This is a genomic window from Vulcanococcus limneticus LL, from assembly GCF_943369875.1.
Taxonomy (GTDB): Bacteria; Cyanobacteriota; Cyanobacteriia; order PCC-6307; family Cyanobiaceae; genus Vulcanococcus; species Vulcanococcus limneticus_A.
In genome coordinates, this window is record NZ_CALROT020000006.1 from 54,854 (window position 1) to 167,755 (window position 112,902).

Below are 112,902 nucleotides of genomic sequence, written 5' to 3' on the forward strand. Positions count from 1 at the left end.
GGTGTGGCTGGTGGACTGCGAGCCGCAGCAGCAGCTGCAACGCCTGCTCGCCCGCGATCAGCTCAGCGCAGCTGAGGCCACGGCCCGCATCGCCGCCCAGTGGCCGCTGGTCCACAAACGGTCCCTGGCGGATCAGTGCATCGACAACAGGGGGACGGCTGAAGACCTGGAGACGCAGATTCAGCCGCTGCTCACTCGTTCCGACCTGGGTGGGCCCGGAACCACTTGGTGATCACCCACTTGCTGCCCTCCTCCACCGGCATGGCCTCATGCAGGGTGAAGGGGTTGGGGGTGCCGTCGGCCATCAGGTTGTTCCAGGCCAGGGCCAACCCCTGAACCGGTGTGAAGCAACGGCCGAGGCGCTTGAAACAGGTCTGGCCGCCACGAGCGACAGAGTTGAGATAGATCATCACCGTCCACGTGCGCTGGCCCCCAGGATTGGTGTGGGCCATGAACTCCTCGGTGTCAGGCGCGAACCAGTCGGTATGGGCCTTGAAATACTGGCCTGGGTCATAGCGCTGTCCCTGCAGTGGTTCGGACAGACGAGAATCCACGGCGAATAGCGCTGCCAGGCGCTCATCAAGCCGCGCGGCCAAATCGGCATCGGCGCCACGCAGATGGCAGGTGCGGCTGGTGCGGTAGCTCCGTTCGCCGCGGGTGACGGTGGATGGCACCAGATGGCGGTCAATCGCCCCCATCAATGCCTCGCACTCCTGGCGAGAGAGCAGGTCCGGCAGCTCATAGACCTGGGCCAGCGGTGTATCCAACCGCCAGGCCCGGGGACGATGCTCCGGGCGCGTCAGCGGCGCCTCGAACCACTGCAACCAACTGGGACCGGCGACGGGGTTGGCAGCCGCGTTGAGCACGAGGCCTGGCGCCACCACAGGAACCACCTCGGTGGCGGGCTGATCGAGCACGGCCTCGATGGCGGCGCGGGGGAAGCCCCCCTCCCGCTGCATCCGTTCGATCATCCCCTCACGGGCGCAACCACGATCCCGGTTATGGCGCAACCACTCCTGCCAGGTGGCGGGAATCGTGGCGACCAGTCGGGAGCGGGCCATGCGGCGGCACTCCTCCTCGGCCTCCTCCAGGCTGGCGAACTTGCAGCGCATGCCCTGATAGGGCGCTGGATCCCATTGGCGCGGCCGCCAATGGAAGTACATGTTGCGGTAGTACTCGCCTGCAAAGGGCTGCGTACGGGCGTGGGGGCAGAGGCTCTCGTAGAAGAGCATCGTTCCGGGCTCAAAGCAGACGGCATGGCGCTCACCCTCGTGATCGATGAAATCGAGCAGCCAGGGCTGGGGTGCACGGTCGGCCACATGCACGATGCAGCTGATCACGTGGGTCTCAACGCGATCGCGATGCACATGCAGCACCGATCCCGGGCCGTAGCTGCGGATGCCATAGCCCCAGCTGCGCTCGAGCGGACAGCCCGCCCAGGCCTCGATCAACGGCGTGATCTCGGCATAGGCCAGCTCCATCAACTCGGCACTGATCGGCGCGTAACCCAGCTGCGGCGCAGACCTCTCCACCGAGGAAATGCCGTGGACCACCGCGGCGCCATAGTCGCGATCCGGCCGACTCGGCTCCTGGATCGGCTCGAACACCATGGCGCTGTACTCGCGCTCAAGGGCGCGCTGCAGAGCGGGCGGCGTCGGCCGCAGATCCAGGGGTGCTGTGGCGAAACGCGGCAGGAGGACTGGCACGGGAGCACCCCGGTCTCCGGTCAGGCTAGACAGCCTGGCCAGCGCTTCCAGCGGAGCCGCAGAGCCTTCAGCCCTTGAGCTGCTCGATCAGGATCTGGTTGGCCAGCTTGGGGTCGGCGCGGCCGCCGGTGCGCTTCATCAGCTGCCCCACGAAGAAGCCCTGCAGCTTGGTCTTGCCGCCGCGGAAGGCCTCCACCTCCTCGGGGTGGGCCGCCAGCAGCTCCGCCACGATCGAGGCGATCGCCGCCGGGTCGCTGATCATGCCCAGCCCGCGCTCCTCCACGATCGCCCTGGGGGACCCGCCCTTCTCCAGCAGCTCGGGCAGGATCTCCTTGGCGATCTTGCCGCTGATGGTGCCGCCGTCGATCAGCTGCACCATCTCGGCCAGCTGCTCGGGCCGGAAGGGCAGATCGGCATAGGAGAGCCGGTTGGCATTCACGTGGGCGGCGATGTCGCCGGTGATCCAGTTGGCCAGGCCCTTGGCGTCCGCACCGGCCGCCACGGCGGCCTCGAAGTAGTCGGCCATAGGGCGCTCATCGGTGAGCACGCGGGCGTCGTAGATCGAAAGCCCCAGCTGCTCGGCGTAGCGGTGGCGCTTGGCGGCCGGCAGTTCCGGCAGCTCGGCGCGCCAGCCCTCGCGCTGGTCGGCGCTCACCTCGATCGGACCCAGGTCGGGGTCGGGGAAGTAGCGGTAGTCGCTGGCCCCTTCCTTGCCGCGCATGCTCCTGGTGAGCTGCTTGCCCTCATCCCAGAGGCGTGTTTCCTGCAGCACCGGCTCACCGGCCTCGTAGGCCTTGATCTGGCGCTGGATCTCGTAATCGATCGCCTTCTGGATCGCGGAGAAGGAGTTCATGTTCTTGATCTCCACCTTCGTGCCGAAGGGGGCATCGGGCCCGCGACGCACGGAGATGTTCACGTCGCAGCGCAGGGAGCCCTCCTGCATGTTGCCGTCGCTCACGCCCAGATAGCGCATGATCCGGCGGATCTCAGCGGCGTATTCCGCCGCCTCCCGGCCGGTGCGCAGATCGGGCTTGCTCACGATCTCGGCCAGGGCCACACCGGCGCGGTTGTAATCCACCAGGGAGTGGGTGGAGCCGGCCAGGCGATCACTGCCGGCGTGCACCAGCTTGCCCGCGTCCTCCTCCATGTGCAGGCGCTCGATGCCGATGCGCTTGACATAGGTCTCCTTGCCCTTCTCGGCCACCTCCACCTCGATCCAGCCGTCTTCGGCGATCGGCTCGTCGTACTGGGAGATCTGGTAGTTCTTGGGCAGATCGGGATAGAAATACTGCTTGCGATCGAACTTGCTGTGCTCGGCGATGTGCAGGTTCAGCGCCAGACCCGCCTTCACCGCATACTCGAGCACCTTCTGGTTCAGCACCGGCAGGGTGCCGGGCAGGCCGCACACCACCGGGTCGATGTGGGTGTTGGGGTCGTCGCCGAAGGTGGTGGAGGCGCTGGTGAAGATCTTGCTGGCCGTGCCCAGCTGCACGTGGGTCTCCAGGCCGATCACCGCCTCCCAGGCGGCCGGGGCGGTGGAGCCCGGCGCGGCGGCGGCGTCTGTCTTGGCGCTGGCGGTTGCGGCGGCCCCTGCCATCGGTGCTCTCCTGCTCCTATGCGTGGGCTGATCCTATGCAGGGGCTTCCGGGGAGGGCGGTTTCCGTCGGTGCAGCCCAGCGGCGGCGACCCAGCCAGGGCCGGTCCTGCTCCGCTCGCACCCGTGCGCTTCGCCCTGAAACACTGAAGGCAGCGTTGCCCGCGCCCGTCTGTGGCTCCACCGGCTGACACCACCCACCCCGTGCTGATCCTGGGCGGCGGCCTGATGGGCCTGGCCATCGCCCACGAGCTGGCAAGCCGCGGTCGGGCCGTGACCGTGCTGAGCCGTCGGCGCAGCGAAGCGGCGGGCTTCGTGGCGGCCGGCATGCTCGCGCCCCACGCCGAGGGACTGACCGGCCCGCTGCTGGACCTGGGCCAGCGCAGCCTGGAGCGCATCCCGGCCTGGGTGGCGCGCATCGAGGCCGACAGCGGCCTGGCCTGCGGCCTGCGGCCCACCGGCATCGTGGTGCCCTTCCGCAGCCCCGCCGAGCGCGACGCCTACCCCACCGCAGCCTTTGGCCAGCCCCTGGATCGCCGCGGCCTGGAGCGGGAGATCCCGGGCATCGGCGCAGACTGGCAGGCGGCACTGCTGTTTGCGCAGGACGGCCAGATCGACAACCGCCGCCGGCTGATGCGGGCCCTGGAGCGGGCCTGCGTGGGACTGGGGGTGGCCTTCCAGGAGGGCGCCGAGGTGCTGGCCCTGCGGCGCGATGGCGCCGGAGAGCTCAGCGGCGTGGAGCTGCGCACGGCCGAGGGAGAACAGCAGCGGCTGGCCTGCCGGCAGGCGGTGCTGGCCTGCGGCGCCTGGAGCGCCCAGCTGCTGCCGGAATTGCCGCTGTTTCCGGTCAAGGGGCAGATGCTGTCGCTGCAGGGGCCCCGCCAGGCCCTGCAGCGGGTGGTGTTCGGCCCGGGCACCTACCTGGTGCCCCGGGAGGACGGCCTGCTGGTGGTGGGGGCCACCAGCGAGCCCCAGGCCGGCTTCCGCGAGGGACTCACCCCCGATGGCCAGAGCACTCTGCAGAAGGGCATTGCCGCCCTGGTGCCGGCGGCCAGCGGCTGGCCGCCGATGGAGCGCTGGTGGGGCTTCCGGCCCTGCACCCCCGACGAGGGCCCGCTGCTCGGGGCCAGCTCGGTGCCGGGACTTTGGCTGGCCACGGGCCATCACCGCAACGGCGTGCTGCTGGCGGCGATCACGGCGGAGCTGCTGGGGGGCTGCCTGGCCGAGCAGGGAGGTCCCCAGGCCGCAGCCGCCATCCCGGGGAACACCAGCGGGAAGGGCAGCGAGGGCCTCAGCCCCGCCGAGCGCGCGCACGTCCTGGAGGCCTTCCGCTGGGACCGCTTCCAGCACGCCGATCCTGGACACCAGGCATCAGACGGACAGCCCCAGCCGGCGGCTCAGCTGCCGGCGCCCTGGGGCGGCGCACCGGCCTGAGCCGGCACGGCCGCCTGGGCGTCAGCGCCGCCAGGGAGCGCCTGGGCGTCGTCAGTGGTGAACACGGGAATCGCCCCCATCCCCTTGACCTGCTGGTCGCCCATGGGGCGGATGGCCAGGCTGCCCTCGGCCAGCTCGGCGGTGGTGGCATCGCAGAGGATCGACACCCCCGCCGTGCGGGTGAGGCCCTCGAGCCGGCTGGCGAGGTTCACCTTGTCGCCGATCACGGTGAACTCCATCCGGCGGGGGCTGCCGATCTGACCCACGATCACCTCACCGGAGGCCAGGCCGATGCCGTTGTCGAACGGGGCCAGACCCTCCTCGGCCCACTCCCGGTTGAGGCCGGCCAGGGCCTCGCGCATCGCCTGGGCGCAGCGCAGGGCCGCCACCGCCTCTTCGCGTCTGCCACGGCTGAGGGGGGAGCCGAACACCGCCATCACCGCATCGCCGATGAACTTGTCGATGGTGCCGCCGTGGGCCGTCACCACCTCCACCATCTCGCCCAGGTAGCGGTTGAGCTGGCGCACGTGCAGCTCGATCTCGCCGCTGCCGCTGCGCTGCTGGGTGAGCTGGGTGAAGCCCTTGAGGTCGGTGAACAGCACCGTGACCGGCAGCAGCCGCCCCCGCAGGATTCCCTCGGCCGCCGACGGGTCCGAGAGGATCTCGGCCACCACCGTGGGGGCCACGTAGCGCTCGAAGGTGCGCCGCAACCGCCGCCGCTCGCCCTCCTCACGCAGGTAGGCGTCGCCGCCGTAGAGCAGGCCGAGCAGCACCAGGCCGGCGGCGGGGGTGAGCAGGGGGAGCCAGAGGTTGGACCGCTCCATCACCGCGAAACTGCCCACCAGCACCAGCGCCAGCACCCCGCCCACCAGGCCGAGCCGCCACCGCAGCGACGATCGCCACAGGGCCAGCGCCCCCACCAGCAACACGGGCGCCATCGCCAGAAGCCCACGCTGCAGCGGATCCTGGGGCCAGCTGGCCAGGCCGTCGCCCTGAATGCTGTTGGCGGTGGCCGTCGCCAGCAGCTCCAGGCCGGACAGGCTGCCGAAGGGGGTGATCGTGCCCAGGCCGCCCTGGGACACCACCGGCCCCACCAGCACCACAGCACCGCGGAGCATGGGTCGACTGGGGTGGGACGACCAGCGCTGGGGATCGAGCACCTCCCAGGCGGAGATCCGCTGGAAACTGCCCTCCGGGCCGTAGAAGTTGAGCTGGCGGCCCTGGTTGGGCTGCAGGCTCGGCCGGTGCGCCTTGCGCAGCACCACCTCGGTGAGCGAGGGCTGCGGCCTGGCACCGCTGGACGTCAGGACCCGTCGGCTGTAGGCCTCGGGATGGAAGAACGGCTCGCCGTTGCCGGCCGGCAGGGTGTTCGTGATCCCGTAGCCATCCTTGCCAGCGGCCTGCAGCAGAGCGGTTTCGGGCTGGACCAGGCTCAGACCGGCGTAATTGTTGTCGCGGATCTCCATCATCTCGGCCGCCAGGGCCACATGGCCAGGCAGCCGACGGATGGCGGCGGCAAGGGCCGCGTCGTCGGCGGGCCCGCGGCTGCTCTCGCCCTCGAACACCACATTGAGACCGACCACGGCCGGGCCCGCCTGGCGCAGGCGATCCAGCAGGTCGGCGTAGCGGGCCCTGGGCCAGGGCAGGGTGCTGATGCCCAGGGCCCAGGGCGGAATCGCGGCCGCACCGTCCTTCTGGTCGGCGAACCAGGCGCCCTGCTGGAGGCTGGAGTCGTCGATGGCCACCAGCACCACGGAGCTGGGCGGAGAACGCCGCCCGCGCAACCGCACCAACTGGTCTTCTAGGCCCCGCTCGAGGGTGCGGACGGGGGCGGGTGGCCGACCCGCCGTGATGCCCACCAGCACCACCACCAGACCGGACAGCAGCGCCAAGACGTCGGTGCGAATGGGGCGCATCAGGACCAGCCCATCACAACAACCCCATCAGGACAACGTCGGCACGTCAGAACAGACCGAAGCTCAGGGCCGACAACACGGAGCCCACAACGGGCACATTGCCGGCCAGAAAGGCCCCGAGATCCTGGAAGTTGGTGAGGGGCTGCTCGAAACCGGTGAACAGGGAGCCGCCGACGATCTCGTTGTAGTCGCGGGACACCAGGCAGCGGCGGTCGGTGACCTGGCCGGCGGCATTGATCCGGACCGCCTCCCGCTCCACGGGCTGGATCCACTTGGTGCTCGCTGCCGCTGGGCCCAGGGGCTGCAGCGTCACCGTGCCCTGCATCACCTTGAGCTCGGTGGAGCCATCGGGGAGCACCGTCACGAGGTAATTGGTGCCACGGGAGCTGAGCTTCACACTCGGCAGGCAGGTGTTCTGGGGACCCGACACCAGCACCTGCCCGGAGGTGAGCAGGAAGCAATCACTCTGGAGCTTGAACTGGGAGTTGCGGTTGATGCGGGCCGTGGCGCCGCTGGCAAACGCCACCATGCCGCGGCTGGCCTTGGTGCTGATCACATCCGGCGTGCGGGCCTTCTGGTTGACCTTGGCCTGCTTGGCATCCACAAACAGTTCATTGCCATCCAGGATTTCTCTCACGGTGGCCACCTGCCGGGCCGCCTGGGCGGGGGGCGCGGCGCTGAGCGCCAACAGCACACCACTCGCCAGAGCCGCCAGGCCCAGGGCAGGCCGATGGCGGGACGGGGCCAGCGGACAACGGGTCATCACCATGGGGCAGGCCTGACGACAGGATCTGGAGACCATGGTTGTATAGCTCCGGAATCGCCTCCAGTGTCGTAGGCAACCGTGTGCGAAAACAACACACAGGTGTTGCAGGGCAGGCGGCGAGTGGTCTCACTGGCCTTCGTGGCTTCAGAAGAAGCGCGGGAGGCTGATCGGCAGTGAGGGCACCGACGGCGCGCTGGGGATGTTGACCCCGGGCACGTAACTGCGGATGTAGCTCTCCAGCGAGCCGAAGCCCGGCAACGGCTCCCGGAATCCCTCAAAGAGGGGTCCTCCCAGGATGCTGGAGTAGTCCCCGGAACTGAGCTTCAACAGGGTGAGGATCACACCCTGGGGGGAGAGGCGCACCTTCTGGCCCGCCTCCACCCGGGTGGCGGGAGCCCCGGTGGGCTCCCCATCCTTGAGGGGCTCCACCTCCACGGCACCTTCCAGAACGGAGAGTTCGGCCTCCTGCGTGTCGTCGTTCACCTCCACCACATAGTTGGTGCCGCGCACACTCAGGCGGGAGGAACGGGTACAGCCGCTCTGGGGGCCGGACACCAGAATCTGCCCCTTTGTGAGTAGAAAACAGCTGCTGCCAAGCCGCAGCTGGGAAAAGCGGTTCACCCGACCGGCCGCACCGGAATCAAAGCGGATCTGGCCGCGGGAATCGCGCGTGCTGATCTCCTGGGGCGCCGTGGCCTGGTCCTTGACCCGGGCCTGCTGCTGGTCGATGTAGAGCTCCCGGCCGTCGAGGATCTCCTGCACGGTGGCCTTCTCCTTGGCCGCCCCCACCGGCGCGTGCAGCAGCACCGGCAGCATGAGGGCCGTCGCGGCCAGGCCGCGCCGCACAACACGCTGCTGCCCCCGCCGGCAGGCGGCACCGGTGGGGGCGCCGGTGGAGGCGGGATTGACAGCTCTGGCCATGGCAGCGCCGCAGTGGGGAGGGTGAACCGATTCTCACCCCAAATTCAGGCCGCCCCATCCGCTGCGGCCGCCGTGGCCGTCCCCAGCCCCCGCAGACCGAACACCTCCAGGGGCTGGGGCCAGCCCTTGAGGGGATGGCAGCCCAGGGGATCCACCTCCACACCCGGCGGCAGCAGGGCCAGAAGCTCCCCACTGATCAGAATCGGGTGGTCGGGGAAGCGGCGGGTCAGCCCCTCCAGCCGACTGGCCACATTCACAGCCGCGCCGATCACCGTGAACTCCAGCCGCTGGGAGGACCCGAGGTTGCCGGCGATCACCTCACCCACGTGCAGGCCGATGCCCTGCCGCAGGGTCGGCTGACCCTGGGCCACGAGCTCCCGATTCAGCTGCGCCAGCCGATCCCGCATCGCCAGGGCCGCCCGCACCGCGGCCAGGGCCTCCTGGGCATCGCCGCGGCTGCGGGGCACGCCGAACTCCGCCATCAGCGCATCACCGATGAACTTGTCGAGCAGGCCCTGCTCCTCGATCACCGCCGTGGCGATGGCCTCGAAGTAGCGGTTGAGCAGGGTGAACAGGGCCGAGGGCTCCAGCTCGGCGCTCAGGGGCGTGAAGCCCACCAGATCGGTGAACAGCAGCACGCAGCGGGCCCGGCTGCCGCCGAGCTGGGTGCCCAGCGGGCCCGGGTCGTCGAGGATGTCGCGCAGCAGGGCTGGCGAGACGCGGCGGGCCAGCACCTGATGCAGATAGGCCCGCTCCCGGCTCTCGCGCCGCCACTGGCCCCAGGCGCGGGTGCTGCCCCCGAGCAGCGGGGCCGCCACGAGGGCCGTCACCGGCAGCCAGCGGTGGGCCCCGCCCCAGGCCAGGCCACTGACCAGCAGGGCCGTGGCCGCCAGGCCGAAAGCCCAGCCGACACTGGAGCCGGCCGTGCCACTGCGCCGCAGGCAGCCGATGGCCAGCGCCAGCCAGGCCAGCTGGACCACGGCCAGCAGGGGCAGGGGCAGCCCCTGGAAGCCGCGACCCTGGAGCACCGTGGCCAGGGCCGCCGCCTGCACCTGGGCGCCGCTCTGGGGGCCGAAGGGCGTCTCCAGCTGATCGCCCAGCTCCGGCGCCGTGGCTCCGATCAGCACGGTGCGTCCCCGCCAGAAGCCCGCGGGCTGCTGCTGCACCTGCCAGGCCGGCACCTGGGGCAGGCTGCCGGCCGGGCCGGGATAGTCGATCCCGATGGGATCCGGTTCTGCCCGGCGGCCCGCCGCGGCAAAGGCCAGGGGCTGGGGATGGGGCAGCGGAAAGCCCTCGAGGCTCTCGGCCAGCCAGCCCTGGCCCGGGATCGCCTCGGTGAGCCCCTGGGGGCTCTGCAGCAGAGCCGTCAGCCCCAGCCGCGGAAAGGCGTAGATGGGCTTCACCAGCTGCGCCTGGTTCAGGCCGTTCTGGTCGGTCTGGCCATAGGCGGCAGCCAGCACCACCCGATCCCGCCAGGGGGCGAGGCGCCGCTCGAAGGCGCGGTCATCGCCAGGGCCGAGACGGCTGGGCTGGGGGAACACGATGTTGAACACCACCCGCTCCGCGCCCTGCTCCAGCACGGCGGCCGCCAGATCGGCCTGGAGCTGCCGCGACCAGGGCCAGGCCCCCATCCGCGGCCACAGCGGCGAGGAGCGCCGCTCCTCCGGGCTGAGCAGCTGGTCCAGGGCCAGGGAGTCGGCGTCCACGGCCAGCAGCACAGGGTCGGCCACTCCGGCGGAGCGCGGTCCCCTCAGCTGAAAGAACAGCACCCGCAGCCGGGCATCGGCGGCCCCCAGCCAGGGGGACACCAGCAGGGGCAGCACCAGGGCCAGACCCCAGAGGGGCGGGCGCCTCACCGGGCAGGCTCTGCAGCCGGGGCCGCCGGCCCGGCCGGCACGGCACTGAGGCCCAGCTCCCGTTCAATCACCGGCATGGTCTCCATGGGGGCCTCAAAGCCATTGAGCAGGATGCTCTTCTGGCGGCGGGTGGCGGCTTCCCCTGGGGTGAGGCGCCTGGGCGGCACCCACGCCCCCTTCTCGAAGGCCAGTTGCTGGCCGCTGCTGAGGTCAAACCGCTGGCCGGAGGGGGTGGTCACCCGAACCTGGCCCTCCCAGCTGAAGAACTTCACCCCGTCGGGCGTGGCCTCGATGAACACGGTGGTGCCCACAATGGACGCGGTGGCCACCCGGGTCTTGACCGTGAGGGGCGATCCACCTTTCTGGCCGGGATTCACCCAGGCGATGATCTGGCCCTTCACCAGATCCACCCCGTTGGCGCCCAGGCGCAGCACCGCGTCGCCGCCTAGACGGAAGCTGCGGCCATTGGCCAGCTGCACCTGCAGGCGTCCGGGCTTCTGGGTGCGCAGCGTTGCATCGGTGGCGAGCCGGAGCCCCGGTTGCGCCGCGATCTCGCTGCGGCGGGGCAACTGAACAAACGCCGGCCGGGAGGGGACCTCCACCACGCGGGGGACCCCTGGCCCCGCCGTCGCGGCGGGGACGCCGGCAAGAAGCACCGGGGCCGCAAGCCCGAGCAGCGCCACTCGCAAGGGAGAGCGCCGCTCAGACGGAGCGTGACGAGCGGGGTGGAGGGGCGGCATGGGTGGGGCAGCAACGCCCCCAGCCTGACGACTCAGCCCTCGACGCGCCAGGTCTGGTCGGCGGGGGTCCAGTCGCTCAGCTCGGAGGGCTGGAACCAGAGGCCGATCTCGAAGACGGCGGTTTCGGGGGCGTCGGAGCCGTGGATCACGTTGCGGCCGATGTTCACGGCCAGGTCGCCGCGGATGGTGCCGGGCTCAGCCTCGAGGGGCTTGGTGGCGCCGATCAGCTTGCGGGCGCTGGCGATCACGCCGTCGCCCTCCCACACCATCGCCACCACCGGGCCGGAGGTGATGAAGTCCACCAGGCCGGCGAAGAAGGGGCGCTCGCGGTGCACGCCGTAGTGGCTCTCGGCCAGCTCACGGCTGGGGGTGAGCTGCTTGAGGCCCACCAGCTTGAAGCCCTTGCGCTCGAAGCGGCCGAGGATCTCGCCCACCAGACCGCGCTGCACGCCATCGGGCTTGATGGCAATAAACGTGCGTTCGGCGGCCATGGAAACAATTGTTCGGATCCGGGCCATCGTCCGTGGCGGATGGGCTACTTGGCAAGCACAGGCCCCGCCGCCAGGCGCTCGGCCAAGGACGCCAGCAGGCCGCGGCCGAAACGGCGGGAGCGGCGCAGCAGCTCCTCGAAGGACTGGGCCGGCAGCACGAACAGGCGGGCCCCCTCGGGACCCGCCTCCACGCGAGCCGTGCGGGGGGCACCCGTGATGACGCCCATCTCACCCACGGTCTGACCGACGCCGAGCACCACCGGCTGACCGCCGCTGGTCTGCAGCCGCACATCGCCTTGCAACACCAGCGCCAGGGCATCGCTGGGGGCGCCCTGCTCCATCACCACGTCCCCGGGCTGGAGGTCTTGCAGGTGCCCCTGACGGGCCATCCAGAGGATCCCTTCCGGCAGCAGATCAGCAAACAGCTCGGCCGCGGCGATCACCGGAAACTCCTGGCGGTCCGGATCGCTCTGCCCCTGGCGCTGGCGCTGCAGAAAGGGCGAATCCGCCAGGCCGGTACGCGGGTCCTGCAGCAGCCGGGCGGTCCGCTGCGGATCCCGCTCGCGGGCCAGCATCAGCACCCAGCCGGCGGTGTCCGGATCGGGGTCACGCCAGAGAAGATCCAGGGCCTGATCGAGCTCACCGGCGGCGGGCACGGTCGCCGGCAGGGTCTCCAGGCCGGCCGCGTGGAGACGGGCATCGAGCTCCATCCGGGGCCCCTCAAGGCGCTGGGCCATGGCGTGCCGCAGGGGCTGCAGCAGCGGGTCGGTCGTGGCCAGCTGCAGCAGCCGTGATCGCAGACCCGCCTCCTGAATCCAGGCCGCGCGCAGCTGCTCCAGACGCCGGCGCTCCAGCTCACCCTGGGGACCGAAGCCCTGCAGCAGCGCCTGCCAGCGATCGTCGTCGAGTCCACTCTCCTGCTGGAGGTGGTCCAGGCGTGCCTTCAGGGCCGGCTGGAGACGATCAGGTTCGAGCACCGGCATCCCCGCCAGCCGCAGCAGCTCGTCGATCGCCTCGAGGGCCGCCTCGCGGCGCAGGTCGTCGGCCTGGCGCTGCAGGTGATCGCGCTCCAGCAGTTCGGGCTGCTCGCTGGCCAGGGTGCGAACCACGTCGTGGTGATCCGAGGCATCGAGCTGCAGGGTCTGGCGCAGCTCCTGGAGCTCCAGCAGGGCGCTGGCACGGGCAAGGCGGCCGGTGCGCAGCATCTCCGCCATCACATCGCCGTAGACCTTCCGCCCCTGCTGGCGGCCCAGGGCCGGCATCGCCTTGACCAGCGTGAAGACCTCCTGGGGCGTGAGGGCCTCGAGGGCACGGCCATCGAGCGCCGCCTCCAGGCCGGGCAGATCGCGCAGTTGCCGCCGCAGGCTCTCACTGGCGCTCTCGCGCCGATAGGTGGCCTGATCGCGCCCCCAGCTGCGGAACAGCCCGATGGCCGAGGCCACCAGCACCAGGGAGCGCAGCAGCTGCCCGCCGATCGGACCGAGCGCCCCCTGGAAGGGATCCACGAACCAGAAGAAGATGTTGATCGCCGCGAAGGAGGCCAGCAGGCGGGCGCGCAGCGCCGCGCGCTCCTGGGGCTCGCCCAGCCCCTGACGGGTGTAGAGCTGCTGCAGGAGCCGCTCCAGGCCGCCGAACAGCACGGCCGACAGCGCCGCCGCCGCCGAGAGCAGCAGCGGGATTTCCAGCAGCCGCGGCACCGCCAGATCCGGCCAGAGCGACTGCCCGATCCGCTCGGGCAGGCCGGCATCGAAGGCCCAGGCGCCCGAGCGCAGGTAACCGAGGGGATGACCGCCCAGATCGGTGGCGGCCCCCACCTGCTCCATGAGCAGAAAGAACGCCAGGGTCAGCCCCGGATAGGAGGCCCAGATCCAGTGCAGGCTGCGCTTGCCGCGCAGGGTCTGCCAGAAGAAGCGCTCGGCGTCGATGTCGATGCAGGGGGCCTGGCAGGCCACGCAGGCGCTCTGCTCGCGGCCATCGGCCGCGATGGTGCGGCACATCGACTGGGTGACGCGCGAGCTGGTGCCCACATGGGCGGGACTGCCCAGGGGGCCGCGCAGGCCGGTGAGCACGGTCTGGACCGGGCCCATCGGACAGACGTACTGGCACCAGGCCTTACCGCCCCAGGCCCAGCCCACCAGCAGGGCTGCCGCCAGGGTGACCAGCAGCAGGATCGCCAGCCCCAGCGGACTGCCGTTCACCCACAACAGGCGCAGGCAGAGGCCGGCGATCAGCAGGCTCCACTGCAGGGCCAGATGGTGGCGCCCCAGCCAGGAGTCGGCCTCCACCTGCACCACCTCGGGGCGCCCCTTGCGGCCGGGGCGGCTGCGCTGCCAGCCCACCGAGCGGGCCAGCTGCGAGACGAAAGCCAGAGGACAGATGCGGCGCCAGAGCTCGTGGCTGATCACGCCGATCAGCAGCACCCCCACCGGCACCACGGTGCCCCAGAACAGTCGGTTGCCGGGCTGCCGGTGCAGCTGGCAGTCGGCATCCAGCAGCGCTGAACAGGCAGGCACCAGCGCGTCGGGCAAGGCGATCACCGGCACCAGCAGGGAAGCGATCAACAGCAGCCAACCGATCAGCAACCCCCAGCGCACCAGCCGCAGCTGCTGCTCGGGCAGACGACTGAACAGCTGCATCGGCCAGACCCACGGACGTGCCCAGCTGTGTAGCACTGGCGCCATGGGTTGCCACCCCTAGATTCCTGCTTTCTTCCCCGCAGCACCACCACTGCGCGCGCCATGGCGGCTGCCGGCACTGCTTCCATCACCGGTTCGCCCACCCGTTCAGCCGGCACCGCCTGGACCCCGGCCGACAGCGCTGCCCTCTACGGGCTGGAGCGCTGGGGGGATCCCTACTTCTCGGTGAACAGCCGCGGCCACGTGATCGTGCAACCCCGCGGCGATCGCGGCGGCTCCCTCGATCTGGTGGAGCTGGTGCAGGGCCTGCAGGGCCGCAACCTCTCGCTGCCGCTGCTGATCCGCTTCGACGACATCCTCGAGGACCGGCTCGAGCGCCTCAACGCCGCCTTCGCCCGCGCCATCGCCCAGTACGGCTACGCCGGCCGCTACCAGGGCGTGTTCCCGGTGAAGTGCAACCAGCAGCGCCACGTGGTGGAGGAACTGGTGGAGAGCGGCCGGCGCTGGCACTTCGGCCTGGAGGCCGGCAGCAAGGCCGAACTGCTGATCGCCCTGTCACTGATCGACGACCCCGAGGCGCTGCTGATCTGCAACGGCTACAAGGATCAGCGCTACATCGAGACGGCGATCCTGGCGCGGCGCCTGGGCCGCCAGCCCGTGGTGGTGATCGAGCAGGCCGATGAGGTGGAGCGGATCATCCGCGCCAGCCGTGAGCTGGGGGCTGCGCCGTTCATCGGCATCCGCGCCAAGCTCTCGAGCCGCAGCACCGGCCGCTGGGGCAGCTCGGTGGGCGAGAAGGCGAAGTTCGGCCTGGCCATCCCCGAGGTGCTGGCCACGGTGAAGGCCCTGGAGGCGGCGGGGCTGCTGGCGGATCTGCGCCTGCTGCACTTCCACGTGGGCAGCCAGATCAACGACATCGCCGTGCTCAAGGACGCCCTGCAGGAAGCGGGGCAGATCTACGTGGAGCTCACCAAGCTCGGCGCGCCGATGGGCTTCCTCGATGTGGGTGGCGGCCTCGGCATCGACTACGACGGCAGCCGCACCGCCACGGCGGCCTCCACCAACTACTCCCTGCAGAACTACGCCAACGACGTGGTGGCCACCGTGCGCGAGTGCTGCGAACCCCACGGGGTGCCGGTGCCGACCCTGGTGAGCGAGAGCGGCCGCGCCATCGCCAGCCACTTCTCGGTGCTGGTGTTCGACGTGCTGGGCACGGGCTCGGTGCCAGATGCGCTGCCGCCGTTGGCGGAGAGCGAACCGCTGATCGTGCGCAACCTGCGCGAGACGTTGGCCGGCATCACCGCGCTCGCCGGCGGCGATGGCAGCCAGCCCGCTGACCCGCCGGCGCCGCAGCCCGGCGAGCGGCTGGTGGACCGCCTCCAGGAGGCCTGGAACGACGCCCTCAAGTTCAAGGACGACGCCCTCTCCGCCTTCCGCCTCGGCTACCTGGGCCTGCCGGAGCGGGCCATGGCCGAGCAGCTCACCTGGGCCTGTGCCGCCGCCATCGCCGAGCGGCTCCCCGCCGGCCCGATCCCGGATGAGCTGCGGGCCCTCAAGGCAGCCCTGGCCAGCACCTACTACGCCAACCTCTCGGTGTTCCGCTCCGCCCCCGACACCTGGGCCATCGACCAGCTGTTCCCGCTGCTGCCGATCCACCGGCTCGATGAGGAGCCCACGCGGCTGGGCCACTTCGCCGATCTCACCTGCGACTCCGACGGCAAGCTGGCCCGCTTCATCGGCGACGGCCAGGCCAAACCGCTGCTGGAGCTGCACGCCCTGCGGGAAGGAGAGCCCTACTGGATCGGCATGTTCCTGGCCGGCGCCTACCAGGAGGTGATGGGCAACCTGCACAACCTGTTCGGCAGCACCAATGCGGTGCACATCCGCCTGGCGCCCGGCGGCGGCTACCAGGTGGACCACGTGGTGCGCGGCAGCACCAATGCCGCGGTGCTGGAGGCGATGGAGCACGACCCGGACCTGCTGCTGGAGCGGCTGCGGGTGGCGAGCGAAGCGGCGATCCAGCGGGGCGAGCTGAAGATCAGCGACGCCCGCCGGCTGATGGACCACCTGGAGACGAGCCTGCGGCAGACCACCTACCTGCAGGGCTGAGCGGCCTCAGACCTGGGCCACCGGCCGCTCCAGATAGGCCGCGATGTCCACGTCGTCGATCTGCTCCGGCTTGAGGAAGCGCTCGGCATACACGCGATACACCCCTGAGCGCAGAAACAGCTCAAACAGATCAGCATCGATGTGCTGGCGATTGCGGAAGCCCGCCAGAATCGCCACCGATTCCGAGAGGGTCTTCGCCTTCTTGTAGGGACGATCCGCGGCCGTCAGGGCCTCAAAGATGTCGGCGATGGCCATGATGCGCGCAGGGATCGAGAGCTGCTCCTTGGTCAGCCGGCGGGGGTAGCCGGTACCGAGCATCGTCTCGTGGTGACCGCCGGCATACTCGGCAACCCGCGCCAGATCCCTGGGGAAGGGCAGGTTCTCCAGCATGATGATCGTCTGAATGATGTGATCGTTGATCTTGTAACGCTCTTCGTCGGTCAGCGTGCCGCGAGACGCCGAGAGGTTATAGATCTCGCCTTGATTGTAGAGATCTTCAGGCATGTCCATCTTGAAGCCATAGCGCGCATCGGGCGGCATGTCTTCCTCATGGCGCGGGATGCGATGCCAGGGCCGATCCGCCAACAGCGGCTCCTCCACCGGCAGGATCTCGCCACCGGGGGGCAGTCCCGCTACCCGACGTTCGTGCTCCTCCCAGGCCAGGCCGATAGTGGCATCGAAGTGGCGCTGCCACGTCTGCACGGCAATGCCCTTGAGACGCTCCACACTCTCGGGGCCAAAGAATTCGCCGCCGAGATTGCTCTCGGCGATGAAGGTGAAGTCGGCCTCAAGCTGCTGCTTCCGAAGTTCATAGGCCTGATTCAGCTGCGCAGGGTCGTCCCCTCGCAGCAGGCCCTCCAGACGGGCGATCTGGGCATCCCGTAACAACACCTCAAACCGGGTACGGATCTCGTGGATGCGGTTGTAATTGGTCTCCAGCTTGGTGGCCTTGTCGACCACATATTCCGGTGTCGTCACCTTGCCGCAGTCATGCAGCCAGGCCCCGATCCGGAACTCCCGCCAGGCCTTCGGCGTCTCAAAGCGGAAGTCCGCCAGCGGGCCGTCCGTCGCGGCTTCGGCGGCCTCGGCCAGCAACGTCGCCAGCTCAGGCACCCGTTCACAGTGGCCCCCTGTGTAGGGGCTCTTGGCGTCAATCGCTCCCGCCAGGATGGCAATGATCGAGTCAATCAGCTGTTGCTGCGACTCAAACAGCTGGGTGCGCTCCACACAGACCGCCGCCTGGCTGGCCAGGGCTTCGATCAGGGTCTGGTCAAGGCTGTCGTAAGGACGGGTCAGGGCAAGGGCGTTGGCGGGCTCAATGAGCGTGGCCTCACCCTGCTTGCGGTTGATCAGCTGCAGCACGCCAACGATTTCACCCGTTGTCGTGCGCATCGGCAGGGTGAGGATCGAGACGGCCCGATAGTCGAGAGTCCTGTCCATGGTTCGATCGAACCGATAGGGCAGATTCGGATCCAGGGCGTAGGCATCGGGAATGTTGAGCACGTCGCCAGTGAGGGCACACCAACCCACCAGCCGCTCCTGCGTGAGGGGGAAGCGGATATCGTGAACTCTCGCTTCAAACGAGCCCTCATCAACCCCCGCCCTGGCATCCAGGGTGGCGTTCTGGGAAACAGCGAACCAGAGCTGATCCGTGGACTGGGGATCCCGATTCTGATCGGCACGCTCCACCAGGAAGATGCTGCCGGCATCACTGTTGGTGAGATAGCGTGACTTTGACAGAATCAGATGCAGCAGGGCGTACAGATCACTGGCACTGCTGAGGGCCGTCGCGATTTCCAGAATCTCAACGAGGGCCTGATCGGTCTGGAATCGCTGCGGCTGCTGGTCCATGGCAAAGGGCACGATGGGATCCTGGCGATGGTCGCCCCGGACCAAGGGAAAGAAGCCCCTGCTGCCGTGCCGTCGCCAAGCCCCACCAGCCTATTGAAACCGTCCAGGAAAAACCAGACGGGTTGAGTAGACCATGGCAGAGCGGCCACTGAGGTCTTGAGGCCGACGTGCAACGGGATCCAGGGTTACCAGGGAGTGCCCAGCAGCTCAATGCCACTCCAGAAGAAGGGATTCTCCAACCCACCGGAGACACGCCGTTGCTGCACCGGGGTCAGCCCTGTCAGCAACGTGGCGCCGTCCGCCCCCACCACACGATCGCCCTGGAGGCGAACCCGCCCCTGCGCCATGGCGATCCTGGTGGCCTGCAGGGCCTCGGCCTTGGGCAGGCCTGCATTGAGATATCGGTAGAGCTGCAGGAAGAAGGCCGAGGTGGCCACATCATCCACATACCAGAGGGTGCCGATCGCACTGCGGGAGCCTGCCTGTAGAGCCAGACCGGCAAAGCCCAGCTCACTGTCGTTATCCCCCAGGGCCGTGCGGCAGGCACTCAGGGCGAACAGCTCCAGGGGGTTGTCCTGCCGACGCTGACGCAGCTTCAGAAACTCCTTCATCGACACAGGGCCTGTCCCTGCATAGAGACGGGCCTGGGCAGGGCCACCTGGCAGGAATTCAGCATGGGTGGCCACATGCACGCGGTCGTAGCGGGGGTCCGCTGATTTCTCCAGCAACACGCTCGGAGTGAAGGCCTGGTTGAGATAACGATCCACCCCCTGACCTCCTGGCAGATTGGCCAGCTCCTGGGGAACGAGGGGCAACGGGGCCAGGCCTTTGAAATCCGAAGCGCCCATCGCCAATACCTGATTCCGCTCACTGCGCGGCGGAGCCAGGGAGGTGAGTTTCAGGGAAGGGGTGAGCGAAAACGCATAGGCCTCGCCGAAATACTCACGACCATCATGCAAAGCCGCAAAGGGAACCGCCTGCAGACCACGGTCGGCCGCGATCAGCACGGTGGTGATGCCCTGCCGCTTCAGTTCCTCGGCCGCAGGTGCGAGCAGCGCTGAAAACAACTGGCGGCTCGCTGAGGCAGGGTTGACCACCTGCAGCGATTCCTGGCGCGAGAGCTGGCGGTAGAGGGTTCTGAGCTGCGTCTGGAAGAGCTCCCGGGACAACTCCACCCGCTTACCCACCAACTCACCCTTGCGGGGGATCAGGGTGATATCCAGAAAGGCATTCCCGGATGTGGTGCCACGACCCTCCTTGGCCTCGGTGAAGCTGAGGCTGAGCACCGCAGGGTTGTAAGCCGAACGCTGGAACAGGAACTCCTGCGCCAATGCAGGGCTGCATAGACCCGGAATGACCAGGGCACTCACGAGGTGACCTAACAGGCGACGGAGCGTCAAGGAGCACCTCCAGTGATCACCTGCACCGCTTGATTCATTTGACGCTGAAGCTCCTCCGTCGACAGATCCCCTGCGGCGCCCTGAGGAGTTCCCAGATCTGGCAATGTCTGCTGTACATCACTAGTGCGACGCTGATCGGCATTGATCACTCTTTGGATCAGCACCTCCTGTGAGAGGTCAATCGTCGTAATCACAAGGGCTGAGGACGATGGATTCACCGAACCGGGCAGCAGCAACGGAACAGGGATCGGCACCGGCTGACCTGGGAGGCTATTGACAGGACCAACCTGACCCGTCGAACCCCCGAGCAAAGGTTGAAGAATATCGGCAGCATCGAGGTCGTTCAAATCCAGCAACACATTCACAGGTACCTGGAATTCAATAGGGCGATTGCCCGTTCCGGAGGAGCCACCCCCCCCAGGCGACAGGGGTTTTGTGGGATCGGTTTCTGGTATGGGAAAAATCGACGGCGACTGCGTGTTAAGGAGGAGGTTGGCCGGATCGAAACGGTCTGACCTTGGAGCTGGCGTTGGAGCTGGCGTTGGAGCTGGGGTCGGTGTAGGGATCGGCGTTGGGATCGGCGTGGGTGTAGGGATCGGCGTGGGTGTAGGGATCGGTTGAGGCGTTGGGATCGGTGGCCGATTCGGCCTCCCCCCTCCTCCTTCTCCAGACCCACCACCACCTTCCCCTCCTCGAGCGGCAAGGATCAGGGCATTCTCAGCACCAGAAGGGAAGGCGAATGGAGAGCCGGGGATGAGCGAGCTTTCAATGGTCTCCAATGGCACAGGTAGACCATCGAAGTGACCAGCGGCATCACCTGAGGGCACCGACCGATCAGCAGTCAGGGACAGGGGATTCGAAGACTTACTGGCAACGGGCTGACCTACAGAGGAAGGAGTGTGCAAACGTTCCATTGCCATGTGCTCGGCCCGAGCCATTAAGCCAGAACAATCGTCCTGAACAATGCCAGATCCACAGGAAAGCCGCTGAGCGAAGTGGTCGGAGCGTGCACCCACCTCTACACCGCCATGACCCAGGGATTCTGTGCCCAGGCTCTGACGATCAAGAAGCATTTCTATCTCTAAAGACAAGGTCAACGCAGATCGAGGTCCAGCAGTCAACCCGCCTGACGCCGAGCCACCAGTCAGCACCCCGGCCACAAGGCCACAGGAGCCAGGTGAGACGTGCTGACCTGATGAACCATGGGAGGACTTTGCCGTTGGCTTGCCAAGGCAAACGCTGCGCTCAATCTGCAGGCCCTGATCTATACCAGCCAAAGTGCCGTCCTTGAACAGCCCAGGCGTGGGATGTCTTGCCATCAAGCGCAACGGCAATTCCAAGGTGGTCGGAGGCAATCCCAAAGGCGCCGCGTGGGAGCGCACATCACAGATGGCGCCGTGGGGAGCAAGCCTGACGACGCGGTGGGACCGGTTGCTGCCGGCATCGGGTCCGGCCAGGCTCCCGGACGGGCTGCCTGTGCAGGAACCTCCCCGGGCTCCATTCATCGTGTTGATGCCGAGCCCCCACACGGCATCGGCAGCCCCGACGTCCGCCAGCGCTTCAGGCGCAGCTGCCGCCACCAGAGCGGCGAGCAGGCCCAGGCGAGCCAGGCACAGGGCGCGTCGGCCAACACCAGCAGGAACGTTCGCCATGGAGAACGAAGCAACGCTTGAGCACCACCACTAAATTAAGCCCGTACATCCAGATTCCAAGCTCACGGAGGCGCTTCGCAAACAGGGACAACACGGCTGTTGCCAGAGCAAAGGCATCAGTCACCCCAAAGAGCAACGACCGACAATCAAGATTTCGCCACAGCCTGCCCCCACGCCATCGGCGCACAGGAGACAATCCGGCCAATCGGTCGGCGCCTGCGATGTTGACGCTCCTGGCACAACTCGTTGCTCCCCCCCTGCAGAACAGCCCCGTGCGGCTCCCGGGGCCCGGGGCCGGGGAGCGACGACCCACGACCCAGGACGAGCAGAAACCGCCGACTGTGGAGATTCAGGGGGAGCCCAGTCCCCAGCCCCCCAGCCCGCCCGGCCCCAGGCCCCCACAGCAGCAGCCCCCGGGGTTGCCCCCCTTCAGCCAGCTCCCCCCGATCCAGGGGCTCAATCGCTACAGCGAGCAGGAACGCCAGACAATCCTGGGCCCCTGCAGCGCCATCGCCGACCCAGCCGAACGCCTCAAGGCCTGCGCCGCGGCCCTCACGGCTCGGCTCGTGGCCGACGGCTACGTCAACAGCCGGGTGTACGTGCTGACCACCCCTGCCCCCGGCCGATTGGACGTGGTGGAAGGCCGCATCGTGGAGGTGCGGGTCAAGGGGCAGAACACGGCCCTCAACCGCAAGATCCAGCGCCTGCTGGACTCCCTGCGGGGACAGCCCCTGCACCTGCCGTCGGTGGAACGGGACCTGCAACGGCTCAAGCAACTCCCCAACATCAGCGTCGTCCGGGGCCATCTCTCGCGCCTGGGCAGCGATCCAGCCCAGGCGGTCTTCACCGTGAGTGTGGAGCCCGCCACTCCCCGCTGGAAGGGTGAGTTTTCCGTGCGCAATGACGGCTCCAACGGCTCCGGCGAGTTCCGCGGAGTCGGGACGCTGATCAAGAGTGACCTGGCCACCAGCGGCGACACCCTGCTGCTCTACGGCGAACTCAACGCCGATGACAGCGCGTCGCTCGGGGCGGTGATCAGCTCGATCAGCTACACCATCCCCCTGGCGGACGCCTGGAACCTCACCGGCGCCTTCGGCTACAGCCGCCGCAACCTGGTGGAACTGCCCCCGCCCAGCGACGGCATCGGCAGCAATCAGTTCCAGGGGCTGGGCCAGCTGGAATGGGTGTTCAAGGAAACCCTCAGCCAGCGCTGGAGCCTGTTTGCAGGCCTCAGCGGCAACCGCAGCACCACCTATCTCGATGGTCGGGCTCTCCCCGAGGGTGTCCCTGAAAGCGTGCGGGCCCCGCGCTCCGGCTACGTGCGCTTCGGCGTGGCGGGCAGTGGCCTCAGCGGGCCGGTGGGCTGGGGTGGGAACGCCTACCTGATCCAGGGCCTGGCGGCGGCCACGCCGGCCGGCCAGCGCGATGAACTCGCCCAGGTGGGGATTGAACCCGGCCAGGCCACGGCCATCGGCGGCCTGCTCTCGGCCGCCTGGGCCATGGCCCCCAGCTGGCAGCTCAACGCCCGCATCGGCGGCCAGGTGGCCTTCAACCCCCTCACCTCCCCGATGCAGTTCACCCTCGGCTCCGATGTGGGGCTGCGGGGGCTGCCCGGCCAGCTGATCAGCGGTGACAACGGCTGGCTGGGCACCGGCGAGCTGGTCTGGACGGCGTGGCAGAGCAAGCGCCACGCCGTCCAGCTCGTGCCCTTCATCGGGGCCGGCGGCATCAGCACCACGCTGCCGGGGGTGAGCTTCAGCGACACGGTGGGCTCGGGCGGGATCCTGGCCCGCTGGCTGGCCGGGGACCAGTGGAGCGTTGAACTGGGCTGGGTGAGCCAGTTCTCCAGCGACAACAACCTGGGTCCCTGGACGGACTGGACCCTGGGCAAGGGCCTCTACGGCAAGGTGCAGTTCCGGTTCTGACGGGTGATGGAACGAGCCGCGACCACACGCCGAGACCGACGCCACCGCCTCGCCAATCGGGTCGCGGCCCTGACCCCCTACGCCGGGGCGGCTCTGCTGCTGTTCGGGCTCCAGCAGAGCCGGATCGCCGAAGCGGTGAACCTGCTCCTCTACGACCTGGTCGTCCATCGCCAGAACGCGGCCGTTCAGCCCGGCCCAGGCATCGCCATCATCGGCATCAGCGAGGCGGACATCGCAGCCCTCGGATGGCCGATCGACGACCGCTACCTCTGCCAGGCGATCCAGCGGCTGAGCGACGACGGCGCCGTGGCCATCGGCCTGGATCTGTACCGCGACCAGGGGGTCGGCCCCCAGAAGGACTGCCTGCGCCAGCAGGCCCGCACCAACCCCAGATTGGTGTCGATCTTCAACGTGGCCGAGGCCACCGGGGCGATTCCCGGCACGCCCGCGCAACGCCAGGCCTTCAACGACCTGGTGCTCGATGTGGATGGCGTGGTGCGGCGGGACCTGGTGCATGTGAGCGGCCAGGATGCCGCCACGGTGGCCCTGCCCCTGCGGCTGGCCGAGCTCGCCCGCGGCGGTGACCAGCGGCTGCGGCAGGCCCTGGAGCGCGGCACGGCCCCCGGACCCTGGCTGGATGCCGGGGCCGGCGGCTACACCCAGCTCGACGCGGCCGGCTACCAGCAGATGCTGCCGTTCCGCACGCCTGGTGGCTTCCCCCAATGGGACCTGCACCAGCTGATCCGCAACGCGGTGCCCGCGGCGCAGCTGCGGGGCCGGATCGTGCTGATCGGCAGCACGGCTCCTTCGCTGAAGGACCTGTTCCTGGTGCCCCACAGCCGCTTCGGCAGTGGCGAGCGCCAGACCCAGATGACCGGGGTGGAGATCCACGCCAACCGCACCGCCGCTGCCCTGCGGCGGATGGCGGGGACTGCGGCACCCATGCAGGCCTGGCCGGGCTGGAGCGGCCAGCTGCTGCTGGTGCTGAGCCTGGGGCTGGGGGTGCTGCTGGGGGAGAGCTTCTCCCGACTGCGCGAGAGCATCCTGAGCGTGGCGGCCCTCGAGCTGGTGGCCCTGGGCGGAGCCGTGCTGCTGCTGATCCAGGGGCACTGGGTGAACACCAGCCTGCCCATGGCGGGCCTGGGCCTGATGGCCGGCGCCGCCTGGCTGCGGCGGGGTTCCGCCAGCCAGCAGCAGCGCCAGCAGATCGAGAAGCTGCTCGGCCAGACCACCTCACCGGCGGTGGCCAAGCAGCTCTGGGCCCAGCGGGATTCGCTGCTGCGCGACGGACGCTTCGAAGGTCAGCTGCTGCCGGTGACGGTGGTGTTCTCGGACACCTGCAACTTCACCACCGTGTCCGAGCAGCTGGCGCCGGCGGACCTGCTGGCCTGGCTGAACCGGGGCATGGCCGTGTGCGTGCCGGCCATCACCCGCCGGGGCGGCATGGTCAACAAGTTCACCGGCGATGGCTTCCTGGCCGTGTTCGGGGCGCCGCTGAGCAACGGCACTGAAACGGACGCCCGCGCAGCGATCGCCGCGGCCCTGGAGATCCAGCAGGGGATCGAGCGGCTCAACACCGAGCTGGCCGCCGAGGGGGCCCCGAAGATGGGCCTGCGGATCGGCGTGCACAGCGGCAATGTGCTGGCCGGTTCGATGGGCAGCAGCGAGCGGCTCGAGTACGCCGTGATCGGCGACTCCGTGAACTGCGCCTCCCGGCTGGAAAGCCTCGACAGGACCCGTCAGACCAACATCTGCCGCATCCTGGCGTCGTCGGAGACCCGTGCTCTGCTGGATGACACCGACCCGCCCCTCTGCTGGGAATCCTGGGGACCGCTGACGGTCAAGGGCCGGGCCCAACCGCTGGATGTCTGGGAGCTCAGGGGCAGCGCACAGGAATCCGTTCCGGCCACTCCGGCCCCGTGACCACATCCTCGAGGCCGAAACCACTGGCCAGCTCCGTGCGTGCCACCTCGGCACCGCAGAGTCCCCGCAGCTTGGCCAGGGCCGCCTGGATGGCCTGATCCTTCGGGGTGCTCTCCCGCACCAGCAGGCTCAGGGCCGGCGGCGAGACGGCCTCCACGAAGCTGAGGGGGTCGGTGCTGGCAGGCCCGCCCTCGCTGCACACATAGCTGGACTCCCAGATCTCGGGGCCGGAGACCGCCGGGAGGCGCAGCAGTGTGACGCCGAGGGGGGCGGCGGGCAGCTGGCGCCGCTGGCTGGCGCCGGCCCCGGCGGCACCGCCCCCTGGGGCCTGGGGACGCAGTTCGATCTGCAGGGGCCTCGGATCGGCCGTCGGTCCCAGCAGCAGCCCGACGCTGCTGCTGGGCCCCGCCGCGAAGACGCTGTCGGCAGGCACCAGATGGGCCAGAAGACGGGCGGCGCACTCCCCGCGGGTGCCTCCGCCGATGCGGCGGCCGGGGAAGGTGCTGCGCAGGTTGGGCTGGGCCAGGGCCGCGGACGCCTCAAGCCCCAGGGCCAGAGCCACCGCCAGGGAGGTGATGCGCAAGGGTCGACAGGCTGACGACCCCTCCAGCCTGGCCCCGCTGGCTCAGGCCTGCAACTGGATCCACACCCCCACCCAGACGACCTTGCAGAGCAGATGCAGCGCCTGATCCATCGGCAACCGGTAGAGGTGACGACACTTGCCGATATCGATCAGGGAATGCACCAGCCACTCGGCCACGCCGAGCAGGGGCAGGCCGGTGATCCAGCCCACCAGAAAGCCATGGATCCCCGCATGGGCCACCAGCCACCAACCCCAGCCGAGCGTCACCCCCTTGCCGGGGCACTTCTCGGTGGCCATGCGGTCACTCTGGAGGCCGAAATCGCCGACGCAATGCCCCATGGCCAGCATCGCCAGAAGCTCCGGGGCCGACACGGTCGCAGGCAAGGCGGCAGGAAACATGGCGGCCCGTGGAGAATGGCAACCAGGATCAGAGTCCCCGGCCACCCAGTATTCGCTCCATGCTGCCGCACATGATCACGGTCGTCTCGTTGGCCGTGCTGCTGGCGCTGCTGAAGTTGCTGGCCCGCCGCCTCCGGTTGCCGGAGCTGCCCCTAAGACTTTCCCTCCTGGCGCTGCTGGTCGCCCTGGTGGCCAGCTCCCTGCCGGCGGCCTGGCTGCCGCCGGCGATGCGGCCCTGGCTGGTGACCCTGGATGAGCTGCTGGTTGGCCTGGTGCTGATCCGGCTGCTGGCCTGGGCCCTGCTGGAGGCCCCCCCAAGCCTGGGCTGGTGGCCGGCCACGCCCCGCATCGCCCGGGACCTCAGCCTGCTGCTGCTGGGCGGGATCTACGTGCTGGCCATCCTGCAGCAGCAGGCCCGGGTGAACCTCGTGGGTCTGGTCACCACCTCAGCGGTGCTCACCGCCGTGCTCGGCCTGGCGGCCCAGGAGACGCTCAAGGATCTCTTCGCCGGCATCGCAATGCAGTTCGATCCTCCCTTTCACGAAGGGGACTGGATCGATCTGGTGGGCATGGCCAACGGCAAGGTCGTGTCGCTCAACCTGATGAACACCCGCCTGATCTGTCTCGACGGCGCTGAAGTGGTGCTGCCCAACAGCAAGGTGGCGCAGGATGTGCTGCGGCGCTTCGGCCCGCGCGATCCAGTCGGGAACCGCTTTCGCATCGGCCTCGACTATGCGCTGCCGCCGGCCATCGCCCGGGAGCTGATCCTCGGCGTCGTGCGCCAGCATCCCCGCGTGTTCCGGCACCCGCCCCCGCAGGTCTGGGTGAGCGCCTACGAAGAGAGCGCCATCAGCTACGAGATACTGGTGTTCCAGGACAACGCCCTGGAAGGGGCCCGCCTGGAGCTGCGCGGCGAACTGCTGGGTCAGATCTGGTATCGGCTGAGCCGCGAAGGGCACAGCATTCCCTACCCGGTGCGGGAGCTGCGGCTACGACGCAAGCCCGTCGAATCGTCCCATTCCCGCAACACCAGCCTGGAGGAACAACTGGAAATCCTTAGGCGCAATCAGCTGTTTCAAGGGATGTCTCTGCAGCAGCTCGAACTGCTGGCCCCCCGCACCCGCTGCCTGCACTTCGGGCCGGGAGAATCGATCGTGATCGAGGGGGAGCCCGGTAATGCTCTCTACCAACTGGTGAGCGGCGCCGTGGAGGTGCTCAAGGACGATGGCCACGGGGGAGCCCACCGGGTGGCCCAGCTCAAGCCCGACGACATCTTCGGGGAGATGAGCCTGTGCATCGACGCCCCCCGCAGCGCCACCGTGCGGGCCACCGAGGAATCCGTGCTGCTGGAGGTGGAGCGGCGGGACCTGGTGCCCCTGCTGGAGAGCGATCCAGCCCTGCTGGATCAACTGGCCCGGCTGGTGAGTGCCCGCCAGGCGCAGCTGAACCAGCTCAGCAGCAGCGCCGCCAAGCAACGGGAGAATGCCCTGCTGCAGAACATGCGCCAGCTGTTTGCCACCCTGCTGAGCTGAGCTCCGGAGCTGCGCTGATCACAAGGGCCGAGCTGAGCTCCAGATCAGGGAGACGTCTCAGATGTTCTCCATGATCGTCAGCTGGTAGTTGGCCAGGGCCAGCTTCTGGGCCAGGCCCGTGGTGAGCACCAGCAGCAGTTCGCTGGTGGCGGCGGGATTGGCGGCCTGGAGCCGGTCGAATTCGCTGCGGGTCAGCACCCAGCAGCTGCCGGGCAGATCGGCCGTCACGTTGGCCATGCGGGGCTTGCCTGAGAGGAAGGCGATCTCCCCGAAGCACATGCCGGGCCCGAAGGTGGCCAGGCGCGACTGGTGCCGCTGGCCGTCCTGGCCCATGAGTTCGATGGTGGTGGTGAAGCGGCCGTCCTTGACCAGGAACAGCTCATCGCCAGTGTCGCCTTTGCGGATCACAAAGTCGCCCTGCTGGAACGGGCGCAGCTCCATCACCGCCGCCACGCTCTGGCGGTGGGCCGGCTGCAGGGCATCGAGGAACCCCAGGGTCTCGTCGATCTCGGCGGCCAGGGAGTGATCCTCAGGGTCAAGCAGGCCCTCCAGCAGGCGGTTCTCGGCCCATTCGATCGCCCGATCCAGGTTGTCGAAAGCCGGGATCGGCTCGGCGGCGGGCTTGCCCTCGGCGGCAGGGGCGGGAGCCACCAGCTGCAGATGGTCGCCATGGGCGAGCAGGATCTCGAGGCCGGCGGCCCGCTGGGCCGCGAACTGGAGGCGCAGCAGCTGCCGGGGCGCCTCCGGCAGCTCAGTGACGTGCTCCAGGTCGAGCACCAGGATGCGGGCCGCCGCCGCGATCTCCAGCAGTTCAGCCACCAGCCGTTCCACCGCAGCGAAGTCGAGCACGCCCTGCACGTGCACGATGCGGATGCCATCGCGCAGCTCCTGCAGCTGTTTGAGTTCCTCGGCGCTGCGCCAGCGCCGGGAATGGCGCTGGGAGCCCCGGTAGGAGCGCCGGATCGTGGCCGTGGTCTGGGGGTACTGGTTGAACAGGCTCAGGCCGAGGCTGTCGGAGAGCTCGTTGCACACGGCCACGCCCCGCACGCTGTTGCCGAAGTGGTCCAGGGGCGGCGAGTAGGTGGCGATCCCCAGCCGGCCGGGCACCACGGCCAGCACCCCACCGCCCACGCCGCTCTTGGCCGGCATGCCCACGTCGTAGAGCCACTGGCCGGCGAAGTCATAGGTGCCGCAGGTGGCCATCAGCGCCAGGATCCGCACCGTGATCTCCGGGGTGAGCGGCTGGGCACCCGTGAAGGGGTTGCGGCCCTGGCAGGCCAGGGTGGCCGCCATCACCGCCAGGTCCCGGCAGGTGACCGTGATCGAGCACTGCCGGAAATAGAGATCGAGGGCGGGCTCCGGGTCGGTCTCGACGATGTCGAAGTTGCGCAGCAGGTGGCCGATGGCGCGGTTGCGGTGGCCGGTGGACTGCTCCGACACGAACACGCTCTCATCGATGCTGAGGCGGCGGCCGGCCATATCGGCAAAGAAGTCGAGCAGGATCGCCTCGGCGTTCTCGGGATCGTGGGCGCAGATCTGGGCCGTGGTGGCAATCGCCCCGGCGTTGATCATCGGGTTGCGGGGACGGCCCGTGGCCGGATCCAGGCTGATGGCGTTGAAGGCCTCGCCGGAGGGTTCCACACCCACCTTCTTGACCATGTGCTCCGGAGAGAGCAGCTTCAGCGCCAGGCCATAGACGAAGGGCTTGGAGATCGACTGGATCGTGAAGGGCTTGCGCGTATCCCCCACGTCATAAAGGCGACCATCGACGGTGGCGATGGCGATGCCGAAATCGCTGGGCAGGGCCTTGGCCAGCTCCGGGATGTAATCGGCCGGCTCCCCGTCGTCGAGGGAGGCAAAGCGGGTGTGCAGGTCTTCGATCAAGCCCTGGATCACGTTGGCGTCGATGCCGGTAGCCCCCATCCAGACCTGGCCATAGAGACCTGATCCCAGCGCCGATGGGGCGGCCGAGTTGTCGCATCCGCTACCGCTGGCCCCGAGCTGTCACGAGCCCACCGGAGTGGGGCCGGCCCCGGGGCACCCGGCTCAGCGGGCGCAGAAGCGGGCGGTGAGCCCCAGCCGGTCGGTGGGGGTGGGCAGCTCGGCCGGATCGAAGGGGGGCGGCGCCGCATCCGCCGCCCGGGCCAGCATCGGCATGGGCCGGAAGCCACCGTCGAGCTGCACCTCCAGGGGCCGCAGCTGGCTCAGGCCGATGGCCGCCGCGATCTCGCGGGCCTGGCCCAGGGCGTCCTGGTAGGCGCCGCGCAGCAGCTGGCGCTGGGCGGCCCGGTCGCCGGCCTTGTCGGCCTGGGTGGCCACGGGGGCCAGCCGCACCCCGGGCAGGGCGCCCACCTCGCGGATCAGCGCCTGGAAGCGCGCCGGCGCCAGCTGACCGCTCACCGACAGGCTGGCCTGCACGGCGGCGGGGCGCCGGCGGTCGGCGGGCCGCTGCCAGGTGCTCGGGGACGTCACCTCCAGCTCCTGCACCTGAAGGCGCTGCAGGCCGCTGCGCACGGCCGCCAGCCGCTGCTGCAGCTCCGCCAGGGCGCCATCGGCCGTGGGGGCCTCGGCCTCCAGGCTCAGGGAGATCCGCAGGCGGTCGGTGCTGCGCTTGAGCTCGGCATTGCCGCGGGCCTCCACCAGGGTGCCGTCGCAGGCCAGCTGGATCTGGGCCTGGGCGCGGACGGGCTGGGGAGCCCCCAGCAGCAGGGCCGTCGCCCCGGCTGACAGGGCGACGGCAGCAGGCCAGGCTGGGACGGCAGGCATGACAGACATCCGGCGCATGGGCCCAAGGGGAGGGGTCAGAGCCCCAGCTTGGCCATGGAGTCGCCAGGCCGGCCAGCCTGGGAACCCTCACTCACCCCAGTGCCAGAGGCCCTACAGCCCCTCGTAGCGCACGTTGAGGTTGAGCTTGCCGGGCCCCAGGGAGGTGGACTGCAGCACCAGGGCCGCCTTCTTGTCGGCGGGGGTGCCGTCCACCGTGACGCTCTCCGGTGGATCGAGCACCAGGTTGAAGCCCCAGGGCCCCACCACCGTGTTGGCGGTGCGCTCCTTGTAGCCCTGGACGGCGAGGCTGGTGCGGACCTGGGCCAGCAGGGCCTCGGGAGTGCCCCCCACCTGGCCGTTGAGGCTGGTCTGGCCGAGGGCGTTGGCGGCGTAGAGGCTGGAGAGGGAGCCCGGCAGCTTCAGCCACTTGAGCAGCGTGGGGGCCGGGGTGGCCAGGGCCGGAGCGGCGCTGGCCAGAAGCAGCAGGGCGGTGGCGGCCCAGCGGCGGAACGGGACCATGGCAGAGCAAGCGCGGATCCAGTCCGCACCCTATTCAGGTGGCCGGCCGCGGGCCACCGCCGCCCCAGGTGGTGCACATCGCCGCCGTGCGGCCGGAGGCCGTCAGCTGGACGCAGTCCAGGTGGCTGGCCCGGGGGCGGTTGAAGAGCAGGTTGGTGTGCACGGGCGAACCGAGCCAGCGCTGCAGCACCACGGCCGGATCGATGGCCCGGGCCCCCGGGCAGGCGATCAGTTCGCTCACCGGCGTCAGGCCGGCGGAGCGAGCAGGCTCCTGCTGCAGGGCCTGCCAGCGCTGGCTGTCATGGTCACAGTCGCCGCTGGCCAGGATGCGGCGCAGCACCGGGGCCAGATAGCGGCAGTTGCGGTCCGCCAGATCCGCCGGCAGCGGGGAGAAGGCCTGCCGGCCCGCCTGCCGCCGCGCCCCATTGACCGCCTCGACCAGGGCGGTGTCGGGGCGGGCCGCACAGGCCAGGCTCAGGCCAGGAGCGGCGGCGGCGACGCTGCGCTCCAGGGCGGGCTGGCCGGGCAGGGGCGTGGTGAAGCCGTCCACCAGGGGCCCCTCCACGAAGGCGCGGTAGTCGGCGGCGGAGAGCGCCTCGAGGGCCAGCACCCGGCCCTCGGCACTCAGCCGCAGCCGCTGTCCCTGGCCCACGGACGTCACAGGCCCCGTGGGCGCCGGAGGGGCTGTCCCCGAAGCCGTCGTCACCGGCAGCGGTTCCACATCCACCTGGCCCTCAAGCACCGAGACCGTGGCCGCACCGCGGCTGTCGAGCTCCACCAGCACGTGGGTGCCGCGCACGCTCAGGCGGGCGGAGCGCAGGCAGAGGCTCTGGGCCCCGGAGAGCAGGATCTGGCCCTGGTCGAGCTGGGAGCAGCGGCTGCCCAGGCGCAGCTGGGTGAGCTGATTCATCCGGCCCGCCGCGCCGCTCTGGAAGGCCAGCTGGGCCCGGCTCTCACCGCTGCGCAGCAGCTCCGGGGCGGTGGCCCGGTCATGGACGCGGGCGCGACGGCGTTCGATCCACAGATCCGGGCCATCGAGGATCTCCTCCACCGTGGCCCGGGTCGCGGCGGTGGCCGCCCCGGAGGAGCGCCCAGCCGTGGCGGCACCACTGGGCAACTGCAGGAACAGGGGCGCCAGCGGCATCAGCAGAGCCGCCACAGCCGCGGCCCCCAGGGGCCAGCGGCGCTCAAGACACGGGTGCAGGGACATGGCTGAGCCGGCCTCCAACCCGAGTGTGGCGCTGGCACCCGCGAACGGCAGGATCCGGCCGAGGGCCGTGCCCCCGAGCGCTCAGCCCGCCAGGGCCGCCTGCAGTTCGGTGCGGGCCTGCTCCAGCGCCCCATCCAGCGCCGCCCCATCGCGGCCGCCGGCCTGGGCCAGGTTGGGGCGGCCGCCGCCGCCGCCGCCACAGGCCTTGGCCACACCGCCGATGAACTTGCCGGCCTGCAGGCCCGCGCCGATCACCGCCTTGCCGAAGGCGGCCACGAGGATCACCTTGCCCAGATCGGCGGGGTCGGGCAGGCCGCCGAGCACCACGGCGGCGCCGTCGCCGAGCTGATCCGCCAGGCCCTGGGCGGCGCTCTGCAGCCCCGCCCCCTCCACGCCGTCGAGGCGGGCCACCAGCCGCTGGAAGGGCTCACCCGCGGGCGTGGCCCCCAGGGGCTCCGCCTGGGCCACCAGCGCCGCGGCCTTGGCCAGCGCCAGCTCTCCGCGGGCCGCCGCCAGGGCCTTGCCGGTGGCCTTGAGCTCGTCCTGCAGCTGGGCCACCCGCTCCACGATCTCGGCGGGCTGGGCCTTGAAGCGCTCGCCCAGCTGCTTCACCACGGCATCGCGCTCGTTGAGGTAGGCCAGCACCGCGGGGCCAGCCACCGCCTCGATGCGGCGGATGCCGGCGGCCACGCCCGATTCGGCCACGATCTTGAACAGGCCGATCTCGGCGGTGTTGGCCACGTGGGTGCCGCCGCAGAGCTCCATCGACACGCCGGGCACATCCACCACCCGCACCACGTCGGCGTACTTCTCGCCGAACATCGCCACGGCGCCGGCGGCCTTGGCCGTCTCGATCGCCATCTCCTGCACCTCGAGGGTGTGGGCGTCGGCGATCCAGCCGTTGATCAGCGCCTCGATCTGCTCCAGCTCGGCCGGCGTCACGGCGCGGGGGCAGTGGAAGTCGAAGCGGAGGCGATCGAAATCCACCAGGGAGCCGGCCTGGCCGATGCCGGGGTCCACCACCTGCTTGAGGGCCGCCTGCAGCAGGTGGGTGGCCGTGTGGTTCGCCTGGGCGCGGCGGCGGCAGGCCCGGTCCACCTGGGCCGTGACGAGATCGCCGATGGCCAGCTGGCCCCGCTCCACCCGGCCGCTGTGCACGAACACGCTGCGGTTGCGGCCCACGGCCTCGATCGCCACGATCAGCCCGGCGCCGTCGGCACCGTCGCCGGAGAGCACGCCGCGATCGCCCACCTGGCCGCCGCCCTCGCCATAGAAGGGGGTGGAATCGAGCACCAGCTGCACGCTGTCGCCCGCCACGGCCCGCTCGGCCGGCTCGCCGTTCACCACCAGGGCGAGCACGCAGCTGGGGTGCTCCAGGGCCTCGTAGCCCTTGAAGGCGGTGGCATCGAGCTCCGCCGCCATCTGTTCGATGGCGCCCTGCAGGGTGAGATCGAGGCTCACGGCCGCCGCCTTGGCCCGCTGGCGCTGGGCCTCCATCGCCGCCTCGAAGCCCGCCAGATCCACCGTGAGGCCGTGCTCCTCGGCGATCTCCTCGGTGAGCTCCAGGGGGAAGCCGTAGGTGTCGTAGAGCTCGAAGGCCTGCTCGCCGCTGATCTGCTTGGGCCCCGCGGCCAGCACCTCGGCCAGCAGCTTCTCGCCGCGCTCCAGGGTTTCCAGGAAGCGGGCCTCCTCGCGGGCCAGCTCCGCCAGGATCACCTCACGGCGCTCCAGCAGCTGGGGATAGGCGCTCGCCATCAGCGCGATCGAGGCCTCACCCATCGCCGTGAGGAAGGGCTTGTCGATGCCGAGGAGCCGGCCGTGGCGCACCACGCGGCGCAGCAGCCGGCGCAGGATGTAGCCGCGGCCCAGGTTGCTGGCGGTCACGCCGTCGCCGATCAGCTGGGTGATGGCGCGCGAATGGTCGCCGATCACCTTGAGCGAGGTCTGGCCCTTGGCATCGAGGGCCTTGTAGTCGACCCCGGCCAGCCCCGCCGCCGTCTCGATCAGCGGGTAGATGAGATCGGTTTCGTAGTTGTTGGGAACGCCCTGCAGGATCTGGGCCATGCGCTCAAGGCCCAGGCCGGTGTCGATGTTGCGGTTGGCCAGCGGCGTGAGGGTGCCCTCCGCGTCGCGGTTGTACTGCATGAACACCAGGTTGTAGAACTCGATGAAGCGGCTGTCGTCCTCCAGGTCGATGCCGTCGTCGCCGAGCTCGGGCTTGAAGTCGTAGTAGATCTCGGAGCAGGGGCCGCAGGGGCCGGTGGGGCCGGAGGCCCAGAAGTTGTCGGCCTCATCCATGCGGATGATGCGCCTGGGGTTCACGCCCACGCCGTCGCGCCAGATGGCCTCGGCCTCGTCGTCTTCCCGGAAGACGCTCACCACCAGGTTCTGCGGCGAGAGCCCGAACACCTCGGTGCTCAGCTCCCAGGCCCAGGCGATCGCCTGCTCCTTGAAGTAGTCGCCGAAGGAGAAGTTGCCGAGCATCTCGAAGAACGTGTGATGCCGCGCCGTGCGGCCCACGTTTTCGATGTCGTTGGTGCGGATGCACTTCTGGCTGCTGGTGGCCCGCGGCGCCGGCCGCTCCTGCTGCCCCAGGAACACCGGCTTGAAGGGCAGCATCCCGGCGATGGTGAGCAGCACCGTGGGGTCCTCTGGGATCAGCGAGGCGCTGGCGATCGGTTTGTGGCCGCGCTGCTCGTAGAACTCCAGGAAGGCGGCGCGGATCTCGGCACCGCTGCGGGGAGGGCCGGCCCGGCGGGCGGCGGAGGTGGCGGTGGTGACAGCAGCCATGGCCCGAAGCGGCGGAACAACCCTGAACAGGGCATGATCGCCCAGCACAGGTCCTGCCAGCGCCCCCGCCCGGCCCCACCAGCCCTTGAGCGAGACCCCCGCCGCCGCCCACCCCAGCCGCGCCCAGCTGCGCCTGCGCTCGATCGCCTGGGCCCTGGGGGCCGGCGTGGCGGCCCTGGCCCTGGGCCTGCCCCTGGGGCTGGAGGCGGGCCTGCGGGCCGGCGGCTGCGGCTTCTTCTACGGCCTGCTGGCCTTCCACCTGCAGCGGGTGGATCCCGACGACTCGCACCTGCAGGCGGGCCTGGTGGGGGCGGTGTGCGGCATCCACAGCCTGGGCCTGCCGCCGGTGGCGAGCTGGCCGGCGGAGCAGCCGCTGGCGGCGGCGCTGGTGGCGGTCGCGCCAGCTGTGATGATGGGGCTGCTTCGTGCCTGGCTGCCGCTGATCGGCGCCGCCCTCCTGTTGCACGGCACGCAACGCGCCCTGCCCGCCCTGCGGCCATGACCACGCGGCCATGACCTGCTCCGGCGGCACCCCCTACGGCCGTATCCCGACCCGATGAGCCTGCTGCATGCCACCTGGCTGCCCGCCGTGCCGGCGGGGAGCTTTGCCCCGGGCAAGGCCCCGGCGGCGGGCCTGCTGATCTGGGCGGACACCTGGCGCGTGGCCGAGCCGGTGACGCCCCAGGGGGAGGCGCCGCTGCATCCGCTGAGCCTGGATCTGGATGATCTGGCCACCTGGCTGGATGACAACCAGTTCTGGTCGGAGGCGCTGCGGCAGGCCACGGCCACCCTCACCCTGCCCAGCCGTCAGCAGGCGGCCAAGGGCAAGAAGACCACCGCCCAGGGCCCCTGGAGCGGCCTGCCGCTGCAGGCGGGCGAGCCGCTGCCGAAGGAGATCAGCTGGTGGCCCTGGCAGGTGGAGGGCTGGCTGCTCAAGCCCGGCCCCGCCGCCGAGTGGCTGAGCCTGCTGCCGCTCTCGGGCTTCGCCGAGGCGGGCCTCTCGGAGGACCTGCGCTGGTGGGCCCACCTGCAGCGCTGGTGCCTGAGCCTGATCGCCCGGGGCCGCTGGCTGCCGGATGCCGGCGAGGGTCAGGCCCGCTGGCTGCCGCTGCTCAACCGCGAGGACGACCGTCGCCGCCTGGAGGAGCTGGCGGCGCGCATGCCCCAGGTGGTGGCCGCCGCCAGCACCGACCCGCACCTGGCCTGCGGCCGGCCCCGCTCCAACCGCCTGTTCGTGGCGGGCCTGGTGGAGAAGCTGGTCGACGGCCAGCTGCGCGAGGCCTTCCGGCCCGGCGGCACGGGTCTGGATCCGCTGCTGGCGGCCTGGGAACAGGGCCTGGCCAGCCCCGCCGGCCAGCTGAAGCTCGACGAGGAGGACCAGGAGCGCCTGGCGATCGCCAGCCACCACTGGCGCGAGGGCGTGGCCGGCAAGGTGGCGCCGGCCCGGGCCTGCCTGGAGCTGTTCACCCCGCCGGAGGGGGAGGAGCTGTGGGAGCTGCGCTTCGGGCTGCAGGCGGAGGCCGACCCGAGCCTGCGGCTGCCGGCGGCGGCGGTGTGGTCCGCCGGCGACGGCAGCGTGGCCCTGGGCGAGATCAGCGTGGAGCAGCCCGGCGAGCTGCTGCTGGAGGGCCTGGGCCGGGCCCTCACCGTGTCGGCACCGATCGAGCGGGGCCTGGATGCCGCCACGCCGGAGGCGATGCAGCTCACCCCCAACGAGGCCTTCGTGCTGGTGCGCAGCGAGGCCGCCAGGCTGCGGGATGTGGGCGTGGGCGTGGTGCTGCCCGCCAGCCTCTCGGGCGGCCTGGCCTCGCGCCTGGGCCTCTCGATCACCGCCGAACTGCCCGAAAAATCCCGCGGCTTCACCCTGGGCGAAAGCCTGGAGTGGAAGTGGGAATTCATGATCGGCGGCGTCACGCTCAACCTGCGGGACCTAGAGAAGCTGCAGACCAAGCGCAGCCCGCTGGTGCAGCACAAGGGCGTGTGGATCGAGCTGCGGCCGCTGGATCTCAAGAACGCCGAGAAGTTCTGCGCCGCCGACCCCGGCCTCAGCCTCGACGACGCCCTGCGGCTCACCGGCAACGAGGGCGAGACGCTGATGCGCCTGCCGGTGCATGCCTTCACGCCGGGGCCGCGGCTGCAGGCGGTGCTGGAGCAGTACCACCAGCAGAAGGCCCCGGATCCGCTGCCGGCGCCGCCGGGCTTCGCGGGCCAGCTGCGGCCCTATCAGGAGCGGGGCCTGGGCTGGCTGGCCTTCCTGCACCGCTTCGACCAGGGCGCCTGCCTGGCCGACGACATGGGCCTGGGCAAGACGATCCAGCTGCTGGCCTTCCTGCAGCACCTCAAGGCCGAGGACGAGCTGAAGCGGCCCGTGCTGCTGGTGGCGCCCACCTCGGTGCTCACCAACTGGAAGCGGGAGGCGGCGGCCTTCACGCCGGAGCTGGTGGTGCACGAGCACTACGGCCCGCGCCGGCCAAGCACGGAGGCGGCCCTGAAGAAGGCGCTCAAGGGTATGGATCTGGTGCTCACCACCTACGGCCTGCTGCAGCGCGACAGCGAGCTGCTGGAGGCGATCGACTGGCAGGGGGTGGTGATCGACGAGGCCCAGGCGATCAAGAACCACAACGCCAAGCAGTCGATGGCGGCGCGGGATCTGGGCCGGCCCGGCAAGGGCAGCCGCGGCAGCCGCTTCCGCATCGCCCTCACCGGCACGCCGGTGGAGAACCGCGTCAGCGAGCTGTGGGCGCTGATGGACTTCCTCAACCCGAAGGTGCTGGGCGATGAGCCCTTCTTCCGCCAGCGCTACCGGCTGCCGATCGAGCGCTACGGCGACATGTCGTCGCTGCGGGATCTCAAGGGCCGGGTGGGCCCGTTCATCCTGCGGCGCCTGAAGACCGACAAGTCGATCATCTCCGACCTGCCGGAGAAGGTGGAGCTGCGCGAATGGGTGGGCCTGGCCCCCGAGCAGAAGAAGCTCTACAACAAGACCGTGGAGGAGAGCCTCGACGCGATCGCGCGGGCGCCGCTGGGCCAGAAGCACGGCCAGGTGCTGGCGCTGCTCACCAAGCTCAAGCAGATCTGCAACCACCCGGCATTGGCGCTCAAGCAGGATCCCGATCCCGCCGATCCCGAGTTCTTCAAGGAGTTCGCCGCCCGCAGCGCCAAGGTGCAGCGGCTCGAAGAGATCCTGGAGGAGGTGATCGAAGCGGGCGATCGGGCGCTGCTGTTCACCCAGTTCGCCGAGTGGGGCCACCTGCTCAAGGCCCACCTGGAGCGCAAGTGGCGCCAGGAGGTGCCGTTCCTCTACGGCAACACCAGCAAGGTGGAACGCCAGGCGATGGTGGACCGCTTCCAGGAGGATCCGCGCGGCCCGCAGCTGTTCCTGCTCTCGCTGAAGGCGGGCGGTGTGGGCCTCAACCTCACCCGCGCCAGCCACGTGTTCCACATCGACCGCTGGTGGAACCCGGCGGTGGAGAACCAGGCCACCGACCGCGCCTACCGCATCGGCCAGCAGAACCGGGTGATGGTGCACAAGTTCATCACCAGCGGCTCGGTGGAGGAGCGGATCGACCGGATGATCCAGGAGAAGTCGAAGCTGGCCTCCGAGATCGTGGGCTCGGGCGAGGAGTGGCTCGGCGGCCTGGATGTGGGCCAGCTCAAGGAGCTGGTGGCGCTTACGGAGGACTGAGGCCGATCAGGCCGGCTGAGGCGGCTCGTAGAGGAAGCGCTGGAAGCCAGCGAACAGCTGCTGCTTGCTGGTGAAGCGGGAATGGCTGTAGACGCGGGCCTTTTGGGCGCGGGTTGCGTCCTCGTTCATGGGAGCAGGGAGGCCACGTACTCGAGCAGATCGGCACAGAGCTGGTTCCAGGCAGGTCGATCGAGGTTCAAGGCATCCGGCGCATCGTCGTAGCGGAACCTCGGCCCAAAGGGGGGTGAAGTTCTCAAGCGATTGGAACGTGTTAGATCACCGCCGCAGTCGATGATCAACTGGCCAAGCAGAGACAGGTCATGGGTGCGTGGATACTCCTGATCTGGCGCCGCAATCCAGGATTTCAAAGCCTTTTCGGTGGCCTGCTGAACATGGATCTCGAAGTTTTGAGATCTCGATGGGCAATGCGCAGCATCCGAGCCGCTTCGCGCTGGCAGTCAGACGGCATGGAGCTCTCTGCCGTAGCGATAGGCATCGGTCACCACATGCTGGCTGTACTGACGCCGATCTCGAACTTCCGCATGGGAATAGATGAGTAAATCGATCGGAATCCGGTGTTGGGCCAGCTTTCGACTCAGATTCCCTGTTTCCTCAAACCGCGAATGGCTTGCCAGCCAGGCATCCGGCACCGTCGCCAGCAGGTCGAGGTCTGAATCGGGCTGGGCTGTGCCACGGGCACGGGAGCCAAACAGTCGCACCTCAGCGCCGGGGATTGCCGCCTGAATCTCCGCCGTAATCGTGCGCAGCAAGGGCTCGTCCACCACGTAGTGATAGCTGGAGGGGCAAGACGAGGGGGCCATGGGGTCAGTCTGGCGCATCCGGCCGGCGGACCTGATGGCGGGGCCGATGAGGGTGAGATCGATGTCGGAGGCAGGCCGCTTAAAGGCAGTCCGGACGAGGGATGTCCCGCCTCCACTACAGGCAACAACGAGCCCACGCTTTGGACCGACGCCTGCTCACGCCGCCCCGTCGCTCCAATCGGGCCCCTGCGGCACCACGATCAGCCCCGAGGCCGGCTCGCCGTAGGCCCGGCAGGGGCGACCGCTGGCCAGGTAATGGGCCGTGAGGGCGCAGAGGGCGGCATCAATCAGGTCGATGCTGGTGAGCGCTGCGGTGTCGATGCCGGCCTGCTCCAGCAGGGCGCGGCGCTGCAGGCGCTTCTGGCGAGCAGCGGCGTTACCGCCGCGCAGGTGCCAGGTGATGGCGTGGGGGAAGGTTTCGAAGCAAGCCGGGCCGCTGGCCGGCAGGCCAGGGGGCGGCAGGGCGGAGAGCAGCGGATGGCTGGCCTCCAGCTCCTGGTAGAGCTCTTCGCCCTGCAGCATCCAGCCGTAGTAGTTGCTGGGGTGCTCTGAAGCCACCTCCAGGGTGGGAGAGGCGAAACACCAGATCCCTTGCTGCATCAACTCCCGCTCACAGGGTCGCGCGCGGCCATTGCTGCTCCAGCGGCAGGGGGCATCGATGGCGATCACCTGCGCCTGCATCTGGTGGACGCACCAGTGGCTGAGCTGCTGCACATCGGCGGTGGCCAGCTGGGCGGCATAGGCGCCATCGCGGAGGGCCACGGCGTGGAAGCCCTTGCGGGCGCCGCCAACGTCGATGCCGATGGTGGTGCCAATCGACATAACTCAGAGTTCGGCGTTGAACCAGTGGCGTAGCAACATATTCTTCGTTTCATCCAGAGTAGCCTTTGCCATTCACCTAACGCTCAAATCAGCGACGGGCAGAACCTCTCTGCATTCACAGAGAAGCCACGCTCCCGACCGCCGAACCTTGCCCCCAGAAGGCACGCTACCTGTGCGACGCCCTTGGCCACTGGTTGTAACCAATGGCTGGGTCATTAGCCCGGAGCGCGCGGATGAACTCAACTTCCTTGGCAGAAACCTCTGCACGCGTAGCCGCCTGGGACTCCCACAGGATCTCTTTCCGAATTGTCATGTCGCGCCGCTGCTCAGGAGTGAAGTCGGCAGCGATCAAGGCTGACGATGCACTGCCGAAGTAGTTGATACTATCCGTGAGGTCAAGGCCAACGTAGATTTTTCCGTTCGGGTAGGTGATCTTGTAGACGCAAGGCATGCAACGACTCGCAAAGAGCTCTTACGCGGCGCGGATCGCGCTTCCTAACGCTGCCCCTGAGTGACAGGCAATGCTTTGAAAGCGGGAGAAGGTGACCCCCAGTAGCCTATCTACTCAAGGGGCTTGCTAGCCGGAACCACGGGCCCTGATATCCAAGGTTTCTCCAAGCCACGAAGCAACGAGCGATCGCACAAGCTCTAATGCGGCTTTCTTCTCCATAGGCTCAGAGGGAGGAGAACCACGATCCCTTCCATGCCGCCCAGATGAACCTAAAGCCGTATAGCTGTTTGCGGTTCGCGTAAAGAGTCTGGCATCATTCTTTCTAATCCATCCGGCAGTGAACATTCGGGCTCCGACATTTGCCTCGACCAGCTCAAATGCAAGATATAGCTCCGACCAGCCAGGAGACGAACGGCCAAGAATTATCAATGCGTCGGCTTTTGCCTGATTACAAGTAGCATCTTTTAGGAACGAACTCATCAATCCCGTTCGATCATCTGGCTTAGGTACGCCGCCAATTGAGAAGGTTAAATGTCCGAGCTTACATCGGATTTCAGTAGTTCCAAGTGGAATTACAGTTTGAGTATTCTCTCCGTCCTCGTCAAGACCGAGGAAGGCTTCACACTCAAGCTCTATCGGCCTGTATCCATTGATAAGCAGCCTGGCGGCACCATTGATTAACGCTATATATCTATTGGCGATTTCTGGAACTGACTCGTGGCTCTCGCCTGCCACCTCTGCCGAAAGAAGAAGATAGTATACTTCTCCTCTCTTTGTGACGGTAACCGGCGAACCACTTAAATATACTGGCAGATCTTCAATATCAAATATGTGCTCCTTAACTGGCACAGCCCATGAGCTGGTTCTGCGATTGGACATTGTTTTACATCATCTTAGCAACTAGCACTCCAGATCAGAAGCGGGTAGGAGCCATGAATAGCAACGCAACTCAAGGGATCCCGCCTTCTACATCAGGATACTAGGTAGCACGTTCATTGTTGACAAGCATCATTGAAGTAATGTCCGGCCAGTCAAAGCCTTTGCGACGATGCATGATCCAGCGTTCGCCTTCCTTATGGATCTGTACATGCCAATACATCCGTCCATCTTCCCTTGTGGTCTGATTCATTCCTTCTAACTGAGACTTGATAAAGTTGAATGGCAGAATGGCAATTCGCTCTGGAGAGCCACAGCCAAAGCATGCATATGCAGAAGGTGCTTCAGATAGGGTTTCAAGCTGATGCTGGTGAAATGCAAACCAGTACCCAAGGCCGCCGGCATTCTTGTATTCCTTAGAGACTGCACATGTAATCTTAAGGCCAGAATCGAGATCACCGAAGATGACTCTTGACTGCTTGGTCAGCTCTACATGTAGTGACTTCCCAATCCGTTCAACACAAGCAAGATTGAATGAGACAGGCTTTTCCCTATCTTTTGATTCTTTCGCGCCAGGGGCAGACTCGACTTCATTCTCTTCACCTAGCTCATCTGGGACCTCATCAAGAATGTCTTCTGTGGTCGAGAAAACGAGATCGATGATCTCGTCAACACGAGTGTATTCTCGAGGAATGAGAACCGCGCGAATCCGCTCTTCAACTGAAGGGCTGTCGAGATCCTGGCGGATCTTCATGAGCCGAAGAAAAGCGTCAATTGAAATCAGGCGTACATCCCATGCATAGCGCGAACCACGTATCTGGGCTTCTAGTTCTCCGGTGTCCTCTCGTCCCACAATAATGAGTATTGAGGAATGATCCTCAGTGATACGGCCTGCCTTAATGAGCCTTCTTCGATATGTGGCAACAGTTTCGATAGGTAATCTATATGCGTCGGTCGTCTTCACTTCAGCAACTATTGCATGATTATTTGGTGCAGTCCATATCCCATCGTGCCCAATGTCGGCCTTCGTGCCACGGTAGCGGCCAGGTTCAACTGTAAATCCAAGCCGGGTAGCTATCTCGTTTACAATGTCTTGCAAGGCGAGGCCAGAATCTTTGAATGCGCTCTCAAGGCAATCATTGGCATACTTTGCAATAAGTTCACCTGGCACTCTGGCTAGAAAGTCCCGAAACTCGCTTGGCGCAGAGTTGTTATCGCCAAGCTTTCCGTCTCCCGCAAAGCCAATGATTTGGTCTACGCGCTTTGCACGTATCTGCTCTGGATTCTCCTTCCATATCTGGACGAGTGTCATTGGTTCATCTCTGCATGACGAGTCTACCTAACGCTGCCCCTGAGTGGCAGGTAAGAAGCCATCAAAACATGACAAGACATGAGGGTGGCCTGCCCACTCCAGGGGCTTGTTAGATGTTTGAGATCGCATTAGGGCTGCTCCCGCGCCTCGTAGAGCATGCACTCAGCCAGCACGGATTTCAACTCGGCCTCATTCATGCAAAAGATCTCTGTATCGGGTTTACGGAGACGGGAGAACTTAGAATGCAGTTCTGCCTCTACTCTGAGGCTGTCCTGCTCTGTCCTCAATTTTATGGATTTTACAAGTCGGCAAGGGCCAAACTGCTTGATTCTCTTTGGAATTGACTTGGCCTTTCCAATCTTGTAGTAGTGCCGCCCAGCTGACGTTTTGTCAAACGTCAGTAACTGAACTAGATACACGTGGCTGTGTGTCTCGTCTTGAAGATCGTGCAAAGTGAAAGCAGGTCTGCCCTCTTGCCTTAACCTCATTGGTGGGGTCGCCCACCTTGAGACAATATGGGCCATTAGCCGCTTAGTGGCCATAGGGCTCACCAAAAACATGTACTCTTGATCATCAGAATAGATTGCATACCACTTCTTGCCCCGTGCTTTTATAAGGCTTGGTCGGTGGCCGGTCTGCCTCCATGGAATCTCTTTGTCCTGCCTTATCCCTCCTGCTTCCTTCAGCTCTCTAGAGTGATAGAGCCAAATGGTGCCCTTTTCTCTGTCCTCAGGATCTTTCCAAAAGACAGAATAAACATCAATCTTGCCAGGTTTTCTTGGGGGCACTGGCTTCGGTGGGCCGCCTCTGGGATCCCCTGGATACCTGCGTCTCTTGATAGGCATTGTAGTCTGTTGAGACTAGGCCAAGAAGTATAAGCCAACCTCAAGATGGTGGCGATCAGCAGCAGTAAGCTCCATGGCATCTAACTTGTTTTGGGCGGACCCGCATAAGCTCCACCAAACGTTCTCTCGCGCAGCATAAGCAGCAAAAAGTCACCCGCCAACAGCTCCAGAACCCAGCGCCAGCAAGCACTCTCAAGCAGGCCACTCACACCTTGAGGCTGTTCAGCGGACCCGCAAACACAAGGTATTCACCGCTACATCACCGACGTAAGGATTCACGCGCCCCATTCAACGCCCTCTCCAACTCCCCCCGCCACTCCCCAGCCCCGAAGGCCTTGCGCCGTCCATGCCCAGGCAGCAGCCAGCGCACATCCAGATCCAGCAGCTTCTCCACCGAGCGCAGCTGCTCCTCCCAGTTCCACCAGCAGTAGCGGCGGGAGGCCACCACGGCCGGCGGATCCACGCCCCACCAGAGGTGATCGCCGCTGAACAGCACCTGGCCGGCGAACAGCACCACCAGTGAGCCGGGCGTGTGGCCGGGGGTGGGAATCAGCTGCAGGTCGGCATCCAGCGCCACGGGCTCCGTGCCCTCCAGTTGGTGTTCCGCCTCCGGTGCCACGCTGGCATCGGCCGCGTGGATCCAGCGCTCGCAGCCGAAGTGGCGGGCCCAGGCGGCATGGTCGGCCACGTCGTCGCGGTGGCTGAGCAGGATCCGTTGGATGCCGCCCAGCGCCGCGATCTGCCGCGCCAGCGCTCCGCTCCAGCGCGGCGAATCGATCAGCACGTTGTTGGCGCTGCCATCGCCGCGGCGGCGCACGATCAGCCAGCTGCTCGCCCCGAAGCTCTTACGCGACGCCCAGCCGCAGTAATAAACGTCCCCCTCGGGCCTGGAGTCCACCAGGGCGGGGAAGCCATCGGCGGGGGTGTGCGCCAGCAGCTCGCGGCTGGTGCCGATCGCCGCCACCGGGCAGGCCTGCAACGCCAGCAGCGCCTGGCGGAGTTCCGCCTCGCCCTGGGGCTGGTGATGCACGCACGAGGTCTCGCCGGTCGGGGCGAAGTGGGCCGGGTCGAACTGCCAGCAGGTGCCGCAGTCGATGCAGCTGCGGTCCACATAGAAGGGGCCGGCCGCATTGGCGGCCAGTCGCTGCTGCACGCGGGCCATGGCACTCCCGGCGGATCACCCCAGCCTGGCGGCACCGGGCCAGCCGGCCGCAGACCGATCACTGGCATCAGCCAGTCTTATCAATCGGTCGCCAATTGATCAGCTGAGGCTGCCTATGGTTGCGGTCCCGTCCAGTCCGCCATGACCGTCGCCCGCTTCCACGCCCCCGGCACCACCCCCAGCACGGAGCCCCCACCCGGCGCCACCCGCACCGCCGAGCGCCCCGTGCCCTGGCACCAGCAGTTCCGCCGTCCGCAGATCGTCCAGTCGCTCGAGGCCGTGCAGGATCTGATCGCCGTGTCGCTCTGCGTGGGGCTGTTCTGCGTGATGGCGCTGCAGCTCAAGACGATCTTCGCCTCGCTGCTCACCACGCCCCAGTTTCACGCCATCACGGCCGACATCCTCTTCATCCTGATCCTGGTGGAACTCTTCCGCCTGCTGATCATCTACCTGCAGGAACAGCGCGTGTCGATCGGCGTGTCGGTGGAGATCGCCATCGTGTCGGTGCTGCGCGAGGTGATCGTGAACGGCGTGCTCGAAACCGACTGGCAGCAGATCCTGGCCGTCTGCCTGTTCCTCGCCACCGCCGCCCTGCTGATGGTGGTGCGGGTGTGGCTGCCGCCCACCTTCGCCGGGGTGGATCCGGAGGCGCAGGTGTCGGCCCGCGCCCGCGTTCCTCAGGGTTCGGAATAGGTGAAGGCCACCCCCTCCGGCAGCCACTGGGGCTGATCTGCGGGGTCGTAGACATACCAGGGCTGCTCGCGGCGGAAGCTGTCCAGCGGCGTGGCCAGCAGCACCCACGCCAGGAAGGCCACCGCCACGTCCGTGGGGATCAGGTTCACTTCATTGGCGCGGAAGAAGCTGGCCAGGGGGAAGTCCGCCGGATCCGGCGCCCGCAGGTCCGCCTGCATGGCGGTGTCCACCTCCCCCGGGATCAGGTCCGCTACGCCCACGGTGGCGGGCAGCTCCAGCTGCAGCGAGCGGGTCACCGAGCGCAGGGCGTGCTTGCTCAGGCAATAGAGCGACAGCCCCGGGAACGTGGCGTGGGCCGAGCGGGTGGAGAGGTTGAGCACCCGCCCGCCGGGCACCAGCCGGTCGGCCAGCGCCGTGCTCAGCCGGGCCGGTGCCACCGCCGCGAGGGTGAAGGCGGCGAGCAGGTCGTCGCTGCTGTGGCCGGCCAGGGGGCCGATCGGCGTGATCCGGCCTGCGCCGTTCACCAGGGCCGCCAGCGGCCGCGACCCCAGCCCGGCGCGGATCGCCGCGAGGGCGGCCTCGATGCCATCGGTGCTGCTGAGGTCGGCCTCCACCTGGATCAGGCGGGTCGGATCCGGCGCGGCGGCCCCGTCGTCTTCAGGGAAGCGCCGCGCCACGGCGATCACGGGCCGGCCCAGGCCCAGCAGATGCTCCACCAGGCCGCGCCCCAGCCCGCGGCTGGCGCCCGTCACCACGATCACGCCCGGCGGCAGGAGTTCGGAATCGCCCATGGGGCCAGTCTGCCGGCGGTGTGCGCGTTCGCCCGCGCCGGCAGACTGGCGCCATGACGGCAGACCTCCGCTGGCACCAGCGCTTCGAGAACCTGCAGCGGGCCATGGGGCAGCTGCAGGCGGCCGTCGCCGCCCATGGCTCCAGGCCGGACGATGAGCTGATCGTGATCGCCCTGATCAAGGCCTACGAATTCAGCTTTGAGCTCAGCTGGAAAACCCTCAAGGACCTGCTCAGCTGGAACGGCCTTGATGTGAGCTTGCCGCGCGAGGTGCTCAAACAGGCCTTCGCCACGGGGCTGCTGGAGAACGGTCAGCTCTGGATCGACATGCTCGAACAGCGCAACCTGATGGCGCACACCTATGACCAGGCCCGCGCCCAGCAGGCCGCCGCGCTGATCTGCGAGCGCTACTGGCCGGAATTGCAATGGCTGCGGGCCAGCCTGCAGGGCCGTCTGGAGCAGGCGGCCGAGCCATGACCGGCCGCAACCCCTCCCAGCTCAAGGCCCCCGCGCCCCAGCAGGCCGCCAGCCCCGGCCTGCCCGAGCGCACCGTGGCCGAGATCCGCCAGTGCCTGCAGCGCTTCCCCCAGATCCGGTGGGTCAAGCTCTACGGCTCCCGCGCCCTCGGCAGCCACAGGCGAGGCTCCGACATCGACCTGGCCTTCAGCGCCCCCGCCGACTGCAGCGCCGAGCTGCGGGAAGCCCTTGACCAGCTCCCCACCCCTTACCTGTTCGATGTGACCCACTGGGAATCCCTCCGCCACGAGGGCCTGCGGGACCACATCCAGCGCGCCGGCAGACTGTTCCCATGACCCTCTCCCCCTCCAACAACGGCATCACCACCCAGCTCGGCGACCAGGGCCTGGGCCAGCAGCCCTGGTGGGTCGAGCAGTGGATGGAGCTGATCAACGGCTACCGCTTCAAGAAGCGCCTGGAGCGGGCCTGGGCCTACGCCCGCGAGGGCAACGTGCTCTCGATCCGCTTCGAGGGCCGCCGCGTGCACGCCCGCGTGCAGGGCACCGGCGAGGAGCCCTACAAGGTGAAGCTCTGGCTCGACACCCTCAGCGACGAGGACTGGGGCTACGTGCTCGAGGCCCTCGGCCAGAAGGCCCGCTGGTCGGCCCAGCTGCTGGCCGGCGTGATGCCCCAGGACATCGAGCGCGCCTTCGCCGCCAGCGGCAAGCGGCTCTTCCCCTTCAAGCTGCAGGAGGTGCGCAGCGAGTGCAGCTGCCCCGACAAGATCAACCCCTGCAAGCACGCCAGCGCCGTCTACTACCTGATGGGGGAGCGCTTCAGCGAAGACCCCTTCGTGCTGTTCCAGATGCGCGGCCGCACCCGCGCCCAGCTGCTGGCTGACCTGGCGATCCAGCGCCGCGAACTGCTCGCCAAACAGGCGCGGGCCGCCCGGGCCGCCGCCCGCCAGAAGGAGAAGGACGGCACTCCAGCCGCCGGCCTCCCGGGAACGGCCGCCGAGGGCTCCCTGCAGCCCGCCCCCGCCGCCATCAAGGATCCGAGCCGCTGGTGGCGCTACGACGCGGCCCTCGATCCGGGGCTCGTGGTGATCACCCCCGCCATGGAGGGCGAAACCGGCCTCGATGAGGCCGGCCCCCTGCCCCTCGCCGAAGACGCCCGCTTCCCAGAGGCCGGCCGCCACTTCGTGGAGCACCTCAAGGGCCAGGGCACCCTGCTGGGCCAGGCGGCCCTGGCCACCGCCATGGCCGCCGGCGCCGAGCGCTCCGGTGCCGCCGACGGGGCCGAGGCTGCGGGTGGCTGAGGCCGGCGCCCCTGGGGCGAGCGTCCTGGCGGTCCCAGCCGCGGCGACAGTCGGCACGCCGCCCGCAGCCCCCTGGCTGGAGGCCCCCGCCCAGGCCCTGGCCGGCGTGATCCTGCGCTCGCATCAGCGGGGCTTCGGCCGGCCGCTGCTCACGCCGGCGATCCAGGCCGCCGTCGGGCCCGGCGCTGGCGAAAGCCTCGCCCTGGCGGCCCAGGAGCTGTTCGCCGCCGCCACGGTGGTGCTCGCCCACGACGGCGGCGCCGACCCGCGGCTGATCTACGCCAACCGCGCCGCCCTCCGTCTTTGGCGCCGGCCCTGGGCCGCCATGGTGGGCCTGCCCTCGCGGCTCACGGCCGAGCCCGGCGAGCGCGCCGGCCGGGCCCGCATGCTCGCCGACGCCCGCCAGCAGCACGCCCTCAGCGGCTACACCGGCATCCGCATCGACAGCCACGGCCGCCGCTTCCAGATCCGCGACGCCCGCCTCTGGACCCTCTGGAACGCCGCCGGCGAGCCCTGCGGCCAGGCCGCCTCCTTCAGCGACTGGCACTGGCTGGCCTGACGGCCGGGAACCGATCCGGCCCGCCGCCGCTGATGGTCCCGATCAGCGTTGCCGATGGCTGGCCAGGCCGCCGAAAGGGCTCCCTAGAGTCGCCCCCACCGGCACCGGCAGCCATGGCAGACACCGCAACGGCCAGCCCCAGCGCGACGGGCACCGCCACCAGCCCCGGCGCAGCCCCCGCACCGCGGCTCTCCCTGCAGTGCGAGGCGATCGCCGCCGACACCACCACCATCCGCTCCCTCGACTGGGACCGCAGCCGCTTCGACATCGAATTCGGCCTGCGCAACGGCACCACCTACAACAGCTTTCTGGTGCGGGGTGAGCGCACCGCCCTGATCGACACCAGCCACCTCAAGTTCGAGGGCACCTGGCTGCCGCTGCTGGAAGCGCAGATCGATCCCCAGGCGATCGACTATCTGATCGTGAGCCACACCGAGCCCGATCACTCCGGCCTGATCGGCCACCTGATCGAGCGCAACCCCGAGATCACGATCGTGGCCTCCAAGGTGGCGATCCAGTTCCTCGAAAACCAGGTACACCGGCCCTTCAAGAGCCAGGCCGTCAAGAGCGGCGAGGAGCTGGATCTGGGCACCAACCCCGAGAGCGGCGTGCAGCACCGCTTCGAATTCCTCAGCGCCCCGAACCTGCATTGGCCGGACACGATCTTCTCCTTCGACCACGGCACCGGCATCCTCTACACCTGCGATGCCTTCGGCCTGCACTACTGCTCCGACGACCTCTTTGATGGGGATCCCGGCGCCATCGCCCCGGATTTCCGCTTCTACTACGACTGCCTGATGGGCCCCAACGCCCGCAGCGTGCTGCAGGCCATGAAGCGCATGGACGCGCTGCCGGAGATCACCACGGTGGCCGTGGGCCACGGCCCGCTGCTGCGCCACCACCTGGGCCTCTGGCTCGGCGACTACCGCGAGTGGAGCGCGGGCCGCAGCAAGGGCGAGGCCTACGCGGCCGTTTGCTACGTGAGCCAGTACGGCTTCTGCGACCGGCTCAGCCAGGCCATCGCCCGCGGCATCGGCAAGGCCGGCGCCCAGGTGCAGCTGGTGGACCTGCGCGCCACCGACGCCCAGGAGCTCAGCGCCCTGGTGGGGGAGGCCAGCGCCGTGGTGGTGCCCACCTGGCCCGCCGGCACCGACGCCGAGCTGCAGACCTCCATCGGCACCCTGCTGGCGGCCCTCAACCCCAAGCAGTGGGTGGCCTGTTACGACGCCTTCGGCGGCAACGACGAGCCGATCGACACCGTGGCCAGCCAGCTGCGCTCCCTCGGCCAGAAGAGCGCCTTCGAGCCGCTGCGCATCCGCCAGGTGCCCCAGGTGGCCGACTACCAGCGCTGCGAGGAGGCCGGCACCGACCTGGGCCAGCTGCTCACCCGCGAGAAGACGATCGCGGCCATGAAGGCCCTCGACGGCGACCTCGACAAGGCCCTGGGCCGGGTGTCCGGCGGCCTCTACGTGGTGACCGCCCGCCAGGAGGACACCGGCGCTGAAGGAAGCGCCGCCGCCCGCAGCAGCGCCATGGTGGCCAGCTGGGTGGCCCAGGCCAGCTTCGATCCCCCCGGCCTCACGGTGGCGGTGGCCAAGGACCGGGCCATCGAGGCGCTGATGCAGGTGGGTGATCGCTTCGTGCTCAACGTGCTGCGGGAGGACAACCACCAGCAGCTGCTGCGCCACTTCCTCAAGCGCTTCCCGCCCGGCGCCGACCGCTTCGCCGGCGTCAACACCCTCGAGGGCGTGGCCGCCGGCGGCCCCGTGCTCGGCGATGCCCTGGCCTACCTGGGCTGCCGGGTGGCCCAGCGCCTGGAGGGGCCCGACCACTGGATCATCTACGCCGAGGTGGAGCAGGGCAATGTGGCCGACACCGAGGCCAGCACCGCCGTGCACCACCGCAAGGTGGGCAACCACTACTGAGCGTCCGTCCCGCCCTGACCGCCGCGTTCCGCCCCTCCTGAAGCCCCGCTCCGCATGGCCCCCGACCTCCTCGCCCAGGACAGCCCCCCGCAGAGCCCCGCCGCCGAGGCCGGCCGCAGCGTGGTGGTGCTGCCGATCGAGGCGGGGCTGGTGTGCCTGCGGGGCCTGAGCCCCCGGCGCCTGCGCTTCGAGGTGGAGTACGGCCTGGAGCGGGGCACCAGCGCCAACAGCTTCCTGTTCAGCGCCGGCCCGGGGCCCGGCGGCCACACCATTCCGCCGGTGCTGGTGCACCCGCCCGGCACCTCCTTCGCCGCGCCCTTCCTGGAGCAGCTGGCGGCCCTGGTGGAGCCCGAGGCGGCCCTGAAGGTGGTGGTGGGCCACGTGAACCCCAACCGGGTGGCCCTGCTGCACCAGCTGGCCGAGCGCTGGCCGGCCCTGATGCTGGTGGCCTCCAACGCCGGCGCCCGGCTGCTGGAGGAGCTCTGGTCGCAGCAGCGGCCGACGGCACCGGGGGCGGAGGCCAGCGCCCCGGCGGCCCTGCCGCCCCTGCCCCCGATCGACATCGTCAAGCAGGAGGTGACCCGGCCCCTGGCCGATGGCTACCGCCTCACCCTGATCCCCGCCCCCACGCCCCGCTGGCCGGGCGCCCTGATCGCCTTCGAGGAGCGCACCGGCCTGCTGATGAGCGGCAAGTTCTTCGCCGCCCACCTCTGCAGCGAGGCCTTCGCCGAGGCCAACCGCAGCAGCAGCGAGGAAGACCGCCGCTACTTCTACGACTGCCTGATGGCGCCGATGACGCGCCAGGTGGAGTCAGTGCTGAACCGGCTGGACGCGCTGCCGATCCGCACCATCGCCCCGGGCCACGGGCCGGCGATCGCCGAGAGCTGGCGCAGCCTGCTGGTGGACTACCGCCGCTGGGGCGAGAGCCAGGGCCGCGCCAGGCTCTCGGTGGCCCTGCTGTTCGCCAGCGCCTACGGCAACACCGCCGCCATCGCCGATGCCATCGCCCAGGGGGTGGCCCGCTCCGGCGTGCGGGTGGAGAGCATCAACTGCGAATTCGCCTCGCCCGAGCAGCTGCTGGAGGCGATCCGCGGCTGCAATGCCTTCCTGGTGGGCTCCCCCACCCTCGGGGGCCACGCCCCCACGCCGATCGTGGCGGCCCTCGGCACCCTGCTGGCCGAGGGCGACCGCAGCAAGCCGGTGGGCGTGTTCGGCAGCTTCGGCTGGAGCGGCGAGGCCCTCGATCTGCTGGAGAGCAAGCTGCGCGACGGCGGCTTCCGCTTCGCCTTCGAGCCCATCAAGGTGAAGTTCAGCCCCGATGCCGCCACCCTCAAGGCCTGCGAGGAGACCGGCATCGCCCTGGGGCGCCGCCTGCAGACGGAGCAGCGCAAGGCCCAGCGCCGCAGCGCCGCCGGCGGCCTCAGCGACAGCCGCAGCAACCCGGCCCTCCAGGCCCTGGGCCGGGTCGTGGGTCCCCTGAGCGTGGTGACCGCCGTGAAGGGCGAGGGGCCGGCGCGGCTGAGCGGCGCCATGGTGGCCAGCTGGGTGAGCCAGGCCAGCTTCTCGCCCCCGGGCGTCACCATCGCCGTGGCCAAGGACCGGGCCATCGAGGCCCTGCTGCACGTGGGCGACGCCTTCGCCCTCAACGTGCTGGCCAATGGGCGCGAGAGCGGCCCGATGCGCCAGTTCCTGCAGCCCTTCCCCCCCGGCGCCGACCGCTTCGCCGGCCTGGAGTTGGCGAGCAGCCCCGGCGGCCAGCCGCTGCTGCCCGAGGCCCTGGCCTGGCTGGAGGGGCGCGTCAGCCAGCGCATGGAGTGCGGCGACCACTGGCTGCTGCTGGCCGAGGTGACCCAGGGGGGCCTGCTCGACGGCGAGGGCACCACGGCCGTGCACCAGCGCCGCAGCGGGGCGAACTATTAGGGCCCTGGTCGCATAGCGAATCTTGAAGAGATTCGAAGAGCCGTTACAGCGGCACCCAGGAGCGTTCTCCGCTACCGACAGGCCGGAGAGCCCTCGCTGCAATGGGGACTCTCAGACGCCTAGGGACCATGAGCGCCGATCCGGGAACCCAACGCTGGGTCGTCCGCTATCGGGGCTTCGTGTTGATTCCGCAGAGCGATCTCACCTGGGTGGTGCGTCCGGAGCGGAGCCCGATGCGGCACCTGCCCTTCCGGGCGCCGGCCAGCTCCGTCGACGACGTCAAGGCCCTGATCGACTGGCGCCTCGCCGCCGCGGCCTGAAGCCAGCTCAGGCGGCCTGGGGCGGCGTGGGTGTGGGGCCGCCCAGCTGGAAGGGCAGCACCAGGGTGGCCCAGCGCTCGGGGCGGGTCGGCCGCTGGCGGCGGGGCTGGCGCACGCCGAAGGGCACGCGCACCACATTCGTGCCCTCCATCCGCAGGGTGTGGCCCTGGCTGGTGGAGTGGGACAGGGAACCGGGGAGCGGCGGCAGGGAGATCTCCGTCTCCGTCGCCTGAGCGGGTGCCTGGAAGCGTGCCGCGGAGCGGCCTTGGGCGGCTGCGCCGGCTTGATCGCCGCCGTTGTCGCCGCCGCCGTTGGTGTGGCCGATGTTGTCTCCGATCGTCATGACCCCAGGAACCGCTGCACTGCCTGCAGTTGCAGCAGATGGTGATGGAAAAACAAGGGAAAAATCAGGAAGAAATCCTGTCATTTCCCGAATTGGGGCGAATGTAGCGCCCCAAACCCCGAGCAGCCAGCAACCCTCGCTACACAGTGGCCCCCGTCCGCTGCTGCAGCTCCAGCCGCGGCGCAGCATCGGCCGGCTCCCCGTCCTCCGCCAGCTCCTCCAGCGTCGGGCAGGTGCAGATCAGGTGGCGATCGCCGTAGGCGTTGTCGATGCGGGCCACGGCCGGCCAGAGCTTGCTGGCCTGCTGGGCCTCACCGGCGGGGAAGGCGGCCTGCTGGCGGCTGTAGCCCCGCACCCAGGCCTCCGCCGTCACGGCCGCGAGGGTGTGGGGGGCCCGCTTGAGCGGGTTGTCGGCCGGATCGGCCTCTCCGGCCTCGATCGCCGCGGCCTCGGCCCGGATCGCCGCCATCGCGTCGCAGAAGCGCTCCAGCTCCACCAGGGCCTCGCTCTCGGTGGGCTCCACCATCACCGTGCCGGCCACGGGCCAGCTCACGGTGGGGGCGTGGAAGCCGTAGTCCATCAGGCGCTTGGCCAGGTCGTCCACCTCCAGGCCGGCGCTGCGCTTGAGCGGCCGCAGATCGAGGATGCACTCGTGGGCCACCCGGCCGCCGGCGCCGCGGTAGAGCACCGGGAAGTGGGGCTCCAGCCGCTCGGCGATCCAGTTGGCCGCCAGCAGGGCCACCGCACTGGCCTGGCGCAGCCCCGCACCGCCCATCAGGCGGATGTACATCCAACTGATCGGCAGGATCGAGGCGCTGCCCCAGGGGGCGGCGCTCACCGGGCCGATGGCCTGCTCACCGCCGCAGCCGGGGGCCAGGGGGTGGCCCGGCAGGAAGGGCACCAGGTGCTCCGCCACGGCGATGGGGCCCACCCCCGGCCCGCCGCCGCCGTGGGGGATGCAGAAGGTCTTGTGCAGGTTGAGGTGGCACACGTCGGCGCCGTAGAGCCCGGGCTTGGCCAGGCCCACCTGGGCGTTGAGGTTGGCGCCATCCAGATACACCTGGCCGCCGTGGGCGTGCACCAGGGCGCAGATGTCGGCGATGCCCGCCTCGAACACCCCGTGGGTGGAGGGGTAGGTCACCATCAGCGCCGCCAGCTGGTCGGCGTGGGCCTCCACCTTGGCGTCCAGGTCGGCCCGGTCGATGTTGCCCTGGTCGTCGCAGGCCACGGGCACCACGCGCAGCCCGGCCATCACGGCGCTGGCGGGGTTGGTGCCGTGGGCACTGGTGGGGATCAGGCAGACGCGGCGGTGGCCCTGGCCGCGGCTGCGCTGCCAGGCCCGGATCACCAGCAGGCCGGCGTACTCGCCCTGGGAGCCGGCATTGGGCTGCAGCGACACGCCGGCAAAGCCCGTGATCGCCGCCAGCCAGTCCTCCAGCTCGGCGATCAGGCGGCGGTAGCCGCCGCACTGGGCCTCGGGGGCGAAGGGGTGCAGGGCCGCGAAGGCCGGCCAGCTCACCGGCGTGAGCTCGGCGCTGGCGTTGAGCTTCATGGTGCAGCTGCCCAGCGGGATCATCCCGTGCACCAGGGAGAAGTCGCGGGCCACCAGGCGCTGGATGTAGCGCAGCAGCTCGCTCTCGCTGCGGTAGCGGTGGAACACCGGCTGGCCCAGCCAGGGGCTGCGGCGCAGGGGGATGCCGGCGGAAGCCCAGAGGGCCTGCTCCGGAGCCTCGGCACCGGGTGCTGGCGCCCCCTGCACGGCGGCCATCAGCGCCGCAGCCGGGGTGCGCGGGGTGCCGGTGCCGGCAGAGCCGTCAGCGGCGGGGGCAGCGGCGGCCCCGTCCCCCGCCAACGCCGCCAGCAGCCGCTCCAGCTCGGTCGGATCGCTCAGCTCGTCGAGGGCGATGCCGAAGGCGCCCGGCACCGCCCCGGGGGCCACCACCTCGGCGCCGGCGCCGGGGCGCAGGTTGAAGCCCGCCGCCGCCGCCCGCTCGATCAGCTCAGCCGCCCGCGGCGTGTCCACGGTGAGGGTGTCGAAGCCGGGCTCCGGCCGGGGCTCCAGGCCCAGCTCCGCCAGCCCGCGCGCCAGGGCCGTGCGCAGCACCAGGATCCGCCGGGCGATGGCCGCCAGACCGTCAGGGCCGTGGTGCACGGCATAGAAGCCGGCCATCACCGCCAGCAGCACCTGGGCCGTGCAGATGTTGCTGGTGGCCTTGTCGCGGCGGATGTGCTGCTCGCGGGTCTGCAGCGCCAGCCGCAGGGCCGGCCGGCCCTCCGCATCCAGCGACTGGCCCACCAGCCGGCCGGGGATCCGCCGCTGGTGCACCTCGCGGGTGGCGAAGAAGGCGGCGTGGGGACCACCGAAGCCCATCGGCACCCCGAAGCGCTGGCTGCAACCCACGGCGATGTCGGCGCCGAGCTGGCCCACGGGGGCCAGCAGCACCTGGGCCAGGGGATCCACGGCCACGGTCACCAGCAGGCCAGCAGCCTTGGCGGCCCCGATCAGCGCCGTGGGATCCCAGAGGCGACCGCTGGCCCCCGGCAGCTGCAGCAGCAGGCCGAAGGCGCCGGCGAAGGGGTCGTGGGGCGCGGCCGCCTGGGCTTCCGCCAGCAGGGCGGCCGGGTCCACGGTCTCCACGGCGATGCCCAGGGGCTCCGCCCGGGTCTGCAGCACCGCAAACGTCTGGGGGAACACGTCCCGATCCACCAGGAAGCGCGGAGCGGCAGCGGCGCCGCCTGCCCCGCTGCCGGCCTGGGCAGCCGAGGGGCCAGCAACGCCGTAGCTGAGGGCCATGGCCTCGGCCGCCGCCGTGGCCTCATCCAGCAGCGAAGCGTTGGCGATCGGCAGGCCGGTCAGCTCGCTGATCAGGGTCTGGAAGTTGAGCAGGGCCTCCAGGCGCCCCTGGGCGATCTCGGCCTGGTAGGGGGTGTAGGCGGTGGTCCAGCAGGGGTTCTCGAACACCTGGCGCTGGATCACGGCCGGGGTAGCGGTGCCGTAGTAGCCGAGGCCGATCAGGCTGCGGCGCACCGCATTGGCACCGGCCAGCTCGGCCAGCTCGGCCAGGGCCTGGGCCTCGCCGCAGCCCTCGGGTAGCCCAGCGGCGGCCTCAGCGGGCCCCAGCAGGATCGAGGCGGGCACCACCTCGGCCACGAAGGCCTCGAGGTCGGTGGCGCCGAGGTCGGCGAGCATCCGGGCCTGGTCGGCCGCGGAGGGGCCGATGTGGCGGGCCACGAAGGGGCTCAGTGCTGCCGTCAAGACCCGGATCCCAGGGTGGGCGGGATCCTAGGAACGGCGGCCAGCTGCTCAGGGCACCACGGCATCGCGGCTTGGCTGGCCGATGCCGCGTGGGCTGGACGTCCGTGCGGTGGGCCCAGAGCCCGTCAGGCGCCCTCCACCTTGGCCCGGTAGGTCCCCGCCTCCAGCAGCCCGTCCAGCTGGGCCGGATCGGCGGGCCGCACCAGCAGCAGCCAGCCCTCCCCGTAGGGGTCGTTCTGGAGCTCCTCGGGGCTGGCCAGCACCGCCTCGTTGCGGGCCTCCACCGTGCCGCTGATCGGCGCGATCACCTCCTCCACCGCCTTCACCGACTCCACTGTGCCGAAGCTCTCGCCCTGGCGGATCGCAGCGCCGGGCTCGGGCAGTTCCACGAACACGATGTCGCCCAGCTGATCGACGGCGAAGGCGCTGATGCCGATGCGCACCAGCTCGCCTTCGGGGCGCACGTATTCGTGGCTGTCGGCGTAGCGGAGGTCGTCGGGGAAACTCAGCGCCATCGGGCCGGGCTGCAGTCGGGCTCCCAGTCTGTCGGCTGGCTGCCTGGGGCGCCTCAAGGGAGCAGGCCGGAGCGGTGGAGCCCCAGAGGGAGGGCCGTGCGGCAGGGGAGAGGGTGGAGCGGGGCCGAACGGCCAGAACAACGAGGTTGAGGGGCCGCAGCGAGCAAGAGGGCCGCCTTCCCCACGACTCTCCAAGACGCTGTACGAGCTGTACAGCGTCTTGGAGAGTCACGGATCCACATGGCCGTGGTGGATCCAGCTCTTGGATCCATCGCTTGGATCCATCTCACGGAACACGGCGCGGGGTCCTGAAGGAGCGCGAAGCGCAGCGGAGAGGGCACGGCTCCCGATGAACCGAAAGCACACCCGCCCGCTACGGGGCCGGCGGTAGCCCCGGCAGCTACCCAGCCGGCAACAGCCCCGCCTGCTCCAACGCCAGCAGCGCCCGCTCCAGGGCCAGGGCGTGGTGGCTGTGGTGGGTGCCGCCCTGGGCGTAGAGCACGTAGGGCTCCCGCAGCGGACCATCGGCGCTGAACTCGCTGGTGCTGCCGTCGATGAAACTGCCGCCCGCCATCACCAGCTCGCTGGCGTAGCCGGGCATCGGCGCCGGCACCGGATCCAGGTAGGAGCCCACGGGCGAGCAGGCCTGGAAGGCCCGACACACCGCCTTGAGCGGCTCGGGCGCGCCGAGACGCACCGCCTGGATCACGTCGCTGCGGGGGCCACCCACCAGGGGCTTCACCGCGAAGCCCAGGTCGTCGAACACGGCCGCGGTGAGCTCGGCGCCGATCAGGGCCTCGGCCACCATCTGGGGCGCCAGGAACAGGCCCTGGAAGATCAGGCGGTGCAGATCGAAGCTGGTACCGCCCTCGCTGCCGATGCCCGGGGCCGTGAGCCGGCAGCAGGCCTGCTCCACCAGCTCGGCGCGGCCGGCCACGTAGCCGCCGGTGGGGGCGATGGTGCCGCCGAGGTTCTTGATCAGCGAGCCGGCCATCAGGTCCGCCCCCACGGCGGTGGGCTCCTGCAGCTCCACCAGCTCCCCGTAGCAGTTGTCCACGAACACCAGGCAGTCCGGCTGGATCGCCTTCACCCGCTCCACCAGCCGGCCGATGTGCGCCACCGGCAGCGAGGGGCGCCAGCTGTAGCCGCAGCTGCGCTGGATCAGCACCATCCGCGTGGGCACGGCCAAGGCGCCGGCGATGCCGGCCTCATCCACCGTGCCGTCGGCCAGCAGAGCAAGCTCGTCGTAGGCGATGCCGAACTCGGCCAGGGAGCCCTGCCCGCTACCGCGGATGCCGATCACCTCCTCGAGGGTGTCGTAGGGACGGCCGGTGAGGGCCAGCAGCCGATCGCCGGGGCGCAGCACCCCGTAGAGGGCGGCGGCGATGGCGTGGGTGCCGCTCACGAACTGCATCCGCACCGCCGCGGCCTCCGCCTGCAGCACCTGGGCGAACACCCGGTCGAGCACCTCGCGGCCGAGATCGCCGTGGCCGTAGCCGCTCACCGAGGCGAAGTGGTGCACCCCCAGCCGCTCGGCGGCGAAGGCCGCCAGCACCCGCTCCAGCCTGGGCTTCACCCCCGCGGTGCGTGCAGCCGCGAGGGGGGCGATGCGCTCCTGGGCCCGGGCGACGCGCTCGGCGGCCCAGCCGCCGCAGGCCACCTCAACTGTTGCGGCTTCCATCCGAGCCCTGCGCTGCGCCGCCATGCTGCCTGGCGGTGCAGCGCCCACGGCTAGATTTTCCCGCGATGCTGTGGCCCCCGCCCGCGTCCCAGGCCAGTGGTGCGTCATCCCCTTCGCCGGGGCCCCGCGGACCGGAGCCTGCGCATTCCACCGGAGATTGTCTTGGTCGTTGCACCTGATGCCGCCTCCGCGGCCCGCTCGAATCCTCGGCCGCAGGTCGAAGCGAGCGGAACGGGAGGTCTCACAGCGGCCCAGGAGGCCCGCATCCGCGCCTCACTCGTGGTGCCGCGGGCGCCCCTGCCCCCCAGCCAGCGCAAGTTCAAGCTGGGCACCACCGGCTTCATGCTGGCGATGCACGTGGGCGCGGTCTTCGCCCTGCTGCCCCAGTTCTGGAGCTGGCAGGCCGTGGTGGTGCTGGCAGTTCTCTACTGGACCACGGTGCTGGGGGTGACCCTGGGCCTGCACCGGCTGGTGTCGCACCGCAGCTTCGTGGCCCCCAAGTGGGTGGAGCGGGTGCTGGTGTTCATGGGCGCCCTGGCCTGCCAGAGCGGCCCGATCGAGTGGGTGGGCCTGCACCGCCACCACCACAAGTATTCCGACCAGCCCAACGACCACCACGACGCCGCCCGCGGCCTGTGGTGGGCCCACAGCGACTGGATGCTGCACGACATCCCGGCGATCCGCGAGCTACACCGCTTCACCGGCGACCTGCTCCAGGACCCCTTCTACGTGTGGCTGGACCGCTGGTTCCTGCTGCTGCAGATCCCCCTGGGTGCCCTCCTCTACTGGTACGGCAACGCCGCCGGGGTCCACGGCGGCGGCCTGGGCCTGGTGCTGTGGGGCATCCCCCTGCGCCTGGTGCTCGTGTACCACGTGACCTGGCTGGTGAACTCGGCCACCCACGCCTGGGGTTACCGCAACTTCGACTGCCCTGACCTGTCGCGTAACAACTGGTGGGTGGCGATCCTGAGCTTCGGCGAGGGCTGGCACAACAACCACCACGCCCACCCCTCCAGCGCCCGCCACGGCCTGCGCTGGTTCGAGTTCGACATCACCTGGCAGCACATCAAGCTGCTGCGGGCCCTCGGCTGGGCCAAGCGGGTGCGCGAGGCGCGCTACCCGGGCTGAGCCAGCCGGACTCCTGATCGGGGCAGCCTCAGTGGAGGCCCCCTCAGGCGGCCTCCAGTTCCCGCCGGATCGCCGCCGCCAGCGCCTGGCGCGGATCGCGGTCCTCCCCCCGGCCCGGTTGCGCCAGCAGCCGGGCTTTCTGGCGCAGCAGCTCCAGGAACTGATCGGCGCTGAAGGCCGACTCGCTGGCGGCGCCGAGGGCCACCAGGGTGCGGCGCAGATCCGGCAGCTCCGCATCCAGCTCGGTGGCGGTGTAGTCGCGCTGGCCGGCCAGCACGGCGGCGAACTGCTCGCGCCGCTGGCGCTTCTCGGCCGGGTAGGCCGCCAGCACGGCCTCGCGGCACTGGCGCCAGGGCCGGCCGGCCGTGAACAGCTCCGCCAGGGCGGCACTCAGGCCCGCGGCCTCGTCGTCGGCGATGCGCAGGTCGAAGGCGCGGGGGGGCTGGCGCAGGCCCACGAAGATCTCGAACAGCTGGGCCGGCCCCAGGGGCTGGCCGTCGTCGGCGAGCACCGGCCGGCTGGAGGCCTGCAGGGCCGCCAGCAGCTCCGGCTGATCCGCCAGCTGCCGGCGCAGCTCGGCCGAGGGCCCCGCGGGGCCCACCTCAGCGGCGAGCAGCTGGTTGAGGCGGCCCAGGGCCACGAACAGCTCCGGACCGGGTGCCACGAGCTTGCGGTTGCGCAGGTGGGAGAGCTGGGAGTTGTGCACGCGGCCCAGCTCCAGCCGCTCGGCCAGGGCGGGCAGCAGGCGCTGGCTCCAGCCGTTGCGCTCATGCCACACCCGGATCAGATGCCCAAAGGCATCCCGCCCCGCTTCGAGTTCTTCCCGATATCCCACGCGATACGGATGCGTATTGCTACCATTGTATCGATCCTTCCCGGAGCAGGCCCATGACGGCCTCCAGCCTCGCGGCACCGGCAGCGCCCGGCGGCGCCGCCATCAGCCCACCCCGGCGCGCCGCCGCCCTGCATGCCCCCCGCCGCGGCGAGGCCCCCCTGGTGCCGCTTGAGGGCCGCAACTGGACGGTGGTGGGCTTCATGGTGGTCATCCACGTGCTGGCCGTGGTGGCGCTGCTGCCGCAGTTCTGGAGCCTGCCCGCCGTGGGTTCGCTGCTGGTTCTCTACTGGGTCACCGCCTGCCTGGGCGTGACCATCGGCTACCACCGCCTGCTCAGCCACCGCGCCTTCCGGGTGCCCCAGTGGCTGGAGCGCTTCTTCGCCACCTGCGGCGCCCTCAGCTGCCAGCACGGCCCGATCGACTGGGCCGGCCTGCACCGCCACCACCACAAGTTCTCCGACACCGACCCCGACCACCACAACAGCCACCGCGGCTTCTGGTGGAGCCACATGGGCTGGATGTTCGAGCCCATCCCCGCCATGGCCGCCGTGCCCCGCATGACGGGCGATCTGGCCGCGGACCCCTACTACCGCTGGCTCAACAACAACTTCCTGCTGCTGCAGATCCCCCTGGCCCTGCTGCTGTTCGCCATCGGCACCGTCACCGGCGCCGGCGGCTGGGCCCTGGTGCTCTGGGGCATCCCTCTGCGCCTGGTGCTCGTGTATCACTGCACCTGGCTGGTGAACTCGGCCACCCACCGCTGGGGCTACGTGCGCCACGCCAGCGGCGACGGCTCCCGCAACAACCCCTGGGTGGCGGCGGTCACCTTCGGCGAGGGCTGGCACAACACCCACCACGCCTACCCGCATTCGGCCCGCCACGGCTGGGGCCGGCGTGAGCCCGACCTCACCTGGCTGCACATCCAGCTGCTGCGCCGCCTCGGCCTGGCCACCCAGGTGCGCCTGCCCGCCCCGCTCGTAGCACAGGCCGCAAGCCGTGGCGTAGGCTGATCCATCGCCTAGACGCAGACCGTCCCTAACGACCCCCATGGCCAAGCGCGTTTCCGTAGTCCTCAGCGAGGACGTCCTCAGCCTGGGCAAGAACGGTGATCTGGTGGATGTGGCCCCCGGCTACGCCCGCAACTTCCTGCTCCCCACCGGCAAGGCGGTGCCCGTGACCCCCGCGGTGCTGCGCCAGGTGGAGCACCGCCGTGCCAAGGAGGCCGAGCGCCAGGCCGCCCTCAAGGCCGAGGCCATCGCCTTCCGCACGGCCCTCACCACCATCGGCCGCTTCACCGTCAAGAAGCAGACCGGTGGTGACGACGTGCTGTTCGGCACCGTGACCAACGGCGACGTGGCCGAGGCCATCGAGGCCGCCACCAAGAAGGACGTGGATCGCCGCGACATCCTGGTGCCCGAGATCCACCGCACCGGCACCTACCAGGTGACCGTGAAGCTCCACCCCGAGGTGGTGGCCGAGATCAACCTGGAAGTGGTCAGCCACTGAGCCCTGACGGCCGCCGTTGGCGGCAGGATGAACACCCCCCACGCCGTCAGGTCCTTCGGGGCCTGACGGCGTTTCCGTTGGAGCGGTGCCTGGATCCGCGACCCGGTCCTTCTCTTGTGCGGCGATGGTGAGCGTTCCCCTGTCCAGTTCCGATCCCTCCGGCGACGGCCCCGGCTGGGGGCGCGGTGGCGGCCGGGGCCGGCCCCGGGAGGAGGCCGGCTTCGAGGCCCTGCCCGACTCGGTGCCGCCCCAGAACCTGGAGGCCGAGGAAGCGGTGCTGGGCGGCGTGCTGCTGGATCCCGACGCGATCGGCCGGGTGGCGGACGTGCTGCAACCCGAGGCCTTCTACCTGAACGCCCACCGGGAGATCTACCGCACGGCCCTGATGCTGCACAGCCAGGGCAAGCCCACCGACCTCACCGCCATGACCGCCTGGCTGGCGGACACCGGCGCCCTGGAGAAGGTGGGCGGCAGCGCCCGGCTGGTGCAGCTGGTGGAGGGCACCCTCTCCACCGCCTCGATCGACCAGGTGGCGCGCCTGGTGATGGACAAGTACCTGCGCCGGCAGCTGATCCGCTCCGGCAACGAGGTGATCCAGCTCGGCTTCGACCAGAGCAAGCCGATGGAGCAGGTGCTCGATGAGGCCGAGGCCAAGATCTTCGCCATCAGCCAGGAGAAGCCCTCCGTGGGGCTCACGCCCACCGCCGAGATCCTCACCAGCACCTTCAACGAGATCGAGAGCCGCTCCCTGGGCACGGCCGTGGCCGGCATCCCGGTGAACTTCTACGACCTCGACGCCATGACCCAGGGGCTGCAGCGCAGCGACCTGATCATCATCGCCGGCCGCCCCGCCATGGGCAAAACCGCGATCACCCTCAACCTGGCCAAGAACGTGGCCCAGCTGCACCAGCTGCCGGTGTGCGTGTTCTCCCTGGAGATGAGCAAGGAGCAGCTCACCTACCGGCTGCTGGCCATGGAGGTGGGGATCGAGAGCGGACGGCTGCGCACCGGCCGGCTGCAGCAGGAGGAGTGGCCGCTGCTGGGCCAGGGCATCAACACCCTCGGCCAGATGCCGATCTTCATCGACGACAAGCCCAATGCGGGCGTCCTGGAGATGCGCTCCCTCTGCCGCCGGCTGATGGCCGAATCGGGCAAGGAACTGGGCCTGGTGGTGATCGACTACCTGCAGCTGATGGAGGGTTCGGGCTCCGACAACCGGGTGCAGGAGCTGAGCCGCATCACCCGCGGCCTCAAGCAGATGGCCCGGGAACTCAACGTGCCGGTGGTGGCCCTCTCCCAGCTCAGCCGCGGCGTGGAGGCCCGCACCAACAAGCGGCCGATGCTCAGCGACCTGCGGGAATCCGGCTCGATCGAGCAGGACGCCGACCTGGTGCTGATGATCTACCGCGACGAGTACTACAACCCGGACACCCCCGATCGCGGCATCACCGAGGTGATCGTGACCAAGCACCGCAACGGGCCGGTGGGCACGGTGAAGCTGCTGTTCGAGCCCCAGTTCACCCGCTTCCGCAACCTGGCGGCGCCGTAGTCAGCCCCGGCGGCAGAGCCTGGGCCAGGGCCGGCCCCCTCCACCGGGGCGCAAGGATGGGGGGACGCTCGCGCCGCCGCGCCGATGATCCGCTCGCGCGCCGCCGTGGCCTGGGCCCCCGGCCAGCCCCTCGAGATCACCACGGTGGATGTGGCGCCACCCCGGGCCGGCGAGGTGCTGCTGCGGGTGGTGGCCACCGGCGTGTGCCACACCGATGCCTTCACCCTCTCGGGCGCCGATCCGGAGGGCCTGTTTCCGGCGATCCTGGGCCATGAGGGCGGCGCCGTGGTGGAGGCCGTGGGCGAGGGCGTGACCTCGGTGGCGGTGGGCGACCACGTGATCCCCCTCTACACGCCGGAATGCCGGCAGTGCCGGTTCTGCCTCTCGGGCAAGACCAACCTCTGCCAGGCGATCCGCACCACCCAGGGCCAGGGCCTGATGCCCGATGGCACCAGCCGCTTCTCCAAAGACGGGCGGATGATCCACCACTACATGGGCACCTCCACCTTCTCGGAATACACGGTGCTGCCCGAGATCGCCGTGGCCCGGATCCGCAAGGACGCCCCCCTGGAGACGATGTGTCTGCTGGGCTGCGGCGTGACCACCGGCATCGGCGCCGTGCTCAACACCGCCAAGGTGGAACCGGGCAGCACGGTGGCGGTGTTCGGCCTGGGGGGCATCGGCCTGGCGGTGGTCATCGGCGCGGTGATGGCCGGCGCCTCCCGCATCATCGGCATCGACATCAACCCCGACAAATTCGCCCTCGCCCAGCAGCTCGGGGCCAGCGAATGCATCAACCCGCACGACTTCGGCGCCCCGATCCAGCAGCTGATCCTCGACCGCACCGATGGCGGCGTGGACTACTCCTTCGAGTGCGTCGGCGACGTGGAGGTGATGCGCGCCGCCCTGGAGGCCTGCCACAAGGGCTGGGGCGAATCCACGATCATCGGCGTGGCCGGCGCCGGCCAGGAGATCAGCACCCGTCCCTTCCAGCTGGTGACCGGCCGGGTGTGGCGCGGCACGGCCTTCGGCGGCGTGCGCGGCCGCACGGAGCTGCCGCTCTACGTGGAGCGGGCCCAGAAGGGGGAGATCCCCCTGGATGCCTTCATCACCCACACCTTGGCTCTGGAGGACATCAACGAGGCCTTCGCGCTGATGCAGGCCGGCAGGAGCATCCGCACGGTGATTCACTTCTGAGCACCCGGCCGGCCCCTGGAGCCGCGCCTGCAGCCCGGCCACGACCACGGCACCATCGCGATCGCCATCGCCATCGCCAGCTTCATCGACGACCACCTCGACCACCATGCGAGGGACCTGCCGCAGCAATCATCCCCAACTGGGTGAGTTGCCAGCAAGTTTTCTACCCCGCAGGGGGGAGCAAAGCAACATCACTTCACGGTAAATACCACGACATGAATTGACACAAGGACCAGCAAAAGCCGCTTCGACACAGGGCTTCTATCGCTAGCCGAAGTAACCGTCAGGCCCGGGAGCTAAACACGGTTGTCTCAGATACGCCCAATTGCCCGCAGGATTGGCGATGGTGGGTTCATGACGCTTAGGGGTGACAATCCGTGGCCCAAAACACACCCCAAGCCCGCACGCCACGGGCCCAGAAGCGCCATCCGATTCCCCTGGGCGCCGGCTCCATCAGTGCTGAACTGCGGGTCAGCGGCAAGCCGGTGCACCACGGCCTGCTCTGGGACCTGAGCCGCACGGGGGCCTGCCTGCTGGCCCGCGGCGCCCTGGAGCTGCTCCAGGCCGCCGGCCATGAACTGGAGCTGGTGCTCCGCCCCAGCTTCGGCGTCGCCGAGCCGGTGACCATCCCCGTGGCCACCCGCTGGTGCCAGCCCGAAGGCCATCAGACCTTCATCGGCCTGCAGTTCGCCAGCCGCGCACTGCCCGACAACAGCTTTCTGGTGGACTTCCTAGAGGAGTCCTGGGCGGCGTAGAGGGCCACCCCCCCCCGGCACCCACCCCGCGGCGCCCCGGCCACCAGGCCCGCCACACGCCAGGGAGAATGGGCCCATGGCCTTCTCCACCCCCCCCACCGAAGCCTTCGACGTGATCGTGGTGGGCGGCGGCCATGCCGGCTGTGAGGCGGCCCTCACCGCGGCGCGGCTGGGCCTGAACACGGCCCTGTTCTCCCTCAACCTTGACCGCATCGCCTGGCAGCCCTGCAACCCGGCGGTGGGCGGTCCGGCCAAGAGCCAGCTGGTGCACGAGGTGGATGCCCTCGGCGGCGTGATCGGCCGCCTCGCCGATGCCACCGCCCTGCAGAAGCGGGTGCTCAACGCCAGCCGCGGCCCGGCCGTGTGGGCCCTGCGCGCCCAGACCGACAAGCGCCAGTACGCCCGCCAGATGCTGCAGCTGCTGCAGCACACCCCGAACCTGGCCCTGCGCGAGGCGATGGTGACGGGGCTGGAGGTGGATGGGGCGGCGGACGGGGGTGGCCGGATCACCGGCGTGCGGACCTATTTCGGCAGCACCTATGCCGCGCCGGCCGTGATCCTCACCACCGGCACCTTCCTGGGGGGCCAGATCTGGGTGGGCAACCAATCCATGCCCGCAGGCCGGGCCGGCGAGCAGCCAGCCGAGGGGCTCACCGAGGCCCTGGAGGCCCTGGGCTTCCAGATGGGGCGCCTCAAGACCGGCACCCCGGCGCGGGTGGACCGGCGCAGCATCGCCCTCGACCAGCTGGAGGAGCAGCCCAGCGATGCGGCCGATCGCTTCTTCTCCTTTGATCCCACGAGTTGGGTGAGCGGCGAGCCGATGAGCTGCCACATCACCCGCACCACCGCGGCCACCCACCAGCTGATCCGCGACAACCTGCACCTCACGCCGATCTACGGCGGCTTCATCGACAGCAAGGGGCCGCGCTACTGCCCCTCGATCGAGGACAAGATCGTGCGCTTCGCCGACAAGGAGAGCCACCAGATCTTCCTGGAACCCGAGGGCCGCGACACCCCCGAGATCTACGTGCAGGGCTTCTCCACGGGCCTGCCGGAGCGGCTGCAGCTGGAGCTGCTGCGCACCCTGCCGGGCCTGGAGCAGTGCGTGATGCTGCGGCCCGCCTACGCGGTCGACTACGACTACCTGCCGGCCACCCAGCTCAAGCCCTCGCTGGAGACCAAGCGGGTGCAGGGCCTGTTCTCGGCCGGCCAGCTCAACGGCACCACCGGCTATGAGGAGGCCGCCGCCCAGGGCCTGGTGGCCGGCCTCAACGCCGCCCGGCTGGTGCGCGGCCAGGAGCCCGTGCACTTCCCGCGGGAGGGCAGCTACATCGGCACGATGGTCGACGACCTGATCACCAAGGACCTGCGCGAGCCCTACCGGGTGCTCACCAGCCGCAGCGAATACCGACTGGTGCTGCGGGGCGACAACGCCGACCGGCGCCTCACCCCCCTGGGCCGCGAGCTGGGCCTGATCGACGAGCGCCGCTGGCAGATCTACAGCCGCAAGCAGGAGGCGATCGCCGCCGAGAAGCAGCGGCTGGACACGGTGCGCCTCAAGGTCAGCGACCCGGCTGCCGCCGCCGTGGAGGCCGACACCAAGGCGCCGATCAAGGGGTCGATCACCCTGGCGGATCTGCTGCGCCGCCCCGGCTTCCACAGCGCCGATCTGGTGCGCCACGGCCTGGCCGATCCGGCCCTGCCCGCCGACGTGCGCGAGGGCGCCGAGATCGACATCAAGTACAGCGGCTACCTGGCCCGCCAGCAGCAGCAGATCGACCAGGTGAAGAAGCAGGAGCACCGGCCGATCCCCGCCGGCCTCGACTACGCCGCCATCGCCACCCTCTCGGCGGAGGCCCGCGAGAAGCTGGCGGCCGTGCAGCCCCTCAGCCTGGGCCAGGCCTCGCGCGTGCCGGGCGTCAGCCATGCCGACGTGACCGCCCTGCTGCTGTGGCTGGAACTGCAGAGCCGCCGGGCCCGGGAGGCCGCCGGCGGCACTGCCACAGCCGGGGCGACGGCCGCCACGGCCCAGGGCATGGTCTGAGCCAGCGCTCGGCGCACGCGGGCTGGCTCAGCCGGCTCGGGCAGCCAGCTCAGCTTGAGTCCCGCGCCGCTCGTCAGATCCGGATACGGCCGGTACCGTGGCGCCCAGATCGACCCATTCCGCCGCAGGCAGCTCCTTGGTGACCGGACCCGCCACCTCCACCTCACGGGCCTTCTGGGAGATGAAGGCCGAGCAGGTGATGGATCGCGTCTTCGCCAACGCGCTGCACAGCTACCGCCGCCATGGCGCCGAGGCCCCGGCCAGCCCCGAGGCGGCTCCGGCCCCCGAGGCCCCGATCGAGCTGGTGGAGGTGCGCGAGGAACCCCGCCCCGCCGCGGCCTGGCCCGGCGCCGCCACCGCCCCGGCCGCTGGGGTCGCGGCCACGATTCCGGCTCCGCCTCCGCCACCGGCCGCCGCGCCCCCCCGCAGCCAGAGCCGGCCCCAGGGCCGCGCTGCCAAGAGCGCCGGGCCTTCCGCGGGCTGGAGCGTGGCCGGCCTCACCCTCTCGCCGCGGGTGGTGATGGCGAGCCTGGGCTCGGTGGCCGTGATGGCGGCCGGCACCTCCCTGGTGTTCTGGAGGGGCTGGAGCGAGGCCAGCTTCGACCTGCGCCAGGAGCGCACCGTACGGCTGCTGGAAAACCTGCGCGGCATCGGCAGCGAGGCCGGCGCCCCGGCGGCCGTGGCCGCCGACAAAGCCGGCGCCGCCAAGCCCGGCGCCAGTGCCGACGGCTCCCTGCCGCCGCCACCGCCCGATGAGCCCTGGATCCAGGAGCTGGGCCAGCTCCCCGGCGGCGAGGGGGGCAACCAGGCCGCCGTGCTGCGGGTTCCCGTGAGCGGCACCCTCAACCGCCCGGCCCCGCCCGCCAGTGGCGGCCCCAGCGGCGGCGGTGGCGCGCGCAGCGGCGGTGCACCGGCGGCGGCAGCCCCGACCGGTCCGGTGCCGGAGCTGGTGGGGGTGGTGCAGATTCCCGGCCGCTCAGGCTCGGCCATCTTCCAGGTGGGCGGCAGTTCCACCAACGCCCTGGTGGGCGACCAGATCGGCAGCAGCGGCTGGCGCCTGCAGTCGGCCACGGGCGACACGGCGGTGATCGAGAAGGGCGGCGTGGAGCGCCGCATCAGCATCAGCAGCGGCTTCTGAAGCCGGGCCTGCGCAGCACCCAGCCGGCCCCCTGCCTAGGGTTGACCACCCTGGATGGCCGCCATGGCTCCGGCCAGCGCCCTGCTGCTGCCCTCCCCTTCGCCGCTGTGGCAGGCCCCCCTGGCGGAGGTGCTCGAGGCCCAGGCTGGCCAGGAGCTCAGCGGCGCCTGGAAGCTGCTGCTGCTGGGGGACGGCAGCCCCACCCGCCACCTGCAGCTGCTCACCGGCCTGCCGGTGGAGGTGGAGCTGATCGCGATGGAGCGGGAGCCGGCGGCGGGCCCGGAGGCGCCGGCGGAGGTGGCGGAGCTGGAGCCGCCTCTACTTCGGCGTCAGGTGTGGCTGCGCTGCGGTCAGCAGACCCTGGCCTGGGCCGAGAGCTGGTGGAACCAGGCGGAGGCGGAACAGCACCTGCGCCAGCGGGAGCAGCCGATCTGGCGCAGCCTCACCGCCGGCCGCACTGAGCTCTACCGGGAGGTGGACGGCCTGGCCCAGGTGCAGGCCCCCTGGCTGGCGGAGCGGTTCGGGGCGGCGGGTCCGTTCTGGAGTCGCCACTACCGTTTCTTCCGCAGCGGCCGCGAACTCACGGTGATCCGCGAAGTGTTCTCGCCGGCCCTGGAGCGCTGGCTGGGCCCCGCCCAACCAGCCTGAGGGCGGACGCCCCAGCGGGCCCGCGCGAGCACGCCAGGGACTGCCGGCCAGACCCACAGAACGTCATGACAGTTTGCAACGTCTGTAACAGGTTGCAGCGGTCTTGGATTGACAGCTTGCGCCTACTCGTGCTGAGCGCACGATTGGCGCATCACGCCCCACGGCCATGGAGACCACCACCCCCGCCAGCCCCTGGCTGACCCTCACCGACCTGGGTCGCCTCTACGGCATCTCCGCGGTGCACTGCGGCCATCTGCTGACCGAGGCGGGCCTGCGCAGCGCCAACGGCCAGCCCAGCGCCGCCGCCGTGGCCGCCGGCCAGGCCTTCAGCCGTGCGCCCCGCCACCAGGGCCGCGCCGTGCTCTGGCACCGCGACGGCTGCGGCGCGGTGCTGGAGGGCCGCGGCCTGGTGCCCCTGCTCCGCAGCACCCTGGTGGACCAGTGGGCCACCCTGCTGTCGGCCCTGGCGGAGGGCGCGGCCGCCATCAGCACCTCGGCGGCCCAGATGGCCGAGGAGCTGCCGCCGGAGCTGGTGGACGCCGTGAACGGGCAGCTGCGGGCCATGGGCTGCAGCTTCCAGGTGGGTCGGCCCAGGGCGACTCAGCCGGTGCGGAACCGGCCCGAGTGTGCCTTTGCACTGCCCAGCCCGGCCGAGCCCAGCCCGGCGGAACCCGTGAAACCGGCAGGGCGCCCGGCCCATCGCCGGCGGGCCGCCGCCAAGGCCGGCCAGGCGAGCCCGGCCCCGGGGCAGGCCGCCAGCCCACGGGGCGAGCACCAGCGCCGCAGCCGCAGCCGAAGCCGGTCCTGACGGTCGCCTCAGGCCTGGCGGCGCCGGGTGGAGCGGGGCAGGGGCCGGGCCGGCGCCTGCCGGCCGGTGGCGGCTGGCGTGGCCCCTGGACCGACTCCTGGACCGGCCCCTGAAGCACGGCCAGGAGCCACGCCTGGGTCCGCAGCGGGCCTGGACTCCTGGGGAGTCGCAGCCCCAGCCCCCGGGCTGAACCCGGATCGCTGGGGCTCGCGCTGCCAGCGGGGCACGCTGAAGCTGGCGTCATCGGGCCAGTCGTCACTGGCCGGCACCTCGGAGGCCAGGCCGGCCGCCGAGGCGGCTGCGCCGCTGCGGGGGGAGAGCAGCGGCGGGGTGCGGCGGGAGATCGCCTCCAGGGGGCGGCGCTCCACCATTGGCTGGGCCGCCACCACACCTGAAGCGGGACTGCGGTCCGCCGCCTGGACGGCGCGGCGGGCCGTGCCGCCAGCCTCCGCGGCAGGGGCGGGCCGGTCCCAGGGATCAGGCGCCGCGGGCCGGCCGGCGCCGAAGGCCTCCGCCCCCCGGGGGGCGGCCGGCTCGGACCAGCGCTCCTGGTCGCGGCGGGCCAGGGTCGAGCGGCGCGGCGCGGGCGGCTCCCAGGGCTCGCGCCAGTCGTCGTCGTCTTCCAGCAGCCAATCGAGGCGGGTTTCCACCCAGCGGCCCAGGCCCTCCAGGCTCGGGCGCCCGCCGGCGCGGCCCTCGGCTGGACGTCCCCCCGGACGCGAGCCCGGGCGAGCCCCGGCCACGCCGTCGACCAGTTGCCGTCCCGCGCTCATCCACTGATCCAGCCGGCCCGCGTCGAAACGGCCTGCATCGAAGCGGCCCGGTTCGCGGCGCCCCTCCCGGCGGGGCTGATCGCGCGGGTCGGGGCGCGGCTCACGCCGGTAGGGGGTGCGATCCGGATCCATCGGGCCAGGCTAAGGCGAGCGCCCCAGGGAGCGGCTCGGCCCTGGCCGGCTCAGCGCGGGGTGATCCGCCGCGACCCGCTGCGCTCCAGGGACCGCCCCCGCAGCCAGCGCTCGCGGCCCATCCCCACCAGGGCGATGCCCACGCCGCTGAACTGCAGCACCCAGAGAAAGGTGGCGATGGAGCCGGCCCGCCCGAAGCAGGCCGCAACCTAGGCCGCCGCGCTGGCCTCGAACAGCAACTGGTAGCGCGGGTCCCAGCGGCCGCCACTGAAGCGCTCGCAGCAGAGCCGGCAGGCCACCCCCTTCACCCGGCGGCGGTAGGGGGCGGCGAGGTCGCAGCTGGGGCAACGGGCGATCCAGCGGGGCGGCCGGGCCGGCACCGGAAAGCGGTGGCGCACGCTCAGCCGGAACTCGTCCTGGGCCGCGTTGATGGCGGCCATGCGGGCGCGGAACTGGGGGCCATGGACTTCGCGCACGCCCAGCACCCGGTCGACCCAGGCGTGGATCATCTCGTGGCAGAGCGTGCTGAGCGTGGCCTCCCGGGGCAGGGGCTCCAGCAGCGGGCGCGAGAGCACGATCTCGCAGAGGTCGCGGCCATCGGCATCGCGGCCGCTGCGGTAGAGGCCGGCGGTGCGCCGCATGCGGCCGTCGCTCCAGCGCACCGCCACCAGGCTCGTGCCGCCGGGGGCCAGGGAGCCGGCGAAGTGCTCGCGGTTGAGCCGGTGGAACAGGGGCAGCAGCGGTTCGAGCGGCATGCCGGCGGGCGCGGCGGCGGATCGGCCCCAGTGTGGCGTGGTTGTCCGGCAGACTCGGGGGCCCGAACAGTGACGAGCGAACGATGGACCTGGACATGGGGCTGGTACAGCAGATCGGCACCAAGGCGCTAGCTGCCGGTCTGGGCGCCCTGCTCCTCTACTGGACCATCAACGCCGTGAAGCTGGTGCTGAACGCCCGGGGCATCAACCCGGTGATCAAGCAGTTCTTCACCCAGGTGGCCTCGGGCCGCATCGATGCCGCCTACCTGCTCACCACCAAGAACTACCGCTCCCACGTGAACCGGCAGCAGTTCATCCGCTTCCTGGCCGGGCTGCAGCTCAACAAGTACAACAACCTCAAATCGGGCCGGCCGCGCATCCAGGAGGAGCAGATCATCCTCACGGTGAAGCTCAAGGCCGAGAACAACGACGAACTGCCCCTGGACTTCACCTTCGTGAAGGTGGAGGACGACTGGCGGGTGGACCGCATCCAGAAGGTGGCGGCGGCGACCTGATCGCCCCGCCCTGAGCGCAACGCCCCTGCCGGACCACCGCCGTGAGCACGCCTGACCCCAGGGGCCGCACCCCCAGCGCCGGCGGCGCGGCGCCCGTGGCGGCGCAGCAGCGGGCCGAGGAACTGCGGCGGCTGCTCAACCGCGCCGCCCACGCCTACTACGTGCTGGATGCTCCGGAACTGGAGGATCCGGTGTACGACCGGCTCTACCGGGAGCTGCTGGAGCTCGAGCAGGCCCACCCCGCGCTGATCGCCCCCGACAGCCCCACCCAGCGGGTGGGCGGCACGCCGGCCGAGGGGTTCCAGAGCGTGGAGCACCGCATCGGCCTGCTCAGCCTCGACAACGCCTTCAACCTCCAGGAGCTGGAGGCCTGGTACGGCCGCCTGCTCAAGGTGCTCGACCGGGAGCCGGCTGCGGGCGCCCCACCGCCGGCCCTGCCGATGGTGGGCGAGCTCAAGATCGACGGCAACGCCCTGGCCCTCAGCTACGAGCGGGGCCTGCTGGTGCGGGCCGCCACCCGCGGCGACGGCGAGCGGGGCGAGGAGATCACCGCCAACGTGCGCACGATCCAGAGCCTGCCGCTGCGGCTGCAGCTCGAGAACCCGCCGGCGTGGGTGGAGGTGCGCGGCGAGGCCCTGATCCCCGACGCCACCTTCGCCGCGATCAACGCCGAGCGCCAGGCCCGCGGCGAGGCCCTGTTCGCCAACCCCCGCAACGCCTGCGCCGGCACCCTGCGCCAGCTGGATCCCCGGGTGGTGGCGGCCCGGCGCCTCGATTTCTTCGCCTACACGCTGCACCTGCCGGACGACTGGCAGCCCGAGGCCCACGCCGGAGCGGGGGACCAGGGCCAGCCGGCCGATCCGCCGCGGCCCACCAGCCAGTGGGAGAGCCTGCGCTGGCTGCAGGCCGCCGGCTTCAAGGTGAACCCCAACGCCGCGCTGCTGCCGGATCTGGCGGCGGTGGAGGCCTTCTTCACCAGCTGGGATGCGGGCCGCCGCGCCCTGCCCTACGCCACCGACGGCGTGGTGGTGAAGCTCAACGACCTGCGCCTACAGGACGCCGCCGGCTTCACCCAGAAGGCCCCCCGCTGGGCCATCGCCCTCAAGTACCCGGCCGAGGAGGCCCCCAGCCGGCTGCTGCGGCTGACCTGCCAGGTGGGCCGCACCGGCGTGGTGACGCCCGTGGCCGAATTCGAGCCGGTGCCCCTGGCCGGCACCACGGTGAGCCGCGCCACCCTGCACAACGCCGATCGGCTGGCGGAGCTGGATCTCCACGCCGGCGACACGATCGTGGTTCGCAAGGCCGGCGAGATCATCCCCGAGGTGGTGCGGGTGCTGAGCGAGCTGCGGCCGGCGGGGGCCGTGCGGCTGGAGCTGCCCCACGTGTGCCCCGAGTGCGGCTCGGAGCTGGTGCGGGAGGAGGGCGAGGCGGCCACCCGCTGCGTGAACAGCAGCTGCCCGGCGATCCTGCGGGGCGCCCTGCGCCACTGGGTGAGCAAGGGGGCCCTGGATGTGGATGGCCTCGGGGCCAAGCTGATCGAGCAGCTGGTGGACCGGGGCCTGGTGGCCTCGATCGCCGACCTCTACCGGCTCGATGGGGCCCTGCTGGCCAGCCTGGAGCGGATGGGGACCCGATCGGCCGAGAAGCTGGTGGCGGCCCTGGCGGCCTCCAGGGCCCAGCCCTGGCACCGCCAGCTCTACGGCCTGGGCATCCACCACGTGGGCGAGGTGAACGCCAAGGCCCTGGCCAGGGCCTTCCCCAGCGCCGCCGAGCTGGCCACCGCCAGCGAGGCCACGCCCGAGGCGATCACCGCCGTGTTCGGCATCGGCGGCGAGATCGCCCAGTCGCTGCAGCAGTGGTTCGCCACGCCGGCCAACCAGCAGCTGCTGGGGCAGCTGGAGCGGCTGGGCTTCTCCCTGGCGGCCGGCCCCGACGAGCTGGCCGGTACCGGCAACGGCCCGGGCAGCGGTGCGGCGACGCCCCTGGCCGGGCAGACCTTCGTGCTCACGGGCACCCTGCCCAGCCTCACCCGCAGCCAGGCCCAGGGCCTGATCGAAGCGGCCGGCGGCAAGGTGACGGGCTCGGTGAGCAAGAAGACGAGCTACGTGGTGGCCGGCGAGGAGGCCGGCAGCAAGCTCACCAAGGCCGAGGGCCTCGGGGTGGCCGTGCTGGATGAGGCGGGGCTACGGGCCCTGCTGGAGCCAGGCGCCGGCGGGGAGTCCCAGGCCCCAGCCGGCGCCTCCGGCCCCTGAGGCGTCAGCGCCAGCCGGCGCGGTTCACCGGGCCGCCGGCATTGGGGCCCGCACCGGGGCCCGCTGCGGGGTGGTAGTTGGCCGGGCCGCCGTAGTTCGGGCCCACGCCCGGCCCGGCCCCCGGCCGCACACCGACCCCCGGAGCGCCGTAGCCGACACCCGGGCTGGGGTTGACCACCGGATCGGCGCCGACGCTGCAGCCCACGGGGAAGCCGGGCCGCACGCACACGGCGGCCTGGGCGGCACCACCGCCGAGGAGCAGGGCAGCGGCCACCAGCAGGGCCGAGCGGAGCGGCTGAACGTGCAGCGGCTGGAGATGCAGCGGGCGGAGGCTGCGCAGGCCCTGGGAGCGGAGGCGTTGCAGGCGGGCCATGGGGCCACTCCAGGAGAGGGGGGACCTCCAGCATGGCCCAGCCGTTGCTGGGCACGGGATCCGCGCGCCCCGGGCGAAGTCCGTAGCCTGACGGATGGGCCCCTGCGGCCCGCCGCTCCCGCCAGCGCCCCCATGAGTTCCCGGCAACCCGGCGCCTACCGCTGGATCAAGACCGACTGCGGCCGCGCCCAGTACGACGTCCTGGCGGCGCGCACGGGCCCCTGGGCCCCGCTGCGGCTGGCCTGGTTCGTGGCGATCGCGGCCCTGCGGGACTGGCGGCTGGAGCAGCCCCCCGAGCCCGGCCCTGGGACCGGCGAGACCCCCTGAGCCGCCGAGACCGATCCAGCCCCTGGCGGCCCTCCCCTCAGCCGGGCTCGCTCCCCTGCAGCGCCCGCTGGGCCGCCCGGCCCACCAGCCACACCGAGGCCACGGTGGCCAGCAGCCCCCCGATCCGTAGGGCCCAGGTGCCGGCGTCCGCCTCGCCGGAGAGCACCTCGCCGAAGCGGGCCACATCTCCGGCCAGGGCCCCCAGGCCGCAGAACAGCACCGTGCCCGGCAGGATGCCGATCAAGCCGATGGTGTAGTCGCGCAGGCTCACCTCGCTGAGGCCGTAGGCGAGGTTGAGAAGACTGAAGGGGAAGGCCGGCGAGAGGCGGGTGAGCAGCACCAGCTTCAGCCCCTCGCGGCTCACCGCTTCCTCCACAACCAGCAGTTTGGGCAGGGCGCGAAGCCGCCGGCGGGCCCAGTCCCGCAGCCAGTGGCGCCCCAGCAGGAAGGCCGCCTCAGCCCCCAGGCAGGCGCCCACGAACACCAGGACGCTGCCCCACCAGGGGCCATAGAGCGCCCCCGCCAGCATCGAGGCCCAGACGCCGGGCAGCAGCAGCGTCACCCAGAGGGCATAGAGGGGCACGAAGGCGACGGCGCCCCAGGGGGACTGCAGGGCGGGCAGCCAGCTCTGCCAGTCCCAGGTGATGGCCAGACTCTCCATCAGCGGCCCGGCCCCGGCAGCGGCCCGCAGGCCATCGGCGCGGCTGATCCCTGGCGCCAGCTGGCCTGATCGCCCTTGATCCAGAACTCCTGGTCGCCGGCGGCATAGCGGGAGCCGCTGGCCGCCAGGGCCTGGGGCAGGCGGGTGGCGGTGTCGCCCACCAGCAGCACCACCTCAGCCGGCGCCTGATTGAAGAACAGGGCCGTCACATCCGTGGCAGCCCCACGCCCCAGGCAGCGGTACTCGGCGCGGATGGCCCGCTCGGCCTGGGGCGCAGCCAGGGCCGGCAGGGGGACCACCAGCAGGAGCGCCAGCCAGGCCCGCGGTGTCGAGGAGTGCAGCCGGGCCATCAGGACACAACGGGCTGCCCAGAAGTCTGGCGTGGCTGCAACGGCGCCGGCTCACTAAAACGGAGGCACCCTGATCCGTGGCCATGGCGGTGCTCCCCTCGCGCGGCCCGAAACGGGGCTGGAGGCGCTGGCTGGCCCCCGGCCTGGTGCTGCTCCTGCTGGTGGCCGGGGGCCTCGCGGTGGCCGAGCGCCAGCGGCAGCAGCGCCGCGAAGCCCAGGCGCGGCAGCAGCAACCCCTGCCCCGTCGCATCGCCGCCCTCGGGCGAGTGGAACCGCTCGATCGGGTGGTGAAGTTGTCGGTGCCGGCCGCGCTCAGCAACGACGCCGTGCGCGAGCTGCGGGTGAAGGAGGGCCAGCAGGTGAGCCAGGGCCAGGTGCTGGCGGTGATGGACAGCGCCGAGAGCCTCGATCGCAGCGTGCGGGAAGCCCGGGCGGCCGTGCAGGTGGCCGAGCGCAAGCTCACGGCCCAGGCGAGCGTGATCAGCCGCTACCGGGCAGAGCTGGCCCAGGCGGAGGTGGAGCTGCGGCGCTACCGGCAGCTCTACGAGCAGGGGGCCAGCAGCGCCGAGGTGCGCGACCGGCGGATCACGATCGAAAGCACCAGCCGCGCCAACTTTGAGCAGGCCGAGCGCGATGAGGCCACGCTGCGGGCGGAGCTGGAGGAGAAGCGCGCCACCCTCGCCCGCGACCAGGCCGAGCTGGCCAAGGCCATGATCCGCGCCCCCTTCGCCGGCACGGTGTTCAAGATCCATGCCTACCCCGGCGACAAGGTGGGCGATGACGGCATCCTGGAGATCGGCGACAGCAGCCGCATGGGGGTGATCGCCGAGGTGTATCAGACCGACCGGGCCGGCATCACCCTCGGCCAGCGGGCGGTGATCAGCGCCGACGGCTTCCCCGGCAAGCAGATGGAGGGGAAGGTGGTGGAGATCGCCCGCCAGGTAAGCCGCCAGAGCGTGTTCAGCGGCCAGGCGGGCGAAAACCTCGACCGGCGCGTGTTTGAGGTGAAGGTGGGCCTGGGGCCCGAGGCGGCCGCCGTGGCCAGCGCCATCAACTACCTGCAGGTGAACGTGCTGTTCGATCCCCTCAACGCCGAGCAGCTGCGGCAGCAGCGCCAGCGTCTGGAGCAGCTGGTGGAGCAGCAGCGGCGCGGCCAGGACAGCCTCTCGCGGCCGAACCCGCGATGAAGCCCCCCGCGCTGCTGCGCCGCACGCCCCTGGCCTGGCGCCAGGCTATTCACCGCCCCATGCGCCTGGCCGCCGCCATCGCCGGGGTGAGCTTCGCCAACGTGCTGGTGTTCTTCCAGCTGGGCCTCTCGGGCGGCCTCTACGACAGCCAGAAGCGGCCGATCCAGCGCATCAACGGCGAGCTGGTGATGGTGAGCGGTCGCTACCTCTACCTGGGGGAGCAGCTCAACTTCCCCCGCGCCCGCCTCACCCAGGCCCTGGGGGTGGAGGGGGTGAAGGCGGTGACGCCCCTCTATCTGGGCCTGAGCGAATGGCTCAACCGCGACACGCGCCAGCAGAAGCAGGCGCTGATCTTCGGCATCGCCCCGGAGAATCCCGGCCTGCGACTGCCCGAGCTGGCCAGCGATCCGCTGCTGCTGCAGCGCGGCGATGCCCTGCTGTTCGACACCCGCTCCAAGCGCAACGCCGGTCCGGTGGTCGACACCGTGCGCCGCGAGGGCCGCTACGAGACGGAGCTGGGCGGTGTGCGGGCGGTGGTGACCGGACTGTTCACGCTGGGGCTCACCTTTGCCGCCGACATCAACCTGGTGACCTCCAGCACCAACTTCAAGAACTATTTCCCCAACCAGAGCGCCGACGACATCCAGATGGGGGTGATTCAGCTGCAGCCGGGGGTGGATCCGCTGCGGGTGAAGGCCACCCTGGCCACCTTCCTCGATCCCTCGGTGAAGGTGTTCACCATCGAGGAACTGGCCGCCGCCGAAGAGGCCTACTGGCGCCGCAACACCTCCTTCGGCCTGATCTTCGGCCTGGGGGTGCTGGTGGGTCTGGTGGTGGGCGGGATCATCGTCTATCAGATCCTCTACTCCGATGTGAGCGATCACCTGGCGGAGTACGCCACCCTCAAGGCGATCGGCTACAGCGACGGCTTCGTGGTATCGATCATCCTGCAGGAGTCGCTGATCCTGGCCGTGCTGGCCTTCGCCCCCAGCCTGCTGCTCTCGCTGGGGCTCTACAGCTTCCTGGCCCGCTCCACCTCGCTGATGGTGGTGATGACGGCCGGCCGGGCGGTGCTGGTGTTCGCCTTCACCCTGGGGGTGTGTGGCGTCTCGGGATGGCTGGCCACCGCCAAGCTGCGCCGCCTCGATCCGGCCGAGATCTTCTGACCATGGCGGATCCGCTGGCCCCGCTGATCACGGTGGAGCACCTCGACCACGCCTTCGAGGAGGCGGGCGCGGCCAAGCCGGTGCTCCACGACATCAACCTGAGCGTGCACCCCGGCGAGATCGTGATCCTCACCGGCCCCTCCGGCTCCGGCAAGACCACCTTGCTGACGATGCTGGGCGGGCTGCGGGCGGCCCAGAGCGGCAGCCTGCGGATCCTCGGCGCCGAGCTGCTGCACGCCGACCCGGCCACCCTCACCCGACTGCGACGCCAGGTGGGCTTCATCTTCCAGGCCCACAACCTGCTGCCCTACCTCAGTGCCCTGGAGAACGTGCGGGTGGGGCTGGAGGTGCACCCCGACTGGCTGGAGCGTGGCCGCCCGGCCATGGATGCGCGCTGCGTGGCGCTGCTGGATGAGGTGGGCCTGGCCGAGCGGGCCAGCTACTACCCGGAGAAGCTCTCGGGCGGCCAGAAGCAGCGGGTGGCCATCGCCCGGGCCCTGGCGGGCCAGCCCCAGCTGCTGCTGGCCGATGAGCCCACCGCCGCCCTCGACAAGGACTCGGGTCGGATGGCGGTGGAGCTGTTCCGGCGCCTCGCCGATACCCAGAAAGCGGCGATCGTGATGGTGACCCACGACAACAAGGTGCTCGACATCGCCGACCGGGTGGTGAACCTCGACGACGGACGGCTGGTGGCCGGCGGCTGAAGCCCCTAGGCCACTCCGAGCTGGCGCGTCACCAGCCGATTGCGCCCCTGGCGCTTCGCGGCGTAGAGGCAGTCGTCGGCCAGCTGCTGCAGGGCATCGGCGTCGCCGTGGGGAGAGTCCTGCGGGCACCACACGGCCAGACCGATGCTGATCGTGAGGCGATGGTCACAGAGGGCCGATGGATGGTGAATGCCGGCGGCGGCCACGGCCTCCCGCACCTGCTCACAGATCCGCGCGGCCTGGCTGGCGTCGGTGTGGGAGAAGATCACGCCGAATTCCTCACCGCCGAGCCGGGCCACGAGATCGTTCTCGCGCTGGAAGTGCTGGGCCAGCAGGTGGGCCACCTGGATCAGGCAGGTGTCGCCATAGGCGTGGCCCATGGTGTCGTTCACGGCCTTGAAGCGGTCGATGTCGATCAGGGCCAGGGCCAGGGGGGATCGCGCCGTGGCCGCGGCCACCAGGGCCGCCTGGAGCTGGGAGTCGTAGCGGCGGCGATTGGGCAGCTGGGTGAGGGCATCGAGCAGCGCCAGCCGCTTGGAGCGCTCACTCTCGTAGGCGTGGAAGAGCAGGCTCAGCAGGCTGCTCATCGCCTCGATCCGCTCCACCTGCTGCTCGGAGAAGCGGCTGCTGCCCGCCAGGCACACGCTGAGCACCGGAATCGAGATGCCGCGCGAGTCGAGCCGCAGGCCGAGGTAGTCGCTGCCGCCCTCGGCCTGCAGCTCCCGCAGGAACGGGAAGGGCGGATCGGCGCCGGCCGCCAGCCGCAGGCGCAGGATCCGGTTGCGGGTGGCGAGGAAATGCAGCGGGCTGGAGCGGTGCTCCTCGGTCTCGAGGAAATCCCGCTGCATCTGCATGGTCTTCACCTCCCCCGGCCTCGTCCGCAGCCACACGTACTGGCTGCAGTCGATGTCGTCCTTGTCGGGCAGGAAGGCCAGCGACAGCCGCAGCACCTCCAGACCCCAGGCCCTGAGCTCCTGGACAAACAGCAGCACGAACTCCTCGAAGCTGCGCAGGGTCGACCAGTTGTCGAGGATGTAGCGCTCCAGCGGCACGCTGGCGGTGCCGGGCCCGTGCCCACTGGCCTCGGGATCCGCCAGGGCCAGGTCGCGGTCCGCGGCCCGCAGCTCTGCCTGCAGCTGAGCCACCCCGGAGGGCGAGGCCCAGGGGGAGTCCCGCAGGAAGTCGGGCAGCGCCTCCCAGGGCATGGGTTTGGCCACCAGATACCCCTGGATGGCATCGGCCCCGAGCCGCAGCATCGCGGCCAGGTCGCGATGGGTCTCCACCCCCTCCGCGACCACGGTCTTGCCGAGCTGATGGACCGTGGCGATCAGGGAGCCCACGAAGCGCTGCAGCCGGAAGGAGCGGCCGATCCCCCGCACCAGGCCGAGGTCGAGCTTGATGGCGTCGTACCAGGCCTCGCTCACCCGGCGGTAGTTGGAGAGGCCGGAGCCGAAGTCGTCGATGAACAGCCGGAAATCCAGCTCGTTCTTCAGCCGCTGCGACGTGGACACCAGACTCCGCTCCTCCTTGACCAGGTCGGTGGCCGCGGTCTCGGTGAGCTCCAGACAGAACAGCGACGCATCGACCCGATGGGCGCGCAGCAGGGCGATCAGCTCCGCCAGGCGCTGGGGCGTCGCCACCGAGGCGCTGCTGATATTCACGGAGATGTAGTCAATCCGGGAGGCCAGGGGGCCGAGGGCCTGACGCGCCTGGCGCACACCGGCAAGCCGCTCCAGCAGCAGGGCATCGATCCGATGGGCGATGCCCATGGCCATGGCCCGCTGGAACACGGCCTCGGTGCCCAGCCCGGCCAGGCCAGGGGGCCGGAAGCGCATCAGCAGCTCGAGCCCGATCTGGCCAGGACTGGCCAGCAGCAGGATGGGCTGAAAGCGCAGCTCCAGGTCCTCGGGGCCCAGGCCGAGCAGCTCACGCTGGATCGCATCGTCGGCCTCGAGCCGCTGGCGATCGTCAGGCCCGAGCAGATGCAGGGCCCGCGGGTGCTCGTCGGCCAGGGCCTCCCCGAAGGTCTGCAGCCGCAGCCAGGCCTGGGGGCTCTCGCCGCCCCGCAGGTACTGGGCCACGATGCGGATGTCATCGTCCTGGCGGGTGCCCGCCAGGAAGCGGGCGCAGACCCCCGCCGCGATCGCGCGCACCTGCTCCAGCCAGCTCCGGCACCGGGCGGGATCCAGCAGCGGGTTGTCGGGCCCGAGCCCGACCCTCAGCGCCAGGGCGTCGTCCCCGGCCCGGTAGCCACTCCAGGCCCAGCCCGGTGGCAGGGCCGCCCCCAGGTCCTGCTGGAGCACTGTGAGGATGGCGGCGATGGTGGTGGTGGGTTCCACCAGCAGCCGCTGCCTGCCGAGGCAGCGGCAGTGCACCGTCACCAGCAGGGCCACGGGAGCGTCGCCCGGTGCGTCGAGGCCCGCGGCCTGGTGCTCCAGGTCGTGCTCCAGGGCAAAGCGGGAGAGCAGGGCGCTGGGGCCGTCACGGCGCATCGTCGCGAGCACGAGGCGTTCCCGGCGCGACCGGCTGCGCAGCAGCAATGCCGCCGCCGTGCCAGCGCCCAGGGCCAGCCCCGCCAGCAGCGCCGCCGCGTCCCGCCCACCGTCAGCGCTGAGCGACCACCCCTTGGCTGCGCCCCCGGCGGGCTGGGCGGGCAACGCCTGGCCGGAGCTCAGCAGGGCACCGATCACCAGGCCTTGGGCCAGCAGGAGCCGTGCCCGCGCCGAGACGACCTGCCGGTTCAACACGCCGGGCAATGCCCGGGGCCTGGCAGCGGAGGGGCCGTCGCAAGCATGGCCAGCCGATCCCCCACCCGCACCCGCAATCACGGTACGCCCGTCGTGGTGGGCGCCTCAGCCCAGATCCGCCAGCCGCGTCCTGGCCAGGGCCGCCTGGGCCTCGGCCTCCGCCAGGTTGGCCTGGCACTCGGCCACCACCTCCGGCGGTGCCTTGCCGGCGAAGTTGGGGTTGGCGAGGCGGCCGGCCAGGCCGGCGATCTCCTTCTCGGCCTTGGCCAGGTCCTTCTCCAGCCGGCCGCGCAGGGCCGCCAGATCCACCAGCCCCTCGATCGGCAGCAGCACCTGCAGTTCGCCGCACACGCCGGCCAGGGCCCGCTGGCCGCGGGCGGCCTCGGCACCGGCAGGATCGAGCACGGCCACGCCCTCGGCGCGGGTGAGGGCGGTGATGTCCGGGGTGGCCTCGCGCAGCAGGTCCGCCAGATCGGCGCGACCGGTCACGAACTGCACGGGGGCGGGCTGGGCGGGCTTGAGGCCGGCCACGGCCCGCAGGTTGCGCACCACCCGGATCGCCTCGATCAGCTCGGCGAAGCTCGCCTCCAGACCGTCGTCGAGGGCGGCGGTGTTCAGGGCCGGCCAGCGCTGCAGGGCCAGGAAGGTGGCCTCCGGCTCACCGGTGAGGCCATGCCAGAGCTCCTCGCTGAGGTGCGGCATCAGCGGGTGCAGCAGCACCAGCAGCTCCTGGAGCACCTTGGCCAGCACCTGGCGCGCGGTGCGCTGGTCGGCCAGGGCCTCGGCGCTGGGGTTCTCGCCGGGGTTGAGGCGCCGCTTGATCAGCTCCAGATACCAGTCGCACACCTCGTTCCAGGCGAACTCGTAGAGCCCCTTGGCGGCTTCACCGAGGCCGTAGCTGCCGTAGCGCTCGGCGCTGTCCCGGTTCACCCGGGCCAGGCGCGAGAGGATCCAGCGATCCGCCAGCTGCAGCGCCGCCGGATCGGGTTCGCCCAGGGAGGCCGGCGTCTCGCCGTCCAGGTTCATCAGGGCGAAGCGGGTGGCATTCCAGAGCTTGTTGGCGAAGTTGCGGGCCGCCTCCACCGTGGCCGAGGTGTCGCTCTTGCGGTCGTAGTCGAGGCGGATGTCCTGGCCGGCGCCGGCCACCTCGCGCACCAGGGCGAAGCGCAGGGCATCGGCGCCGTAGCGGTCGATCAGCAGCAGCGGGTCGATGCCGTTGCCCGCCGACTTGCTCATCTTGCGGTTGTTCTCATCCCGCACCAGGCCGTGGATGTAGACGTCCCGGAAGGGCATCCGGCCGGTGAAGGCGCCGGCCATCATCGTCATCCGGGCCACCCAGAAAAAGATGATGTCGAAGCCCGTCACCAGCACGCTGGTGGGATACCAGCGCCGCAGATCGGCGGCGTTGTCATCGGGCCAGCCCAGGGTGGAGAAGGGCCACAGGCCACTGGAGAACCAGGTGTCGAGGGCGTCGGGGTCCTGCTCCAGCACCACGGGGTGGGCATGGGTGCCGCCGCCGAACTGCGCGTCCGCCTTGGCGCGGGCTTCGGCTTCGCTGCGGGCCACCACGTAGGGGGTGCCGTCGGTGATCTGGCCGCCGGTCTCGCTCACCACGAACCAGGCGGGGATGCGGTGGCCCCACCACAGCTGACGGCTGATGCACCAGTCGCGGATGCCCGTGAGCCAGTCGCGGTAGACCTTGCTCCAGCGCTCCGGCACGAAGCGGGGATCGGCCTGCTGCAGGGCCTCGCGGCAGCGGGCCGCCAGCGGCTCGGTCTTCACGAACCACTGGGTGGAGAGCAGCGGCTCCACCGGCACCTTGCCGCGGTCGGAGAAGGGCACGCTGTGGCGGTAGTCCTCCACCGTCACCAGGAAGCCGCCCTCCTCCATCGCCGCCACCACGGCCTTGCGGGCCTCGAAGCGATCCAGCCCGGCGAAGCGACCGGCGGCCGCGTTCATGGTGCCGTCCTTGGCCATCACCGTGATCAGCGGCAGGTCATGGCGCTGGCCGATGGCGAAGTCGTTGGGGTCGTGGGCGGGGGTCACCTTCACGCAGCCCGTGCCGAACGCCGCATCCACGTGGTCGTCGGCCACGATCGGGATCTCGCGGCCCACCAGCGGCAGGGTGAGGGTCTGGCCCACGAGATCGGCGTAGCGCGGGTCCTTGGGGTTCACCGCCACGGCCGTGTCGCCCAGCAGGGTTTCGGGGCGGGTGGTGGCCACCTCCAGGTGGGTGCGGCCGTCGGCCGCGGGGACCGTGAGCGGATAGCGGAAGTGCCAGAGGTGGCCATCCACCTCCTTCATCTCCACCTCCAGATCACTCACCGCCGATCCCGAGGCGGGGCACCAGTTCACCAGGTATTCGCCCCGGTAGATCAGGCCCTGCTCGTGCAGCCGCACGAACGCCTCGATCACCGCCTCACTGCAGCCGGCATCGAGGGTGAAGCGCTCCCGCCGCCAGTCGACCGAATAGCCCAGGCGCCGCAGCTGGCCCACGATCGTGCCGCCGCTCTCGGCCTTCCAGGCCCAGGCCCGCTCCAGGAACGCCTCGCGGCCCAGGGCCTCCTTGCTGGTGCCCTCGGCCTTGAGCTGCTTCTCCAGGATCGTCTGCACGGCGATCGAGGCGTGGTCGGTGCCGGGCAGGCAGAGCACGTTGCGGCCGCGCAGGCGCTGGAAGCGCACGATCGTGTCGATCAGGGCCGTCTCGAAGCCGTGGCCCATGTGCAGGCTGCCGGTCACGTTCGGCGGCGGGATCACGATGGAGAAGGGTTCACCCTCCGCCGCAGGGTCGGGGTGAAAGGCGCCGGCCTGCTCCCAGGCCTGCTGCCAGCGGCTCTCGGTGCCGGCCGGGTCGTAGGTCTTGGGCAGGGCTTCGGCGGACACGGCGGGGGTACGGCGTGGCCCCATGGTCTCAAAGCGGCAGCGACACCAGGCACACGCGGTTGCGCCCTTCGTCCTTGGCCTTGTAGAGCAGGGCGTCGGCGGCGGCGAGCAGATCCTCCGGCGTGAGGCCCTCCCTGGGGACGGCGGTCGCCAGCCCGAGGCTGATGGTGACGAGGCCCTCGGATCCGCCGTGGGCATGGGGCAGACCGAGGCCGTGGATGCTGCTGCGGAGCCTTTCGCCCAGCGGGCCCAGGGCCTCAGGCGACAGCCCGGGCAGCAGCACCACGAATTCCTCCCCGCCATAGCGGGCGACCAGCTCGCCACGGCGTCCCAGCGACGCCGCCAGCACGGCCGCGATCTGCTCCAGACAGCGGTCACCGGCCGGATGGCCGTAGTGGTCGTTGTAGGCCTTGAAATGGTCCACATCCAGCATCCCCACCGTCAGGGGCAGCTGGTTGCTCAGGGCCCGCTGCCACTCGGCGTCGAACGTCCGCTGGAAGCCACGGCGGTTGGGGATGCCCGTGAGGCTGTCCTGATGGCTGAGCCGCTCCAGCCGGGCATTGGCCACGGTCAGGTCCTGGGTGCGCGTCGCCACGACCTCCTCCAGCCGATGCGCCTGTTGCTCCAACCGGTCGCGCATCCGCCGGTGCTGCTGATTCGTCACCAGCACCATCTGCACCAGGACCAGCAGGCCGCAGAACAGGCGGCCCATGACCGAGCGGAGCAGAAGATCGCTCGAGGCCGGCAGGGCCTCGCTGCCGATGAAGGGGAACCAGGTCTGCAGCAGCGCCGCCAGCAGGTTCAACCCCGTGGCAGCAGCCGGCGAGAAACGGAAGCCCGCCACCAGCAGCAGGGGAAAGAGCAGCGCCAGGGGCGTGAGGCTCAGGGTCGGCAGGAACCCCCCGTTGATCAGCAGGGTGCTCAGCGTGATGGCCAGCAGCAGCGCCCACCAGTCCGGCCGGCGCAGCTCAGCGCCCAGGTGCTGCAGGCCGGCCCGATCGCCGGGCGCCGGCAGGGCCAGCAGAAACGGCGCCAGCGCCAGGACTCCCGCCAGGTGGAGGATGAACGACAGGGGCGCGTACGGGCCTGCGGGTTGCAACAGCCCGGTGGCCCCGATCGACAGCGCCACACCGATGGCGGCAGCGCTGTAGAAGCCGGCGAAGTCGTGCAGGCTGTCCATGGGGTCTCGGCTGCGCATCAGCCGGGGCGCCAGCAGCAGCACGGCCATGGGCTCCAGACAGGAGGCCAGTCCAAGGGCGGCGTGGAGCCCGAGGGGGCCCGGACTGGACAGGGCCCCGATGAGGCTGGCCCCCAGCCAGAGACCGGGCAGAACGGTGGGGCCACACCGCAGCGCCAGGACCACCATCAGGCCCGAGGGGAACCAGATGCCTGGCACCAGGGCCTGGCCTCCCACCAGGTAGTGGGAGAAACCCGCCAGCACCCCGTAGGCCACCAGGGCCACCAGGTTGAGCACGAGGACGCGTCGGGGAGAGTTCAGGGGACTGGTGCTGCGGACAAGCAGAACAACCGAGCTCCTGAGCTGAGCTACTGCTTTTGGGGGAGGCTAGGCCCGGCAACCCTGGGGGGCAGGGTCGCCCCAGCGAAGGGTCACCCGATCAAGATCGACCACGGTCTGCTTCACCCAGCCGGCGGTTCCGGATCCAGCTCCACCCGGTTGCGACCCGCCTGCTTGGCGCGGTACAGCGCCCCATCCACCCGCCGGAACCAGGCCTGCGGTCAGCGGAGCCGGCTCTGCCTAACTTGCAGCCATGGCCCACAGCTGGCAGTCACAGCTGGAGCGCTGGCGGCAGGCGGGGCTGATCGAGCCCGCTACCGCCGACGCCATCCGCGCCTGGGAGCAGGCCCAGCCGGAGCCGCCGCGGCTGCGCATCCCCGTGCTGGTGGCGATCGCCCTCGGGGGCGTGCTGGTGGCGGCGGGGCTGCTGCTGTTCGTGTCCACCCACTGGGAGGCCCTGGCGCCGGGGCAGCGCTTCGGCCTGCTGCTGGCCCTGGTGGTGGGGCTGCACGGGGGTGGGGCCGCGGTGGAGGAGCGCTTCGCGCCGCTGGCGCTGGCCCTGCACGGCGTGGGCACGGTGACCCTGGGGGCCGGAATCTTCCTGGCGGGCCAGATCTTCCACCTGGAAGCCCACTGGCCCCTGGGGCTACTGCTCTGGGCGATCGGCGCCGGCCTGGGCTGGGGCCTGCTGCGCCAGTGGCCCCAGCTGGCCCTGCTGGCCCTGCTGACACCGGCCTGGCTGCTCAGTGAGTGGGGGGTGGCCGTGGAAGGGGCCAGGGCGGAGTTCCAGCTGAACTCCAGCGATCCCACGGCCCTGGCGGTGACGGCGGCGGGTCTGCTGCTCACCTGCCTCAGCTACCTGGGGGCACCGCTGGGGAGCGGCTCCACCTCAGCGGCGCGGCGGGTGCTGCTCTGGATCGGCGGGCTGGGGCTGCTGCCCGCCGCGCTGCTCTGGCTGGTCGCCTGCCTGTCCATGGAGTCCTGGCGGGCCTGGGCGCTGGGGAGCCAGCCCACGACGGGCCTCCCCCTGCCGCTGGCCGCGGCCGGCTGGAGCCTCGCCCTGGGCGTCCCGCTGCTGCTCGGCTGGCTGCTGCGGGGCTCCCGGGTCACCCCCCTGGGGGTGGCGATCGGCTGGCTGCTGGTGAGCCTGGCGACGGGTGGGGGCCAGCGCTTCGATCCGGGCCTGGTCACCCACCTGTGGTGGGCCGTGGGTGGGCTGCTGCTGCTGGCCTGGGGCGTGGCCGAGGGCCGCAGCGAGCGCATCAATTTCGGGGTGGCCGTGATCGGCCTCGACGTGCTGGCCTTCTACGTGTCCCAGGTGATGGACGCCCTGGGACGCTCCGCCAGCCTGATCGGCCTGGGGGTGCTGTTCCTGGGCGGCGGCTGGGGGCTGGAGGTGCTGCGCCGCCGGCTCGTGGCCCGCGCCGTGCGGCCGGAGGCCCCATGACCGCGGGCGGCCGTGAGGGATGGCGCCGGGGTCTGGCGCTGGCGCTGCTGCAGGGGGGACTGCTGCTGAGCCTGGCGGGCCAGCTGCTGCTGGATCGGGCCACCCGGCCCCGGGGCTGGATCCGCACCGAGCCGGTGGATCCCCACCTGCCGATCCGGGGCCGCTACGTGGACCTGGCCCTGGTCATCCCCGCACCGGCGGGCCTGAAGGAGCCCGGCTCCTCCGGCGCCCCGGTGGTGCTGCGCGCCGAGGGCGGCCTGGTGCGGGCCGAGCTGGCCGGCGCGTCCACCCCCCGCTCCCGCAGCGTCCAGGCGTTCCCGGGCTCCAGCTGGGCTCCAGCCCCCGGGCCCGCGGCCGCCCAGCTCTGGCGCCTGGAGCCCCGCGTGGCCTTCTTCATCCCGCCCGACGTGCCGGATCCCTCCCGCCGCCCGCCGGGCGAGCAGCTGTGGGTGGAGGTGACCCTGCCGGCGGAAGGACCGCCGCGGCCGATCCGGCTGGGGGTGAAGCGGGAGGGTGGGACGATCACGCCCCTGGCGCTGCGCTGAGGGGCCGGCTCAGGGGCGGACGCCGGCGCAGGCGGCATCGCGGATGGCCAACAGGCGTCCCATCGCCTCCACGAGCACCTCGAGCTCCACATCCTCGGCCGAATTGGGGTCGGCGAAGCCGAAGGGATTGTCGATATCGGCGATCAGACGGATCAGAAAGATCAGCAGGAAGGCAATCACAAAGATGAAGAAGATCGCCTCGAGGATGGTGGTGGTGGCCATGAACACCAACCCAGTGCAGAGCAGGGCGGTGCTGGCATAGGCCAGCCAATACACCAGGGGAACGAAGGAGGTCTGGCGGATCGTGTCGATGCGGTTGATCAGCTTCAGCAGGCCACCCATCTCCGCCATCAGCCGGGCCTGAAGGGTGGCATTGCCCTGGAGCAGCACGGCCGCCTCCACCGTGGCCCCATGGCACTGGTGAAACTGCTGCAGCAGCTCCCGGGTCGAGAGGCGCTCCAGCAGCCAGGCGAGCAGGGCGTCGGCGAAGCTGGCCACCGCCATGAGCGGCCTGTCCACGACGGCCGCGGGATTGTGGGCGGGAATGGCCCGGATCTCCAGGCTCAGCACCTCCAGGCCGGTGGCGAGCTCACCGGGGAGCCGCTCACTCTCCTTGAAATCCGACAGCACGCCATTGAGCAGGAAGCCCAGCAGGAACACCGTGGAGGCCACCAGGGAGGTGAACAGGGGATTCACCTGAATGGGCTCAAGGCCGAGGTGGTGCACCAGCAGCTTGGCCAGGCCGATCAGGAGCACCAGCAGCAGCACCTTGAGCAACTTGAGCGCCCGGCGGCGGGCGGCCTCACGCCGCCGCCGCCGGCTGTAGGCCGCGAAATCGGCGAGGGACTGGAGCGTCAGGGTGGGCAACTGGCCTTGGTGGCGGCAGATCTACCACCACAGCGGTCCTTCCGCCGGTATCGGCCTCAGGGGGCAGCAGCCGGCTCCGCGGCCAGGCGGCCCAGATAGTCCTCCAGGCGGCCGGCATTGATCCAGCCGGTGGCGATCGTCTTGCTGTGGCTGTGGCTCACCCGCCCCCGGTGGATGTGGGAGAGGCCCGCCGGGAAGATCACGAGCTTGCCCCGCTCCGCCTCTTCGTGGTGCTCCTGCCAGTGGAACTCGGTGCCGCCCTCGGGCAGGGTGTTGGCGTAGAGGATCCAGGCCAGCACGCGGCGGATCGGCTCGGTGGCCTCGCCCGTGGTGGTCCAGTCGCAGTGCCAGCTGCGGAAGCCCTCGCCGGGGGCGTAGCGCTGCAGGTTGAAGATCGGGTTCACGAACAGGCTCTGCTCCGGGCAGCACTGGCGCAGCAGCGGCCGCTCCTGCAGGTAGCGGTTGAGGCCGGCGGTCACGCCACGCAGGATCACCTCGGCCAGGGCGAAGGCCTCCGGATCGGAGCGGTCGATCGCCACCAGGCTGATGTCGGTGGAGATCTTGGCGGGTTCGGCTCCAGGACCCGCATCGGGCCCGAAGGCCACGCCGGGGCGCTGCAGATCCGGGCGGCGATCGAAGAAGGCCATCACCCCGTCGGCGAGGGCCTCATAGCCGGCGTTGCGGTAGCTGGCGATCAGGCGCATGGCTGGCTCCAGGGAATGGCCACCACCGACTCCAGGCTCTGCCAGCGGCTGCGGTCCCCCACCACCCGCTCGGCCAGCCCCACCCGCTCCAGGGCCTCGGCCACGGCCTCCAGCGGCGGGGCGCCGGAGGGCCCCAGGGGCAGCGCCAGCACCTGTTGCTCGGCCGGATCGGCCAGCAGCTGCAGGTCCAGGTCGTCGAGCACCCGCTCGAAGTAGATGCGCCGCATGCGCCCCGTGAGCACCGGGCCGAGGGCGGCCGCGAAGGCCTCCAGGCCCTGGCGATCGCCGCTGCAGCCGCAGTTGAGCGAGAGCCAGATCAGCAGCTTGGCCCAGGCCTCCGGGGTCCACCGCGGCTGAAAGCTCTCGCGGTGCTGGCGCACCAGCTCGCCGATCGCGAAGTCGAACAGGGTGGCCTGCAGGGCGGCCGGGTCAGGGGATGGGCTGCTCATGCCTGCCATCTTCCCCGCCACCGGGCAAACTGCGGGGGCATGCGCCTGTCGCACCATGGCCCTGGACCTCAACGATCCCGATCTGGAGTTTTCCGATCTGGTCGACGCCTACCTGAGCTGGGTGCTGGCCGTGATCAACGACGAGAAGTTGGAGGGTGAGGAGAAGCTGCTCACCGACGAGATCGCCGAGGACGCCCTCAACGCCATGCGCTTCCTGCCCGGCGAGGTGACCGCCGCGATCGAATCCAGCCTGGCCCGCGTCTACGACGTGGATCCCGACGAACTGGCCTCGCTGCTGTTCCCCGAGGACTGAGGTCCCGGAAGGACGGAGCTCCCAGCCCGTCCTGCGGGTGAGGCCGCCGTGAGCGACTACATCCTCGGCACCCACGACGCCGAGCTGGCCCGGCTGCAGCTGCAGCATGCGCTCTGGCGGCCCGCCGCCCAGGCCGCCTGGCGGCGGGCCGGCCTCGGCCCCGGCCAGCGGGTGCTCGAGCTGGGTGCCGGTCCGGGCCTGGCGGCCCTGGAGCTGGCCCGCGCCGTGGGGCCCACGGGCCGGGTGCTGGGCCTGGAGCTCAGCCCGACCTACGTGGCCACCGGCCGGGCCCTGGCTAAGCAAGAGGGGCTGGGCCAGCTGGAGCTGCGCCGCCACGATCTGCGCACGGATCCCCTGCCGGCCGAAGTCTTCGATCTCCTCTGGTGCCGCTGGGTGGCGATGTTCCTGCCCGAGCTGGAGCCGCTGCTGGATCAGCTGGCGCCGGCCCTGCGGCCTGGGGGCGCCGTGGTGTTCCACGAGTATCTGCACTGGGACACGTTCGGCCTGCATCCCCACGGCGCGGCGATCCGGCGCTTCGGCCAGGCGGCGCAGCGCAGCTTCCGGGAGGCGGGCGGCGATCCGGACGTGAACCGACGCCTGCCCTCCCTGCTGGCCCAGCGGGGCTTCCAGATCCAGGAGCTGCGGCCGCTGCCGGTGCTGGGCCAGGCCGGCTCGATGGCGGCCCAGTGGATGGGCTCCTTCGTTTCGGTCTACGGCGAGCAGCTGCAGCGGCTGGGCCTGTGGAGCGCGGCCGATGCCGCCCAGGCCGCCGCCGAGGTCGCCCTGGCCCAGCGCGACGCCGGCAGCTACTGGGTGGGACCCACGCTCCTGGAGCTGTGGGCGACAAAGTAGGTCCCATGCCCTGGACCACCGCCGACATCCCCGACCAGAGCGGTCGGATCGCCCTGATCACCGGCGCCAACAGCGGCCTGGGCCTGGAAACCGCCCGGGCCCTCTCGGCGCGGGGGGCCACGGTGCTGCTGGCCTGCCGCGATCCCCGTCGCGGCGAGCAGGCCCGCCAGGAGCTGCTGCCCCAGGCCCGCGCCGGCCTGGAGCTGCTGACGCTCGACCTGGCGGACCTGGCCAGCGTGGCCGCCGCCGCCGAGCGGGTGCAGCGTGAGTTCGGCCGGCTGGATCTGCTGATCGCCAACGCCGGCGTGATGGCACCGCCCCGGCGCCTCACCCGCCACGGCCATGAGCTCCAGTTCGGGGTGAATCACCTGGGCCACTACGCCCTGGTGCGGCAGCTGCTGCCCTTGCTGGCGCAGGCCCCCGGCGCCCGGGTGGTGAGCGTCAGCTCAGGCGCCCACTACTTCGGCCGCATCGCCTTCGACGACCTGCAGGGCGAGCGCCGCTACGACGCCTGGGCCGCCTACGCCCAGAGCAAGCTGGCCAACGTGATGCTGGCCCTGGAGCTGCAGGCGCGGCTGGAGGCCGCCGGCAGCGGCGTGCTGTCGGTGGCGGCCCACCCGGGCCTGGCCCGCACCAACCTGCAGCCGGTCTCCGTGGCGGCCCGCGGCTCCCAGCTGGAGGCCCTGGCCTACCGGCTGATGGATCCCCTGTTCCAGAGCGCGGCCATGGGCGCCCTGCCCCAGCTGCACGCCGCCACCGCGCCGGAGCTGGCGGGCGGCAGCTTCTTCGGCCCCGGCGGCCTGGCCAACCTGCGGGGCTGGCCGGTGCCCTGCCGGATCGCCCCGGCGGCCCTGGTGGCCAGCGACCGCCAGCGGCTGTGGGAGGTGAGCGAGCAGCTCTGCGCCGCGGCGGGGCTGGAGCTGCCGCTCTGGCCTGCCGGCTGAAGGCCGGGAGCGGCGGGCGGGCCTGCCCCCTGGCCACAGCCGGTGCCGCGCCTCAGGACGAGCCCCCGTTGGCGCCGGATCCAGCCCCGCCAGGGTCCTCCACGGAGCCGGCCCCAGGGCCCCCATGGCCACCGGCCTGCTCCAAGCCCTGGGCGAACACGTCCTGGTGGAAAGCACCGGTGGCGGCGCTGCCATCCCCCCCGGCCTGGCCCTCGTCGGCCTGATCAGCGCCATGGCTGCCCAGCGCCGCCAGCACATCGGGGTAGTCGGCATTGCCATCGCCATCGCGGCCGATGCTCTGGCCATCGCCATCCAGCCGATCCGCGAGCTGGTTGAGAACGCCCTGCTGCACGACGGCGAACTGCTCGGCATCCAGGCTATTGGTCTCCAGGTAGTGGGCCACCATCTGGTCCAGCTGATGGGCCCAGGCGCCCGGTCCCGAATCCACGGCCAGCGGCGGTCCGTTGCCGTTGGTCACGGCCTCCAGGAAACCCGAGGCGAGATCGGCCACCACCGCCGGTGAGGCGGGCTCGAGGGAGTCAGGTGCGGGGGATTCAGGCGCTGGGGCCTCCAGGCTGGCCGTCGCCTGGGGCGGACCGCCCTGCACGGATTCATCCTGAATCGTGATCAGGTAGTCGTCCTTGTCCTCCCAGGTCTGGCCGATGATCTGGCCATTCTCCGCGAACTCGGCCGGCCGCTCGTCGTTGATGTCGAACAGGAGCGTCTCACTGCCTTCTGGCACGCGATCGGGCGTCGCCGTGATGCTCACATCCAGCACCTTGCCGGTGAGGTTGAGGCCCTGGGCCTGATCCACCTGCAGGGTCGTGATCAGCTGGCCATCGGCGATTTCCGTGCCGACCAGGGCCAGGCCATGGACAGGCTCAACCTGCCAGCTCCAATCCGCCAGGGAGGCCGTGGATGACGGGTCGATATCCAGGAACACCCGGATGACTTCGCCATTGGCCAATTCGAAGTGGCCGCTGTCGAAATGCACGCCAAAGGTGGTGGTGCCGGCGTTGCTGCCCCGCCCCTCCTCCACGATCGTGGCGTCCGACGTCCTGTCCCCGGCCTGCGGCGTCTGGTGGATGAACCAGCGGCCCTCGGTGGGAGGTTGCGTAGGTGGTTCGGTCGGTGGCTCGGTGGGGGGTTCGGTCGGTGGCAGCGTCGGTGGTTCCGTCGGTGGCAGCGTCGGTGGGTTGGTGGGAGGCTCAGTCGGCGGTTCCGTGGGTGGTTCCGTCGGCGGAAGCGTCGGTGGCTCCGTTGGCGGCTCCGTTGGAGGGTTCGTGGGCGGCTCTGTCGGCGGTTCCGTCGGGGGTTCCGTCGGCGGCAACGTCGGTGGTTCCGTCGGCGGCTCGGTTGGAGGGTTGGTGGGCGGCTCCGTCGGCGGTTCCGTGGGTGGTTCCGTCGTCGTCGCCGCGAGCGGCAGCGAGGAGGGACTGGTCGCTGGCGTCGCGGCACCCGCCGCCGCCACGGCGGCGAGATCCAGAGGGGGCAGCTCCAGCGGGGCTTGGACCGCAGCTCCCGCCAACGCCACCGCATCGCCGCCGATGCCGCCGTCAGCCGGCGAGGTGTCCGTCGGGGGGATGAAGAGATTGGTGGCCGGCGCCGCGGCCGCGGCGGCGATCGGCCCCAGGGGCGCCGCCGTGTCGGGGGTGGCGATGGCGGTGTTGCCCAGGGGCGTCTCGCCTTCCGGCGGGGGCGGAGCACTGGCCTGCTGGTAGTCCGCGGGGGTGCCGGCCTGCTGGGTTTCCTTGCGCAGCTCTTCGGCTTCGGTGGTGCCGGAGAAGCCGGCCTGGGAATCGGCGGACTCCTCGGGACTGGGCCCGGGGATGAAAGGGGTGTCAGCCATGGCGATCACGGCGCCTCAGAGACCTGCGGGGCGGGGCGGAAGCGCGGCAGACCCCTCCTCACGCTTCAAGCTAGGAAGACCATCAGCGCGCCACCACACACCGCGCCAGCCCAGCAGAGGCCTCAGCCAACCCAGGAGAGGGGTCCCGTCACCCGATGTCGCTGTTCATCTCGATCGTTGCCTACAACGACCCGGAACTCCTGCCCACCATCGACGACGCCTATGCCAAGGCAGCGGAGCCGGACGGGCTGATCTTCGGCGTGGTGGATCAGTCCGATCAGGATCACCACGACACCCTCCCCCACTGGCGCCACCAGATTCGCTACATCTGGCTGCCTGCCCGCGATTCCAGGGGCGTGTGCTATGCGCGGTCCATGGCACAGGGCCTCAGCAATGGCGAGGACTACCACCTCCAGATTGATGCCCATATGCGCTTTGATCCGGGCTGGGATGAGATCCTGCGGCGACAACTGCAGAGCCTGCCAACACGCTCCCTGCTCACCGCCTCACCGATGCCCTGGGATCCGCTGCATGGCCCCCGGCGCTTGAAAGCCGATCAGGCCATCCAGCTGGTGGAGCACCCGCTGCACCCCCTGCGCAATGCCGCCAACATCCTCGCGAATCCGAACCGTGCCCCCATCCCCGGCCAGCGCCTGGCCGCCGGCTGCCTGTTCAGCCCTGGGGCCCTTCTCGACGACGTCCCCTATGACCCTCACCTCTACTTCAATGGAGAGGAATACGTCTATGCCCAGCGAGTAAAAGCCCGGGGGTGGCACATCTACCACCCCGCCGTGTTGCCGATCTATCACCTCTACAAGCAGCCCGGAGCCCAACCCGAACTGCTGCACTGGAGCCCCCGCAGCGATCGCTCCTGGAGCCCGGCGCAACTCCAGAGCAGCGGAGAAGCGCGCATTGAGGCTGCCTTGGCCGGCGCGGCCGGTGTGTTCAGCCCCGTCGAGTGCCCCTCACCTCAGCCATCCAGCCCTGTGTGACGCTCCCAATCGGTCACCTCGGCGCGATACTCCTGCCACTGACGACGGCGCAGGCGTTCGTAGGCGCTGCAGAACGGTTCACCGAGGGCGGATCGCAGCACGGCATCCTGGCCAAAGGCCTCGAGGGCTTCACCCAGATCGCTGGGCAGATGGCCGAAACCGGGAGACTGCAACGGCTCAGCAAAGTTGTCGTTGTCGTGGCGCGGCCCGGGTGAGAGCTGGCGCTCGATCCCATCGAGGCCCGCCGCCAGCACGGCGGCCTGGAGGAGATAGGGATGGACGGCGCCATCGGGGAGGCGCAGTTCCAGGCGTTGGTCGTCAGGAATGCGCACCATGTGGGTGCGGTTGTTGCCGGTGTAGCTGATCCCAGCCGGAGCCCAGGTGGAGCCGGAGGTGGTGGGGGGTGCCGCCAGTCGCCGATAGCTGTTCACGCTGGGGTTCGTGAGACAGCACAGGGCCGGGGCATGGGCCAGCAATCCCGCCAGGAAGTGATAGGCCAGCGCCGACAATCCCAGCGCGCCCTCTGGATCGTGGAAGAGATTGCGGCCGGCCTGGGCCGTGCCGGCGGCGCCCCAGAGCGACAGATGGGTGTGGCAGCCATTGCCAGTGCGATGGGCGAAGGGCTTAGGCATGAAGGTGGCGCGCAGCCCCTGCTCCTCCGCCAGCGACTTGACCATCACCTTGAAGAAGGCGTGCCGATCGGCGGTGGTCAGGGCATCGGCGAAGGTCCAGTTGATCTCAAACTGGCCGTTGGCGTCTTCGTGATCCGCCTGATAGGGCCCCCAGCCCAAGGCCTCCATCGCCTCCAGCAGCGGCGCCACCAGCGGGTAGTGACGCATCAGGGCGAGCTGGTCGTAGCAAGGCTTCTGCTGGGTGTCGGCGCGATCGGCGGGCGCCTCGCCGCTGGGATCCAGCAGAAAGAACTCAGCCTCCACGCCACTGCGCAGCTCGAACCCCAGGGCCTGGGCCCGCTGCTGCTGACGGCGCAGCAGGCGCCGGGGGCACTGGGCCATCGGCTCCCCATTCAGCAGCAGCTCCGTGGCCACCCAGCCCACCTCGGGCTGCCAGGGCAGGGGCATCAGGCTGGCGGGATCGGGCACCGCCATCACGTCGCCATCGGCCGGGGAGAGGTCGAGCCAGGCGGCGAACCCCGCAAAGCCGGCACCTCCACTGGCCATCCCCTCCACCGCCGAGGCGGGCACGAGCTTGGCCCGCTGCACACCGAACAGGTCGGTGAAGGACATCAACAGAAAGCGGAGGCCCCGCTCTTTCATGAGGCCAGCGAGATCAGCCATGGGCTCTCTGCAAAGAAGGAGGAACGATCAAGGGGCCGGGACCATCACCCGGCGAGGAGCTGATCCACGACCTGGCGCAGCTGCTGCTGTTCCGGCGGGCTGCTGTGGGGATTGCCGGCGCGGTGGCCCAGGATCGACTCGATCACGTGCAACTGGGCGCCGGGAATGGCGGCGGCATCGGCGGCCAGATCGTCGACCGTGAAGTAGAGGTCATGGCTGCCGGCCACAATCGCCGTGCGGGCCTGAAGGCCCCCCAGCACGGCCTTCAGATCACCGCCAGGGGCCACATCGTGGGCCATCCAGGTATCCAGCATGGCGATCAGATCGCGGGGATCATGGCGCTGGTAGTGGGGCAGCCACTGGCGCTCCACGTGCTCCTCCATCGGCTCGGCGATGGTGCGGAAGAAGGGCTGACTGGCCGCCCAGCTGGCGTAGATCAGGGCGTAGGTGCGCAACCCCTGGTCGGGGGAGGCCTCGAAGGCCTCGCCGTTCCAGTGGCGATCGGCCGTGAGGGCCTGGCGCAGGCTGAGGCAGAAGAGGCGGTTGTGGGGGGAGGTGCGGGCACTGCCGCACACGCAGCAGATCCGCTCCACCAGCTCGGGATACTCCACGGCCCACTGATAGGCCTGCTGGGCGCCCATCGACCAGCCGTAGATCAGGGGGAGCCGTTCCACGCCGAACGCCTCCGCCAGCAGCTGGCGCTGGGCGGCCACGTTGTCGTGGTGCCGGACGACCCAGCCCTGCTCGGCCAGGCCCATGGCTCCATGGCTGGGGCTGCTGGAGGCTCCGTTGCCGAACATGCCGGCGATCACGATGCACCAGCGCTCCGGATCGAGCACCGGCCCCGCCAGCCAGGCCAGATCCTCCGGCCGGGCGCCGTAGGAGGTGGGCACCAGGATCAGGTTGGAGCGATCGGCATTGAGGGCACCGATCTGCAGGTAGCTGATCTGGGCGTCGGGGATGGTGTGGCCGCAGGCCAGGGGCCAGGGGCCCAGGGCGTGCTCCTGCCGCTGGGCGCGGGGGGGCTGAACGGTGACGGTGCTCATGCCGGCAGGCCCAGGGCCGGCAGCTGGGCCAGCAGCTGCCGGTGCACCTGCAGGTAGCCGCGATCGAGGTGCTTCAGGTGCGGGGCGATGTGGCCGTGGGCCGCCGGCAGGGCATGGAAGGGGAGCGAGGCGTAGAGGTGGTGCTCGGCGTGGAAGGGCATGTTCCACATCAACCAGCGCACCGGAGCGGTGGTGAGGGTGGTGCGGGTGTTGGCGGTGCCATCACGGCTGAAGCTGCAGCCGGTGTGCTCCGCCAGCAGCACAAAGCGCAGGAAGGGCTGGCCCACCGCCAGGGGCAGCAGCCAGTACCAGAGCAGAAAGCCGTTGCCGCTGATCAGCGACAGTGCCGCCAGCACCGCATACACACTGCACTGCAGCCAGATGGAGCGGCGCACCTTGGGGATCAGCTCGGCGTTGAGATAGGGCACCGCCGAGAGGTCGCCCCAGAGCAGCCGGGCGGTGCCCCGCAGCTTGCCGGTCCACCAGTGCCAGCCGCTCAGCTCCAGCAGGTAGCCCACCGGCGTGGTGGGCAGGGGATCCTCCAGCTCGGGATCCAGGCCCGGCTGGTGGGCGTAGCGGTGGTGCCACTGGTGGTAGCGGCGGTAAGCGGTGGCGTTGTAGAAGCTGAGCAGACCCAGAAACCAGGCCGCCGCATCGTTGGCCCAGCGGCTCTTGAAGGCGGTGCGGTGGCTGCACTCATGCAGCCCGGCAAAGCAGGTGGCCAGACCCACGCCGCACACCACCAGGCCGACCAGCCGCAGGGCCAGCGGCCAGCCGGACTGGGCCCACACCAGGCCGCCGGCGGTGATGGTGAGCAGGTGGCTGAGCAGGCGCAGGGCGGCGGGACCGTTGCGCAGCTGGTTGAGGTCGGCCAGCGCCTGACGGGGAATCAGGGCGGAGCTGGCGGCGACAGGGGCAGTCAAGGGGGGTGGGAAGCACTGGGGCCAGTTCACCAGCGGATGGGGCCGGCTTCGGTAGGCAATGGCACCGTTGCCGCCATCGGCGGATGCCTGTGTGGCGGGCGTTGCGGGGGGGCTGCCAAGATTGCGCTCTGGACCCGCTGCAGCCCTGGATGGCCACCACCGATCCCCGCCGGCAGGCGATGGTGGATTCGCTCCGCAGTCGCTACGAGGAGGCCGAGCAGCAGCACGACGCCGAGGCCAAGCAGGCCCTGTTCAAGGAGGCGGTGTACCTGGGCATCCAGCCCGAGGAATTCACCCAGGCCAGCTGAGGGTGAGCGCCCCGGCTCCCCTGCTGCTGTTCAGCCTCTGGGGGTTTGCGGGCGATCTGAGCGCGGCCAGCGCCCTGGCCCGCCGCCATGGCTTCGACGGCCTGGAGGCCAACCTGGCCCACCCCGCCCTGGCGGCCCTCGAGCCTGGGTCCGCGGCCCAGCAGCTGGCGGCGGCTGGGCAGGCCCTGGTGCTGGAGCTCCTCACCGGCGGCGACTACGTGCCCCGGCTGGACTGCACCCCGGCCCAGCACCTGGAGGAGCTGGAGCGGCAGCTGGCGGTGGCGCCGGCCCTGGCGCCGCTGCGGATCACGGTGCTCACCGGCAGCGACAGCTGGCCCTGGCCGGTGCAGGAGCGCTTCTGGAGCCGGGCCCTGGAGCTGGCTGCCGCCTGCCCGCTGCCGGTGAGCTTCGAGACCCACCGCTCCCGCAGCCTCTACAGCCCCTGGTTGATCGGCTCCTACCTGGAGGCGTTCCCGCAGCTTCGGCTCACCGCCGATCTCAGCCACTGGTGCGCGGTGGCGGAACGGCTGATGACCCCCGAGCTGGAGCCGGTGCAGGTGATCGCCGCGCGGGTGGATCACATCCATGCCCGGGTGGGCCATGCCCAGGGCCCCTCGGTGGGCCATCCCTTCGCACCCGAGTGGGCCGAGGCGTTGGCGGCCCACCGGCGCTGCTGGCAGCTGTTCGCCCGGGAGCGCTCGGCCGTCAGCGAGGGGCCGTTCACGATCACCCCCGAATTCGGCCCCGACGGCTACCTGCCGCAGTTGCCCTTCACCCGCCAGCCCGTGGCCGATCTGCTGGAGATCAATGCCGCCATGGCGGCGTGGCTGCAACGCCAGGTGCCGTGGTGAGGGCATCGGGGGCCAGGTCGTCGAGCTCCATCCAGCTGGCATAGAGGGCCTGCCACTGGAGGATGCGCTGCTCCAGGCGGTGGACAGGCCCTGGCTGCAAGCCGCTGGCGTAGCCGCGTTGGGCCGATTCCACCAGGCGCCGGTCTTCCTCCAGGAAACACTGCAGCTCGGCCATCCAGGCCTCGGCGCCGTCGGCGTGCGGCTCCAGGCCCAGCAGCCACACCTCCATGCGGCAGCGATCCAGGGCGGAGGCCTCCGGCAGAAAGCTGATCAGGGCCAGGCGCCCATCGGGCCAGAGCAGCAGGTGGGTCCAGGGGGCCAGACCGAAGGTGAAGAAGGTGCCGCCGTCCCCCCAGGGGGTGGCCAGCAGGGTGCCGTGGCGGCTGAGGCCATGGCGGTAGTGGCGCACCGGCCCCTGCTCGCGGTGCAGGGTGCTCGGGTGGGCGATCGCCACGTGGTAGTCGTCCAGGGTGTTGTCGTGGGCCACCTTCCAGTTGCAGGCCAGGGGCCGCTGCTGCCGCGCCAGGAGCTGTCGGGGTTGCTCCCAGAGCGCGCCGGCCTCGGCCAGCACCAGATCCAGCTGCTGCTCTAGGGGCACCGGATCGGGGCCGAGGGCCACCCAGATCAGCGGGCCCAGCTGCCGGCAGGGCAGCTCCGCCAGGGGCCAGTCGTCGCGGCAGAAGGGCTCGAGGAACTCCCCCTCCCGGGCCGCCGCCCGCAGCTGACCCTGCAGGTCGTAGGTCCAGCCGTGGTAAGGGCAGATCAGGCGCCGGCAGGGCCGGGCAGGGCCGCCACCCTCCAGCAGGGCCACGCCCCGGTGGGGACAGCGGTTGAGGAAGGCCCGGGGCGGCTGGGGCCCCTCGCCGTCGGCCGGGCGGGTGATCAGCAGCGGCAGCTCGAGCAGCTGGCGGGCCAGGGCCTCGCCGCTGCCCAGCTCAGCACTGGCGGCCACCGGGTGCCAGCAGTGGCCGGCGTAGTGGCTGCGCTCCCGCTGGGCCACGGCCGCCGAGCCATAGACCCATCCGGGCAGAAAGGTGGCAGCGGGCAGCGCCAACGGGGGCCTCGCAGGGGACGGGGATCAGGTGGGAAGGGCCGGCTCCAGGCCGCGCAGGCACTGGGCCAGCTCCTCGCGCAGGTCGAGGAAGGGGCGGGAGAGCCGCAGCTGGGCCATGGCGGAGCGGTCGAGATCGACGGCCACGCTGCGCACGATCCGCCCTGGCGACGGGGCCATGATGTGCACCTGCCCCGCCAGCAGCAGGGCCTCCTCCAGGTCGTGGGTGATCAGCAGCGCCGTCAGGCCGGTGCGCTGCCACAGGTGGTAGAGAAACTCCTGCATCGACTCGCGGATCTGGATGTCGAGGGCGCCGAAGGGTTCATCCAGCAGCAGCACCTTCGGCTCGGCGGCCAGGGCCCGGGCAATGGCCACCCGCTGCTGCATGCCGCCGGAGAGTTCCCGCGGCAGCCGCCGAGCGGCATCGGCCAGGCCCACCACCTCCAGGAAGTAGGCGGTGCGTTCACGGATCTCCTGGCGGCTGCGCCGTTGCAGTTCCATGCCGAAGGCCACGTTCTGCGCCGCCGTGAGCCAGGGGTAGAGGCTGTACTTCTGGAACACCATGCCCCGATCGGAGCCGGGACCGGTGATCGGGCGGCCATCGAGGCTCACCACACCGGAGCTGGGGGAGTCGAGGCCGGCGATCAGGCGCATCACGGTGGATTTGCCGGAGCCCGAGCTGCCCACCAGAGCGACAAACTCGCCGGCGTGAACGTCGAAGCTCACGTTGCGGAGCACCTCGTTGCGCTGGGCTCCGTAGCCGAAGCTCTTGCAGAGATTGGCAATCTGGAGAAGCATGATGGTGCGTTCAGGTGGCCCAGGCGCAGGCCCGGCGCATCAGGGCACGGAAGCCCAGATCGATCACCAGGCCGATCAAGCCGATCACAATCAGGCCCATGAAGATCTCATCGGTTCGCAGGAAGCGCTGGGCCAGGCTGATGCGCTTGCCCAGGCCCTCGGTGGCCGCCACCAGTTCCGCCACGATCACCAGGTTCCAGGCTGACGCCATGTTGATCCGGTAGGTGTCGAGAACCTGGGGGGCGATGAAGGGGGCCACCACCCGGGTGAGAATCGGCAGACCGCGCCCCCCGAGGGTGAGGGCTGTTTCCACCAGCTCCCGGGGGACGAACTTCACCGCATCCATGATCATCAGCGTGTTGAAGAAGAAGGTGCCGATGAAGATCAGCAGCACCTTCGGCAGCTCCTCCAGGCCGAAATAGATGATCAACAGCGGGATGAAGGCGGGCGCCGGCATGTAGCGGATCAGACCCATCAGGGGCTCCAGCAGGCGGCAGATCACCACGTTGGTGCCCATGGCGATGCCCACCGGCAGGGCTAGCCCCGCCGAGAGGGCAAAGCCGATGAACACCCGCTGGATGCTGGCGGCGGCATCCTTGAGCAGCAGGCCGCTGCTCCACTGCAGCTGGCTGGCCTGCCACACCGCTTGCGGGGAGGGCAGGAAGAGCTTGTTCACCGCGCCACTGGCGGTGATCAGGAACCACAGCACGAGAACGATGCCGATCCCCAGGATGCCGAGGGCCCAGGGATGCCGGATCAGACGAGGGAACGCAGGCATAACCAGGGGCTGCAGGTCTTATTTGGCGTTGTTCACAAACGTGGCGTTGAGCAGCTGGCTCAGGTCCGGCTTCGTCTTGGCCAGACCCACCTCCACCAGGAAGGCGCTGATCTGCTCCGCGGCGTAGGGGAGCGAGATCATGGTGGTGCCGGGCTTGAAGTTGGCCCGGTTCTGCTCCAGGGTCTGAATCGTGGTGCCGGCGTCGTAGGCCTTGAACTCCTGCTCCGACACCCCCGAGCGCTGCACCAGGATCGGCAAGGTGGCGGCCGGATCCTTCTTCATCAGCTCCAGGGTGGCAAACCAGGCATTCACCACCTGCTGAATCGCCTCGGGGTTCTGCTCCACAAACTCGCGGCGGCACACCAGCAGGTCGCTGATGGCGCCAGGGTGCTCGCTGGAGGTGACGAGGGCCTTGCTGCCGGCCCGCTTGAGGGCCTGGGTGGTGAAGGGGGCGTAGACACCCACGGCATCCACCTGGCCCGCCGCGAACGCCGCGGCAGCGGCACCGGTTTCCAGCGGCACGAAGGTGATGTCGCTGGCCTGGAGGCCGCCCTCCTTGAGCACCTTCAGCAGCAGGTAGTGATCCACCGTGCCCTCCTCGGCCGCCACCTTCTTGCCCTTGAGGTCGGCCACGGACTTGATGCCCTCGGCCACGATGATCTGGTCGTTGCCGGTGGAGTAGTCGTTCTGGAGAACCACCTGCAGATCGGCGCCACCAGCGACCGAACTGATGGTGTCATTGAGGGTCTGGCTGTTGCAGTCCAGCTGGCCCGCATTGAGGGCATTGATGCTGTCGAGGTAGCCGTCAAACCACTGCAGCTTGGTGCTCACCCCGGCGGCGCCGAACAGCCCCTTGGCCTCGGTGACCGCCCAGGGGAACCAGCCGGGCCAGGCGCTGTAGCCGATGCGCACGGCGGGACCGTCGCTGGCCGGCTTCTGGCAGGCCGTGAGCAGACCGGCGCCGAGGGCCGTGATCAGGGCCAAGGCCTTGAGACGCCGGCGGCGGGCCGGAGCTGGGCTGGTCGGAGCTGAGCTGGAACGGTTGGAACGCAGCATGGCAAACAAGCGGTGAAAGTCGTGCGGTCAACGGGTGAAGGACAGGGCGCTGGTGTGGCGCCCGAGTGGCTCAGAAGAACTCCAGGTAGCGAGCCTGCTCCCAGTCGGACACGGCCGAGTGGTAGGCCTCCCATTCGCCCCTCTTGTAGTCGACGAAAGCGTCGAACATGGCATCACCAAATACGGTTCGCGACAGCGGATCAGCGGCAAACGCCTCCACCGCCTCCCCAAGGGTGCGCGGCAGCCGATGCAGGCCCCGTTCCGCCCTCTCCTCAGCACTGAGGGTGTAGGCATTCACCAGGTTGGGCGGGCCTGGATCCAGCTGCTCACGGATGCCTTCCAGCCCAGCGGCCAGGATCATTGCAGCCCCCAGATAGGGATTGCAGGAGATGTCGGCGGCCCGGCATTCCACCCGCCCGCCCGGCGAGGGAATGCGCAGCATGTTGGTGCGGTTGTTGTTGCCGTAGCAGATGAACACCGGCGCCCAGGTGAAGCCGGACATGCTGCCCTGGGCCACCAGCCGCTTGTAGCTGTTCACCGTGGGGGCGATCACCGCACAGATGGCTGGGGCATGGCGCAGCACCCCAGCGATGAACTGATGGGCCAGGGCACTCACCTGGCCAGGGGCCTTGTCGGCGGTTTCAAACAGGTTGGCACCGCTGTTCAGATCCGCCAGCGACATGTTGAAGTGGGCGCCACTGCCGGTGCGATCGGCGAAGGGCTTGGGCATGAAACTGGCGATCAACCCATGCTTGTGGGCGATCTCCTTGGCCATCAGCCTGAAGAAGGTGAACCGATCGGCCATGGTGAGGGCCTCGGCGTAATCGAAGTCGATCTCGAACTGGCCGGGACCGTCTTCATGGTCGAAGGAATACACCCCCCAACCAAGCTCGTTCATGGCGCTCACCAGCTCATCGAGCCAGGGCAGGTTGTCGAGCAGGGTGCGCACGTCATAGGCCGGTTTATCCAGCGTGTCCCGTGGACTCAACGGCACCGCCCGCCCCTGGGCATCGCGCCGCAGCACGAAGAACTCGGTCTCGATGCCGAGGTTGAAGCGAAAGCCCATGGCGGCCGCCTGGGCCCGCACCCGGTGCAGGATGTTGCGGCTGCAGGCCTCAAAGGGCTGGCCGTGCAGGTGCAGATCACTGGCCATCCACACCAGCTCCCGCTGCCAGGGCAGCACGGTGGCCGAGGCCGGATCGGGCAGAGCCGCCACCTCGTCGTCGCTCATGTCCTGGGGGATGCCGTCGAGGGCCGCCCCGGTGAACAGCTCCGAACCGCGCAGCATCTGGCCCAGATGGCTCAGCGGTACCGCCTTGGCCTTGCAGATGCCGTGCAGATCCACGTAGCTGGCGAGGGCGTAGCGCACCCCCTGGCTCTCCAGCTCGCCCCGCAGGGTCTGCCCATCGAGGGTTTCGGTGCCGCTCATGCCGGCACCATCGCCGGGGTGAGCTGGGCGATCTGCTGGGCCAGCTGCTGGCGCACCCAGCTGTGCCAGGCCTCCAGGCCTTCGCCGCTGCTGGCGGACACGCGGATCACGGTGCAGCGGGGATTCACGGCGCGGATGTGGGTTTCAATCCGCTCCACCTCCACCGGCAGATAGGGCAGCAGATCGGTCTTGGTGATCAGCACGCAATCGGCCTCTCGGAACATCACCGGGTACTTGAGGGGCTTGTCATCGCCCTCGGTGACGCTGAGCAGGGCCACCTTGCGGTGCTCGCCCACCTCGAACTCAGCCGGGCACACCAGGTTGCCCACGTTCTCCACCCAGAGCAGATCCAGGGCGGCGGGATCGAGCTGCTGCTTCAAGAGCTTCACTCCACCGCTCACCATCGCGGCGTCCAGATGGCAGGCACGACCGGTGGTGATCGGCACCACCGGCACCCCCACCGCCTCCAGCCGTTCGGCATCGAGCTGGGTGGTCATGTCGCCCTCCAGCACGGCCATGGAGAGGTCGGTGGCCAGGGCGGCGAGGCTGCGCTCCAGCAGCGACGTCTTGCCGGCGCCGGGGCTGCTCATCACGTTGATGCACAGCAACCGCCAGGCATCGAAGTGTTCGCGGTTGTGCTCAGCCTGGTGCTGGTTGGCGGCCAGCAGATTGAAGCCGAGCGTGTCTTCCAGGGGCATGTGCATGGCAGATCTCAGGAGGGAACAGGCGCGGGCTTCTCCGCTGGAACGGAGGAGGCGAGGGTGTAATCCACGGAGCGGATGCGCAGCTCCCGACCGCTGACCACCTCTTCCATGGGGTGGTCGCAGCAGGGGGAGCGATAGGCCGCGTCAGCGCTGGGCTGGTAGGTGGCGGAGCAGCACACGCAGCGCCCCACCAGCGGGATGGACTCAATACTGAGGCGCGCCCCCTCCAGCCAGCTGCCGCGGATCGCCACATCCCAGGTGGTGACGAGCTGGGCGGGCTCCACGCAGGTGAAGTCCCCCACCTGAAGATGCACCACCGCGACGCTGGGACTCTGGGAGCCGTGCTGCTGGCGCCAGTCCTGCATGGAAAGCAGGAGGCACTTGGTCATGTCGACTTCGTGCATCGCTCACCTCCATTTCTGGTCGACGTTCATGTTGCAGACGTCGCTGAGCCAGCTGGGCTTCTCCTTCCTGGGCAGCTGACCACTCACCACCAGGTGGGCCATGGTGTCGCAGATCACGCGCGTGGCCATCAGCGACGTCATGTCGCTGATGTCGTAGGGAGGGGAGACTTCCACCACCTCAAGGCCGCACACGGGGACGTTGCGAACGATCAGTTCCAGCAGCTTGAGGGCCTCCCGCGGCAGCAGGCCACCCGGCTCGGGCCAGCCGGTGCCGGGCACGAAGCCGGCGTCGATGCAGTCGATGTCGAAGGAGATGTAGACGCAGTCGGTGCCATCGGTGGCACGTTCGATGGCGAACTTGGCCGCCGCCTCCAGGCCCATTTCGCAGATGTCGGTGACGGTGAGCACGTTGGTGCCGCGCTCACGGCAGACCTTCACGCCTTCGCGGGGCACCTGCCAGCCGCCGATCCCCAGTTGCACCAGGTTGTGGGCCGGGGCATTGGCCATGTTGGTGGCATGGAACCACGGACAGGTGTGCATCCGCTCGTCCAGATCGATCTCCTGGGTATCCACATGGCGATCGAAGTGAATGATGCCCACCTTCTTGTCGCCCAGGTGGCGGCAGACACCGCGCACCGTGGGGAAGCCGATGGAGTGATCGCCCCCCAGGATGATCGGGAAGGCCCCACTGGAAAACACATGGGCCACCCCCTTCGAGATCTGATCGAAACTCTTTTCGTTGTTGGCGGGGATGGTGAAGATGTCGCCGACATCGCAGAGGGTGATCTGCTCCCGCAGATCCACGCCCATCTCGTAGTTGTAGGGGGTGTAGAGGGCGGAGATGCGGCGGATGCCCTGGGGGCCGAAGCGGGTCCCCGGCCGGTAGGTGGTGCCGCTGTCGTGGGGCACACCGAGAATGGCCACATCGAATTCGCCGACGCGGTTCACGTCCTCGATGTAGGGCGCCTTCATGAAGGTGTTGATGCCCGCGTAATGGGGCAGCTCACCGCGCGAGAAGGTGGAGATGCGTCGATCGACGATGCTCTCGGCCGCTTCCAGGCCATACCGGTGGGCCTGGTCCACTTCCTGCTGCCAGCCCGTGAGGGGCAGGGCCCGCTCTTTCTCGAGGGCCCGCAGTCCCTCAGTGGGATGCAGTCGTTCGAAAGCAGACGCAGCGTCTGAATCCTGAGCCATGGTGCTGGAGGGTTGGAGATGGAGCGGTCTCCCGGGCTTTTATCCCTCCGTGCAGCCGGTGAACCCGACCGATACCTCTCGGACCTGACACTCCTGAATCAGGAGCCGGAACCCTAGGCATTCTTTCCGCTCGTTGACTATGGAACTGGGGTCGTGGGGTGGCGGTACCAAGGGATACCGAATCCCATCTCAGTGCTGGTGCGTGCCGCTGTGGGTGTGGTCCTGGGCCTGCTGGGCGGCAGGGTTGGACTGATGCTTCGGCTGGTGATGGTCGGGATGGGCTTCAGCCGAAGGCGCGAGCCCCAGGGCCAGCGCGGAGAGCACAGCCAGTCCGAAAGCCTGTCGGGACACAGTGTTGAACCGGGACAACGGGAAAGAGCCTCAAAGGCGGGCGCGACCGTATCGGCGCGGCAGTCCCAACCCTGTGGCCGTTGTTACCGACCGGGCCGACCTGGCCATCCGTCTGATCCCCGGGGCAGTTCCGCAACGACCTACCGCCCCGGATGGCCCGGGGCGATCTGGAGCCATGCCCGCTGCCGGGTTCGAACCAGCGACATCCTGCTTGTAAGGCAAGCAATCAATGCTGAGAACCTCTGCCAAGACAGGGCTGCGCAGCCGACGAGAAGGGCGCCGCGTGAAATCTGCGTGAAATGGCAGTTCCTAGGGGGTCGCCCGTAGCCTTACGGGGTCTTGGGTGACGGCAGCCAGTGGCCGGGAACATTGCCCAGTGGCTCAGCGAAGGGGGGCCCGGTGGCGTGCTCCGGGAGACCCAATACGTTCATGCCCACCCCCTCGAACTGATCGGGCCGGAGCTCTCGGCTCAGGAAGTGGCGAAGCTGGTAAGCCTCAGCGAGCGGTGCATCCAGCGCTACGCAGCGGAGGCAGTCGCCAGGGAGACGGAGTGGGCCGGCCAGTGGACGCAGCCTGGGCCCGATGGCCAGCCGCAAACGATCTGCCACGGGCAGCGCGGCTCCTACGTCAACGCGGAGCGGGAGCCCTTGCCCCTGCTGCTCCGCCCCGACGGGTCCGTGCTTCGGGCCGCCGCCGATGGGCCCAGCTTTGCGGTCGTTGCGGGGCCCAGCAGCCGGCGCCGCGGGCGCCCCAGCGCAGCAGCGGGAGGGTCCCCCTGGCAGTTCCGCCAATCCCTCACGAGCGGCAGCTTCGGGAGCTTTGACCTGCCCAGCTGGTGGCCCAGTTGAGCTAGGCCGCGGCCTTCCCCTGTGCCTCAGCCAGGGCAGCCCCGGCTGCTATGGCCGCCGCGGCCTTGCTCTGCAGGTCCGCCGGCACCCGGCCCGCCGCCAGCAGCTGGCGCAGGTGCTCAGCCGATGGGGCGCAGCCGTCCGCGGCGTCAGGCAGCAGGAACTCCCGCACCGTGGCGGCGTCCCATCGGGCCAGGTCAAAGCGGGCGCCAGCACCCACCGCTTCTATGGCATCCGGGATCTGTCGCGACAGGCCCGCAACGTCTGCCCAGCTGTAGGCCGGGGGTGGATCGCTTCCATCGGCCCGCGGGTCGGCAGCAGGGCCGCGGCCTTCGAAGGCACTTACCCATGCGGCCACCTCATGCCAGAACGCCTCGCCCTGAAGGGGCTCGGGCTCCAGTTCCACCCGCCCCCAGTCCCGGAAGAACTCCAGCGGGTCGCCATCGGACGCAGCAGGGTCGGCATCCAGCGGCTCACCAGCAGGGGCGGGCAGCCGGGCCTCCGCATTGGCCAGTAGCTCCCGCAGCTGGGCGGAGCCAGCCCAGCCGAAGGCGCCCACCACGGCGCGGGACAGGGCCGCGGCGATCGTGGCGGCTTCCTCTGCGGTCAGGCTCAGCCCGCTCGCCGCTTCGAGCGCCTCACTCAGCTCACCGGCCACCACGCCCCAGCGGCGATCCAGGCGGGCACTGCTGGGGCGGTCGCCCTTCCGGTTCCCGGTCGCGCTGATCTGCGGCCTCAGACTGCGCTCCAGGTGCTGGCGCAGCGTGGGCAGGCCCGGCGGGGTTAGTTCCAGCAGCTGCGCACCGCCGCGGCCCCCAGGGCGCAGGTAGTCGGCCAGGCGGCCTTCATCGCGCAGCCGGTAGAGCGTGGATCGGGAACTGTGCCCCACCACCACGGCGGCATCAGAGAACGAGACAGCAGGCACGGCGGGCGGTTGCAGCTTCTGTCCGTCATTCTGGAGAAGCTGGACAGACCCGCACCGGCTGGAATCGAGCGGGAGGGGACTGTTGTTGCTTGCTGGCAGCTAAGTTTTGCTAGTTGACGTCTGTCCTGCTTTGAAAATTCCAGACGGTGGAGATTCTGCGGGGTCGCGGATAATCCGCAGTCGCTATACCCCAGAGGGACCCAAAGACCCCGGAGGTATGGGTAGGACCCTCCCCGACGGGCGCCCCGGATCCCGTGCCGTAAACGGCAGGCGTTCGGATGTCATTGCACGCCGCAGCGGGGGCCATGCGTCTGCAGGATCTCCCGCGCCATCGAATCACCAGCACCGGCGGCCGTGTCCATCTGGCCCGTGGCCGTGTGCCGCAGCTGTGCAGCTTGGCGGATGTAGCCGCAGCCGTCGCGGCCCTCAGCCAGCAGCGACCCCCCGGCAATGGCTGCCTTCGCAAATGGGGTCAGGTCGTCGCCGCCTGCCGCGGCCGGCGGGGCTGGGGCCGCAGCTGGAGCGGGGGTCGCGCTGGCTTCAGGCGCTGGGCCTGCAGGCGCTACGGGGGCTGCAGGTGCTGGCGCTGCAGGTGTTGTCACAGGCGCAGGGCTCTCCGGTTCCGTTGGTGCCGCTGCCCGCGGCGACCCGCCGCAGCTGGCCAGCAGTACCGCTACCGCGGCGGCGCAGGTGACGGTTTTCGCCATGGTGGATTCAGTGGAAGCGGATCCCCAAGAACTAGCCATGGGTAGCCCTCTGGGCGTTCTGCCTGCGGAGTCGGACTCTGCCGCAGTGACGCTCTGGCGGCAGCCCGTCACGGCTCCGGCCCTGCGGCGCAGCGCTTGTGACGTTGTGACGCTGTGACGTGGCCAGATAGAGATTCATAGGGAGATGAATAGAAACGCGCTCCCAGCCGGCCTCTTTCCCTTCTCTCTCTACCTACCTATCTATCTATCTCGTCACAACGTCACATCGTCACACCACCTGCAGCGGCTGGGATCTGGTGTGACGGGGCCCGTCACAGGCAGGGGCAAGCGTCACAAGCCCTGCCAGCACTGACTCAGGTGTCTCCGCCACGGCCCCCCGTTGTGGCGTGAACACCGGGGGTCCATGGCCATCCCGAGACGGCTCAGGACATAGCGCCGGCCAGTCGATGGAGCCCACCGGATCGCCTCAATCCGCCGCCAGGAATCCCGGCTACCGGTGCCAGCCCGGGAAGGCCCTTAGGGGTCACCCCGCCCGATCAATCAGTCCATCCACCAAGACTTGGGCTTGTTCAGGATCCGACGAGCCCACGACTTGTCGTCATTGATGAAACAGTAAAGAACTAAGCCAACAGTCCAAATCGAGAGAAGGGCCCTGCCGAGGCCCCTGTGCAACTTCTCTGCTGCCAGCAGGAATAGGAGCGGAATGAGAAGTTGAAGGATTCGCTTTCTTTGATGTGGGGTCATGACCGGGGACTCGCTGTCAAGGTCTAAGCCTCCCAACGGAGTAGCCGACCAACAAGCCTGCAGTAGCACCGATCAAGCCGTCGCGCAGGGTCTTGGCGTCTTGGTCGGGCATTTGGCGCACGGTATTGACCCCGACACCAGCTATAGCAAGGGAAGCTGCGAGGGCGAGTACTAGATCAAAGCTGTTACGCGGCGCCCTTGTCTTGGCTGCAGGCGGGAGAGCCTTACCATCGGAAGGGATGGGAGCAGCGTGCGATTGCTTCGCCTCTATCTCGCGCTCAATGCGCTTTAAATCATCGGCTGCGCTCATTACTCCATAATGCCTGGTAGGTGGTGAAACGCTAGGGATCCATGGATCCATGGCCATCCCGAGACGGCTCCAGACTCCACACGATCCGCGCATGGCGCCGGGCCGTCAACCGACTCCGTGTGACCACCTCCCCGCCGGGCCGAGCCCCCAGCCGCCAGGACACCTCAGCAGTGCTCAGGGGCAACCCCGCTGGGCGTTTGCCGCCGCTTTGAGCTGGGACGGATCCACCTCCAGCAGGTCCCACGGCACCGCGATGCACCGGGCGGACCCCAGCGCCGGGAACCGCTGCGGGCTTGGGACTGGCTCAGCTCCCTCCAGCTCCAGCAACCGGGCCCGGTGGCCTCCCTGGCTCCACTTGCTTCCGGAGAACAGCTTGCCGATGGCGGCCCCGCCATTGACCACCAGCAGCCCACGCTCAGGGTCCGCCTTCAGGCCGCAGCGCCCCAGGGCCTTCGGCGCTTCGCCGCCACCGCTGCGCAGGGCCAGATCCAGCAGCTCCCGCACCGTGATCTTCCCCGTGCTGGGGCGGTCGTTATCGGGATCACGCCACGACAGTTCATGGGCCAGCAGGTGATCCAGGCACTGGCGGGCCTCTGCCGTGGGGCTGCGGTCCACTTCATCGGCGGCCGGCGCCGCGGGGTCCCAGCCTTTTTCATCCACCGCCCATTCCAGCGCCTCCTGCTCGCTCAGCTGGGCTGTGCTCTCCAGCAGGTAGGCACCCGCCAGCAGGGCCCCGTAGGTGTCGCCCACGCGCCCGCCGCCGCGGCCAGGCGTCACGGCTGCTAGCGCCCGGCCCATGGTTTCGGCGTTCGCCAGCAGGGTTGGTAGGTGGCTCACGGTCCGCCGGATCAGCGCCTCTCCCGTGGCCAGGGTCAACAGCTCCGCCCGCTCCTCTGCCAGCTGCTGCCAGTCCGCCGCGGCCAGCTGGCGCCGCCCGATCACGGCGATCCGGGATAGGTCCGCGGGGTTGGCGATCGGCGCATTGATGCCAGCCAGACAGATCGAAACGCGCAGCGTGAACTCCAACGCCTCTCCGCCGGGGGTGCCCTTCACCAGGGGCAGGCCGTCATAGGCCAGCCGGACCAGGCGCAGCTGTTGCTCCCGCCGGTTGCCGTCCGCTTGCTCGGATTCATCCACCAGCACCGGCAGCACGTCATGGCGGATGCTCTGCCGGATGCCTGCCTCTGTCGAGCCGCTGCAGCTGATCCCCAGCCCCGCCTGTAGGAGCCGGATCACGTTGTCGGCCGTGTCGCTCTTCCCCGTGCCGAAACCGCTTGTGATCTGCAGCCCCGGCCGCTTGCGCAGCGCCCCGCCAACGTTGCTCAGCACGATCCACCCCGCCAACAGCAGGTGATCGCTCGGCCCGCTCCAGCCCATCCGCTCGATCAGGCGCAGGATCTGCTGGCCCTGCACGTCGCTCAGCGGGGGCGCTGCGGGGGTGATGGCCAGGGCCGGCAGCCTCAGGTAGTGATGGCGGCTCTCCAGCTCTGCCAGGGGCATTTCCACCCCGTCTACCTCCAGCCGGTCCCCCAGGTGCCAGACCGTGCGACCGTCATCGCGCCACACGCCGCGCCCCCGGATCCGCTGCGGATCGAACACCCCGGCCCGGTCGGCGGTGGCCGCCATGTCGCTCACGGCCTGCCCCCAGTCCACTCCGCCCGACCGCCGATCCGCCGGATAGGTCGCCTCCCAGTAGTCGAGGGGCCCCAGCGGCAGCAGTCGGTCAAAGCTCGGCCCCGGATTGATCGCGCTGATCTGCGCGGTTTCCCGGTGCTGAAACCAGATCCGCCGCCGCTGCGC

The 112,902-nt window shown here is 70.0% G+C and carries 99 protein-coding genes and 1 riboswitch (2 of these 100 only partly in view); of the genes, 40 read left to right on the forward strand and 59 right to left on the reverse strand.

Going from position 1 to position 112,902, the window contains the following annotated elements:
• Positions 1-232: the 3' end of a dephospho-CoA kinase gene (gene coaE, locus ACLV7J_RS08375; RefSeq protein WP_411868647.1), read on the forward strand. Its footprint begins 455 nt before the window's first position; only the last 232 of its 687 coding nucleotides appear in the window; its start codon lies beyond the left edge, outside the window; it ends in the stop codon at positions 230-232.
• Here the strand turns inward: coaE and ACLV7J_RS08380 are convergent.
• The gene (locus ACLV7J_RS08380) at positions 192-1,706 is read right to left on the reverse strand and encodes a prolyl hydroxylase family protein (protein WP_411868648.1); all 1,515 of its coding nucleotides are present in this window, start codon (positions 1,704-1,706) and stop codon (positions 192-194) included. The genes coaE and ACLV7J_RS08380 overlap by 41 nt on opposite strands.
• A gap of 67 nt (positions 1,707-1,773) precedes the next feature.
• A complete protein-coding gene (gatB, locus tag ACLV7J_RS08385; RefSeq protein WP_411868649.1) occupies positions 1,774-3,303 on the reverse strand; it encodes an Asp-tRNA(Asn)/Glu-tRNA(Gln) amidotransferase subunit GatB in 1,530 nt (509 codons plus the stop codon).
• 225 nt (positions 3,304-3,528) lie between these two features.
• Between gatB and ACLV7J_RS08390 the strand changes: the two genes are divergently transcribed.
• On the forward strand, positions 3,529-4,734 hold the full coding sequence (locus ACLV7J_RS08390; protein ID WP_411868761.1) for an FAD-dependent oxidoreductase: 1,206 nt from the start codon (positions 3,529-3,531) through the stop codon (positions 4,732-4,734).
• Here ACLV7J_RS08390 and ACLV7J_RS08395 read toward each other — a convergent pair.
• The 7 genes from ACLV7J_RS08395 to ACLV7J_RS08425 all read right to left on the reverse strand — a co-directional run bounded on the left by ACLV7J_RS08395 (position 4,698) and on the right by ACLV7J_RS08425 (position 14,060).
• Positions 4,698-6,626, reverse strand: a complete 1,929-nt coding sequence (locus ACLV7J_RS08395; protein ID WP_411868650.1) for a CHASE2 domain-containing protein — start codon at positions 6,624-6,626, stop codon at positions 4,698-4,700. The genes ACLV7J_RS08390 and ACLV7J_RS08395 overlap by 37 nt on opposite strands.
• Before the next feature lie 70 nt (positions 6,627-6,696).
• A complete protein-coding gene (locus tag ACLV7J_RS08400; protein ID WP_411868651.1) occupies positions 6,697-7,413 on the reverse strand; it encodes an iron dicitrate transport regulator FecR in 717 nt (238 codons plus the stop codon).
• Positions 7,414-7,560: 147 nt separating this feature from the next.
• Positions 7,561-8,337 carry an iron dicitrate transport regulator FecR gene (locus ACLV7J_RS08405; RefSeq protein ID WP_411868652.1) on the reverse strand — a complete coding sequence of 259 codons (777 nt, stop codon included), beginning with the start codon at positions 8,335-8,337 and terminating at the stop codon, positions 7,561-7,563.
• 44 nt (positions 8,338-8,381) lie between these two features.
• The gene (locus ACLV7J_RS08410; RefSeq protein WP_411868653.1) at positions 8,382-10,193 is read right to left on the reverse strand and encodes a CHASE2 domain-containing protein; all 1,812 of its coding nucleotides are present in this window, start codon (positions 10,191-10,193) and stop codon (positions 8,382-8,384) included.
• Positions 10,190-10,795, reverse strand: a complete 606-nt coding sequence (locus tag ACLV7J_RS08415) for a FecR domain-containing protein (RefSeq protein ID WP_411868654.1) — start codon at positions 10,793-10,795, stop codon at positions 10,190-10,192. Before ACLV7J_RS08415 ends, ACLV7J_RS08410 begins: the two co-directional genes overlap by 4 nt.
• A 170-nt stretch (positions 10,796-10,965) precedes the next feature.
• Positions 10,966-11,424: a nucleoside-diphosphate kinase gene (gene ndk / locus ACLV7J_RS08420; RefSeq protein ID WP_411868655.1), complete on the reverse strand. Its 459-nt coding sequence runs from the start codon at positions 11,422-11,424 to the stop codon at positions 10,966-10,968.
• A gap of 44 nt (positions 11,425-11,468) precedes the next feature.
• Entirely contained in the window at positions 11,469-14,060 is a 2,592-nt protein-coding gene (locus tag ACLV7J_RS08425) for a cyclic nucleotide-binding domain-containing protein (RefSeq protein WP_411868656.1), read from the reverse strand.
• 102 nt (positions 14,061-14,162) lie between these two features.
• On the opposite strand from ACLV7J_RS08425, the gene speA reads away from it, so the two are divergent.
• A complete protein-coding gene (gene speA / locus ACLV7J_RS08430; protein ID WP_411868657.1) occupies positions 14,163-16,169 on the forward strand; it encodes a biosynthetic arginine decarboxylase in 2,007 nt (668 codons plus the stop codon).
• A gap of 6 nt (positions 16,170-16,175) precedes the next feature.
• Here the strand turns inward: speA and ACLV7J_RS08435 are convergent, their stop codons facing one another.
• The 3 genes from ACLV7J_RS08435 to ACLV7J_RS08445 form a co-directional block, all read right to left on the reverse strand.
• Complete coding sequence (locus ACLV7J_RS08435; protein ID WP_411868658.1) at positions 16,176-18,020, reverse strand: HD domain-containing phosphohydrolase; 1,845 nt, start codon at positions 18,018-18,020, stop codon at positions 16,176-16,178.
• A 185-nt stretch (positions 18,021-18,205) separates the two neighbouring features.
• Entirely contained in the window at positions 18,206-19,420 is a 1,215-nt protein-coding gene (locus ACLV7J_RS08440; protein WP_411868659.1) for a CHAT domain-containing protein, read from the reverse strand.
• Positions 19,417-19,785: a hypothetical protein gene (locus ACLV7J_RS08445; protein ID WP_411868660.1), complete on the reverse strand. Its 369-nt coding sequence runs from the start codon at positions 19,783-19,785 to the stop codon at positions 19,417-19,419. The genes ACLV7J_RS08440 and ACLV7J_RS08445 overlap by 4 nt, the downstream gene beginning before the upstream one ends.
• Positions 19,786-21,491: 1,706 nt before the next feature.
• Here ACLV7J_RS08445 and ACLV7J_RS08450 point away from each other — a divergent pair.
• Both ACLV7J_RS08450 and ACLV7J_RS08455 read left to right on the forward strand, forming a co-directional pair.
• On the forward strand, positions 21,492-22,997 hold the full coding sequence (locus ACLV7J_RS08450) for a ShlB/FhaC/HecB family hemolysin secretion/activation protein (RefSeq protein ID WP_411868661.1): 1,506 nt from the start codon (positions 21,492-21,494) through the stop codon (positions 22,995-22,997).
• Positions 22,998-23,003: 6 nt separating this feature from the next.
• Positions 23,004-24,920 carry a CHASE2 domain-containing protein gene (locus ACLV7J_RS08455; protein ID WP_411868662.1) on the forward strand — a complete coding sequence of 639 codons (1,917 nt, stop codon included), beginning with the start codon at positions 23,004-23,006 and terminating at the stop codon, positions 24,918-24,920.
• On the opposite strand, the gene ACLV7J_RS08460 is transcribed toward ACLV7J_RS08455, so the two are convergent.
• Both ACLV7J_RS08460 and ACLV7J_RS08465 read right to left on the reverse strand, forming a co-directional pair.
• Complete coding sequence (locus ACLV7J_RS08460) at positions 24,874-25,503, reverse strand: hypothetical protein (RefSeq protein WP_411868663.1); 630 nt, start codon at positions 25,501-25,503, stop codon at positions 24,874-24,876. The two genes, ACLV7J_RS08455 and ACLV7J_RS08460, sit on opposite strands and share 47 nt — an antisense overlap.
• 42 nt (positions 25,504-25,545) lie before the next feature.
• Positions 25,546-25,887: a DUF3307 domain-containing protein gene (locus ACLV7J_RS08465; protein ID WP_411868664.1), complete on the reverse strand. Its 342-nt coding sequence runs from the start codon at positions 25,885-25,887 to the stop codon at positions 25,546-25,548.
• Between the two features lie 74 nt (positions 25,888-25,961).
• Between ACLV7J_RS08465 and ACLV7J_RS08470 the strand changes: the two genes are divergently transcribed.
• The gene (locus ACLV7J_RS08470; RefSeq protein WP_411868665.1) at positions 25,962-27,434 is read left to right on the forward strand and encodes a cyclic nucleotide-binding domain-containing protein; all 1,473 of its coding nucleotides are present in this window, start codon (positions 25,962-25,964) and stop codon (positions 27,432-27,434) included.
• Between the two features lie 57 nt (positions 27,435-27,491).
• Here ACLV7J_RS08470 and glsA read toward each other — a convergent pair whose 3' ends face one another.
• From glsA to alaS, 5 genes are all read right to left on the reverse strand, one after another.
• A complete protein-coding gene (gene glsA / locus ACLV7J_RS08475; protein ID WP_411868666.1) occupies positions 27,492-29,357 on the reverse strand; it encodes a glutaminase A in 1,866 nt (621 codons plus the stop codon).
• A 123-nt stretch (positions 29,358-29,480) separates the two neighbouring features.
• The gene (locus ACLV7J_RS08480) at positions 29,481-30,200 is read right to left on the reverse strand and encodes an SIMPL domain-containing protein (RefSeq protein WP_411868667.1); all 720 of its coding nucleotides are present in this window, start codon (positions 30,198-30,200) and stop codon (positions 29,481-29,483) included.
• A 111-nt stretch (positions 30,201-30,311) separates the two neighbouring features.
• Positions 30,312-30,719: a hypothetical protein gene (locus tag ACLV7J_RS08485; protein WP_411868668.1), complete on the reverse strand. Its 408-nt coding sequence runs from the start codon at positions 30,717-30,719 to the stop codon at positions 30,312-30,314.
• A gap of 34 nt (positions 30,720-30,753) precedes the next feature.
• Positions 30,754-31,929: a hypothetical protein gene (locus tag ACLV7J_RS08490; protein WP_411868669.1), complete on the reverse strand. Its 1,176-nt coding sequence runs from the start codon at positions 31,927-31,929 to the stop codon at positions 30,754-30,756.
• Positions 31,930-32,010: 81 nt separating this feature from the next.
• Positions 32,011-34,719 (reverse strand): alanine--tRNA ligase, encoded by a 2,709-nt coding sequence (alaS, locus tag ACLV7J_RS08495; RefSeq protein WP_411868670.1) that lies wholly within the window; start codon positions 34,717-34,719, stop codon positions 32,011-32,013.
• A gap of 85 nt (positions 34,720-34,804) precedes the next feature.
• Between alaS and ACLV7J_RS08500 the strand changes: the two genes are divergently transcribed.
• Both ACLV7J_RS08500 and ACLV7J_RS08505 read left to right on the forward strand, forming a co-directional pair.
• Positions 34,805-35,221, forward strand: coding sequence for a hypothetical protein (locus ACLV7J_RS08500; RefSeq protein WP_411868671.1), 417 nt, complete (start codon positions 34,805-34,807; stop codon positions 35,219-35,221).
• 54 nt (positions 35,222-35,275) lie between these two features.
• Positions 35,276-38,404: a DEAD/DEAH box helicase gene (locus ACLV7J_RS08505; RefSeq protein WP_411868672.1), complete on the forward strand. Its 3,129-nt coding sequence runs from the start codon at positions 35,276-35,278 to the stop codon at positions 38,402-38,404.
• Positions 38,405-38,410: 6 nt separating this feature from the next.
• Here the strand turns inward: ACLV7J_RS08505 and ACLV7J_RS08510 are convergent, their stop codons facing one another.
• The 9 genes from ACLV7J_RS08510 to ACLV7J_RS08550 form a co-directional block, all read right to left on the reverse strand.
• A complete protein-coding gene (locus ACLV7J_RS08510; protein WP_411868673.1) occupies positions 38,411-38,533 on the reverse strand; it encodes a hypothetical protein in 123 nt (40 codons plus the stop codon).
• Complete coding sequence (locus tag ACLV7J_RS08515) at positions 38,530-38,862, reverse strand: HEPN domain-containing protein (RefSeq protein WP_411868762.1); 333 nt, start codon at positions 38,860-38,862, stop codon at positions 38,530-38,532. The genes ACLV7J_RS08510 and ACLV7J_RS08515 overlap by 4 nt, the downstream gene beginning before the upstream one ends.
• Positions 38,863-39,243, reverse strand: a complete 381-nt coding sequence (locus tag ACLV7J_RS08520; RefSeq protein ID WP_411868674.1) for a nucleotidyltransferase domain-containing protein — start codon at positions 39,241-39,243, stop codon at positions 38,863-38,865.
• A gap of 138 nt (positions 39,244-39,381) precedes the next feature.
• A complete protein-coding gene (locus ACLV7J_RS08525; RefSeq protein ID WP_411868675.1) occupies positions 39,382-40,047 on the reverse strand; it encodes a DUF429 domain-containing protein in 666 nt (221 codons plus the stop codon).
• Between the two features lie 166 nt (positions 40,048-40,213).
• Positions 40,214-40,498 carry a GIY-YIG nuclease family protein gene (locus ACLV7J_RS08530; protein ID WP_411868676.1) on the reverse strand — a complete coding sequence of 95 codons (285 nt, stop codon included), beginning with the start codon at positions 40,496-40,498 and terminating at the stop codon, positions 40,214-40,216.
• A 126-nt stretch (positions 40,499-40,624) separates the two neighbouring features.
• Positions 40,625-41,347 carry a hypothetical protein gene (locus tag ACLV7J_RS08535; RefSeq protein ID WP_411868677.1) on the reverse strand — a complete coding sequence of 241 codons (723 nt, stop codon included), beginning with the start codon at positions 41,345-41,347 and terminating at the stop codon, positions 40,625-40,627.
• A gap of 130 nt (positions 41,348-41,477) precedes the next feature.
• Entirely contained in the window at positions 41,478-42,686 is a 1,209-nt protein-coding gene (locus tag ACLV7J_RS08540; RefSeq protein WP_411868678.1) for a hypothetical protein, read from the reverse strand.
• A gap of 128 nt (positions 42,687-42,814) precedes the next feature.
• A complete protein-coding gene (locus tag ACLV7J_RS08545) occupies positions 42,815-43,531 on the reverse strand; it encodes a GIY-YIG nuclease family protein (protein WP_411868679.1) in 717 nt (238 codons plus the stop codon).
• A gap of 259 nt (positions 43,532-43,790) precedes the next feature.
• Positions 43,791-44,693: an MBL fold metallo-hydrolase gene (locus ACLV7J_RS08550; protein WP_411868680.1), complete on the reverse strand. Its 903-nt coding sequence runs from the start codon at positions 44,691-44,693 to the stop codon at positions 43,791-43,793.
• A 141-nt stretch (positions 44,694-44,834) separates the two neighbouring features.
• On the opposite strand from ACLV7J_RS08550, the gene ACLV7J_RS08555 reads away from it, so the two are divergent.
• Positions 44,835-45,386 (forward strand): phosphate-starvation-inducible PsiE family protein, encoded by a 552-nt coding sequence (locus ACLV7J_RS08555; protein ID WP_411868681.1) that lies wholly within the window; start codon positions 44,835-44,837, stop codon positions 45,384-45,386.
• Here ACLV7J_RS08555 and ACLV7J_RS08560 read toward each other — a convergent pair.
• Entirely contained in the window at positions 45,371-46,177 is an 807-nt protein-coding gene (locus ACLV7J_RS08560) for an SDR family NAD(P)-dependent oxidoreductase (protein WP_411868682.1), read from the reverse strand. The two genes, ACLV7J_RS08555 and ACLV7J_RS08560, sit on opposite strands and share 16 nt — an antisense overlap.
• Before the next feature lie 53 nt (positions 46,178-46,230).
• Between ACLV7J_RS08560 and ACLV7J_RS08565 the strand changes: the two genes are divergently transcribed.
• The 7 genes from ACLV7J_RS08565 to ACLV7J_RS08595 all read left to right on the forward strand — a co-directional run bounded on the left by ACLV7J_RS08565 (position 46,231) and on the right by ACLV7J_RS08595 (position 52,674).
• Positions 46,231-46,653: an HI0074 family nucleotidyltransferase substrate-binding subunit gene (locus tag ACLV7J_RS08565; protein ID WP_411868683.1), complete on the forward strand. Its 423-nt coding sequence runs from the start codon at positions 46,231-46,233 to the stop codon at positions 46,651-46,653.
• The gene (locus tag ACLV7J_RS08570) at positions 46,650-46,988 is read left to right on the forward strand and encodes a nucleotidyltransferase family protein (RefSeq protein ID WP_411868684.1); all 339 of its coding nucleotides are present in this window, start codon (positions 46,650-46,652) and stop codon (positions 46,986-46,988) included. The genes ACLV7J_RS08565 and ACLV7J_RS08570 overlap by 4 nt, the downstream gene beginning before the upstream one ends.
• Positions 46,985-47,950, forward strand: a complete 966-nt coding sequence (locus ACLV7J_RS08575; RefSeq protein WP_411868685.1) for an SWIM zinc finger family protein — start codon at positions 46,985-46,987, stop codon at positions 47,948-47,950. The genes ACLV7J_RS08570 and ACLV7J_RS08575 overlap by 4 nt, the downstream gene beginning before the upstream one ends.
• 25 nt (positions 47,951-47,975) lie before the next feature.
• A complete protein-coding gene (locus tag ACLV7J_RS08580; protein ID WP_411868763.1) occupies positions 47,976-48,509 on the forward strand; it encodes an MEKHLA domain-containing protein in 534 nt (177 codons plus the stop codon).
• 113 nt (positions 48,510-48,622) lie between these two features.
• Positions 48,623-50,434: a diflavin flavoprotein gene (locus ACLV7J_RS08585; RefSeq protein WP_411868686.1), complete on the forward strand. Its 1,812-nt coding sequence runs from the start codon at positions 48,623-48,625 to the stop codon at positions 50,432-50,434.
• Positions 50,435-50,488: 54 nt separating this feature from the next.
• Positions 50,489-52,354 carry a flavin reductase gene (locus ACLV7J_RS08590; RefSeq protein WP_411868687.1) on the forward strand — a complete coding sequence of 622 codons (1,866 nt, stop codon included), beginning with the start codon at positions 50,489-50,491 and terminating at the stop codon, positions 52,352-52,354.
• A 128-nt stretch (positions 52,355-52,482) separates the two neighbouring features.
• Positions 52,483-52,674, forward strand: coding sequence for a hypothetical protein (locus ACLV7J_RS08595; RefSeq protein ID WP_255127062.1), 192 nt, complete (start codon positions 52,483-52,485; stop codon positions 52,672-52,674).
• Between the two features lie 7 nt (positions 52,675-52,681).
• Here ACLV7J_RS08595 and ACLV7J_RS08600 read toward each other — a convergent pair whose 3' ends face one another.
• The 4 genes from ACLV7J_RS08600 to ACLV7J_RS08615 form a co-directional block, all read right to left on the reverse strand.
• A complete protein-coding gene (locus tag ACLV7J_RS08600) occupies positions 52,682-52,888 on the reverse strand; it encodes a hypothetical protein (protein WP_255127108.1) in 207 nt (68 codons plus the stop codon).
• A gap of 268 nt (positions 52,889-53,156) precedes the next feature.
• Complete coding sequence (locus ACLV7J_RS08605) at positions 53,157-56,207, reverse strand: glycine dehydrogenase (aminomethyl-transferring) (RefSeq protein ID WP_411868764.1); 3,051 nt, start codon at positions 56,205-56,207, stop codon at positions 53,157-53,159.
• Positions 56,208-56,398: 191 nt separating this feature from the next.
• The gene (gene gcvH / locus ACLV7J_RS08610) at positions 56,399-56,788 is read right to left on the reverse strand and encodes a glycine cleavage system protein GcvH (protein ID WP_411868688.1); all 390 of its coding nucleotides are present in this window, start codon (positions 56,786-56,788) and stop codon (positions 56,399-56,401) included.
• 400 nt (positions 56,789-57,188) lie between these two features.
• The gene (locus ACLV7J_RS08615) at positions 57,189-58,469 is read right to left on the reverse strand and encodes an aminotransferase class I/II-fold pyridoxal phosphate-dependent enzyme (RefSeq protein WP_411868689.1); all 1,281 of its coding nucleotides are present in this window, start codon (positions 58,467-58,469) and stop codon (positions 57,189-57,191) included.
• Between the two features lie 342 nt (positions 58,470-58,811).
• On the opposite strand from ACLV7J_RS08615, the gene ACLV7J_RS08620 reads away from it, so the two are divergent.
• Positions 58,812-59,597 (forward strand): acyl-CoA desaturase, encoded by a 786-nt coding sequence (locus tag ACLV7J_RS08620; protein ID WP_411868765.1) that lies wholly within the window; start codon positions 58,812-58,814, stop codon positions 59,595-59,597.
• Between the two features lie 43 nt (positions 59,598-59,640).
• On the opposite strand, the gene ACLV7J_RS08625 is transcribed toward ACLV7J_RS08620, so the two are convergent.
• Positions 59,641-60,432, reverse strand: a complete 792-nt coding sequence (locus ACLV7J_RS08625) for a hypothetical protein (RefSeq protein WP_411868690.1) — start codon at positions 60,430-60,432, stop codon at positions 59,641-59,643.
• Between the two features lie 53 nt (positions 60,433-60,485).
• On the opposite strand from ACLV7J_RS08625, the gene ACLV7J_RS08630 reads away from it, so the two are divergent.
• From ACLV7J_RS08630 to ACLV7J_RS08670, 9 genes are all read left to right on the forward strand, one after another.
• Positions 60,486-61,442, forward strand: coding sequence for an acyl-CoA desaturase (locus tag ACLV7J_RS08630; RefSeq protein ID WP_411868691.1), 957 nt, complete (start codon positions 60,486-60,488; stop codon positions 61,440-61,442).
• A gap of 37 nt (positions 61,443-61,479) precedes the next feature.
• Positions 61,480-61,938 (forward strand): 50S ribosomal protein L9, encoded by a 459-nt coding sequence (rplI, locus tag ACLV7J_RS08635; RefSeq protein ID WP_411868692.1) that lies wholly within the window; start codon positions 61,480-61,482, stop codon positions 61,936-61,938.
• Between the two features lie 124 nt (positions 61,939-62,062).
• Entirely contained in the window at positions 62,063-63,487 is a 1,425-nt protein-coding gene (gene dnaB, locus ACLV7J_RS08640) for a replicative DNA helicase (protein WP_411868693.1), read from the forward strand.
• Between the two features lie 84 nt (positions 63,488-63,571).
• Entirely contained in the window at positions 63,572-64,684 is a 1,113-nt protein-coding gene (locus tag ACLV7J_RS08645) for an S-(hydroxymethyl)glutathione dehydrogenase/class III alcohol dehydrogenase (RefSeq protein WP_411868694.1), read from the forward strand.
• Positions 64,685-65,061: 377 nt separating this feature from the next.
• A complete protein-coding gene (locus ACLV7J_RS08650; RefSeq protein ID WP_411868695.1) occupies positions 65,062-65,439 on the forward strand; it encodes a PilZ domain-containing protein in 378 nt (125 codons plus the stop codon).
• A gap of 76 nt (positions 65,440-65,515) precedes the next feature.
• Positions 65,516-67,483, forward strand: a complete 1,968-nt coding sequence (gene mnmG, locus ACLV7J_RS08655; protein ID WP_411868696.1) for a tRNA uridine-5-carboxymethylaminomethyl(34) synthesis enzyme MnmG — start codon at positions 65,516-65,518, stop codon at positions 67,481-67,483.
• 136 nt (positions 67,484-67,619) lie between these two features.
• Entirely contained in the window at positions 67,620-68,621 is a 1,002-nt protein-coding gene (locus ACLV7J_RS08660) for a hypothetical protein (RefSeq protein WP_411868697.1), read from the forward strand.
• Positions 68,622-68,684: 63 nt separating this feature from the next.
• Positions 68,685-69,269: a chorismate lyase gene (locus ACLV7J_RS08665; protein ID WP_411868698.1), complete on the forward strand. Its 585-nt coding sequence runs from the start codon at positions 68,685-68,687 to the stop codon at positions 69,267-69,269.
• A gap of 166 nt (positions 69,270-69,435) precedes the next feature.
• Complete coding sequence (locus tag ACLV7J_RS08670) at positions 69,436-70,077, forward strand: hypothetical protein (protein ID WP_411868699.1); 642 nt, start codon at positions 69,436-69,438, stop codon at positions 70,075-70,077.
• Positions 70,078-70,085: 8 nt separating this feature from the next.
• Here ACLV7J_RS08670 and ACLV7J_RS08675 read toward each other — a convergent pair whose 3' ends face one another.
• Together ACLV7J_RS08675 and ACLV7J_RS08680 are read right to left on the reverse strand one after the other, a co-directional pair.
• Complete coding sequence (locus ACLV7J_RS08675) at positions 70,086-70,982, reverse strand: hypothetical protein (RefSeq protein WP_411868700.1); 897 nt, start codon at positions 70,980-70,982, stop codon at positions 70,086-70,088.
• Between the two features lie 209 nt (positions 70,983-71,191).
• A complete protein-coding gene (locus ACLV7J_RS08680; protein WP_411868701.1) occupies positions 71,192-71,737 on the reverse strand; it encodes a SprT family zinc-dependent metalloprotease in 546 nt (181 codons plus the stop codon).
• Positions 71,738-71,820: 83 nt separating this feature from the next.
• On the opposite strand from ACLV7J_RS08680, the gene ACLV7J_RS08685 reads away from it, so the two are divergent.
• Both ACLV7J_RS08685 and ligA read left to right on the forward strand, forming a co-directional pair.
• Positions 71,821-72,252 carry a hypothetical protein gene (locus ACLV7J_RS08685; protein WP_411868702.1) on the forward strand — a complete coding sequence of 144 codons (432 nt, stop codon included), beginning with the start codon at positions 71,821-71,823 and terminating at the stop codon, positions 72,250-72,252.
• A gap of 95 nt (positions 72,253-72,347) precedes the next feature.
• Entirely contained in the window at positions 72,348-74,504 is a 2,157-nt protein-coding gene (ligA, locus tag ACLV7J_RS08690) for an NAD-dependent DNA ligase LigA (protein WP_411868766.1), read from the forward strand.
• A gap of 4 nt (positions 74,505-74,508) precedes the next feature.
• Here ligA and ACLV7J_RS08695 read toward each other — a convergent pair whose 3' ends face one another.
• Positions 74,509-74,877, reverse strand: a complete 369-nt coding sequence (locus ACLV7J_RS08695) for a hypothetical protein (protein WP_411868703.1) — start codon at positions 74,875-74,877, stop codon at positions 74,509-74,511.
• Between the two features lie 132 nt (positions 74,878-75,009).
• On the opposite strand from ACLV7J_RS08695, the gene ACLV7J_RS08700 reads away from it, so the two are divergent.
• Positions 75,010-75,204 (forward strand): hypothetical protein, encoded by a 195-nt coding sequence (locus ACLV7J_RS08700; RefSeq protein WP_411868704.1) that lies wholly within the window; start codon positions 75,010-75,012, stop codon positions 75,202-75,204.
• A 37-nt stretch (positions 75,205-75,241) separates the two neighbouring features.
• On the opposite strand, the gene ACLV7J_RS08705 is transcribed toward ACLV7J_RS08700, so the two are convergent.
• Together ACLV7J_RS08705 and ACLV7J_RS08710 are read right to left on the reverse strand one after the other, a co-directional pair.
• Positions 75,242-75,865, reverse strand: a complete 624-nt coding sequence (locus ACLV7J_RS08705) for a TVP38/TMEM64 family protein (protein WP_411868705.1) — start codon at positions 75,863-75,865, stop codon at positions 75,242-75,244.
• Positions 75,865-76,215 carry an MliC family protein gene (locus tag ACLV7J_RS08710; RefSeq protein WP_411868706.1) on the reverse strand — a complete coding sequence of 117 codons (351 nt, stop codon included), beginning with the start codon at positions 76,213-76,215 and terminating at the stop codon, positions 75,865-75,867. Before ACLV7J_RS08710 ends, ACLV7J_RS08705 begins: the two co-directional genes overlap by 1 nt.
• 83 nt (positions 76,216-76,298) lie before the next feature.
• Between ACLV7J_RS08710 and ACLV7J_RS08715 the strand changes: the two genes are divergently transcribed.
• The 3 genes from ACLV7J_RS08715 to ACLV7J_RS08725 are packed head-to-tail and all read left to right on the forward strand — an operon-like array spanning position 76,299 to position 79,272.
• Positions 76,299-77,402 carry an HlyD family efflux transporter periplasmic adaptor subunit gene (locus ACLV7J_RS08715; protein WP_411868707.1) on the forward strand — a complete coding sequence of 368 codons (1,104 nt, stop codon included), beginning with the start codon at positions 76,299-76,301 and terminating at the stop codon, positions 77,400-77,402.
• A complete protein-coding gene (gene devC, locus ACLV7J_RS08720; RefSeq protein WP_411868708.1) occupies positions 77,399-78,568 on the forward strand; it encodes an ABC transporter permease DevC in 1,170 nt (389 codons plus the stop codon). Before ACLV7J_RS08715 ends, devC begins: the two co-directional genes overlap by 4 nt.
• 2 nt (positions 78,569-78,570) lie before the next feature.
• A complete protein-coding gene (locus tag ACLV7J_RS08725) occupies positions 78,571-79,272 on the forward strand; it encodes an ATP-binding cassette domain-containing protein (RefSeq protein ID WP_411868709.1) in 702 nt (233 codons plus the stop codon).
• Positions 79,273-79,277: 5 nt separating this feature from the next.
• Here ACLV7J_RS08725 and ACLV7J_RS08730 read toward each other — a convergent pair whose 3' ends face one another.
• From ACLV7J_RS08730 to ACLV7J_RS08740, 3 genes are all read right to left on the reverse strand, one after another.
• Positions 79,278-82,016: a diguanylate cyclase domain-containing protein gene (locus ACLV7J_RS08730; protein WP_411868710.1), complete on the reverse strand. Its 2,739-nt coding sequence runs from the start codon at positions 82,014-82,016 to the stop codon at positions 79,278-79,280.
• Between the two features lie 108 nt (positions 82,017-82,124).
• Positions 82,125-84,926, reverse strand: a complete 2,802-nt coding sequence (locus ACLV7J_RS08735; protein WP_411868711.1) for a valine--tRNA ligase — start codon at positions 84,924-84,926, stop codon at positions 82,125-82,127.
• A gap of 4 nt (positions 84,927-84,930) precedes the next feature.
• Entirely contained in the window at positions 84,931-86,376 is a 1,446-nt protein-coding gene (locus ACLV7J_RS08740; protein ID WP_411868712.1) for a diguanylate cyclase domain-containing protein, read from the reverse strand.
• Positions 86,377-86,671: 295 nt separating this feature from the next.
• Between ACLV7J_RS08740 and ACLV7J_RS08745 the strand changes: the two genes are divergently transcribed.
• Both ACLV7J_RS08745 and ACLV7J_RS08750 read left to right on the forward strand, forming a co-directional pair.
• Positions 86,672-87,865, forward strand: a complete 1,194-nt coding sequence (locus tag ACLV7J_RS08745) for a DUF2157 domain-containing protein (protein ID WP_411868713.1) — start codon at positions 86,672-86,674, stop codon at positions 87,863-87,865.
• Positions 87,862-88,410 (forward strand): hypothetical protein, encoded by a 549-nt coding sequence (locus tag ACLV7J_RS08750; protein WP_411868714.1) that lies wholly within the window; start codon positions 87,862-87,864, stop codon positions 88,408-88,410. Before ACLV7J_RS08745 ends, ACLV7J_RS08750 begins: the two co-directional genes overlap by 4 nt.
• Before the next feature lie 9 nt (positions 88,411-88,419).
• Here ACLV7J_RS08750 and ACLV7J_RS08755 read toward each other — a convergent pair whose 3' ends face one another.
• The 3 genes from ACLV7J_RS08755 to ACLV7J_RS08765 are packed head-to-tail and all read right to left on the reverse strand — an operon-like array spanning position 88,420 to position 90,430.
• The gene (locus ACLV7J_RS08755) at positions 88,420-89,277 is read right to left on the reverse strand and encodes a hypothetical protein (protein ID WP_411868715.1); all 858 of its coding nucleotides are present in this window, start codon (positions 89,275-89,277) and stop codon (positions 88,420-88,422) included.
• Between the two features lie 56 nt (positions 89,278-89,333).
• Entirely contained in the window at positions 89,334-89,981 is a 648-nt protein-coding gene (locus ACLV7J_RS08760) for a 2OG-Fe(II) oxygenase (RefSeq protein ID WP_411868716.1), read from the reverse strand.
• Positions 89,972-90,430, reverse strand: coding sequence for a protein phosphatase (locus tag ACLV7J_RS08765; protein WP_411868717.1), 459 nt, complete (start codon positions 90,428-90,430; stop codon positions 89,972-89,974). Before ACLV7J_RS08765 ends, ACLV7J_RS08760 begins: the two co-directional genes overlap by 10 nt.
• Before the next feature lie 55 nt (positions 90,431-90,485).
• On the opposite strand from ACLV7J_RS08765, the gene ACLV7J_RS08770 reads away from it, so the two are divergent.
• The 3 genes from ACLV7J_RS08770 to ACLV7J_RS08780 are packed head-to-tail and all read left to right on the forward strand — an operon-like array spanning position 90,486 to position 92,539.
• On the forward strand, positions 90,486-90,743 hold the full coding sequence (locus ACLV7J_RS08770) for a hypothetical protein (RefSeq protein WP_255126733.1): 258 nt from the start codon (positions 90,486-90,488) through the stop codon (positions 90,741-90,743).
• 48 nt (positions 90,744-90,791) lie between these two features.
• Positions 90,792-91,595: a methyltransferase domain-containing protein gene (locus ACLV7J_RS08775; RefSeq protein ID WP_411868718.1), complete on the forward strand. Its 804-nt coding sequence runs from the start codon at positions 90,792-90,794 to the stop codon at positions 91,593-91,595.
• A gap of 5 nt (positions 91,596-91,600) precedes the next feature.
• Entirely contained in the window at positions 91,601-92,539 is a 939-nt protein-coding gene (locus tag ACLV7J_RS08780) for an oxidoreductase (protein ID WP_411868719.1), read from the forward strand.
• Between the two features lie 52 nt (positions 92,540-92,591).
• Here ACLV7J_RS08780 and ACLV7J_RS08785 read toward each other — a convergent pair whose 3' ends face one another.
• On the reverse strand, positions 92,592-94,388 hold the full coding sequence (locus tag ACLV7J_RS08785; RefSeq protein ID WP_411868720.1) for a hypothetical protein: 1,797 nt from the start codon (positions 94,386-94,388) through the stop codon (positions 92,592-92,594).
• A 155-nt stretch (positions 94,389-94,543) separates the two neighbouring features.
• Here ACLV7J_RS08785 and ACLV7J_RS08790 point away from each other — a divergent pair, with 155 nt between their 5' ends.
• The gene (locus ACLV7J_RS08790; protein WP_411868721.1) at positions 94,544-95,380 is read left to right on the forward strand and encodes a GlcNAc-transferase family protein; all 837 of its coding nucleotides are present in this window, start codon (positions 94,544-94,546) and stop codon (positions 95,378-95,380) included.
• Here the strand turns inward: ACLV7J_RS08790 and glnT (ACLV7J_RS08795) are convergent.
• From glnT (ACLV7J_RS08795) to ACLV7J_RS08805, 3 genes are all read right to left on the reverse strand, one after another.
• Positions 95,359-96,654, reverse strand: a complete 1,296-nt coding sequence (gene glnT, locus ACLV7J_RS08795) for a type III glutamate--ammonia ligase (protein WP_411868767.1) — start codon at positions 96,652-96,654, stop codon at positions 95,359-95,361. The two genes, ACLV7J_RS08790 and glnT (ACLV7J_RS08795), sit on opposite strands and share 22 nt — an antisense overlap.
• 65 nt (positions 96,655-96,719) lie before the next feature.
• On the reverse strand, positions 96,720-97,721 hold the full coding sequence (locus ACLV7J_RS08800; RefSeq protein WP_411868722.1) for an alpha/beta fold hydrolase: 1,002 nt from the start codon (positions 97,719-97,721) through the stop codon (positions 96,720-96,722).
• Positions 97,718-98,644, reverse strand: a complete 927-nt coding sequence (locus ACLV7J_RS08805) for a fatty acid desaturase (protein ID WP_411868723.1) — start codon at positions 98,642-98,644, stop codon at positions 97,718-97,720. The genes ACLV7J_RS08800 and ACLV7J_RS08805 overlap by 4 nt, the downstream gene beginning before the upstream one ends.
• A 149-nt stretch (positions 98,645-98,793) precedes the next feature.
• On the opposite strand from ACLV7J_RS08805, the gene ACLV7J_RS08810 reads away from it, so the two are divergent.
• Positions 98,794-98,952 (forward strand): hypothetical protein, encoded by a 159-nt coding sequence (locus ACLV7J_RS08810; protein ID WP_411868724.1) that lies wholly within the window; start codon positions 98,794-98,796, stop codon positions 98,950-98,952.
• Positions 98,953-98,954: 2 nt separating this feature from the next.
• Positions 98,955-99,803 carry a sugar phosphate isomerase/epimerase gene (locus ACLV7J_RS08815; RefSeq protein WP_411868725.1) on the forward strand — a complete coding sequence of 283 codons (849 nt, stop codon included), beginning with the start codon at positions 98,955-98,957 and terminating at the stop codon, positions 99,801-99,803.
• On the opposite strand, the gene ACLV7J_RS08820 is transcribed toward ACLV7J_RS08815, so the two are convergent.
• The 10 genes from ACLV7J_RS08820 to ACLV7J_RS08865 all read right to left on the reverse strand — a co-directional run.
• Positions 99,757-100,857, reverse strand: coding sequence for an aromatic ring-hydroxylating oxygenase subunit alpha (locus tag ACLV7J_RS08820; RefSeq protein ID WP_411868726.1), 1,101 nt, complete (start codon positions 100,855-100,857; stop codon positions 99,757-99,759). The genes ACLV7J_RS08815 and ACLV7J_RS08820 overlap by 47 nt on opposite strands.
• A gap of 24 nt (positions 100,858-100,881) precedes the next feature.
• Positions 100,882-101,652, reverse strand: a complete 771-nt coding sequence (locus tag ACLV7J_RS08825) for an ABC transporter ATP-binding protein (RefSeq protein ID WP_411868727.1) — start codon at positions 101,650-101,652, stop codon at positions 100,882-100,884.
• A 10-nt stretch (positions 101,653-101,662) separates the two neighbouring features.
• Entirely contained in the window at positions 101,663-102,430 is a 768-nt protein-coding gene (locus ACLV7J_RS08830) for an ABC transporter permease (protein WP_411868728.1), read from the reverse strand.
• 18 nt (positions 102,431-102,448) lie between these two features.
• Positions 102,449-103,486, reverse strand: coding sequence for an ABC transporter substrate-binding protein (locus ACLV7J_RS08835; RefSeq protein WP_411868729.1), 1,038 nt, complete (start codon positions 103,484-103,486; stop codon positions 102,449-102,451).
• A gap of 70 nt (positions 103,487-103,556) precedes the next feature.
• Positions 103,557-104,915, reverse strand: a complete 1,359-nt coding sequence (gene glnT / locus ACLV7J_RS08840; protein ID WP_411868730.1) for a type III glutamate--ammonia ligase — start codon at positions 104,913-104,915, stop codon at positions 103,557-103,559.
• Positions 104,912-105,619 (reverse strand): hydrogenase nickel incorporation protein HypB, encoded by a 708-nt coding sequence (gene hypB / locus ACLV7J_RS08845; protein WP_411868731.1) that lies wholly within the window; start codon positions 105,617-105,619, stop codon positions 104,912-104,914. The genes glnT (ACLV7J_RS08840) and hypB overlap by 4 nt, the downstream gene beginning before the upstream one ends.
• 8 nt (positions 105,620-105,627) lie before the next feature.
• Entirely contained in the window at positions 105,628-106,008 is a 381-nt protein-coding gene (locus ACLV7J_RS08850; RefSeq protein WP_411868732.1) for a hydrogenase maturation nickel metallochaperone HypA, read from the reverse strand.
• Positions 106,009-106,026: 18 nt separating this feature from the next.
• Entirely contained in the window at positions 106,027-107,217 is a 1,191-nt protein-coding gene (speB, locus tag ACLV7J_RS08855) for an agmatinase (RefSeq protein ID WP_411868733.1), read from the reverse strand.
• Positions 107,218-107,243: 26 nt separating this feature from the next.
• A riboswitch (guanidine-I (ykkC/yxkD leader) is annotated at positions 107,244-107,345 on the reverse strand.
• Positions 107,346-108,417: 1,072 nt separating this feature from the next.
• Positions 108,418-109,341 carry a hypothetical protein gene (locus ACLV7J_RS08860; RefSeq protein ID WP_411868734.1) on the reverse strand — a complete coding sequence of 308 codons (924 nt, stop codon included), beginning with the start codon at positions 109,339-109,341 and terminating at the stop codon, positions 108,418-108,420.
• A 1,935-nt stretch (positions 109,342-111,276) separates the two neighbouring features.
• Positions 111,277-112,902: the 3' portion of a hypothetical protein gene (locus ACLV7J_RS08865; protein WP_411868735.1), read on the reverse strand. The gene runs 435 nt beyond the window's last position; only the last 1,626 of its 2,061 coding nucleotides appear in the window; its start codon lies off the right edge, out of view; it ends in the stop codon at positions 111,277-111,279.

Bases quoted from the DNA above. Each gene is read 5' to 3' on its own strand.
- gatB (WP_411868649.1), bottom strand. From the start codon at position 3,303: ATGGCAGGGGCCGCCGCAACCGCCAGCGCCAAGACAGACGCCGCCGCC.
- ACLV7J_RS08390 (WP_411868761.1), top strand. From the start codon at position 3,529: ATGGGCCTGGCCATCGCCCACGAGCTGGCAAGCCGCGGTCGGGCCGTG.
- ACLV7J_RS08400 (WP_411868651.1), bottom strand. From the start codon at position 7,413: ATGACCCGTTGTCCGCTGGCCCCGTCCCGCCATCGGCCTGCCCTGGGC.
- ACLV7J_RS08405 (WP_411868652.1), bottom strand. From the start codon at position 8,337: ATGGCCAGAGCTGTCAATCCCGCCTCCACCGGCGCCCCCACCGGTGCC.
- ndk (WP_411868655.1), bottom strand. From the start codon at position 11,424: ATGGCCGCCGAACGCACGTTTATTGCCATCAAGCCCGATGGCGTGCAG.
- ACLV7J_RS08425 (WP_411868656.1), bottom strand. From the start codon at position 14,060: ATGCAGCTGTTCAGTCGTCTGCCCGAGCAGCAGCTGCGGCTGGTGCGC.
- speA (WP_411868657.1), top strand. From the start codon at position 14,163: ATGGCGGCTGCCGGCACTGCTTCCATCACCGGTTCGCCCACCCGTTCA.
- ACLV7J_RS08435 (WP_411868658.1), bottom strand. From the start codon at position 18,020: ATGGACCAGCAGCCGCAGCGATTCCAGACCGATCAGGCCCTCGTTGAG.
- ACLV7J_RS08455 (WP_411868662.1), top strand. From the start codon at position 23,004: ATGGAACGAGCCGCGACCACACGCCGAGACCGACGCCACCGCCTCGCC.
- ACLV7J_RS08470 (WP_411868665.1), top strand. From the start codon at position 25,962: ATGCTGCCGCACATGATCACGGTCGTCTCGTTGGCCGTGCTGCTGGCG.
- glsA (WP_411868666.1), bottom strand. From the start codon at position 29,357: ATGGGGGCTACCGGCATCGACGCCAACGTGATCCAGGGCTTGATCGAA.
- ACLV7J_RS08480 (WP_411868667.1), bottom strand. From the start codon at position 30,200: ATGCCTGCCGTCCCAGCCTGGCCTGCTGCCGTCGCCCTGTCAGCCGGG.
- ACLV7J_RS08485 (WP_411868668.1), bottom strand. From the start codon at position 30,719: ATGGTCCCGTTCCGCCGCTGGGCCGCCACCGCCCTGCTGCTTCTGGCC.
- ACLV7J_RS08490 (WP_411868669.1), bottom strand. From the start codon at position 31,929: ATGTCCCTGCACCCGTGTCTTGAGCGCCGCTGGCCCCTGGGGGCCGCG.
- alaS (WP_411868670.1), bottom strand. From the start codon at position 34,719: ATGGCTGCTGTCACCACCGCCACCTCCGCCGCCCGCCGGGCCGGCCCT.
- ACLV7J_RS08505 (WP_411868672.1), top strand. From the start codon at position 35,276: ATGAGCCTGCTGCATGCCACCTGGCTGCCCGCCGTGCCGGCGGGGAGC.
- ACLV7J_RS08510 (WP_411868673.1), bottom strand. From the start codon at position 38,533: ATGAACGAGGACGCAACCCGCGCCCAAAAGGCCCGCGTCTACAGCCAT.
- ACLV7J_RS08520 (WP_411868674.1), bottom strand. From the start codon at position 39,243: ATGCGCCAGACTGACCCCATGGCCCCCTCGTCTTGCCCCTCCAGCTAT.
- ACLV7J_RS08525 (WP_411868675.1), bottom strand. From the start codon at position 40,047: ATGTCGATTGGCACCACCATCGGCATCGACGTTGGCGGCGCCCGCAAG.
- ACLV7J_RS08530 (WP_411868676.1), bottom strand. From the start codon at position 40,498: ATGCCTTGCGTCTACAAGATCACCTACCCGAACGGAAAAATCTACGTT.
- ACLV7J_RS08540 (WP_411868678.1), bottom strand. From the start codon at position 42,686: ATGACACTCGTCCAGATATGGAAGGAGAATCCAGAGCAGATACGTGCA.
- ACLV7J_RS08545 (WP_411868679.1), bottom strand. From the start codon at position 43,531: ATGCCTATCAAGAGACGCAGGTATCCAGGGGATCCCAGAGGCGGCCCA.
- ACLV7J_RS08550 (WP_411868680.1), bottom strand. From the start codon at position 44,693: ATGGCCCGCGTGCAGCAGCGACTGGCCGCCAATGCGGCCGGCCCCTTC.
- ACLV7J_RS08555 (WP_411868681.1), top strand. From the start codon at position 44,835: ATGACCGTCGCCCGCTTCCACGCCCCCGGCACCACCCCCAGCACGGAG.
- ACLV7J_RS08560 (WP_411868682.1), bottom strand. From the start codon at position 46,177: ATGGGCGATTCCGAACTCCTGCCGCCGGGCGTGATCGTGGTGACGGGC.
- ACLV7J_RS08565 (WP_411868683.1), top strand. From the start codon at position 46,231: ATGACGGCAGACCTCCGCTGGCACCAGCGCTTCGAGAACCTGCAGCGG.
- ACLV7J_RS08570 (WP_411868684.1), top strand. From the start codon at position 46,650: ATGACCGGCCGCAACCCCTCCCAGCTCAAGGCCCCCGCGCCCCAGCAG.
- ACLV7J_RS08575 (WP_411868685.1), top strand. From the start codon at position 46,985: ATGACCCTCTCCCCCTCCAACAACGGCATCACCACCCAGCTCGGCGAC.
- ACLV7J_RS08585 (WP_411868686.1), top strand. From the start codon at position 48,623: ATGGCAGACACCGCAACGGCCAGCCCCAGCGCGACGGGCACCGCCACC.
- ACLV7J_RS08590 (WP_411868687.1), top strand. From the start codon at position 50,489: ATGGCCCCCGACCTCCTCGCCCAGGACAGCCCCCCGCAGAGCCCCGCC.
- ACLV7J_RS08595 (WP_255127062.1), top strand. From the start codon at position 52,483: ATGAGCGCCGATCCGGGAACCCAACGCTGGGTCGTCCGCTATCGGGGC.
- ACLV7J_RS08605 (WP_411868764.1), bottom strand. From the start codon at position 56,207: ATGCTCGCCGACCTCGGCGCCACCGACCTCGAGGCCTTCGTGGCCGAG.
- gcvH (WP_411868688.1), bottom strand. From the start codon at position 56,788: ATGGCGCTGAGTTTCCCCGACGACCTCCGCTACGCCGACAGCCACGAA.
- ACLV7J_RS08615 (WP_411868689.1), bottom strand. From the start codon at position 58,469: ATGGAAGCCGCAACAGTTGAGGTGGCCTGCGGCGGCTGGGCCGCCGAG.
- ACLV7J_RS08620 (WP_411868765.1), top strand. From the start codon at position 58,812: ATGCTGGCGATGCACGTGGGCGCGGTCTTCGCCCTGCTGCCCCAGTTC.
- ACLV7J_RS08630 (WP_411868691.1), top strand. From the start codon at position 60,486: ATGACGGCCTCCAGCCTCGCGGCACCGGCAGCGCCCGGCGGCGCCGCC.
- rplI (WP_411868692.1), top strand. From the start codon at position 61,480: ATGGCCAAGCGCGTTTCCGTAGTCCTCAGCGAGGACGTCCTCAGCCTG.
- dnaB (WP_411868693.1), top strand. From the start codon at position 62,063: ATGGTGAGCGTTCCCCTGTCCAGTTCCGATCCCTCCGGCGACGGCCCC.
- ACLV7J_RS08645 (WP_411868694.1), top strand. From the start codon at position 63,572: ATGATCCGCTCGCGCGCCGCCGTGGCCTGGGCCCCCGGCCAGCCCCTC.
- mnmG (WP_411868696.1), top strand. From the start codon at position 65,516: ATGGCCTTCTCCACCCCCCCCACCGAAGCCTTCGACGTGATCGTGGTG.
- ACLV7J_RS08665 (WP_411868698.1), top strand. From the start codon at position 68,685: ATGGCTCCGGCCAGCGCCCTGCTGCTGCCCTCCCCTTCGCCGCTGTGG.
- ACLV7J_RS08670 (WP_411868699.1), top strand. From the start codon at position 69,436: ATGGAGACCACCACCCCCGCCAGCCCCTGGCTGACCCTCACCGACCTG.
- ACLV7J_RS08675 (WP_411868700.1), bottom strand. From the start codon at position 70,982: ATGGATCCGGATCGCACCCCCTACCGGCGTGAGCCGCGCCCCGACCCG.
- ACLV7J_RS08680 (WP_411868701.1), bottom strand. From the start codon at position 71,737: ATGCCGCTCGAACCGCTGCTGCCCCTGTTCCACCGGCTCAACCGCGAG.
- ACLV7J_RS08685 (WP_411868702.1), top strand. From the start codon at position 71,821: ATGGACCTGGACATGGGGCTGGTACAGCAGATCGGCACCAAGGCGCTA.
- ACLV7J_RS08695 (WP_411868703.1), bottom strand. From the start codon at position 74,877: ATGGCCCGCCTGCAACGCCTCCGCTCCCAGGGCCTGCGCAGCCTCCGC.
- ACLV7J_RS08700 (WP_411868704.1), top strand. From the start codon at position 75,010: ATGAGTTCCCGGCAACCCGGCGCCTACCGCTGGATCAAGACCGACTGC.
- ACLV7J_RS08705 (WP_411868705.1), bottom strand. From the start codon at position 75,865: ATGGAGAGTCTGGCCATCACCTGGGACTGGCAGAGCTGGCTGCCCGCC.
- ACLV7J_RS08710 (WP_411868706.1), bottom strand. From the start codon at position 76,215: ATGGCCCGGCTGCACTCCTCGACACCGCGGGCCTGGCTGGCGCTCCTG.
- ACLV7J_RS08715 (WP_411868707.1), top strand. From the start codon at position 76,299: ATGGCGGTGCTCCCCTCGCGCGGCCCGAAACGGGGCTGGAGGCGCTGG.
- devC (WP_411868708.1), top strand. From the start codon at position 77,399: ATGAAGCCCCCCGCGCTGCTGCGCCGCACGCCCCTGGCCTGGCGCCAG.
- ACLV7J_RS08725 (WP_411868709.1), top strand. From the start codon at position 78,571: ATGGCGGATCCGCTGGCCCCGCTGATCACGGTGGAGCACCTCGACCAC.
- ACLV7J_RS08735 (WP_411868711.1), bottom strand. From the start codon at position 84,926: ATGGGGCCACGCCGTACCCCCGCCGTGTCCGCCGAAGCCCTGCCCAAG.
- ACLV7J_RS08745 (WP_411868713.1), top strand. From the start codon at position 86,672: ATGGCCCACAGCTGGCAGTCACAGCTGGAGCGCTGGCGGCAGGCGGGG.
- ACLV7J_RS08750 (WP_411868714.1), top strand. From the start codon at position 87,862: ATGACCGCGGGCGGCCGTGAGGGATGGCGCCGGGGTCTGGCGCTGGCG.
- ACLV7J_RS08760 (WP_411868716.1), bottom strand. From the start codon at position 89,981: ATGCGCCTGATCGCCAGCTACCGCAACGCCGGCTATGAGGCCCTCGCC.
- ACLV7J_RS08765 (WP_411868717.1), bottom strand. From the start codon at position 90,430: ATGAGCAGCCCATCCCCTGACCCGGCCGCCCTGCAGGCCACCCTGTTC.
- ACLV7J_RS08770 (WP_255126733.1), top strand. From the start codon at position 90,486: ATGGCCCTGGACCTCAACGATCCCGATCTGGAGTTTTCCGATCTGGTC.
- ACLV7J_RS08780 (WP_411868719.1), top strand. From the start codon at position 91,601: ATGCCCTGGACCACCGCCGACATCCCCGACCAGAGCGGTCGGATCGCC.
- ACLV7J_RS08785 (WP_411868720.1), bottom strand. From the start codon at position 94,388: ATGGCTGACACCCCTTTCATCCCCGGGCCCAGTCCCGAGGAGTCCGCC.
- ACLV7J_RS08790 (WP_411868721.1), top strand. From the start codon at position 94,544: ATGTCGCTGTTCATCTCGATCGTTGCCTACAACGACCCGGAACTCCTG.
- glnT (WP_411868767.1), bottom strand. From the start codon at position 96,654: ATGAAAGAGCGGGGCCTCCGCTTTCTGTTGATGTCCTTCACCGACCTG.
- ACLV7J_RS08800 (WP_411868722.1), bottom strand. From the start codon at position 97,721: ATGAGCACCGTCACCGTTCAGCCCCCCCGCGCCCAGCGGCAGGAGCAC.
- ACLV7J_RS08810 (WP_411868724.1), top strand. From the start codon at position 98,794: ATGGCCACCACCGATCCCCGCCGGCAGGCGATGGTGGATTCGCTCCGC.
- ACLV7J_RS08825 (WP_411868727.1), bottom strand. From the start codon at position 101,652: ATGCTTCTCCAGATTGCCAATCTCTGCAAGAGCTTCGGCTACGGAGCC.
- ACLV7J_RS08830 (WP_411868728.1), bottom strand. From the start codon at position 102,430: ATGCCTGCGTTCCCTCGTCTGATCCGGCATCCCTGGGCCCTCGGCATC.
- ACLV7J_RS08835 (WP_411868729.1), bottom strand. From the start codon at position 103,486: ATGCTGCGTTCCAACCGTTCCAGCTCAGCTCCGACCAGCCCAGCTCCG.
- glnT (WP_411868730.1), bottom strand. From the start codon at position 104,915: ATGAGCGGCACCGAAACCCTCGATGGGCAGACCCTGCGGGGCGAGCTG.
- hypB (WP_411868731.1), bottom strand. From the start codon at position 105,619: ATGCACATGCCCCTGGAAGACACGCTCGGCTTCAATCTGCTGGCCGCC.
- ACLV7J_RS08850 (WP_411868732.1), bottom strand. From the start codon at position 106,008: ATGACCAAGTGCCTCCTGCTTTCCATGCAGGACTGGCGCCAGCAGCAC.
- speB (WP_411868733.1), bottom strand. From the start codon at position 107,217: ATGGCTCAGGATTCAGACGCTGCGTCTGCTTTCGAACGACTGCATCCC.